The 110,329-nt window shown below is 63.0% G+C and carries 111 protein-coding genes and 2 pseudogenes (2 of these 113 only partly in view); 43 read left to right on the top strand and 70 right to left on the bottom strand.

What is annotated here, in order from left to right; translation table 11 throughout:
- From ACZ0AV_RS05685 to ACZ0AV_RS05610, 16 genes are all read right to left on the bottom strand, one after another.
- On the bottom strand, positions 1-826 hold the 5' portion of the coding sequence (locus ACZ0AV_RS05685; RefSeq protein ID WP_499150140.1) for a mannose-1-phosphate guanylyltransferase/mannose-6-phosphate isomerase. It extends 605 nt beyond the left edge of the window; only the first 826 of its 1,431 coding nucleotides appear in the window; it begins with the start codon at positions 824-826; the stop codon falls past the left edge of the window.
- Entirely contained in the window at positions 823-1,575 is a 753-nt protein-coding gene (locus ACZ0AV_RS05680; RefSeq protein ID WP_499150139.1) for a WecB/TagA/CpsF family glycosyltransferase, read from the bottom strand. Before ACZ0AV_RS05680 ends, ACZ0AV_RS05685 begins: the two co-directional genes overlap by 4 nt.
- A 62-nt stretch (positions 1,576-1,637) precedes the next feature.
- Positions 1,638-2,402, bottom strand: coding sequence for a glycosyltransferase (locus ACZ0AV_RS05675; RefSeq protein WP_499150138.1), 765 nt, complete (start codon positions 2,400-2,402; stop codon positions 1,638-1,640).
- Positions 2,365-3,648, bottom strand: coding sequence for a hypothetical protein (locus ACZ0AV_RS05670; RefSeq protein ID WP_499150137.1), 1,284 nt, complete (start codon positions 3,646-3,648; stop codon positions 2,365-2,367). Before ACZ0AV_RS05670 ends, ACZ0AV_RS05675 begins: the two co-directional genes overlap by 38 nt.
- 71 nt (positions 3,649-3,719) lie before the next feature.
- Positions 3,720-4,181, bottom strand: a complete 462-nt coding sequence (locus tag ACZ0AV_RS05665) for a GDP-mannose mannosyl hydrolase (RefSeq protein ID WP_499150136.1) — start codon at positions 4,179-4,181, stop codon at positions 3,720-3,722.
- Positions 4,181-5,155: a GDP-L-fucose synthase gene (fcl, locus tag ACZ0AV_RS05660; protein ID WP_499150135.1), complete on the bottom strand. Its 975-nt coding sequence runs from the start codon at positions 5,153-5,155 to the stop codon at positions 4,181-4,183. The genes ACZ0AV_RS05665 and fcl overlap by 1 nt, the downstream gene beginning before the upstream one ends.
- Before the next feature lie 2 nt (positions 5,156-5,157).
- Positions 5,158-6,282 (bottom strand): GDP-mannose 4,6-dehydratase, encoded by a 1,125-nt coding sequence (gmd, locus tag ACZ0AV_RS05655; protein ID WP_499150134.1) that lies wholly within the window; start codon positions 6,280-6,282, stop codon positions 5,158-5,160.
- A 60-nt stretch (positions 6,283-6,342) separates the two neighbouring features.
- Positions 6,343-7,497 carry a glycosyltransferase family protein gene (locus ACZ0AV_RS05650; RefSeq protein ID WP_499150133.1) on the bottom strand — a complete coding sequence of 385 codons (1,155 nt, stop codon included), beginning with the start codon at positions 7,495-7,497 and terminating at the stop codon, positions 6,343-6,345.
- 30 nt (positions 7,498-7,527) lie between these two features.
- Positions 7,528-8,892, bottom strand: coding sequence for a lipopolysaccharide biosynthesis protein (locus tag ACZ0AV_RS05645; RefSeq protein WP_499150132.1), 1,365 nt, complete (start codon positions 8,890-8,892; stop codon positions 7,528-7,530).
- 22 nt (positions 8,893-8,914) lie between these two features.
- Positions 8,915-10,261, bottom strand: a complete 1,347-nt coding sequence (locus ACZ0AV_RS05640) for a UDP-glucose dehydrogenase family protein (protein WP_499150131.1) — start codon at positions 10,259-10,261, stop codon at positions 8,915-8,917.
- A gap of 56 nt (positions 10,262-10,317) precedes the next feature.
- A complete protein-coding gene (locus ACZ0AV_RS05635; RefSeq protein WP_499150130.1) occupies positions 10,318-11,709 on the bottom strand; it encodes an undecaprenyl-phosphate glucose phosphotransferase in 1,392 nt (463 codons plus the stop codon).
- 242 nt (positions 11,710-11,951) lie between these two features.
- Positions 11,952-12,680, bottom strand: a complete 729-nt coding sequence (locus ACZ0AV_RS05630; RefSeq protein ID WP_499150129.1) for a tyrosine-protein phosphatase — start codon at positions 12,678-12,680, stop codon at positions 11,952-11,954.
- 50 nt (positions 12,681-12,730) lie between these two features.
- On the bottom strand, positions 12,731-14,962 hold the full coding sequence (locus ACZ0AV_RS05625) for a GumC family protein (protein WP_499150128.1): 2,232 nt from the start codon (positions 14,960-14,962) through the stop codon (positions 12,731-12,733).
- A gap of 2 nt (positions 14,963-14,964) precedes the next feature.
- Positions 14,965-15,504, bottom strand: coding sequence for a polysaccharide biosynthesis/export family protein (locus tag ACZ0AV_RS05620; RefSeq protein WP_499150127.1), 540 nt, complete (start codon positions 15,502-15,504; stop codon positions 14,965-14,967).
- A 131-nt stretch (positions 15,505-15,635) separates the two neighbouring features.
- Positions 15,636-16,796: an outer membrane beta-barrel protein gene (locus ACZ0AV_RS05615; protein ID WP_499150126.1), complete on the bottom strand. Its 1,161-nt coding sequence runs from the start codon at positions 16,794-16,796 to the stop codon at positions 15,636-15,638.
- Positions 16,797-17,206: 410 nt separating this feature from the next.
- Positions 17,207-17,719, bottom strand: coding sequence for a transcription termination/antitermination NusG family protein (locus tag ACZ0AV_RS05610; RefSeq protein WP_499150125.1), 513 nt, complete (start codon positions 17,717-17,719; stop codon positions 17,207-17,209).
- 406 nt (positions 17,720-18,125) lie between these two features.
- Here ACZ0AV_RS05610 and ACZ0AV_RS05605 point away from each other — a divergent pair, with 406 nt between their 5' ends.
- On the top strand, positions 18,126-19,166 hold the full coding sequence (locus tag ACZ0AV_RS05605; RefSeq protein WP_499150124.1) for a glycosyltransferase family 2 protein: 1,041 nt from the start codon (positions 18,126-18,128) through the stop codon (positions 19,164-19,166).
- Here the strand turns inward: ACZ0AV_RS05605 and rfbC are convergent.
- From rfbC to ACZ0AV_RS05580, 5 genes are all read right to left on the bottom strand, one after another.
- A complete protein-coding gene (rfbC, locus tag ACZ0AV_RS05600) occupies positions 19,160-19,708 on the bottom strand; it encodes a dTDP-4-dehydrorhamnose 3,5-epimerase (protein ID WP_499150123.1) in 549 nt (182 codons plus the stop codon). The two genes, ACZ0AV_RS05605 and rfbC, sit on opposite strands and share 7 nt — an antisense overlap.
- The gene (locus tag ACZ0AV_RS05595; RefSeq protein ID WP_499150122.1) at positions 19,705-21,066 is read right to left on the bottom strand and encodes an NAD(P)H-dependent oxidoreductase; all 1,362 of its coding nucleotides are present in this window, start codon (positions 21,064-21,066) and stop codon (positions 19,705-19,707) included. Before ACZ0AV_RS05595 ends, rfbC begins: the two co-directional genes overlap by 4 nt.
- Before the next feature lie 13 nt (positions 21,067-21,079).
- Positions 21,080-21,856, bottom strand: coding sequence for a glucose-1-phosphate cytidylyltransferase (rfbF, locus tag ACZ0AV_RS05590; protein ID WP_499150121.1), 777 nt, complete (start codon positions 21,854-21,856; stop codon positions 21,080-21,082).
- Positions 21,857-21,930: 74 nt separating this feature from the next.
- Complete coding sequence (locus ACZ0AV_RS05585; RefSeq protein ID WP_499150120.1) at positions 21,931-22,977, bottom strand: NAD-dependent epimerase/dehydratase family protein; 1,047 nt, start codon at positions 22,975-22,977, stop codon at positions 21,931-21,933.
- A gap of 303 nt (positions 22,978-23,280) precedes the next feature.
- Positions 23,281-24,255, bottom strand: coding sequence for a D-2-hydroxyacid dehydrogenase family protein (locus ACZ0AV_RS05580; protein ID WP_499150119.1), 975 nt, complete (start codon positions 24,253-24,255; stop codon positions 23,281-23,283).
- Between the two features lie 321 nt (positions 24,256-24,576).
- Here ACZ0AV_RS05580 and ACZ0AV_RS05575 point away from each other — a divergent pair, with 321 nt between their 5' ends.
- The 12 genes from ACZ0AV_RS05575 to ACZ0AV_RS05520 all read left to right on the top strand — a co-directional run bounded on the left by ACZ0AV_RS05575 (position 24,577) and on the right by ACZ0AV_RS05520 (position 35,870).
- Positions 24,577-25,740 (top strand): acetyltransferase domain-containing protein, encoded by a 1,164-nt coding sequence (locus ACZ0AV_RS05575; protein ID WP_499150118.1) that lies wholly within the window; start codon positions 24,577-24,579, stop codon positions 25,738-25,740.
- Positions 25,741-25,835: 95 nt separating this feature from the next.
- On the top strand, positions 25,836-26,147 hold the full coding sequence (locus tag ACZ0AV_RS05570) for a YgaP-like transmembrane domain (protein ID WP_499150117.1): 312 nt from the start codon (positions 25,836-25,838) through the stop codon (positions 26,145-26,147).
- A 68-nt stretch (positions 26,148-26,215) separates the two neighbouring features.
- Positions 26,216-26,542, top strand: a complete 327-nt coding sequence (locus tag ACZ0AV_RS05565; protein ID WP_499150116.1) for a thioredoxin family protein — start codon at positions 26,216-26,218, stop codon at positions 26,540-26,542.
- 93 nt (positions 26,543-26,635) lie between these two features.
- Positions 26,636-27,073, top strand: a complete 438-nt coding sequence (locus ACZ0AV_RS05560; protein ID WP_499150115.1) for a phosphotransferase system, HPr-related protein — start codon at positions 26,636-26,638, stop codon at positions 27,071-27,073.
- Between the two features lie 144 nt (positions 27,074-27,217).
- Positions 27,218-27,601: a MerR family transcriptional regulator gene (locus tag ACZ0AV_RS05555; RefSeq protein WP_499150114.1), complete on the top strand. Its 384-nt coding sequence runs from the start codon at positions 27,218-27,220 to the stop codon at positions 27,599-27,601.
- Positions 27,602-27,647: 46 nt separating this feature from the next.
- Positions 27,648-28,832 (top strand): isovaleryl-CoA dehydrogenase, encoded by a 1,185-nt coding sequence (locus tag ACZ0AV_RS05550; RefSeq protein WP_499150113.1) that lies wholly within the window; start codon positions 27,648-27,650, stop codon positions 28,830-28,832.
- A 41-nt stretch (positions 28,833-28,873) separates the two neighbouring features.
- Positions 28,874-30,481, top strand: a complete 1,608-nt coding sequence (locus ACZ0AV_RS05545) for a carboxyl transferase domain-containing protein (RefSeq protein WP_499150112.1) — start codon at positions 28,874-28,876, stop codon at positions 30,479-30,481.
- Between the two features lie 19 nt (positions 30,482-30,500).
- Positions 30,501-31,298 (top strand): gamma-carboxygeranoyl-CoA hydratase, encoded by a 798-nt coding sequence (locus ACZ0AV_RS05540; protein ID WP_499150111.1) that lies wholly within the window; start codon positions 30,501-30,503, stop codon positions 31,296-31,298.
- Positions 31,295-33,196 (top strand): acetyl/propionyl/methylcrotonyl-CoA carboxylase subunit alpha, encoded by a 1,902-nt coding sequence (locus ACZ0AV_RS05535; RefSeq protein WP_499150110.1) that lies wholly within the window; start codon positions 31,295-31,297, stop codon positions 33,194-33,196. Before ACZ0AV_RS05540 ends, ACZ0AV_RS05535 begins: the two co-directional genes overlap by 4 nt.
- Positions 33,193-34,095 carry a hydroxymethylglutaryl-CoA lyase gene (locus ACZ0AV_RS05530; protein WP_499150109.1) on the top strand — a complete coding sequence of 301 codons (903 nt, stop codon included), beginning with the start codon at positions 33,193-33,195 and terminating at the stop codon, positions 34,093-34,095. The genes ACZ0AV_RS05535 and ACZ0AV_RS05530 overlap by 4 nt, the downstream gene beginning before the upstream one ends.
- A 261-nt stretch (positions 34,096-34,356) precedes the next feature.
- Positions 34,357-35,094, top strand: a complete 738-nt coding sequence (bamJ, locus tag ACZ0AV_RS05525; RefSeq protein WP_499150108.1) for a BamJ family beta-barrel-assembly machinery protein — start codon at positions 34,357-34,359, stop codon at positions 35,092-35,094.
- A 344-nt stretch (positions 35,095-35,438) separates the two neighbouring features.
- The gene (locus tag ACZ0AV_RS05520; protein WP_499150107.1) at positions 35,439-35,870 is read left to right on the top strand and encodes a YkvA family protein; all 432 of its coding nucleotides are present in this window, start codon (positions 35,439-35,441) and stop codon (positions 35,868-35,870) included.
- 43 nt (positions 35,871-35,913) lie between these two features.
- Here ACZ0AV_RS05520 and bdcA read toward each other — a convergent pair whose 3' ends face one another.
- On the bottom strand, positions 35,914-36,627 hold the full coding sequence (bdcA, locus tag ACZ0AV_RS05515) for an SDR family oxidoreductase (protein ID WP_499150106.1): 714 nt from the start codon (positions 36,625-36,627) through the stop codon (positions 35,914-35,916).
- Positions 36,628-36,659: 32 nt separating this feature from the next.
- Positions 36,660-37,862 carry an MFS transporter gene (locus ACZ0AV_RS05510; protein ID WP_499150105.1) on the bottom strand — a complete coding sequence of 401 codons (1,203 nt, stop codon included), beginning with the start codon at positions 37,860-37,862 and terminating at the stop codon, positions 36,660-36,662.
- Positions 37,863-37,972: 110 nt separating this feature from the next.
- On the opposite strand from ACZ0AV_RS05510, the gene ACZ0AV_RS05505 reads away from it, so the two are divergent.
- Complete coding sequence (locus tag ACZ0AV_RS05505; protein ID WP_499150104.1) at positions 37,973-38,578, top strand: TetR/AcrR family transcriptional regulator; 606 nt, start codon at positions 37,973-37,975, stop codon at positions 38,576-38,578.
- Between the two features lie 51 nt (positions 38,579-38,629).
- Here the strand turns inward: ACZ0AV_RS05505 and ACZ0AV_RS05500 are convergent, their stop codons facing one another.
- Both ACZ0AV_RS05500 and ACZ0AV_RS05495 read right to left on the bottom strand, forming a co-directional pair.
- Positions 38,630-38,923: a hypothetical protein gene (locus ACZ0AV_RS05500; protein WP_499150103.1), complete on the bottom strand. Its 294-nt coding sequence runs from the start codon at positions 38,921-38,923 to the stop codon at positions 38,630-38,632.
- A 92-nt stretch (positions 38,924-39,015) separates the two neighbouring features.
- Complete coding sequence (locus ACZ0AV_RS05495) at positions 39,016-40,197, bottom strand: acetyl-CoA C-acetyltransferase (RefSeq protein WP_499150102.1); 1,182 nt, start codon at positions 40,195-40,197, stop codon at positions 39,016-39,018.
- A 177-nt stretch (positions 40,198-40,374) separates the two neighbouring features.
- Here ACZ0AV_RS05495 and ACZ0AV_RS05490 point away from each other — a divergent pair, with 177 nt between their 5' ends.
- From ACZ0AV_RS05490 to ACZ0AV_RS05480, 3 genes are all read left to right on the top strand, one after another.
- Positions 40,375-40,656: a DUF2218 domain-containing protein gene (locus ACZ0AV_RS05490; RefSeq protein ID WP_499150101.1), complete on the top strand. Its 282-nt coding sequence runs from the start codon at positions 40,375-40,377 to the stop codon at positions 40,654-40,656.
- A 78-nt stretch (positions 40,657-40,734) separates the two neighbouring features.
- Entirely contained in the window at positions 40,735-41,655 is a 921-nt protein-coding gene (locus tag ACZ0AV_RS05485) for a lipid A biosynthesis lauroyl acyltransferase (protein ID WP_499150100.1), read from the top strand.
- Positions 41,656-41,678: 23 nt separating this feature from the next.
- A complete protein-coding gene (locus ACZ0AV_RS05480) occupies positions 41,679-42,851 on the top strand; it encodes a patatin-like phospholipase family protein (protein ID WP_499150099.1) in 1,173 nt (390 codons plus the stop codon).
- A 270-nt stretch (positions 42,852-43,121) separates the two neighbouring features.
- On the opposite strand, the gene zapE is transcribed toward ACZ0AV_RS05480, so the two are convergent.
- Genes zapE through ACZ0AV_RS05465 form a run of 3 tightly spaced genes read right to left on the bottom strand, consistent with a single transcriptional unit; the run spans position 43,122 to position 44,814 of the window.
- Positions 43,122-44,249, bottom strand: a complete 1,128-nt coding sequence (zapE, locus tag ACZ0AV_RS05475; RefSeq protein WP_499150098.1) for a cell division protein ZapE — start codon at positions 44,247-44,249, stop codon at positions 43,122-43,124.
- Positions 44,246-44,443, bottom strand: coding sequence for a helix-turn-helix transcriptional regulator (locus tag ACZ0AV_RS05470; RefSeq protein WP_092364702.1), 198 nt, complete (start codon positions 44,441-44,443; stop codon positions 44,246-44,248). The genes zapE and ACZ0AV_RS05470 overlap by 4 nt, the downstream gene beginning before the upstream one ends.
- On the bottom strand, positions 44,440-44,814 hold the full coding sequence (locus ACZ0AV_RS05465) for a hypothetical protein (protein ID WP_499150097.1): 375 nt from the start codon (positions 44,812-44,814) through the stop codon (positions 44,440-44,442). The genes ACZ0AV_RS05470 and ACZ0AV_RS05465 overlap by 4 nt, the downstream gene beginning before the upstream one ends.
- A 50-nt stretch (positions 44,815-44,864) precedes the next feature.
- On the opposite strand from ACZ0AV_RS05465, the gene ACZ0AV_RS05460 reads away from it, so the two are divergent.
- Positions 44,865-45,461, top strand: coding sequence for a GNAT family N-acetyltransferase (locus ACZ0AV_RS05460; RefSeq protein ID WP_499150096.1), 597 nt, complete (start codon positions 44,865-44,867; stop codon positions 45,459-45,461).
- A gap of 30 nt (positions 45,462-45,491) precedes the next feature.
- Here the strand turns inward: ACZ0AV_RS05460 and ACZ0AV_RS05455 are convergent, their stop codons facing one another.
- Positions 45,492-46,043 (bottom strand): flavin reductase family protein, encoded by a 552-nt coding sequence (locus ACZ0AV_RS05455; RefSeq protein ID WP_499150095.1) that lies wholly within the window; start codon positions 46,041-46,043, stop codon positions 45,492-45,494.
- A gap of 151 nt (positions 46,044-46,194) precedes the next feature.
- Between ACZ0AV_RS05455 and ACZ0AV_RS05450 the strand changes: the two genes are divergently transcribed.
- Complete coding sequence (locus ACZ0AV_RS05450) at positions 46,195-46,626, top strand: acetyltransferase (RefSeq protein ID WP_499150094.1); 432 nt, start codon at positions 46,195-46,197, stop codon at positions 46,624-46,626.
- Here the strand turns inward: ACZ0AV_RS05450 and ACZ0AV_RS05445 are convergent.
- Positions 46,623-47,513 (bottom strand): LysR family transcriptional regulator, encoded by an 891-nt coding sequence (locus ACZ0AV_RS05445; protein WP_499150093.1) that lies wholly within the window; start codon positions 47,511-47,513, stop codon positions 46,623-46,625. The two genes, ACZ0AV_RS05450 and ACZ0AV_RS05445, sit on opposite strands and share 4 nt — an antisense overlap.
- A 166-nt stretch (positions 47,514-47,679) precedes the next feature.
- Here ACZ0AV_RS05445 and ACZ0AV_RS05440 point away from each other — a divergent pair, with 166 nt between their 5' ends.
- Together ACZ0AV_RS05440 and ACZ0AV_RS05435 are read left to right on the top strand one after the other, a co-directional pair.
- The gene (locus tag ACZ0AV_RS05440) at positions 47,680-48,888 is read left to right on the top strand and encodes an MFS transporter (protein ID WP_499150092.1); all 1,209 of its coding nucleotides are present in this window, start codon (positions 47,680-47,682) and stop codon (positions 48,886-48,888) included.
- Positions 48,889-48,963: 75 nt separating this feature from the next.
- Positions 48,964-49,935, top strand: coding sequence for an aldo/keto reductase (locus ACZ0AV_RS05435; protein ID WP_499150091.1), 972 nt, complete (start codon positions 48,964-48,966; stop codon positions 49,933-49,935).
- 1 nt (position 49,936) lies between these two features.
- Here the strand turns inward: ACZ0AV_RS05435 and ACZ0AV_RS05430 are convergent, their stop codons facing one another.
- A complete protein-coding gene (locus ACZ0AV_RS05430) occupies positions 49,937-50,455 on the bottom strand; it encodes an O-acetyl-ADP-ribose deacetylase (protein ID WP_499150090.1) in 519 nt (172 codons plus the stop codon).
- A 315-nt stretch (positions 50,456-50,770) separates the two neighbouring features.
- Between ACZ0AV_RS05430 and ACZ0AV_RS05425 the strand changes: the two genes are divergently transcribed.
- On the top strand, positions 50,771-51,466 hold the full coding sequence (locus ACZ0AV_RS05425) for a GntR family transcriptional regulator (protein ID WP_499150089.1): 696 nt from the start codon (positions 50,771-50,773) through the stop codon (positions 51,464-51,466).
- Between the two features lie 70 nt (positions 51,467-51,536).
- Here ACZ0AV_RS05425 and ACZ0AV_RS05420 read toward each other — a convergent pair whose 3' ends face one another.
- The 7 genes from ACZ0AV_RS05420 to ACZ0AV_RS05390 all read right to left on the bottom strand — a co-directional run bounded on the left by ACZ0AV_RS05420 (position 51,537) and on the right by ACZ0AV_RS05390 (position 60,069).
- Positions 51,537-52,358 carry an ABC transporter ATP-binding protein gene (locus ACZ0AV_RS05420; protein ID WP_499150088.1) on the bottom strand — a complete coding sequence of 274 codons (822 nt, stop codon included), beginning with the start codon at positions 52,356-52,358 and terminating at the stop codon, positions 51,537-51,539.
- Positions 52,355-53,047, bottom strand: a complete 693-nt coding sequence (locus tag ACZ0AV_RS05415; RefSeq protein WP_499150087.1) for an ABC transporter permease — start codon at positions 53,045-53,047, stop codon at positions 52,355-52,357. The genes ACZ0AV_RS05420 and ACZ0AV_RS05415 overlap by 4 nt, the downstream gene beginning before the upstream one ends.
- Positions 53,048-53,058: 11 nt before the next feature.
- Positions 53,059-54,081: an ABC transporter substrate-binding protein gene (locus ACZ0AV_RS05410; RefSeq protein ID WP_499150086.1), complete on the bottom strand. Its 1,023-nt coding sequence runs from the start codon at positions 54,079-54,081 to the stop codon at positions 53,059-53,061.
- Positions 54,082-54,262: 181 nt separating this feature from the next.
- Positions 54,263-55,480: an amidohydrolase family protein gene (locus ACZ0AV_RS05405; protein WP_499150085.1), complete on the bottom strand. Its 1,218-nt coding sequence runs from the start codon at positions 55,478-55,480 to the stop codon at positions 54,263-54,265.
- Positions 55,477-57,972, bottom strand: a complete 2,496-nt coding sequence (locus tag ACZ0AV_RS05400; RefSeq protein WP_499150084.1) for a branched-chain amino acid ABC transporter ATP-binding protein/permease — start codon at positions 57,970-57,972, stop codon at positions 55,477-55,479. Before ACZ0AV_RS05400 ends, ACZ0AV_RS05405 begins: the two co-directional genes overlap by 4 nt.
- Entirely contained in the window at positions 57,969-58,838 is an 870-nt protein-coding gene (locus tag ACZ0AV_RS05395; RefSeq protein WP_499150083.1) for a branched-chain amino acid ABC transporter permease, read from the bottom strand. The genes ACZ0AV_RS05400 and ACZ0AV_RS05395 overlap by 4 nt, the downstream gene beginning before the upstream one ends.
- 46 nt (positions 58,839-58,884) lie before the next feature.
- Positions 58,885-60,069, bottom strand: a complete 1,185-nt coding sequence (locus ACZ0AV_RS05390) for an ABC transporter substrate-binding protein (protein WP_499150082.1) — start codon at positions 60,067-60,069, stop codon at positions 58,885-58,887.
- 187 nt (positions 60,070-60,256) lie between these two features.
- Between ACZ0AV_RS05390 and ACZ0AV_RS05385 the strand changes: the two genes are divergently transcribed.
- Positions 60,257-60,655 (top strand): nuclear transport factor 2 family protein, encoded by a 399-nt coding sequence (locus ACZ0AV_RS05385; protein WP_499150081.1) that lies wholly within the window; start codon positions 60,257-60,259, stop codon positions 60,653-60,655.
- A 250-nt stretch (positions 60,656-60,905) separates the two neighbouring features.
- On the top strand, positions 60,906-61,784 hold the full coding sequence (gene pdxY / locus ACZ0AV_RS05380; protein ID WP_499153300.1) for a pyridoxal kinase PdxY: 879 nt from the start codon (positions 60,906-60,908) through the stop codon (positions 61,782-61,784).
- A gap of 295 nt (positions 61,785-62,079) precedes the next feature.
- On the opposite strand, the gene ACZ0AV_RS05375 is transcribed toward pdxY, so the two are convergent.
- Positions 62,080-62,334, bottom strand: coding sequence for a hypothetical protein (locus tag ACZ0AV_RS05375; protein WP_499150080.1), 255 nt, complete (start codon positions 62,332-62,334; stop codon positions 62,080-62,082).
- Positions 62,335-62,652: 318 nt separating this feature from the next.
- On the opposite strand from ACZ0AV_RS05375, the gene ACZ0AV_RS05370 reads away from it, so the two are divergent.
- From ACZ0AV_RS05370 to rbsD, 6 genes are read left to right on the top strand one after another with little or no spacing between them, the layout of a single operon-like run.
- Positions 62,653-63,609: a sugar ABC transporter substrate-binding protein gene (locus ACZ0AV_RS05370; RefSeq protein WP_499150079.1), complete on the top strand. Its 957-nt coding sequence runs from the start codon at positions 62,653-62,655 to the stop codon at positions 63,607-63,609.
- 11 nt (positions 63,610-63,620) lie between these two features.
- Positions 63,621-65,174, top strand: coding sequence for a sugar ABC transporter ATP-binding protein (locus ACZ0AV_RS05365; RefSeq protein WP_499153299.1), 1,554 nt, complete (start codon positions 63,621-63,623; stop codon positions 65,172-65,174).
- Positions 65,171-66,151 (top strand): ABC transporter permease, encoded by a 981-nt coding sequence (locus ACZ0AV_RS05360; RefSeq protein WP_070881505.1) that lies wholly within the window; start codon positions 65,171-65,173, stop codon positions 66,149-66,151. Before ACZ0AV_RS05365 ends, ACZ0AV_RS05360 begins: the two co-directional genes overlap by 4 nt.
- Positions 66,152-66,157: 6 nt before the next feature.
- Positions 66,158-67,156 carry a LacI family DNA-binding transcriptional regulator gene (locus tag ACZ0AV_RS05355; protein WP_499150078.1) on the top strand — a complete coding sequence of 333 codons (999 nt, stop codon included), beginning with the start codon at positions 66,158-66,160 and terminating at the stop codon, positions 67,154-67,156.
- Between the two features lie 49 nt (positions 67,157-67,205).
- Positions 67,206-68,114 (top strand): ribokinase, encoded by a 909-nt coding sequence (rbsK, locus tag ACZ0AV_RS05350; RefSeq protein WP_499150077.1) that lies wholly within the window; start codon positions 67,206-67,208, stop codon positions 68,112-68,114.
- Positions 68,111-68,515: a D-ribose pyranase gene (gene rbsD, locus ACZ0AV_RS05345; protein ID WP_499150076.1), complete on the top strand. Its 405-nt coding sequence runs from the start codon at positions 68,111-68,113 to the stop codon at positions 68,513-68,515. Before rbsK ends, rbsD begins: the two co-directional genes overlap by 4 nt.
- A gap of 256 nt (positions 68,516-68,771) precedes the next feature.
- On the opposite strand, the gene ACZ0AV_RS05340 is transcribed toward rbsD, so the two are convergent.
- The 8 genes from ACZ0AV_RS05340 to ACZ0AV_RS05305 form a co-directional block, all read right to left on the bottom strand.
- The gene (locus tag ACZ0AV_RS05340) at positions 68,772-69,494 is read right to left on the bottom strand and encodes a leucine-rich repeat domain-containing protein (RefSeq protein WP_499150075.1); all 723 of its coding nucleotides are present in this window, start codon (positions 69,492-69,494) and stop codon (positions 68,772-68,774) included.
- 295 nt (positions 69,495-69,789) lie between these two features.
- Positions 69,790-70,374 (bottom strand): DUF805 domain-containing protein, encoded by a 585-nt coding sequence (locus ACZ0AV_RS05335; protein WP_499150074.1) that lies wholly within the window; start codon positions 70,372-70,374, stop codon positions 69,790-69,792.
- Positions 70,375-70,762: 388 nt separating this feature from the next.
- Positions 70,763-71,416: an HAD family hydrolase gene (locus ACZ0AV_RS05330; RefSeq protein WP_499150073.1), complete on the bottom strand. Its 654-nt coding sequence runs from the start codon at positions 71,414-71,416 to the stop codon at positions 70,763-70,765.
- Between the two features lie 265 nt (positions 71,417-71,681).
- Entirely contained in the window at positions 71,682-72,668 is a 987-nt protein-coding gene (locus ACZ0AV_RS05325) for an ABC transporter ATP-binding protein (RefSeq protein ID WP_499150072.1), read from the bottom strand.
- Entirely contained in the window at positions 72,665-73,462 is a 798-nt protein-coding gene (locus ACZ0AV_RS05320) for an ABC transporter permease (protein ID WP_499150071.1), read from the bottom strand. The genes ACZ0AV_RS05325 and ACZ0AV_RS05320 overlap by 4 nt, the downstream gene beginning before the upstream one ends.
- Positions 73,449-74,297 (bottom strand): ABC transporter permease, encoded by an 849-nt coding sequence (locus ACZ0AV_RS05315; RefSeq protein ID WP_499150070.1) that lies wholly within the window; start codon positions 74,295-74,297, stop codon positions 73,449-73,451. Before ACZ0AV_RS05315 ends, ACZ0AV_RS05320 begins: the two co-directional genes overlap by 14 nt.
- Positions 74,294-75,100, bottom strand: a complete 807-nt coding sequence (locus tag ACZ0AV_RS05310; protein WP_499150069.1) for an alkaline phosphatase family protein — start codon at positions 75,098-75,100, stop codon at positions 74,294-74,296. The genes ACZ0AV_RS05315 and ACZ0AV_RS05310 overlap by 4 nt, the downstream gene beginning before the upstream one ends.
- A gap of 124 nt (positions 75,101-75,224) precedes the next feature.
- Positions 75,225-76,283 (bottom strand): ABC transporter substrate-binding protein, encoded by a 1,059-nt coding sequence (locus ACZ0AV_RS05305; protein ID WP_499150068.1) that lies wholly within the window; start codon positions 76,281-76,283, stop codon positions 75,225-75,227.
- Positions 76,284-76,586: 303 nt separating this feature from the next.
- On the opposite strand from ACZ0AV_RS05305, the gene ACZ0AV_RS05300 reads away from it, so the two are divergent.
- Positions 76,587-77,303, top strand: a complete 717-nt coding sequence (locus ACZ0AV_RS05300) for a UTRA domain-containing protein (protein WP_499150067.1) — start codon at positions 76,587-76,589, stop codon at positions 77,301-77,303.
- A 619-nt stretch (positions 77,304-77,922) separates the two neighbouring features.
- Positions 77,923-79,113, top strand: a complete 1,191-nt coding sequence (locus tag ACZ0AV_RS05295; protein WP_499150066.1) for a sugar transporter — start codon at positions 77,923-77,925, stop codon at positions 79,111-79,113.
- Between the two features lie 106 nt (positions 79,114-79,219).
- Here the strand turns inward: ACZ0AV_RS05295 and mdaB are convergent, their stop codons facing one another.
- On the bottom strand, positions 79,220-79,810 hold the full coding sequence (gene mdaB, locus ACZ0AV_RS05290) for an NADPH:quinone oxidoreductase MdaB (RefSeq protein ID WP_499150065.1): 591 nt from the start codon (positions 79,808-79,810) through the stop codon (positions 79,220-79,222).
- A gap of 156 nt (positions 79,811-79,966) precedes the next feature.
- Between mdaB and ACZ0AV_RS05285 the strand changes: the two are divergent.
- A pseudogene (locus ACZ0AV_RS05285) lies at positions 79,967-80,283 on the top strand (putative quinol monooxygenase).
- A gap of 123 nt (positions 80,284-80,406) precedes the next feature.
- Positions 80,407-80,991, top strand: a complete 585-nt coding sequence (locus ACZ0AV_RS05280; protein ID WP_499150064.1) for an eCIS core domain-containing protein — start codon at positions 80,407-80,409, stop codon at positions 80,989-80,991.
- 7 nt (positions 80,992-80,998) lie between these two features.
- Here the strand turns inward: ACZ0AV_RS05280 and ACZ0AV_RS05275 are convergent, their stop codons facing one another.
- From ACZ0AV_RS05275 to ACZ0AV_RS05260, 4 genes are all read right to left on the bottom strand, one after another.
- Positions 80,999-81,355 (bottom strand): DoxX-like family protein, encoded by a 357-nt coding sequence (locus tag ACZ0AV_RS05275; protein WP_499150063.1) that lies wholly within the window; start codon positions 81,353-81,355, stop codon positions 80,999-81,001.
- A complete protein-coding gene (locus ACZ0AV_RS05270; RefSeq protein WP_499150062.1) occupies positions 81,348-81,773 on the bottom strand; it encodes a thiol-disulfide oxidoreductase DCC family protein in 426 nt (141 codons plus the stop codon). Before ACZ0AV_RS05270 ends, ACZ0AV_RS05275 begins: the two co-directional genes overlap by 8 nt.
- 48 nt (positions 81,774-81,821) lie before the next feature.
- Positions 81,822-82,307: a hypothetical protein gene (locus ACZ0AV_RS05265; protein ID WP_499150061.1), complete on the bottom strand. Its 486-nt coding sequence runs from the start codon at positions 82,305-82,307 to the stop codon at positions 81,822-81,824.
- A 65-nt stretch (positions 82,308-82,372) separates the two neighbouring features.
- Positions 82,373-82,813 carry a hypothetical protein gene (locus ACZ0AV_RS05260; RefSeq protein ID WP_499150060.1) on the bottom strand — a complete coding sequence of 147 codons (441 nt, stop codon included), beginning with the start codon at positions 82,811-82,813 and terminating at the stop codon, positions 82,373-82,375.
- A gap of 423 nt (positions 82,814-83,236) precedes the next feature.
- Here ACZ0AV_RS05260 and ACZ0AV_RS05255 point away from each other — a divergent pair.
- A pseudogene (locus tag ACZ0AV_RS05255) lies at positions 83,237-84,013 on the top strand (PAS domain-containing protein); the annotation flags it as partial.
- A gap of 60 nt (positions 84,014-84,073) precedes the next feature.
- Entirely contained in the window at positions 84,074-84,550 is a 477-nt protein-coding gene (locus ACZ0AV_RS05250) for a methyl-accepting chemotaxis protein (protein WP_499153298.1), read from the top strand.
- Between the two features lie 45 nt (positions 84,551-84,595).
- On the opposite strand, the gene ACZ0AV_RS05245 is transcribed toward ACZ0AV_RS05250, so the two are convergent.
- Entirely contained in the window at positions 84,596-85,654 is a 1,059-nt protein-coding gene (locus tag ACZ0AV_RS05245) for a hypothetical protein (protein WP_499150059.1), read from the bottom strand.
- 158 nt (positions 85,655-85,812) lie between these two features.
- The gene (locus ACZ0AV_RS05240; RefSeq protein ID WP_499150058.1) at positions 85,813-87,816 is read right to left on the bottom strand and encodes a peptidase U32 family protein; all 2,004 of its coding nucleotides are present in this window, start codon (positions 87,814-87,816) and stop codon (positions 85,813-85,815) included.
- 186 nt (positions 87,817-88,002) lie between these two features.
- Here ACZ0AV_RS05240 and ACZ0AV_RS05235 point away from each other — a divergent pair, with 186 nt between their 5' ends.
- Positions 88,003-88,647 (top strand): YecA/YgfB family protein, encoded by a 645-nt coding sequence (locus ACZ0AV_RS05235; protein WP_499150057.1) that lies wholly within the window; start codon positions 88,003-88,005, stop codon positions 88,645-88,647.
- Positions 88,648-88,691: 44 nt separating this feature from the next.
- Here the strand turns inward: ACZ0AV_RS05235 and ACZ0AV_RS05230 are convergent, their stop codons facing one another.
- Positions 88,692-88,976, bottom strand: a complete 285-nt coding sequence (locus ACZ0AV_RS05230) for a hypothetical protein (RefSeq protein ID WP_499150056.1) — start codon at positions 88,974-88,976, stop codon at positions 88,692-88,694.
- A 119-nt stretch (positions 88,977-89,095) separates the two neighbouring features.
- On the opposite strand from ACZ0AV_RS05230, the gene ACZ0AV_RS05225 reads away from it, so the two are divergent.
- Positions 89,096-89,512: a transcriptional regulator gene (locus ACZ0AV_RS05225; protein ID WP_499150055.1), complete on the top strand. Its 417-nt coding sequence runs from the start codon at positions 89,096-89,098 to the stop codon at positions 89,510-89,512.
- 103 nt (positions 89,513-89,615) lie between these two features.
- Here ACZ0AV_RS05225 and ACZ0AV_RS05220 read toward each other — a convergent pair whose 3' ends face one another.
- From ACZ0AV_RS05220 to ACZ0AV_RS05200, 5 genes are all read right to left on the bottom strand, one after another.
- Positions 89,616-91,262 carry a methyl-accepting chemotaxis protein gene (locus tag ACZ0AV_RS05220; RefSeq protein ID WP_499150054.1) on the bottom strand — a complete coding sequence of 549 codons (1,647 nt, stop codon included), beginning with the start codon at positions 91,260-91,262 and terminating at the stop codon, positions 89,616-89,618.
- 351 nt (positions 91,263-91,613) lie between these two features.
- Positions 91,614-92,435: an HDOD domain-containing protein gene (locus tag ACZ0AV_RS05215; protein ID WP_499150053.1), complete on the bottom strand. Its 822-nt coding sequence runs from the start codon at positions 92,433-92,435 to the stop codon at positions 91,614-91,616.
- A 146-nt stretch (positions 92,436-92,581) separates the two neighbouring features.
- Positions 92,582-93,616, bottom strand: coding sequence for a GGDEF domain-containing protein (locus ACZ0AV_RS05210; protein ID WP_499150052.1), 1,035 nt, complete (start codon positions 93,614-93,616; stop codon positions 92,582-92,584).
- Positions 93,617-93,739: 123 nt separating this feature from the next.
- Positions 93,740-93,931, bottom strand: a complete 192-nt coding sequence (locus ACZ0AV_RS05205; protein WP_499150051.1) for a hypothetical protein — start codon at positions 93,929-93,931, stop codon at positions 93,740-93,742.
- Positions 93,924-94,271, bottom strand: coding sequence for a cupin domain-containing protein (locus ACZ0AV_RS05200; protein WP_499150050.1), 348 nt, complete (start codon positions 94,269-94,271; stop codon positions 93,924-93,926). Before ACZ0AV_RS05200 ends, ACZ0AV_RS05205 begins: the two co-directional genes overlap by 8 nt.
- A gap of 235 nt (positions 94,272-94,506) precedes the next feature.
- On the opposite strand from ACZ0AV_RS05200, the gene ACZ0AV_RS05195 reads away from it, so the two are divergent.
- The gene (locus ACZ0AV_RS05195; RefSeq protein WP_499150049.1) at positions 94,507-95,163 is read left to right on the top strand and encodes a DUF2076 domain-containing protein; all 657 of its coding nucleotides are present in this window, start codon (positions 94,507-94,509) and stop codon (positions 95,161-95,163) included.
- 11 nt (positions 95,164-95,174) lie between these two features.
- Here ACZ0AV_RS05195 and ACZ0AV_RS05190 read toward each other — a convergent pair whose 3' ends face one another.
- Positions 95,175-96,353, bottom strand: coding sequence for a GGDEF domain-containing protein (locus tag ACZ0AV_RS05190; protein WP_499150048.1), 1,179 nt, complete (start codon positions 96,351-96,353; stop codon positions 95,175-95,177).
- Positions 96,354-96,544: 191 nt separating this feature from the next.
- On the bottom strand, positions 96,545-97,207 hold the full coding sequence (locus ACZ0AV_RS05185) for an ion channel (RefSeq protein ID WP_499150047.1): 663 nt from the start codon (positions 97,205-97,207) through the stop codon (positions 96,545-96,547).
- Positions 97,208-97,518: 311 nt separating this feature from the next.
- Between ACZ0AV_RS05185 and ACZ0AV_RS05180 the strand changes: the two genes are divergently transcribed.
- Positions 97,519-98,262, top strand: a complete 744-nt coding sequence (locus tag ACZ0AV_RS05180) for a class I SAM-dependent DNA methyltransferase (protein ID WP_499150046.1) — start codon at positions 97,519-97,521, stop codon at positions 98,260-98,262.
- Positions 98,263-98,383: 121 nt separating this feature from the next.
- Here ACZ0AV_RS05180 and ACZ0AV_RS05175 read toward each other — a convergent pair whose 3' ends face one another.
- A complete protein-coding gene (locus ACZ0AV_RS05175; protein ID WP_499150045.1) occupies positions 98,384-99,409 on the bottom strand; it encodes a hypothetical protein in 1,026 nt (341 codons plus the stop codon).
- Between the two features lie 301 nt (positions 99,410-99,710).
- On the opposite strand from ACZ0AV_RS05175, the gene ACZ0AV_RS05170 reads away from it, so the two are divergent.
- Positions 99,711-101,807 (top strand): TonB-dependent receptor, encoded by a 2,097-nt coding sequence (locus ACZ0AV_RS05170; protein WP_499150044.1) that lies wholly within the window; start codon positions 99,711-99,713, stop codon positions 101,805-101,807.
- A 60-nt stretch (positions 101,808-101,867) separates the two neighbouring features.
- Here ACZ0AV_RS05170 and ACZ0AV_RS05165 read toward each other — a convergent pair whose 3' ends face one another.
- From ACZ0AV_RS05165 to ACZ0AV_RS05155, 3 genes are all read right to left on the bottom strand, one after another.
- Positions 101,868-102,386 carry a hypothetical protein gene (locus tag ACZ0AV_RS05165; protein ID WP_499150043.1) on the bottom strand — a complete coding sequence of 173 codons (519 nt, stop codon included), beginning with the start codon at positions 102,384-102,386 and terminating at the stop codon, positions 101,868-101,870.
- Positions 102,387-102,479: 93 nt separating this feature from the next.
- Positions 102,480-102,788, bottom strand: a complete 309-nt coding sequence (locus tag ACZ0AV_RS05160) for a hypothetical protein (RefSeq protein ID WP_499150042.1) — start codon at positions 102,786-102,788, stop codon at positions 102,480-102,482.
- A gap of 180 nt (positions 102,789-102,968) precedes the next feature.
- Positions 102,969-103,661 carry a GNAT family N-acetyltransferase gene (locus ACZ0AV_RS05155; protein WP_092364829.1) on the bottom strand — a complete coding sequence of 231 codons (693 nt, stop codon included), beginning with the start codon at positions 103,659-103,661 and terminating at the stop codon, positions 102,969-102,971.
- A gap of 207 nt (positions 103,662-103,868) precedes the next feature.
- On the opposite strand from ACZ0AV_RS05155, the gene ACZ0AV_RS05150 reads away from it, so the two are divergent.
- Together ACZ0AV_RS05150 and ACZ0AV_RS05145 are read left to right on the top strand one after the other, a co-directional pair.
- Positions 103,869-104,255: a hypothetical protein gene (locus tag ACZ0AV_RS05150; RefSeq protein WP_499150041.1), complete on the top strand. Its 387-nt coding sequence runs from the start codon at positions 103,869-103,871 to the stop codon at positions 104,253-104,255.
- Positions 104,239-104,427, top strand: a complete 189-nt coding sequence (locus ACZ0AV_RS05145; RefSeq protein ID WP_069517055.1) for a DUF1289 domain-containing protein — start codon at positions 104,239-104,241, stop codon at positions 104,425-104,427. The genes ACZ0AV_RS05150 and ACZ0AV_RS05145 overlap by 17 nt, the downstream gene beginning before the upstream one ends.
- 162 nt (positions 104,428-104,589) lie before the next feature.
- On the opposite strand, the gene ACZ0AV_RS05140 is transcribed toward ACZ0AV_RS05145, so the two are convergent.
- The 4 genes from ACZ0AV_RS05140 to ACZ0AV_RS05125 all read right to left on the bottom strand — a co-directional run.
- A complete protein-coding gene (locus tag ACZ0AV_RS05140) occupies positions 104,590-105,114 on the bottom strand; it encodes an REP-associated tyrosine transposase (protein WP_499150040.1) in 525 nt (174 codons plus the stop codon).
- 1,023 nt (positions 105,115-106,137) lie between these two features.
- Positions 106,138-107,595 (bottom strand): P-loop ATPase, Sll1717 family, encoded by a 1,458-nt coding sequence (locus ACZ0AV_RS05135; protein ID WP_312971619.1) that lies wholly within the window; start codon positions 107,593-107,595, stop codon positions 106,138-106,140.
- A gap of 119 nt (positions 107,596-107,714) precedes the next feature.
- Positions 107,715-108,968, bottom strand: coding sequence for a ribonucleotide-diphosphate reductase subunit beta (locus tag ACZ0AV_RS05130; RefSeq protein WP_499150039.1), 1,254 nt, complete (start codon positions 108,966-108,968; stop codon positions 107,715-107,717).
- A gap of 171 nt (positions 108,969-109,139) precedes the next feature.
- On the bottom strand, positions 109,140-110,329 hold the final stretch of the coding sequence (locus ACZ0AV_RS05125; protein WP_499150038.1) for a ribonucleoside-diphosphate reductase subunit alpha. 1,723 nt of this gene lie beyond the right edge of the window; the window shows 1,190 of its 2,913 coding nt (coding positions 1,724-2,913); its start codon lies off the right edge, out of view — the gene reads right to left on this strand; its stop codon occupies positions 109,140-109,142.

Raw genomic sequence — 110,329 nt, 5'->3', positions numbered from 1 at the left:
GCGCGGACCAGGAGCCGATATCGCTCCAGCCGGCGTCCAGGGGCACCATTACCGCGTGTTCGGTGCGTTCCATCACGGCGTAGTCGATGGAGTCTTCCGGGCAGGCGGCAAAGGCCTCCTTGCCGATGCGCACGAAATGCATGTCCTTCTCGCTCTGCGCCGCAGCGCGGCGGCAAGCGTCGAGAATTTCCGGTTGCCAGCGTTGCAGTTCTTCCAGGTAGCGGCTGGCGCGGAACATGAACATACCGCTGTTCCAGAAGTGCTCACCGGAGGCCAGGTAGCGCTCGGCGGTCTCGGCATCGGGTTTTTCCACGAAGCTTTGCACGGCATAACCGCCATCGCCAGCGGACGCACCCTTCTGCAGGTAGCCGTAACCGGTTTCGGCATGGGTAGGCACGATGCCGAAGGTCACCAGCTTGCCGGCCTGGGCGAAGGGCAGGGCGGTCTCGATGGCGCGGTGAAAGGCCTCGACGTCCTTGATCAGGTGGTCGGCGGCGAGCACCAGCAGCACCGGGTCATGTTCTTTTTCCAGCGCCTGCAGGGCAGCCAGGGCAACTGCTGGCGCCGTGTTGCGGCCCACCGGCTCGAGCAGGATGCTGGCGTTGTCGATGCCCAGGGTGCGCAGCTGTTCGGCGGCGAGGAAGCGATGCTCCTCGTTGCAGATCAGGCACGGCGGGCTGACCTTGAGGCCGTCGAGGCGGCGAATGGTCGCCTGCAGCATGGACAGCGAATCGTCGGCGATGGGCAGGAACTGCTTGGGGTTCAGTTGGCGCGAAAGCGGCCAGAGACGCGAACCGTTACCGCCGGAAAGAATGACAGGAATCATCGTGGAGCTCCTCCCATGAAGAGTGATTGCCGAAGTTTGAATTCCCTGAGCAGGATCGGCAGGATCAGTAACGCATCGCGTGCATAACGGCCCACTAGGCGGCGCGGCTCGGTGAACGCACGGTGCAGCCATTCCAGCGAATAGCGCTGCATCCACAGCGGGGCGCGCTGGATCTTCCCGGACAGGAAATTGATCGAGGCACCCACGCACAGGCCGATGCCGACCGCCTGATCGGTCTCGAAGATCTTGTGCGCCAGGATTTCCTGACGCGGGCAGCCGACCGACAGCACCACCAGGTTGGACGGGTGGTCGATGACGAACGACAGGCAGGCAGCGATGGCCTCCTCGCTGTCGATGAAACCCATCGGCGGATTGTGGTGGTGGAAGGTGATGTGCGGGTAGCGCACGCGCAGATTCTGGATGTCCTGGTCTTCACAGCCGATCACGGTGACGCTCCAGGCGCGCTCCTCGGCAATGCCGATCAGCTCCTCGGTGAGGCTGCTGCCTGGAATGGCGTCTTCGACCGGCACCTTGAGCATGCGCAGCAGCGGCAACAGCACGCGGCTGTCGCAGATGCGGTGACGCGCTACGGCGTAGGCGCGCTTGAGGTCGCGATCGGTTTCCAGCTGCACCACATGGTTGACGTTGGGCGTCACGATATAGCTGTATTTGTGGGTGCTATGCTCGACCAGGTCGTCGACCAGGCGCTCCTTGGAGCCAGCGTAGAACTCGATGTCAAAGGCCTTCATCAACATTTCCTTGCGCCACTGGCGCGTGTTACGGATGGGGAGCGGTTGTCTTTGCTCGCCATTCATTTGCCCAAGGCCGCTTTCAACAGTTTGCTATGGGTATGCACGTAGTGCAGGACATACAAAGAGATACTGTGCAGCGGTGATAGTTTCATTACCTCCCGACGGATGCGCATATCTTCTTTGAGCGCATCGAAGCGGCGGCTGGTGGAAACCCCCGTGGTGTCGAAGATGCACAGGGGCGAGGCGACCTTGAGCACGTCACGCTTGTGATCCTGGCCCTGGAGGAATTCGACGATCATGCAGTAGTCCGCCGACAGCTTGTAATCCTCGCGAAAGCGCACGCTGCGCAGCCGTTCGTTCTCGAAGTACATCGCCTGGTGGCTCGATGGCATGCCCAGTACCAGGTGCTCGATCTTCTTGGCGCTCTGCGGGGTGAGTCGGCCCTCGGCGTTCTGCAGGTAGTAGTCGCCGTAGACGTAACGCGGCTTGCTCGACGCCTGCTCGATGGCATCGGCGACCGTCTGCAATACGTTCTCGTCGTAGAACGAGTCGCCGCTGTTGAGAAACAGCGTATAGCCTTCGGTCGCGGAGCCCTTGATCAGGCCCTTGTTCATGGCGTCATACAGGCCCTTGTCGCGCTCCGAGGTGATCTCGGCGTAGGGCTCGTCGATGGTCGCCAGCCACTCGGCGCCGCCGTCGGTGGAAGCGCCATCGACAACGATCCAGCGGAAGTTGCGGTAAGTCTGGGCTGCCACACTCTGGTAGGTCTGCTTGAGACCTTCCAGGTTATTCCAGTTGATGGTTACGATACTGAAGTTGGTCATGGCGTGTGCCTCTGATCTCTCGAGTCGGGGATTCTGCCGCGGCATAAACGCGGGAGTAGTACAGGAAACAGGCGGCGCCGATGCCCAGGACATCACCGCCGTACATCAGCGAGTTGGACAGGAACATGTTGAGCATCTGGAACCAGAACACCAGCTGGAAGGCGCTGAGCAGCGGGCCCTTCTGCGGGCAGCGCTTCATGATGCGCAGGTAGCCGAAATAGAAGATGAGTGCGATCACCGGGGTGAGGAAACCGTAGCGGTAGTACACCCCGAAGATGCCGACATCCGACAGGTAGAAATGCGGGTTGTAGAGCGCCCCGAAGCCGCCTTTCCATTGCAGCGACAGCGAGCCCATGCCGATGTACCAGTTGTCCGCCACGGCACCGATGATGATCGCCGTGGTGGTGTCACGGACGCCTGGCCCGGTAGTGGCTTCTTCGAGCAGCGCCTCGAACTTTGCGAACTGCTCGTAGTAGAACTCCGGGAAGATGAAGTACGAGGCCACCAGGATGGTCGCTGCCAGCAAGCCGAGCTTGATCAGCGAGTCGATACGGTCACGGAAGATCCACAGGCCGGCCAGGCACCAGATGATCATGGTCTGGCGGGTTTGCAGCACCAGCCACAGGTACGAGGCGAAGAACAGCAGGGTAACGACCTTGGGCAGTGAGATGCGGTCTTTCATGCTGTACATGAGCATGAAGGCGCAGAGGGTCACGTAGCTCGAGCCGATGCGGAAGCGATTGGGGCGCAGCAGCACGTCGCCGGCGTCCTTGGCATCCACGGTAAACGATACGCCGGTGTTTTCCGGAATGATCCCGAAGTAGTAGCAGTAACCCACGAAGGCGCAGGCCAGGCCCGAATAGAGAAAGAAGCGCTCCAGGTGCTTTTGCGTGGGCGCCGTCTTGATCAGCAAAAACAGCGCCGGGAAGAACACCAGGTAGGCGAAGCTGCGACGTTCCTCGAGCAGGCCGTAGATGAACGGCTGGTCGAAATTGAGTTGCGCCAGGATCGCCGAGACCACCGGCAACACCAGGCCCATGAAGATGATCCACAGGCTGGTCTTGGACTGGTACACGCGCTTCCAGACCAGGAACAGAGCCGCAGCACTACCCAGCAGGCCGAGCAGCCAGAGCTCGCGCAGGTAAGGGATGCCGGCCTTCTTGTCGTCGGTCAGGAAGAAACAGGCCGAGTTCAGGACGAACAAGATCAGCAGCAGGTTGCGGTATGCCAGGAATTGCTTGAACAAGCTCGCGTTCCCATATCGAAATTGTCGTGGCTCGCAAGCCGGCGCCGCGTTGCAGTGGCTTGCGAGAGGTTCTAGTACAGCGCTTGCAGGTAATCGCGGGTGTTGCGGTGGATGCGCGCTTCGTCACGCATCTGCTCGATCGGCCACCAGCGGTAGCGACCGTGCTGCACACTCGGCGGTTGCAAGCGTTGTGCCACGCCCAGGTCCAGGGCGTAGGCGATTACCACGTAGTGGGTATCCGGCGTCTCGCCAAACACGCTGTCGTCGTAAAAGTGTTCGTACACGCCGAGGAGCCGGCCCTGTTCACGCCGAAATGCCTGGCCCAGCTCTTCCTGGGTCAGGCGTTCGAAGGCGGCATCCAGGCGTTCATTCTTGAGAATGCGCCCACCTGGTGCGAACCAGCTGCCCTGGGCGGGGCGATTGAGGCGCTCGCCCAGGAGCAGCTCGCCCGCTGCGTTGCGAACCAGCAGATCAATGGACACCAGCGGCGTGCTGGCGACCACGGTCTCGAAGGTTTCGGCCGGCAGGAACATCAGCTGCGCACATCGTCGATGTGCTCGACGAACCAGCGATACGCATCACGCAGACCGGTTTCCAGGTCGATGCTGGCCGTCCAGCCGAGCTTGGCCAGGCGCGAGACGTCCATCAGCTTGCGCGGCGTGCCGTCTGGCTTGCTGCTGTCGAAGCTCAGGCGACCCTGGAACTCGGTGACCCGCGCGATGGTTTCCGCCAGCTCGCGAATGGTGCAGTCCTGGCCGGTGCCGACGTTGATGTGCGAGAGCATTGGCTGGGTGTGCGCCCCGTAGGTCGCTTCATCCAGGTTCATCACATGCACGCTGGCCGCCGCCATGTCGTCGACGTGCAGGAACTCGCGCATCGGCGTGCCGCTGCCCCAGATCACCACCTCATCGTCGCCGCGCAGGGTCGCTTCGTGGAAGCGGCGCAGCAGGGCGGGGATGACGTGGCTGTTTTCCGGGTGGTAGTTGTCGTGCGGGCCGTACAGGTTGGTCGGCATCACGCTGCGGTAGTCGCGACCATGCTGGCGATTGTAGCTCTCGCACAGCTTGATACCGGCGATCTTGGCGACCGCGTAGGGCTCGTTGGTCGGTTCCAGCACACCGGTCAGCAGCGCCTCTTCACGCATCGGCTGCTCGGCATGTTTCGGATAGATGCACGAACTGCCCAGCGACAGCAGCTTCTGCACGCCAGCCTCGTGGGCCGCGTTGATGACGTTGGCCTCGATCATCAGGTTCTGATAGATGAAGTCGGCCGGGTACTGGTTGTTGGCGTGGATACCGCCGACCTTCGCAGCGGCCAGGTAAACCTGGTCGATGCGTTGCTCGGCGAAGAAGCGCTGCACGCTGGCGGCGTCGACCAGGTCGACGCTTTCACGCGGGGCCGTGATGATGTTCTGGTAACCCAGGTTCTGCAGGCGGCGCACGATCGCCGAACCGACCATACCGCGATGGCCGGCGACGAAGATGCGCTGGAGAGAAGTCGCGCTCATCCTCAGTTCTCCACGGACACCGGCATGTCGTGGCCATGTTCCTTGAGCAGGGCATGGCGCTGGGCGACCTTGAGGTCTTCGCGAACCATCTCGGCGCACATTTCCTGCACGGTGATTTCCGGCGTCCAGCCCAGCTTGGTCTTGGCCTTGGTGGGATCGCCCAGCAGGGTTTCCACTTCGGCAGGACGGAAGTAACGCGGGTCGATACGCACGATCACATCACCGACCTTGAGGGCCGGGGCCTTGTCGCCGTCGATACGCTCGACGATGCCTTGCTCGTCGATGCCAGTGCCTTCGAAGCGCAGGTGCACGCCCAGCTCGGCTGCCGACCAGGTGATGAATTCACGCACCGAGTACTGCACGCCGGTGGCGATCACGAAGTCGTCCGGCTGCTCCTGCTGCAGCATCATCCACTGCATGCGCACGTAGTCCTTGGCATGACCCCAGTCACGCAGCGAGTCGATGTTGCCCATGTACAGGCACGGCTCGAGACCCTGGGCGATGTTGGCCATGCCGCGGGTGATCTTGCGGGTCACGAAGGTTTCGCCACGGCGCGGCGACTCGTGGTTGAAGAGGATGCCGTTGCACGCGTACATGCCATAGGCTTCGCGGTAGTTGACGGTGATCCAGTAGGCGTACAGCTTGGCGACCGCGTACGGCGAGCGCGGGTAGAAGGGGGTGGTTTCCTTCTGCGGGGTTTCCTGCACCAGGCCGTACAGCTCGGAGGTCGAGGCCTGGTAGAAGCGAGTCTTCTTTTCCAGGCCCAGCAGGCGGATGGCTTCGAGGATGCGCAGAGTGCCCATGGCATCGACGTCAGCGGTGTATTCCGGTGCTTCGAAGCTGACCGCTACGTGGGACTGCGCGCCGAGGTTGTAGACCTCGTCAGGCTGCACTTCCTGGATGATGCGGGTCAGGTTCGACGAGTCGTTGAGGTCGCCGTAGTGGAGGATGAAGTTCTGGTTGTCGACGTGCGGATCCTGGTAGATGTGATCCACACGCTGGGTATTGAAGGACGACGCGCGACGTTTGATGCCATGCACCTGGTAACCCTTTTCGAGCAGAAACTCGGCCAGGTAGGAGCCGTCCTGACCCGTGATACCAGTGATGAGCGCTTTTTTCTGTTCCATTGCAATACCTGCGATGTTCAATTGATAGAAAGTCTGTGTTCAGTTGCGTGGCGCGGTCCGTCAGGACGTGCGCTTGAGCAGCAACTGGAGGCGTTCCATAACGCCGAAAAGAATGATCCGTACCGACGGAAACTTGTAAAAGAAACGGTAGATGTCGTACTCGGTCTTCGGCCGCGAAAGGCTGGCGCCATCGATGTCGGCCGAGTCGATCAGGGCCAGACCCTCACCTTCGATGTTGTGCAAGATGCTCAGTTCCATGGGCTTCATGGAAAGGCTGAAATTGTGCAGGCCACGGGCCTCGGTACGGGTCAGTTGCAGGCCCTTGCGGCAGGTTTTGCAGCCGTACAGGTTGACCGTGAAGTCATAGTCGGCGAGCACCGGGTTCAGGCGTTTCACGCAGGCGGGCAGCAGCTCGCAGAAGGCGTCATAGACCGACACGCTGTGTTCGCGCCTGGCGAACTGGTAATCGATCGGCTGTTGCTGAATCGGCACCTGGAAGCGCGAGGAGGCGATGTTGAAGTGCTGACCCGGGTCGCCGAAATTGGTGCTCAGCGAGCGGAACGGGTACACGAAGTACAGGTCGTGCAGGATGATGTATGCGTTGTACAGCTTGAGCCATGACGACTCCGGCCAGGCGCGGATATCCGGCGGAATGCCGTCCACCTGGCTCAGGTCGGTGCCGTGGCGCTCCAGCCACTGGCGGAAACCCTGCCAGTGGCTTCGCGACCAGGCCTGGCCCCAGGAGGCGGCCATCTGCATGAAATGCACGTCCGAATCGCCGTCGTCGATGGGTGTGAAGGGCAGGTTGGCGGTCTGGTTGAACTGCACGCTGTACAGGCTGATGCCGGCCACACCGGGATCGTCGGCATAGGCCTGCAGTGCCCGCGAGGTGTATTCGTAGAAGAACGGCGAGACGAACAGGTCGTCTTCCAGGATGATCACATCGCCGTACTGCTCGGTCAGGTCGCCGCAGCTCAGCACGTGCTGGCGCAGCCCCAGGCGCTCGGGGTGGGCGATGATGCGCTTCTCGCCATGCGGCCAGTCGAATGCTTCAGCGACCTTGCGCGGCTCGGGGTTGCCGGAGTTGTCGAGGCTGATCACCAGGCGAATATCGCCTTCGGGATAACGCGCCTTGATCAGCGAACCGAGCAGGCGGCTGAGGCTTTTCGGCCGGTTGTAGCCGATGACGACGATAGTGGGCAATGGTGCGGTCATAGGATCGAAGCCAGTCTCTGATGAAAAGGGTTAGGAACGGTCACGGTGCGTCTGCCGATCCGCCGTCGCGTGCCAGCGCCGTGCGGCGAACAGCACGCTGGCGATCAGGCTCAGGTAGATCAGGATGCTCGCTGCGGCGAACGCCATGACGGTCTGCCCGGCCTGTTGCAGGAACAGCGCGCCAGCCATCAGGGCAGCGATGCGCAGCACGGTGCTGAGCACTTCAAATGCGAGAAATTGGCCTTGCAGGGCAAGGGCGGGCACGGCCACCGCACAGGGGCGGCTGACGAAAATCATGTATTCGGCGAGGGCCAGCCAGCGCGCGTACTCACCGGCCACTGCCCACTGCTCGCCGAACACCAGCGCGAACAGCTGCGGACCGAAGCAGAACACCAGGGCAAAGGGCAGCAGGCCTGCCAGAGCCAGCGCCGCCGTTGCCTTTGCCAGCATGGCGGCAACCGGCTGACGCTCGTGCACCGCGGCGCTGATACGCGGGTAATAGACATCCGCCACGGACTTGCCGAGCAATTGGGTCGGCACGTTCAACGCCTGCTTGCACAGCGCGAAGAAGCCGGCGGCCACCGGCCCGAAGAATACCGCGAGCACCAGCGTCGGCAGGTTCTGCGACACGGCGTTGATGAGCATCTGCGGTGCGCGGTACAGCGGAAAGTCGTGATAGCGCACGGCGAGTTCGCGGGTACCGAGCGGCGCCGGCTCGGCGGCCGCTCGGGTGGCCTGCGCGAGGGGGCTGCGGCGCAGCGACCAGTTGAGCATCAGGGTATGCAGCAACGGCCCGAAAGCGGTGCTCAGCAGCAGCGCCGCCGGGCTGGCGTGCAACAGGCCGACGCCGATGCGCAGGCCGTTGTGGGCAAGGGCCTGTTGCACCGCCACACCGGCAGTGAGGCGGTAGCATTGTTTGCGAATCAGCCACTGCTGAGTCACTTCGAGCGCTGCACTGGCCAGCAGCACCAGCGGCAGCAGCATCAGAAAAGGGGTGATCTGAGTCACGCCTGCCGCAACGGCCAGCGTTTCGCCAAACAGGGCAATCAAGCCTGCGGCGAATACCGCCACACCACTGGCAATCAACAGGGAAAGGCGAATCAGACCACGGGCATCGGCATCGCGCTTGGGCAGCACGATGGCAATGGGATAGGTGAGGGCAGCGATGGGAATGAGCATGAACGCCAGGCTCATGAACACCCCGAGTACCCCATACGCTTGCGGCCCGTAGAGGCGGGTGATCACCGGCATCAGCGCCAGGGTAATCACTTGCGCCCCGGCGGTGCCGGACGCGACGGTCGCGATATTGCGCAGCACGGGGCTGCGCAACGCTGCCCTGCCGGCCGCGTGGCAACGCGTCCAGAGGGCGGCAGGGGCGGTGACTTTAGGTTCCATGACGTCCACTGTCGGAAAAGTCTCAGCCGTTCACTTGCTTGCGGCCGATGCCGTAGTAGTCGAAGCCTTCGCGGTTGACCTGGGTCAGGTCGTACTGGTTACGGCCATCGATGATCAGCGGCTGCTTCAGCAGCTTTTTCAGGGCCTTGAAGTCCGGGCGGCGGAACGGCTTCCACTCGGTGACCAGCACCAGCGCGTCGGCATCGATGGCCGCTTCGTACTGGCCATCGACGATCTGCAGACGACCTTCGCTGAACCAGTGCTCGGGGAACTCGCGCACGGCGGTTTCGCGGGCGATCGGGTCGAAGGCTTTGACCTTGGCGCCGGCGTTGATCAGGCTGTTGATCAGCACCACGCTTGGCGCTTCGCGCATGTCGTCGGTACCCGGCTTGAAGGCCAGGCCCCAGACGGCGAAGGTACGGCCCTTGAGGTCGCCTTCGAAGTGCGCGGCGAGCTTGTTGAACAGCGACTGCTTCTGCTGCTCGTTACGCGCTTCGACGGCCTGCAACACCTTGGGCTCGAAGTCGTTCTGGTGGGCGATGCTGATCAGTGCCTTGACGTCTTTGGGGAAGCACGAGCCGCCGTAGCCGCAGCCGGCGTAGATGAAGTGGTAGCCGATACGCTGGTCGGAGCCGATGCCCAGGCGCACGTTCTCGATGTCCACGTCCAGGCGGTCGCACAGGCCCGCGATCTCGTTCATGAAGGAGATCTTGGTGGCCAGCATGGCGTTGGCGGCGTACTTGGTCATTTCCGCGTCACGCACGCCCATGAACTTGATGCGCGGGTTGTTGCGGATGAAGGGTGCGTACAGCTCGCTCATCACCTGACGAGCGCGCTCGCTGTCGGTGCCGATGATGATCCGGTCCGGGTGCATGAAGTCGTCGACTGCGGCGCCTTCCTTGAGGAATTCCGGGTTGGAGACCACATCGAAGCTGATGGTCTTGCCGCGCAGTTCGAGCTGCTCGAGGATCTCCGCGCGCACCAGGTCGGCGGTACCCACCGGCACGGTGGACTTGTTGATCACCGTGGTATGGCGGGTCATCAGGCTGCCGATCTGGCGAGCCACCTCCAGCACGTAGCGCAGGTCGGCCGAGCCGTCTTCACCGGGCGGCGTGCCGACGGCGATGAAGATGATGTCCGACTGTTCCATGGCTTCGGGCAGCGCGGTGGTGAACAGCAGGCGACCGGCCTCGAAGTTCTCTTCCACCACGGTATCCAGGCCCGGTTCGTAGATCGGCAGAACGCCGCGTTTGAGGTTTTCGATCTTCTTCGGATCGACATCCACGCAGACAACCGTGTTGCCCATCTCGGCGATGCAGGCGCCGGTGACGAGGCCGACGTAGCCGGTTCCAACGACAGTGATGTTCATGGATACAAATTCCTTGAGTGAGCGTTAATCGTTTCGTGGCGCCAATGGGGCGTCGTTCAATAAATGTCGCGAGAGAACAGGGTGAAGGGGGTCTTCACCAGAATCTTGATGTCCAGCCACAACGACCAGTTGTTGATGTAGGCCAGATCCTGTTCCACGCGTTGTTGCATCTTTTCCAGGGTTTCGGTTTCGCCGCGATGGCCGGTCACCTGAGCCAGGCCGGTGATCCCCGGCTTGAGGCGATGGCGGGCCATGTAGGCGAGAATCTTGTCGCTGTAGTAGTTGTTGTGGGCCACGGCATGAGGGCGTGGACCGACCAGCGACATCTCGCCGCGCAGCACGTTGAGCAGCTGCGGCAATTCGTCGATCGAGGTGCGGCGCAGGAAGCGGCCTACCGGGGTGATGCGCGGATCTTCACGGGTCGCCTGCTTGACCTTCTTGTCGTCGTGCATGCGCATGGAGCGGAATTTCCACACCAGGATCACGCCGCCGTTCCAGCCATGGCGCGGCTGCAGGAAGAACACCGGGCCGGGCGAGGAGAGCTTCACCGCGATGGCCGCAGCGATGAACACCGGGCTCAGGGCGACCAGGGCCAGGAAAGCCAGGGTGCGATCCATCAGCTCCTTGCTGAACACCGCGGCGGGGTGCGAACTGACCGGGCTTTCGTTGAGGTAGATGGCCGGCAACTGCTCGATCTGCGAGATCGACTGGTTGAGCAGCGGCATGCTGCCGAAGTCCGGTACCCAGACCACGTCGACGCTCATGTCGAGCAGGTCGATGTACAGCTTCTCGATGTGCGAGATCTCGTCCAGGGTCAGTGCGATGTAGACGCGGCGCACGCCATGTTGCTCGGTGACTTCACGCAGCTGGTGCAATTGGCCAAGAATCGGGAAGCGGCCATCCTGAGTGTGCGCGTCGTCGCTGGAGGCCAGCAGGCCGATCAGCGGCACGCGATTGGAGGCTGTCAGGCGCTCAGCCAGCTCATGCGCCTTCTGGCCCGAGCCGATGATCAGTGACGCACGCTCGTTGCGCAGTTTTTCCGAATGCAGGCGGGCGAAATAGCGCAGCGGAATGAACGCCATGGCCTGGGCCAGGAAGCCCAGCAGGGCCCATTCACGCATGATCTCGAACGAGAAACGCTCCAGGCTCTGACTGAAGTAGGCGATGAACAGCAGCCCGGCGAGGAGGGTAAGCCAGCCGGCCAGCAAGTGGGCCAGACCGGTCAGGTAGCCAAAGCGCTTGTGATAGACGCGCAGCAGGCCATAGGCCGGTACCGAGCCGAGGACCGTCAGCACGATCAGCAGGCGATACTCGCTGGGCACGTCACCGTAGCGCTGGATGACCAGGTAGCAAAGCAGCATGCTGACCAGAGTAATGGCACAGGTCCATTGACCCCAGAACGTCAGCCCCCTGCGGTTCTCGGCAGGATTGATCCGTTTGGAAATCATGTGCGGCGATCCTCGTGCAAATCTTCGATGAAGTGATGAGCCCCCGGGAAACACACGAGAGGCGAGCTGTCCGTGTTCGATACGTATGGCGACACGCTGAGCGAACCCGTCGTTACACCGCGCTTACGCGCCAGTCGGTAGCTGTAGTGCGCCTTGCTGCTGAACTCTCGACGCATGGTTTGGCAACCTCCAACAAATACGAATCCTGCGACCTGAACCTACAGGTACGCGTTATCAGGCAGTCAACTAAGCGAAATGCTGGTGTGCGATGCGCCAGGGCGTGTCGATGACCAGACGTTCGGCCTCTCTCTCGCCCAGGATCCGGGCGGCTTGCAGGAGACCTTCTTGTAATAGGGGGGACGGTGATCCAGGTTGTGGGCATCAGTCGCCATAATGCTGACCACGCGATGGCGCAGCAGTTCGTGAGCCAGGTGCATTGCGCGTTCACCGAAGCGACCAGCGGCAGAGGCCGCGGTCACCTGCAGCAGGCAACCCTGCTCGATAAATGGCTTGAGCTTGCCTGGCGACTGCATCAGCACCTTGTTGCGCTCCGGGTGGGCGATGATCGGCACCACGCCATGTTCCAGCAGCCATTGGGTCAGCCGTTCGGCGCCAAAAGGCATCTCGCCGTGGGGGAATTCCAGCAGCAGGGCCTTCTTGCCTTCCCACTGGCCCAGGAACGGAATGCTGCCGTCCAGCACGCGGGTCATCAGCTCGCCGGAAAAGCGCACCTCGGCAGCGGCGCCAACCTGCAGGTCGATGCCGGCTTCGCGCAGCGCCTGGTTGAAGTCCTCGCAGGCCTGGCGAATGCTGTCGGCGTCATTGTCGTAGCGGCCGACATGGATATGCGGCGTGCAGACGATATGGCTGATACCGTTGGCGACGGCCATGCGCGCCATCTCCAGCGCCGTGGCCAGGTCAGCCGGGCCATCGTCGATGCCCGGCAGCAGGTGGTTATGCAGATCAATCATCAGATACCTCCTCCTGTCCATTGCGCTGGTTGATGGCCCATTACCGTCGATCAGGCCTTGCGTTCGCTGTAGCCGTAGTGGTCGTAGTAGCCGCTGTAGTCGCCGGAGCGAGCAGCTTTTTCGACGTCCACCTGGTTGAGTACCACGCCCATGACCGAGGCGCCGCTCTGCAGCAGATGGCCTACGCCACGCTGCGCCAGGGGAATCGAGGTGGATTCGGACTTGATCACGTAAATCACCGAGTCGGCGAAGGTCGACAGCAGCGAGGCATCGCTGACCGCCTGGCTGGGCGGCGAGTCGATGATCACGTGGTCGTAGCGCTCCTTGATCATCTCCAGGAACTTGGCAAAACGCGGCGAAGCCAGCAGTTCCAGCGGGTTGGGCGGTACTGCGCCAGCCGGCAACATGTCCAGGTTATTGCCCATGTTGTGGATGCAGTCCTCGACCTTGGCGCTGCCGGTGATCAGGTTGGCCAGGCCAGGCGTGCCGACCGGGAAATCGAAGCTCTTGGCCAGGGTTGGGCGGCGCAGATCGGCATCGATCAGCAGTACGCGCTGCAGCTGGCTGAGGGCGAAGGCCATGTTGGCCACCAGGGTGCTCTTGCCTTCGCCAGGCGAGGAAGAGGTCACGACCAGCACCTTCTGCGAGCGCGTGGTGTCGGCCAGCATCAGGCTGGTTCGAATGGTGCGGATCGACTCGCAGAAGCGGGCGTCCTCGCCGTGTTCGAACAGGTGCGCGGCGGTGTACTTGTTGTTGTTCGAGATCAGCGGCACGATGCCGAGAACCGGCAGGTTCAGCTTGTTCTCGACATCGTCGGCACTCTTGAAGGTGTTGTTGAGGATGTCGCGAATCACTGCCAGGGCGAGACCGAAGATCAGCGCCAGGCCGGCAGCCAGGACGATCAGCAGCTTCTTGTTCGGCGCGGCAGCCTGCACCGGCGCGATGGCCTGGTCGATGATCCGCGCGTTACTGGAGTTGACGTCCTGGGTCGCGGCGGTTTCACGCAGGCGGGTCATGAAGGTTTCGTACAGCGAGCGGTTGCTCTCGACGTCACGGGTCAGTTCACGAACCTTGAATTCCTTGCGCGAGATATCCTGGATCTGTTCCTTGTTCTTGTTGAACGAGGCGTTCAGGGAGTTCTCATTGGCAACGGCCAGCTGGTAGTTGCGCTCGATGCTCGCCACCACTTGCTCGACCTGGGCGCGCAGGCTCGCCGAGGCGGCGCTGAGGTCGGATTTGGCAGCGGCCATCGCCGGGTGACGGTCGCCGTAACGACGCGACAGCTCTTCGACCTTGGCGCGGGTGCGGGCTTCTTCTGCCTTGAACTGCTGGATCAGCGGGTTGCCGAGCACGGCAGGCACGCTGGACAGGCGACGCCAGTCACCGGAGCCCATGGATTGCACCTGACGGTACTGGCTCTCGGCTTCGGCGCGCTGGCGGCGGGCGTCGATCATGCGGTCGCCGGTCAGCGACAGTTCGTTGTTGCTGATGGTGGCCACGCCGTTGACGTCGACCAGGCCTTCGGCTTCGCGGTACGCCTGCAGGCGATTTTCCGCTTCCTGCAGGGAGCTGCGCAGCTCGGTCAGGCGCGTGTTCATCCAGGTGGTTGCCGACAACGACATTTCCATCTGTGCTTCAAGCTGGCTGTCGATGTAATTGCTGGCCAGGGAGTTGGCGATCTGCGCCGCGGTCAGGCGGTCCGGCAGCTCGACGGAAATGCTCACCAGCTGGCTCTTGCCCTCGACCCAGATGCTGGTGCGGTCCATCAGCATCTTGGTGACGATGTCCAGCAACTCGGCCTCGGTCATGGGGGTCGCAGGCTCCGGTGCATCGACCAGGCCGGTGACCGAGAGCATGCCCTGCAGGCTGCGCACGAAACCGCCAATGTTGATCAGCGGCTGTGGCTGCTGGCGCGGATCGAAGTCAGGGTGCTCGGTCAGGTTGAGCTCACGCACCACCTTCTCGGCAACGCCACGGCTCTTGATCAGGCCCAGCTGAGTCTGCATGTATTCGTTCACGGCACCCGTGGTGTCGTAGACCTGTTGGAATGACACCAACTGGGTGCCCTTGGTCTCGATCATCACCGTCGACACGGCGCGGTAGACCGGGGTCATGCGTGACACGGCGAGCGCGGTGAGCAGGGTGATCACTACGACGAACAGGGCGATGGCCCATTTGCGCATCCAGATGGCGTTCCAGATACGCCGCAGGTCGATGTAGTCGCTATCTGCTTCCGACTGCGCTGGCTGCCACTGTCGGATCGTTCGTGCAGGACTGTTCATATTCAGAAGAACCCTTGATCGATGGTGATGGTGTCACCCGGCTTGACCAGGGTGTCGAGCGTGGCTTTTTCCGAGGCGCGGCCTTCACCCGTACCGCGCGCAATGGTGATGCGCTTGGTCGAGGCACGTTCGGTCAGGCCGCCGGCCAGGGCGATGGCGCGGTCCAGGGTCAGGCCGGGCTGATAGGGATAGCCGCCGGGTGCTTTCACTTCACCGCTGATATAGAACTCGCGGTAAGTGGTGACTGCGACGGAGACGCGAGGGTCGACCAGGTAACCATCGGCCTTGAGCTTGTCGGTGAGGATGCGTTCGATGTCACCGGCGGTCTTGTCACTGGCCTCGATCGAGCCCAGGAACGGGTAGGAAAAGGTACCGGCGTCGTTGAGGCGAATTTCCTCGAATGACAGGTCGGGCTCGCCAAAGACGCTGATCTTGATCACGTCGCCAGAGCTCAGCCGATACTGTGGATTGGCCTGGGCGCCGGCCGCAAACGCGAGCAACAGCAGCAGCGAAAAGGCTTTGAACAGACGGTGGACTGACATCCGCTTACTCCTTGTGGTTGATTCGTCTCAGGCGCAGGAAAAAGGGCGCCACCGCTCGACTGCAAAGACGAACGGGAGAAGGTTGATAGGGGTGGTGACGGTGATCGTCACCCTGCTGAGGAGCCCCGGTGCTAGAGGCTCAAGCTCAACGACAGCTGATAGATGTTCCGGTCATAGGATTTCTCCCGCACGCTCGAATCGTTTTCGGTGTGGCGGTAACCCAGCGATACATCGACCCAGCGATCCGGAGAGTAGGTCACCCCCATGCCGTAGCTGGTGCGGTCGTCCTGGCGCTCGATCGCCTTGTAGTCACGCTCGGAGTAGCGGTAGTCGAGATCCGTGCGGATAAAGGCCGACCATTCGTGTTCCCAGCTCAGGCGGGTGGTGGTGTCCTGAACCGTGCTCGCACCGTCGTCGCCTTCGTCGAAGGCGCGGCGGGTGTTGAGTTTGACGACAGAGTAGGTGCGCGGTTCCCAGGCCACGCCGACTTCCCACATGGGGCTGGTGTAGTCATCGCGGGTATTGCTGTCGAAATTCTTGCGCTCGGCACCAAGGCGCAGGGTGCCGGAGGTCTTGGCGGTGGCGTCCCAGGTGGCGCCGAACAGGGCTGCATCGTTGGTGCTGTCGCGGTTGCTGCCGCTGCGTACATAGTCGTGGTCGGTATGGCGCAGCTCGACCAGCGAGCGCGTGCTGCCACCGAGGCGGTGATACCACACGGTATTGAACATCGTGCTGTCGCGTTCTTCGTCGGCGTTGAGCTCGCCGCTGTTGCGGTAGCGGATGCCCTCGCGATTGACGCCGAAGTCCAGCTGGTTCAAGCCGCTTAGCGTGCCGTAGCTGTAGGTGGCGCCCGCTACGGTGCGGTCGTACTTGTCGTTTTCATTGTCGTCGGGGTCCGCCAGGTCGATGGTTTCCTCGATGCGGTGATAGCCGAGGTTCCAGCGCAGGCGATTGCGCGAGTTGAATTCGAGAACGCTGCGAAAGCGCAGGTGATGGTCGGTATGGCTGGCGCGGTCGTCGGAGTGGTAGGTCTGGTCGTCGAATTCGTATTCGAGCTGGTAGCCACTGTTACGCGTCTCGGCGCTGAGCAGAAACTTGGGGTTGATGCTGGTGATCCAGGAGGAGCCTGCACCATCACGCAAGCCACGGTAGTTGTCGTCGTAGCTCTCGGTGAGGTCGAGGGTCGGCGTGAACTCGAAACCTGCCAGGTCAATGCTTGCCGGGTCTGTTGCCCAGCTGGCCGTAGACAGCGTACCTGCGAGCGAAGCCGTCAGTATCTTGGAGAGTTTCATGGTGCCAGATCCCTTCCCGGGGTTGATCGCTGTTGGAGAGGCCGCGATGACAGGCTGCAGCAAGGCTCTGCAGCCGCAGTTCAGTCATCTATCACGTTGACTTACGGCCATTTTTCATGAGTCATTGGTTGTCGCCTCTCGGTAGAAGTTCCCTGAGGGCAGCGAAACTCGTCACACTCAGCCGATAAAAAAATACGGAACTTAAATGGATCCTTCTGGAGCGCGATGTGCGGCCCGTATCGGTATCCTGCTCTTGCCCATAATTGTGAGCGCACGCTACCGCCCCAAGGCCATCGTTCTTGAGGGCGCCGACGTCATGCGGCGAGTGATCCAGTTGATGGCGTTTACTTGTGCAGCTGTGGATAGTGCAGGTGCAGCGTTACAGGATTGTTAATGGAGATGAGCAATATTCATGCCTGTAAGCGAGCAACTTGTGAAAGCGGAATTGTTATTTGCCGTTCCTGATTGAGTAGGCGCAGCAACAGTGTCACTCGCTGTTGGCTGTCGATCGCCATGCATATCGCGTCCAGCTCCGCCAGTGGCCCGCTGTTTATATAAATAGTGTCGCCAGGCCTCACTGTCTGCGCGGGAGCGAGTTCACTGGCTCGGCACTTCAGTTGCGAAATAATGGCGTCATTAATACGGCAGGGAGTTGCTCCAAAGCTTACAACTCGGCTGACGCCGCGCGTTGAGCGCAGTGCCGACCAATTACCCTGGATTGGCATATATAAGAAGAGATAACCCGGAAACAGCGGTACCGGGCCGTGATCGCCAGCGCGCGGCCTGCCCGCAGGTGCCTTTGCTTGTGGGCAAAAACACTCGAATCCCTGCCTGTCCAGGTGTTCCAGGGCTCTTCCATCCTGCCGTGGTTTGCACTGAATCAGGTACCAGGCGCCTGTGTCGCGCTGCATATCGGTGCGCATCAATCACTCCGCTTGCATACTTGCAAAGTGCCACTGCACAGCATCTCTGCGCTAATGGGATAGGGCGTTCTTTCCGTATAAACGACGATGCGCCCGTGGCAGCGAAGTAGTGAAGAGGATGTAATTTAAATCCGACCAGTGGTTATCTGAAATGAGCGGCAGGCAGGGTTTTTATTAGCGCGAAAGATGCATAGTAGAGGCGTATGGTAAGAGTTTTAAAAAGTTCCATTTTCAATTGTAAGCGTTTTTATGGCGCCTGTTTTTTGTTGGTCCGCTCGTGTTTGAGGCGCGTTGTCGGATCACCTGAACCGATCATGCAGTTACGTATCTGCATTAGCGATCAGTAGAGAAAAGGCTGGCGTCATAGTGGCCAAGAGATATCAACTCTGATTAAGGATGATGAGTCATGTCGCATATATACGCAGTGGTTCTGACCTATAACCGCAAGGACCTGCTCAAGCGCTGTCTGGAAGCCGTGTGCGCGCAAACGAGACCCTGTGACGGGATCATCGTGATCGACAATGCCAGCTCCGATGGTACCGAGCAGATGGTCCTGGACCTGGCCCTGCCGGACCTCGAACTCTATGTGCTGTCGGCGAACGTTGGCGCCTCGGGCGGCTTCAACGCCGGTTTTCGCATGGCCTATCAGCGCGGCGCCGATTTCATCTGGATGATGGACGACGACGTGATCCCCAGCCCCGACGCCCTGCAGCGTTTGGTCGAGGCCGATGAGTTGCTCGCCGCCCGTGATATCAAGCGCAGCTTCCTGCTGTCCGGTGCCTATACGCAGGAGGGGCTGGTCAACAATTCCCCGGCGCTGGACCAGCGCCGCAACCGTATCGACTACGAGTGCTGGCCGGCCACGGTGGAACTTGGCGTGATGCCGGTGGCGCGCGCCACCTTCGTCTCCATCCTGGTGCCGCGGGCGACACTGACCGAACATGGCGTGCCGATCTCGTCGATGTTCATCTGGGGCGAGGACACCGAGTTCACCCTGCGCATCACGCGTGATGCGCCCGGCTACCTGGTTGGTGCCAGCAAGGTGTTGCACCTGCGCCAGGAGGGCGGCGGGGCTATCAATATCCGCACCGAAAAGAGCCCGGCCCGGATTCGCTATCACCGTCACTTCGTGCGCAACGAACTGTTCATCACGCGTAAATACGCCAGCCGTCGCCGGGTGATGAAAACCCTGGCCTATCGCCTGTGGGGGACATTCAAGTTGCTGCTTGCCGGCGAGTTTCTGAAAGCCCGCGTGGTGTTGGTCGGGCTGCTGGAGGCGCTGGCATTTTCGCCACGGGTCGAACCAGCCGACGCGCCGCTGGAAACGCTTCGCGTACAGGTGCGGCGTGCGGTGCGACCGGCTTTCGAACTGGCCGCACCCGCGCCAACGATGGAAATGGAGCCGATCTCCAGCTTCCTGCAGCCAGAGATGATGCCTGCTCAGTAAAGCTTGTGGGTGCGGTCGGCGATCAGGGGCCAGGCCGCATCCTTTTCCGACAGCGTGGTCACGGCGAGCGGCCAGTCGATGCCCAGGCGCTCGTCGTTGTAGCGCAGGCCGCGCTCCGCGCTCGGCGTATAGGGCGCGGATACCAGATAGCTGACCTCCACATCGTCGCTCAAGGTCTGGAAAGAGTGTGCAAAACCCGGCGGCACATAAAGCTGGCGATGGTTGTCGGCGGTCAGCTCGAACGCCTCGTGCTGCAGGTAGGTGGACGAGTCTTCCCGTATATCGACGATGACGTCGACGATGGCGCCGCGGGTGCAGCGCACCAGCTTGGCCTCGCCGTAGGGCTGCATCTGATAGTGCAGGCCGCGCAGGGTGCCGCGGCGCGCGGAGCGCGAGGTGTTCTGCTGCACGAACTGGCTGATCAGGCCGTGGCGCTGGAACTCCTCGGCACAGAAGGTGCGTGCGAAGTACCCGCGCTCGTCACCGCGCAGTTCGAGCTCGATCAGCCAGGCATCATTGAGCGTGGTGCTGTGAAAAATCATGGGTGCTCCTGGCCGATGGCCGTGCGAAAGCGTGAGGTACTGGGGACATCGGGAGCGAACAGGCTTTCCTGTTCCGCATAGAGGCGATCGACGAGGCGCCCGGCCGGGAACTGCACGTCATCGAAGGTCAGCGGCGTATCTTTGGCGACCGCGCGCTTGAGTGTGCAGCCAAGCGCCAGGCCGATGGGCAGCAGGTTCTCGGTGCGGATGGCCGCCATGTTCTCGGCTACGCCGTAGGCTTCGTAACCGCCAAAATCGTCGATGCTGTCGCCTGGGGCCAGGTCTTTCTTGGCCACGGCGATCACGCCCACGCTCGGCCCGCCGCTGGGTGTCAGCACCGGGTCGCCGAACAGCACCGCACGGGCCACCGAGTTGGGCACTTCGAAGTGGCACAGGTGGTAGGGCGTATAGAAGCTGTAATAGGGGCCCTTGCCGAGTTTGTAGAGCTCCAGGTAGTGGCGCTGCCGGGGGTTCTCCAGGGTGCCGATGACGAAAACTCCGGGACCGGGGCGGGCGCCTACCACGTAGTCGACCAGACCGGGCTGATGGGGATCGAGGTGGGGTTCGAATGCTGCCAGGGTGTCCTCGATGGGCACCAGCGGCGCACCCGGGTTGCCGCCGGAAAAGTCCGGGCCGAGCATGCCGCGGCGTGCGACACGCATGCCGGTGGCGTTGGCGACGATGGCCTGCTCGAAGGAAATCTTGGTGCCGTCTGCGAACGAGGCGACCATCGCCGGCTTCTGGCCCCAGCGGCGGGCGAACTCCTGCTGGGTGGTGGGGTTGCGGTAGGGATCATGCAGGCCCTTGATATTGCCGCACAGCACCGGCTTGACGCCCAGCCCCGCGACGAAGCGGTAGAGGTTCATCTGCACGCCCGGCTGGTCGCCATCCGAAAAGGTGTAGATGACCCCGGCCTGGTCGGCCTTGTGCTTGAGGATCGGGCCGATGGTGCCATCGAGCTCGGCGTTCATCTGCACCACGTGCTTGCCGGCCTGCAGGGCTGCCAGTACGGCGTGGGCGGCGTACTCGATGGAGCCGGTCACTTCGATGATCGCGTCCAGGCCCTCGGCGCGTGCCAGTGCCTGGGCGTCCTCGGTGACCGCCGGCGTGCCGCTGGCGATGGCGTTTTCCAGTTCGGCCTGGGTATCGCAGCACAGCGGCTCGATGCCGGCCTGGTCGTACACACCCACGGCGCTGCCGATGTTGCGGTTGGCCACGGCGCACAGGCGCATGCCGGTGGTTGCGGTAAGTATCTGCAGGGCGATGCCGCTGCCCTGGAAGCCTGCGCCAATCATGCCCACGCGGATGGGGCGGCCCTCGGCTTCGCGTTTGGCCAGGGCGGTGTCAACGATGATCATCGGTGCTGCTCCTTCAGTCTTTCCACTGCTTCCAGGGGGCACCACTGGCCCAGGCGGTTTCCAGGGTGATCTTGTCGCGCAGCGAGTCCATGCTCTGCCAGTAGCCCTTGTGGTGGTAGCTGCCGAGCATGTCGCGCTCGACCAGGCGGTCCATGGGTTCGTTTTCCCAGGTGGTCTGGTCGTCGTCGATCAGCTCGAACACCTCGGGCTGGCAGACGAAGAAACCGCCGTTGATCAGGCCGCCGTCGGCGGCGCCTTTCTCACGGAAGGCCTCGACGCGGTTGAGGTCTTCGTTGAGCCGCAGCGCGCCATAACGGCCCGGCTGGGTGACCGCGGTAAGGGTGCACCAGCGTTTGGAAGCCTTGTGCACCTCGACCAGTTCGCGAATGTTCACGTCGCTGACGCCGTCGCCATAGGTCAGGCAGAAAGGGCCGTCACTGAGCAGGCGCATGGCACGCTTCAGGCGCCCGCCGGTCATCGAGTCAGCACCCGTGTCGAGCACGGTGACGCGCCAGTCCTCGCTGACGCTTTCCAGCCAGTCGATGCTGCCGGTCTTCAGGTCGATGGTGTAGTCGGTTCGCTGGGCGCGGTAGTTGAGGAAGTAGTCGCGGATATAGTCGACCTTGTAGCCGCCCAGGACCACGAAGTCGTTGAAGCCGTGGTGCGCGTACATTTTCATGATGTGCCAGATGATCGGCCTGCCGCCGATCTCGACCATCGGCTTTGGACGGATCGCCGTCTCCTCGCTCAGTCGTGTACCGAAGCCACCTGCAAAGATCGCTACTTTCATGATGGTATTCCTCCCTGGGTAGATGGGCGCTGAATCGGGATCGGGCCCGGCGGGCCCGCAATGCGACGTGCGCCCTAGCGGGAATGCCAGCGCAGGTCTTCGGACAGGCGGCCACTGTCGATGTGGCCTTGCAACACGCGCAGGCGCACCAGGGGCGAGGTGCGAAACTGGGCGTCGGCGAAGTTCATGCCCTTGAGCCCGGCGACCAGTTGCTCGATCGATTTTGTCAGGCTCATTTGCGGCTGGTGTTCGGGGGCGAGGCGGGCAAACAGGCTGAAATCGACCTGGTAGGAACGGCTGTCGACCGGCGCGGCGGTGTTGATGCTCACCTCGGTACCGGGCAGGGCGGCGGCCACGGCAGCGGCAAGGTCGCGTACCTGGTGATTGCGTTCGTTGCTGCCGGTGTTCACGCGCAGAATGCGGCCACCATTGTCGGCGTTGCGCTGGATGGCCCAGTCGATGGCGCGGGCCATGTCCGCGACGTCGATCAGCGGCCGCCAGGGCGATCCGTCGCTGAGCACCGTGATGCGGCCGTCACTGAGCGCGCCAGCGACGAAGTCATTGAGCACCAGGTCCAGGCGCAGGCGGTCGGACATCCCGCAGGCCGTGGCGAACCGCAGGCTGGTAATCACCATGTCGCCGTCGATATCCGCGAGGGCGTCCTCACTGCCGATCTTCGAGCGCGCGTAGGCGGTCATCGGCGCGACCGGATCGTCTTCCGTACGTGGGCCACCTTCGGCCACACCATAAACACTGCAACTGGACGCGAAGACGAAATTGCGCACGCCAGCTCGCGCGGCGGCCCGGGCAATACGGATGGTGGCGTCCTGGTTGATCGCCTCGGTCACCCCGGCAAAGCGGTCGCCCATTGGGTCGTTGGATACCGCTGCCAGTTGCACCACGGCGTCGTAGCCGGCCAGTGCCTGCTCGGAAAGGTCGCGTACGTCGCCAAAAAACTGCAGCGCCAACCGCTGTTCGGGCAGGGTGCGCGCGTTGGTGAGGCAGTGTGCGAAATAGGCGTTGTCATAGCCGTGCACGATTGCCGAAGGGTGGCGAGCGGTGAGCTCGCGAATCACTGCGGGGCCGACATAGCCCATGTTGCCCAGAACAAGAATCTTCATATGCCATCCTTGCGCCGCCCAGGGGTGGGCCGGCATCCAATAGATGAGCAGATCATATTATTGCGACAGAAAAATGCTTATTTTTTCTGATGAATGGTTTAGTGCTTTTAAGCTATTGTTTTTTATAAGATTTTTGTATTTTGTTGATTTTATTGATTTTATTGGGTTTTCGCCTGTGCCCGGCAGTCGCATAACGCGCCTGTAGAAAATCCCCGAAGCCCCCGAAAAGCCTGCTGTTGCAGGGCTTGCAGGGGGCTCTGGAGCGGGCTTTGTGTGGGCTTTCACAAAATTGACATTTGCCTGCTAGGGGGCCTTCTGACGAACCTCCGGATTGGCCAGCACGCAGGGTTCGCCGCTGAAAAATGCCTGCACGTTGGCGAAGGCATCGCCGAAATACAGTTCGTAACCCTCGCGCTCCACATACCCGAGATGGGGTGTGCAGAGCACGGCCGGGTGTTGCAGAAGAGGGTGATGAGGGTCGACGAGCGGTTCCTGTTCGAATACATCAAGCGCTGCAAAGCCCGGCCTGCCGTGATCGAGGGCGTCGAGCAGGGCGCCCGGGGCAATCAATTCGGCACGGCTGGTATTGACCAGCAGGGCAGATGGTTTCATGTTCGCCAAATCTTTGGCGGTCACCAGGTGGCGCGTGCTTTCGGCGAGACGCAGATGCAGGCTGATCACATCGGCGTGGGCGAAGAATGCCTCGCGTGACTCTGCAGCCCGGTGGCCGTCGGCCAGGGCGGCCTGGCGCGACGCGTCGCTGCCCCACACCATCACCGGCATCTCGAAGGCCTGGGCATAGCGCGCGAGGCGTTGGCCGATCTTGCCGTAGCCCCAGATGCCCAGCGTCTGCCCGGCCAGGCGCTGGCCGAGGTTGACCTGCCATTGGCCCGCATACATCGCCTGCAGGGCCGGGAACAACTGGCGCCGGGCGTTGAGGATCAATGCCCAGGTCAGTTCGGCTGGCGCAATGGGCGAACCCCGGCCTTCCATCACGGCGACGCCATGGCGGGTGCAGGCGGTGACATCGAGATGGCTGGAGACCTTGCCGGTCTGGCTGATCAATTTCAGGTTCGGCAGGCGTGCCAGCAGCGCCTCGTCGATGCGCGTGCGTTCGCGGGTCAGCACCAGGGCGTCGGCGTCGGCGAAACGCGCGGCGAGCAGGTCGATGTCGTCCACCGCATCGTGATGCAGGCTGACCTGATGATCGGCCAGGGTGGCAAAGCAGTCGAGGCTGCGGATGACGTTCTGATAGTCATCGGGAATGACGATATGCATGTCGGCTCCAGGGCGGTCGGGCTCCACGCGGAGCCGGCTTCGGTGGCGGATCAGCCGGCGCTCTGTGCGGCTGCCTTGGGGCGAGCCCGCCAGAAACGCCAGAGGGGCAAGGCTACCACCAATGTCTGTTGGGCTTACACGCCTCGAGGGCGCGCGGCCTTCGGGCCCCTCGCTTGTCCGGGCCAGGCGGGGCAGAGAGCGGGCGCGACCTCGAGAGTGGCGAAGACAGGGCTGGGATATGGCGTTTGGTTTGTTATATCATAACTATTCGTCATGCCCGGTTGGCCTCATGCCTGCCCGGCTTTCTGCTTTGGATATGCCATGAATTCTGCCGCTACCCTTACCCCTGCTACCTCCCGTCTTACCTCCATCGATGCCCTGCGTGGCCTCGTCATCCTGTTCATGCTCCTCGACCATGTGCGCGAAACGTTCTTCCTGCACCGCCAGGTGCTCGACCCCATGGACGTGAGCAGCACGGAACCGTCGCTGTTCTTCAGCCGCACCCTGGCGCACCTCTGCGCGCCGGTGTTCATCTTCCTGACCGGTTTGTCGGCCTTCCTGTACGGCGAGAAAGCCAACGGCAAGGCCGCCGTCAGCGCCTTCCTGTTCAAGCGCGGGCTGTTTCTGGTGGTTCTTGAATTTACCCTGGTGAACTTCGCCTGGACCTTCCAGCTGCCGCCGACGGTGATCTACCTGCAGGTGATCTGGGCCATCGGCCTGAGCATGCTGGCGCTGTCGCTGCTGGTCTGGCTGCCGCGCGGTCTGCTGATCGCGCTCGGTCTGGTGCTGGTGTGCGGGCACAACCTGCTGGACAACCTGCACTTCGCTGCCGACTCGGCGATGCACGTGCCATGGGCCATCCTGCATGATCGCGGCTGGCTGCAGGTCACCGACGACCTGCGCCTGCGCACCTCCTATCCGCTGTTGCCGTGGATCGGCGTGATCGCCCTTGGCTACGCCGCCGGCTCATGGTTCGCGCGCAGCGCCGACCCCGCTGCGCGTCAGCGCCTGCTGCTTGGCTGGGGGCTTGGTTCGCTGCTGGTGTTCATCGTGGTGCGTGCCGGCAATGGTTATGGCGAAAAGAGCTGGGTGATGGGCAGTAGCGCCCTGGAGACCCTGATGAGCATCCTCAACATCACCAAGTACCCGCCATCCCTGGCCTTCCTGGCGCTGACCCTGGGCCTGGGGCTGCTTCTGCTGCTCGCTTTCGAGCGGGCTCAGGGTAACCGCTGGCTCAAGGTGCTGACCGTGTATGGCGGCGCGCCGATGTTCTTCTACCTGCTGCATCTTTATGTGCTCAAGCTGCTGTACCTGGTGGCCGTGGCCATCTGGGGCACCAACCAGGGGGACTACTTCGGTTTCGATTCGATGGGCGCGGTATGGCTCTGCTCGGTTCTGCTCGCCGCAGTGCTGTTCCCCCCGGTGCGCTGGTTCGCGGCACTCAAGGCCCGTCGTCGTGACCTGACCTGGCTGCGTTATCTCTGACGGGCTCGTCACGCTCACCCGCCTGTCGGAGCGCTCGAACATCGACGGGGCCGGGTCGGTCCGTTGAGGATCACAGACAGACTGGAGCGTGCGATATGTCCACATTCGATAAGCAAGGCGGCAGTAACGTTCAGGGTTGGGAGCGCGCGCTTTCCATCGGCAGCGGCATTGCCATGGCGCGCGGCGGGCTTAAGCGCGGCGGTGTGATCGGGCTGTTTCGCGCCGCCTTCGGTGGCATGCTGGTGGTCCGTGGCCTGAGTGGCCATTGCAAGCTCAAGAGCATCATGGACGACGCCCGCTCCATGCGCCCCGATGTGGACAGCGTCGCCGAGAAGGTCACGCGCCTCGAAGGCGAAATCGCCGACCGGGTGAAGCCGGCCGTCAAGCAGGTTCGCGACAGCGTCTGATACGCTGAGTAACCAAGCCGGCCCGCTTCTGCGGGCCGCTTGCGTTTCGACCATCCTCAGGAGGCAGCATGAGTAACCCCTACAGCAGCACGGCTCCGAGTCCCGCCGACGTGCAGGCGATGCCGGGCCTGACCCTGATCGAATTTGGCACCGACTGGTGTGGCCACTGCCAGGCCGTGCAACCTTTGCTGGCCAAGGTGCTGCCCGATTACCCGGAAGTCACCCACCTGAAAATCGAGGATGGCAGCGGTCGACCGTTAGGCCGTTCGTTCAAGGTCAAGTTGTGGCCCACCCTGGTGTTTCTGCGCGATGGCGTGGAGGTCACCCGGCTGGTTCGTCCGACCACCGCCAGCCTCGTCGAGGAAGCCTGCGAGCAGTTGGCAGGAGAGGGCTGAGCCTCCGCTGTTGGCACGTGACAACCGTCAGTTTTGCTGAATTTTCCCGGCATGGGTCGAGTCCACCACACAGACCCATACCGGAGAATGTCCATGAGCATACCCAAGCAACCCGCCACGCCTCAGGAAATCGACGACATCGAGGACCGCATGGGGTCGATCGAACAGTTGGATTTCAGCGACCGCAAGGATGATCGCGAAGGACGCATCGGTGACACCCGTCCGCTGGATGAGGTAGAGCACGAATACCCCGATGAGCGCGTCCGCGAAGCGGGGCAGAGCGGTGGCGAAACCCTTACTGAAGGCCGCCACGAAGACGGCGTCAGTCTCGACGACCTCAGCCCGGAAACCCTGATCGACGACACCGGTGCGCGTTCGCCCTCCGAGCGTGGCGATGACGAGCCGCTCGACCGCGAGCTGACCATCGTAGGTGAAGAAGACATCGGCGGCGGCGCGGGGCTGGATGAAGCCGAACTGGCACGAAAGCGCCCCCTCGACGGCGAGCCCTGGGATGGCGAACCGCAGCCCTGACCTGCGCTGATGCTTGCGAGGCATGGCCGCAAGGGCCATGCCGCTTGAGCTGAAATCATCTCCCGCCATGACCCGTGACGATTTGACAGCTTCCGATTGCAGGTTTACGTTTACGTAAACGTAATCGCCCGAGTCGCTCGCATCATGAGCCATTGCTACAGCATTTCCGACCTGGCCCAGGAGCTGGGCGTGACCACCCGCACCATCCGTTTTTACGAGGAGCAGGGCATGCTCGCGCCCGAACGCAAAGGGCAGGAGCGCATCTACAGCGCCCGTGATCGGGTGACGCTGATGCTGATTCTGCGCGGCAAGCGCATCGGTTTCTCACTGGCTGAATGCAAGGAACTGATCGACCTTTATGACCCGACTGGTAACCGCAGGCAGCTCGATTACTTTCTGGAAAAGATCACCCAGCGCCGTGAGCAGCTCGCCCGGCAGATGCTCGATATCCGGCAGATGCAAGAGGAGCTGGACACCGCCGAGCAGCGTTGCCTGAGTGCCATGGCGGAGCTGCCCACCGCCTCTTGATTTACCTTCACTGCATCCAACAATTACAAGAATGGAGAGCCGTTACATGAGCGTTAACTTGCCAGGCCTGAATTTCTTCCTCGGCGAGGAAATCGACATGCTGCGCGACGCCGTCGCCGGTTTCGCCGCGAGAGAGATCGCCCCGCGCGCCGCGGAAGCTGATCGCAGCGACCAGTTCCCCATGGACCTGTGGCGCAAGTTCGGCGACATGGGCCTGCTCGGCCTGACCGTCAGCGAGGAATACGGCGGCGCGGGCATGGGGTATCTGGCGCACATGGTCGCCATGGAGGAAATCTCCCGAGCGGCCGGCGGCATCGGCCTGTCCTACGGCGCCCATTCCAACCTCTGTGTGAACCAGATCAACCGCAATGGCAGCGAGGCGCAAAAGCGCCGCTTCCTGCCGAAGCTGATCAGCGGCGAGCATATCGGCGCGCTGGCCATGAGCGAGCCCAACGCCGGTTCCGACGTGGTGTCGATGAAGCTGCGCGCGGACAGGAAGGGCGACCGCTACGTGCTCAATGGCAGCAAGATGTGGATCACCAATGGTCCGGACTGCGACGTGCTGGTGGTGTACGCCAAGACCGATCCGGCAGCTGGCGCCAAAGGCATGACCGCGTTCATCGTCGAGAAGGGCGCCCAGGGTTTCAGCGTCGCGCAGAAACTCGACAAGCTCGGCATGCGCGGCTCGCACACCGGTGAGCTGGTGTTCCAGGATGTCGAAGTGCCGGCGGAAAACGTGCTGGGTGGCGTCGGCGAGGGCGCCCGGGTGCTGATGAGCGGGCTGGACTACGAGCGTGCCGTGCTCTCCGGCGGCCCTTTGGGGCTGATGCAGGCCGCCATGGATGTGGTGGTGCCGTACATCCACGACCGCAAGCAGTTCGGCCAGAGCATCGGCGAATTCCAGCTGATCCAGGGCAAGCTCGCTGACATGTACACCACCCAGCAGGCGTGCCGCGCGTACCTGTATGCCGTCGGCAAGCAACTCGATGCGCTGGGCAGTGGCCATGTTCGCCAGGTGCGCAAGGACTGCGCCGGGGTGATCCTGTACACCGCGGAAAAGGCCACCTGGCTGGCGGGCGAGGCGATTCAGATTCTCGGCGGCAACGGCTACATCAACGAGTATCCGGTCGGGCGGCTGTGGCGCGACGCCAAGCTCTACGAGATCGGCGCCGGCACCAGCGAGATCCGCCGCATGCTCATCGGTCGCGAGCTGTTCAACGAAACGGCGTGATCGAGCCTCCCCGCTCAGGGCCCTTCATTCGGAGCCGTGCCATGGCAATACTGCACACCCAGGTCAATACCCGCAGCGCCGAATACGCTGCCAATCGTGATGCCATGCTCATGCAGGTCGAGGCATTGCGCGCCTTGCTGGCGCAAACCCGCGAAGGCGGCGGTGCCACGGCCCAGGCGCGGCATACAGCACGTGGCAAGCTGCTGCCCCGCGAACGCATCGACCGTCTGCTCGACCCCGGTTCGCCCTTTCTCGAAATTGGCCAGTTGGCCGCCTATCAGGTGTATGACGAGGAGGTTGCCGCAGCCGGCGTGATCGCCGGCATTGGCCGGGTCGAGGGTGTCGAATGCATGGTGATCGCCAACGACGCCACGGTCAAAGGCGGCAGCTATTATCCGCTGACGGTGAAGAAGCACCTGCGCGCCCAGGCCATCGCCAGCCAGAACCGCCTGCCGTGCATCTACCTGGTGGACTCGGGTGGCGCCAACCTGCCGCGCCAGGACGAGGTGTTCCCGGACCGCGAGCATTTCGGGCGGATCTTTTTCAACCAGGCCAACATGAGTGCCCAGGGCATTGCGCAGATCGCCGTGGTGATGGGTTCGTGTACCGCTGGCGGCGCCTACGTGCCGGCGATGAGCGACGAGACCATCATGGTGCGCGAGCAGGCGACCATCTTTCTGGCCGGCCCGCCACTGGTCAAGGCCGCGACGGGCGAAGTTGTCAGCGCGGAGGAGCTGGGCGGTGCCGATGTGCATTGCAAGACCAGCGGCGTGGCCGATCATTACGCCGAAAACGATGAGCATGCCCTGGCCCTGGCGCGCCGCTGTGTCGCCAACCTCAACTGGCGCAAGCTCGGCCAGTTGCAGGTGCACACGCCGATCAGCCCACGTTATGCCGCTGACGAACTGTACGGGGTTATACCTGCCGACCCCAAGCAACCCTTCGATGTGCGCGAGGTGATCGCACGCCTCGTCGACGATTCGCAGTTCGATGAATTCAAGGCGCTGTTCGGCACCACGTTGGTGTGCGGCTTCGCACGCATCAACGGTTACCCGATCGCCATCCTGGCCAACAACGGCATTCTCTTCGCCGAGGCGGCGCAAAAGGGCGCGCACTTCATCGAGCTGGCCTGCCAGCGCGGTATTGCGCTGCTGTTCCTGCAGAACATAACCGGCTTCATGGTCGGCAAGAAATACGAGGAAGGCGGCATCGCCAAGCACGGCGCCAAGCTGGTCACTGCGGTGGCCTGTGCCCGGGTGCCGAAGTTCACGGTGATCATCGGCGGCAGCTTCGGCGCGGGCAACTACGGCATGTGCGGCCGTGCCTTCGATCCTCGTTTCGTGTGGATGTGGCCCAACGCCAAGATCGGCGTGATGGGCGCCCAGCAGGCCGCCGGGGTACTGGTGCAGGTCAAGCACGAGCAGGCGCAGCGTGCCGGTCAGGTGTTCTCTGCCGAGGACGAGCAGCGCCTCAAGCAGCCGATGATCGAGCAGTACGAGCGCCAGGCCCATGCCTTCTATTCCAGTGCCCGGCTGTGGGACGACGGCGTGATCGACCCGGCGCAAACCCGTGAGGTGTTGGCGCTGGCCCTGTCCGCCAGCCTCAATGCGCCCATCGAGCCGACGCAGTTCGGCGTGTTCCGCATGTGACCCAATCGAGGCCATACCGATGAGTGATTTCAACACCCTTGAACTGCATACCGACCCGCGCGGCGTCGCCACCTTGTGGCTCAACCGCCCAGACAAGCACAACGCCTTCAATGCCGAGATGATCGCCGAGCTGATCCAGGCGCTGCGTCAGGTCGGCGAGGACGACAGCGTGCGCTTTCTCCTGCTGCGCGGTCATGGCAAGCACTTCTGCGCAGGCGCCGATCTGGTCTGGATGCAGGCATCGGCGCAGCTCGACTACGCCGCCAACCTGCGTGACGCCCACGAACTGGGCGAGTTGATGAGCCTGCTCTACCACCTGCCATGCCCGACCCTGGCCGTGGTGCAAGGCGCCGCCTTTGGCGGTGCGCTGGGGCTCACGGCCTGCTGCGACATTGCCATCGGCGCCGGCGACGCGCTGTTCAGCCTGTCCGAAGTGCGCATCGGTTTGGTGCCCGCAGTGATAAGCCCTTACGTGGTGCAAGCCATGGGCGAGCGCGCAGCCCGCCGTTACGCGCTCAGCGCCGAGCGCTTCAATGGCGAGCGTGCCCGCGAGCTGGGATTGTTGGCGGAGTGTTATCCCGCTGCCGAACTCGACGCCGAGGTCGAGCAGTGGGTGGCCACGCTGCTGCTCAACAGCCCACAGGCCATGCGCGAGAGCAAGGCGCTGCTGCACAGCGTTGGCAGTGGCGTGCTGACCGACGCACTGCGCCAGCGGACCGAGAGTGTGATCGCCGGCATTCGCGTCAGTGAAGAAGGGCAGGAGGGCCTCGATGCCTTTCTGCAAAAACGCACACCCGCCTGGCAGGCTCGGTCATGAAAACCATTACCACGCTTCTGATCGCCAACCGTGGCGAGATTGCCTGCCGGGTAATGCGCACCGCCAAGGCCCTGGGGCTCACTACCGTCGCCGTGCACAGTGCCATCGATCGTACCGCCCGGCATGTGCGTGAGGCGGACAGGGCCATCGACCTCGGCGGCGCCAAGCCGAGCGACAGCTACCTGCTGATGGACCGGATCATCGAGGCGGCCCGGGTCAGCGGCGCCGAAGCCATCCACCCCGGTTACGGCTTTCTTTCCGAAAACGCCACGTTCGTCCGCAAGCTCGAAGCGGCCGGGCTGATCTTCCTCGGCCCGCCGGCCAGCGCGATCGATGCGATGGGTAGCAAGTCCGCCGCCAAGGCGCTGATGGAGGAAGCCGGCGTGCCGCTGGTGCCCGGTTACCACGGTGCCGCTCAGGATGTAGAAACCTTTCGAAAGGCAGCCGAGCAAATTGGCTATCCGGTCCTGCTCAAGGCCACCGCGGGCGGCGGCGGCAAGGGCATGAAGGTGGTCGAGCGTGAAAGCGATCTGGCCGAGGCGCTGGCGTCGGCGCAACGCGAAGCGCAGTCGGCGTTCGGCGATGGGCGCATGCTGGTGGAGAAATATGTGCTGCAGCCGCGTCACGTGGAGATCCAGGTATTCGCCGATCAGCATGGCAATTGCCTGTACCTCAACGAGCGCGATTGCTCGATCCAGCGGCGCCACCAGAAAGTGGTCGAGGAAGCACCTGCACCGGGCCTGTCGCCCGAGCGGCGCCGGGCCATGGGCGAGGCTGCGGTGCGTGCCGCCCAGGCCATCGGTTATGTCGGTGCCGGCACCGTGGAGTTCTTGCTCGATGCCCGTGGCGAGTTCTTCTTCATGGAGATGAACACCCGCCTGCAGGTCGAGCACCCGGTTACCGAGGCGATTACCGGCCTGGATCTGGTCGCCTGGCAGATCCGCGTGGCACGCGGCGAGCTGCTGCCGATCCGCCAGGATCAGGTACCGCTCACTGGCCACGCCATTGAAGTGCGCCTGTATGCCGAGGATCCGGACGGTGGTTTCCTGCCCGCCAGTGGTCATCTGGACCTGTACCGAGAGCCGGCCGCCGGGCCGGGGCGGCGGGTCGACAGCGGGGTGGAGCAGGGCGATGACGTGTCGCCGTTCTACGACCCGATGCTGGCCAAGCTGGTCGCCTGGGGCGAGAACCGTGAGGAAGCCCGCCAGCGTTTGCTGGCCATGCTGGGCGAAACGGCGGTGGCCGGCTTCAAGACCAACCTGGCGTTCCTGCAGCGCGTCCTCGCCCATCCGGCGTTCGCGGCGGCGCAGCTCGATACCGGCTTTATCGAGCGCCATCAGGCGCATCTGCTGCCACCGGCTCAAGCACTGCCGGACGCCTTCTGGCAACAAGCCGCGGCTGCCCTGCTGATCACCGATTCGGCGCGCCAACGCGATGATGACCCGCATTCGCCGTGGGCGACTCGCGATGCCTGGCGCAACGGCGCGGTGGCGCAGGTGCACATGACCCTGATGTGTGGCGACGTGCGCCGAAGCCTGGTGCTCGAGCCTGGCACTACCCTGTGCCAGGCCGATGTGCTGCGCCAGGGCGATACCCTTTATATGCGCTGGGGCATCGAGTGGTTGGCGGTGCGTCGCTTCGATCCCATCGCTGCCGTCGAGGCGGGCGCTGCACAGCCGGGCGGCCTTGCCGCACCCATGAATGGCAGCGTCGTGCGGGTGCTGGTCGAGCCTGGTCAGCAGGTCGAGGCCGGTGTCGCCCTGGTGGTGCTGGAGGCCATGAAGATGGAGCACAGCATCCGCGCGCCGCACGCCGGTACCGTCCAGGCGATCCACTGCGCCGAGGGTGAGCTGGTCAGCGAAGGTGCGGTGCTGGTCGAGCTCGAGGTTCAGCCATGAGCCTGCCCAGCCAGGTGCGCCTGGTAGAGGTGGGCCCGCGCGACGGCCTGCAGAACGAGCGGCAGCCGGTCAGCATCGCCGACAAGGTGCGCCTGGTCGATGACCTGAGCGCGGCGGGGCTTGGCCATATAGAAGTCGGCAGCTTCGTCTCGCCCAAGTGGGTGCCGCAGATGGCAGGCAGCGCCCAGGTGTTCGCCAGCATCGAACAGCGGCCGGGCGTCACCTATGCGGCGCTGACGCCCAATCTGAAAGGACTCGAGGCCGCGCTCGAGGCGGGCGTGAGGGAAGTCGCGGTGTTTGCGGCAGCCTCCGAATCCTTCTCGCAACGCAACATCAACTGCTCGATCGCCGAGAGCCTGGTGCGTTTCCAGCCGGTGATGGAGACCGCGCAGCGCCACGGTGTGCGGGTGCGCGGTTATGTGTCGTGCGTGCTGGGCTGCCCGTACGAGGGTGCCGTCTCGCCGCACCAGGTCGCCGCCGTCGCACTGGCCCTGCAGGCCATGGGCTGCTACGAAATTTCCCTGGGCGACACCATCGGTGTCGGCACGGCCGGCAACGTGCGACAACTGTTCGACGTGGTCGGCCGCGATGTGCCGCGCGCGCACCTGGCCGGTCACTTTCACGACACCTACGGGCAGGCGCTGGCGAACATCTATGCCAGTCTGCTGGAAGGCATCGCCGTGTTCGACTGCTCGGTCGCCGGGCTTGGCGGCTGCCCTTACGCAAAGGGCGCTACCGGCAATGTGGCGAGCGAGGACCTGGTCTACCTGCTGGACGGCCTGGGCATCGAGACCGGCGTCGACCTGTCGCGGCTGATCATCGCCGGGCAGCGCATCAGCCAGACCCTGGGGCGAGACACCGCCGCGCGGGTGGCGCGGGCGCGATCAGTTGGCCAGTGATGCCCGATTGCCGCGCCCCGCAGTGAACTTCCTTCGGCAGAAAAACTCATACCGGCTAGTCAGTTACATCGTCGCCTGGGCAAATCGGCACGGTGCAATTGACGATCCGGTGGGCGTTCTGCTTCATCTCGCCACTTCCCGCAGCGCATGCGTGATCTGCCTGGACAATTCACAGCAACGCGGCTTGCGTTGATATACCCACACCCCCTAAGCTCGCGCCTTCACTCGATTGCCCTAGGGCGCAGCGGACAAGGAATCAGCATGAAACAGCATCGTTTGGCAGCAGCGATCGCCCTGGTGGGCCTGGTGCTCGCCGGTTGTGATTCGCAAACCAGCGAAGTGAAACTGGACACTCCGGCGCAGAAAGCGTCCTACGGTATCGGTCTGAACATGGGCAAGAGCCTGGCTCAGGAAGGTATGGACGACCTGGATCCGAACGCCGTTGCCCAGGGCATCGAGGACGCCATCGGCAAGAAAGAGCAGCGCCTGAAGGACGAAGAGCTGGTCGAGGCCTTTGCCTCTCTGCAAAAGCGTGCCGAAGAGCGCATGACCAAGATGAACGAAGAAGCCGCTGCGGCCGGCAAGAAGTTCCTGGAAGAGAACGGCAAGCGTGATGGCGTCACCACCACCGCCTCCGGTCTGCAGTACGAAGTGGTCAAGCAGGCCGACGGCCCTCAGCCCAAGGCTGACGACGTGGTCACCGTTCACTACGAAGGCAAGCTCACCGACGGCACCGTGTTCGACAGCTCCGTCGAGCGTGGCACCCCGATCGACCTGCCGGTTGGTGGCGTGATTCCGGGCTGGGTCGAAGGCCTGCAACTGATGCACGTTGGCGAGAAGTACAAACTGTATATCCCGGCCGAACTGGCCTATGGCGCCCAGAGCCCGAGCCCGGCCATTCCGGCCAATTCGGTACTGGTGTTCGACCTGGAGCTGTTGGCCATCAAGGACCCGGCTGCTCAGGAACAGGCTGAACCTGAAGCCGCTCCAGCCCAGTAAGCGTCACCTGTCGCGCCCAACGCCCCGTTTACGGGGCGTTGTCGTTTCTGAGGGCTTTTGCCTAGCCGCAACGCGCCGCGATTGCAACCCCTGCGTGACGGTTATGCACACTGTGACAAAGCTTCTTATTTACTTGGTCAGGTTTTTAACGAAATGTTTTGATTTTTTTAACTGATTGATTTATCAGGGTTTTATCTGCTGGATAAAAAATGTCCGATCTGTGGCGAGGCCGCATGGCAAGGGCGTTTGGTAAGCTAATCCCACAACTGTTCACAAGGTTATCCACAGCTATGGTGGATAACCACAGACAGCCCAGCGAACACGCGGGCTGACGAGGAGTGGTCATGAAAGCACCGTGGAATTTCGTTCGTTATCTGCCGCTGGCACAACGGTTCCTGAAACGCGGTCGACTGCCGGCGTTGTTGCTGGCGGTGACGCGTAAAAGCAGCGGCGGTGGACGCACCCTGTCGTCACTGCGCGGCGACCTGAGCTTGCTGCAAGAGCTGTGCGTGGCCTGGTGGCGAGGCAGTTACCGGGCTATCAACCCCCAGGCCTTGCTCGCCGTGGTGGCCGGGTTGCTGTATTTCGTATCGCCACTGGACGCCATTCCGGATCTGATCCCCGGCCTGGGCCTGGTCGACGACCTGGCCGTGCTCGCCTGGGTGATGAAAACCTGGGGCAGCGAGCTGGACGCGTTCCGGGCCTGGCGCGACGCCCAGGATCGTGAAACCCGCGAAGCCATCGCCAAGCTACCGGTAGCCGAACGGGTAAGCTGAGCCGCCGCCAGGCTTGCGCATCACATCGCGCAAGCCTGGCCGATCACGCCGCGAAACCGCCATCGATGGTCAATGATGCACCTGTCACCAGCCCGGCTTCGGCGCCGGCCAGCCAGGCCACCAAACCGGCGACCTCCTCGCTGCGGGCGTGCCGCTTGATTGCCATGAAGCTGTGCATCAATTCGTTGAGCGGTCCGTCGGCAGGGTTCATGTCTGTATCGGTCGGGCCTGGCTGCACCGCGTTGACGGTGATGTCACGGGGGCCGAAGTCCCTTGCCAGTCCCTTGACCATGCCACTCAGTGCGGCCTTGCTGGCGCCATAGGCGGCCATGCCCGGCATCGCTGCGCGGTCGGCGATGTTGGAGCCGATCAAGATGATACGGCCGCCCGCCGGCATCTGCCGCGCCGCACTGACCGCGGCGTGGTAGGGCGCATGGATGTTGATGGTGAAGAGCCGGTCGATGGTATCGGCATCCAGCGCCAGCGGGTCGCCGGCGACGAACACGCCGGCGTTGACCACCAGCACGTCAATAGGCCCGAGGCTTTCGATCCGGGCGGTCAGGGCTCCACGGTCGGCGCTGTCCAACTGGATGGCGCGGCTGCCCGTTTCCTCTGCCAGCCGCGTTGCCGGTGCTGCCGAGCTGGCGTAGGTGAAGGTGACCTGCGCGCCATCGCTGGCCAGGCGGCGCACGATGGCGGCACCGATACCGCGGCTGCCACCGAGCACCAGGGCGGACTTGCGATCTGAATGGGACATGATGGTTATCTCCTGTTTGGTAGAGGTGGGGATCAGTGTCTGGCGACGACCACGTCGCTGCGCCGTTGCCCCGACGGGAAACCGTGGCGGCTGGCCGCCGAGGCGATCCATAGCGCGCTCAGTAGCAGGGCCAGCATCACCCAGGGAAAGGCGCCCATGTCGAACTGCCCGAGCAACACGCCGCCGAGCAGCCCCGCGCCGGCTATGGCGCTGTTCCAGATCACCACGTTCATCGACATCGCCACGTCTGCCCCCGGGCCTGCAGCATCTGCCAGGGCGGTTTGCAGCAGGGTGGCAGCGCCGCCGAAAGTCAGCCCCCAAACGAATACGCCGATGTACAGCACCGCCACCGACTCGGCATGCAGGCCGAACAGCAGGGCTACCAGTGCAAACAGGGCGAGGCTGGCGAGTACCGCCTGACGCAGATAGCGGTCGACGAGGCGGCCGGTGATCCAGATCCCTGCCAGTGCCGCGACGCCGAACGCCAGCAGCACGCGATCGACCTGGCTGGCCAGGCCGGCGGGAGCGATGAACGGAGCGATGTAGGTGTAGAGCATGTTGTGAGCGAGCATCCAGGTCAGCACTACCGCCAGCACGGGGCGGACACCCGGCGTTTGCAGCACCGACCGCAGGGCGATGCGCTGCGTGGCGGACTGCCCCGGATAATCCGGCACCTTGGCCAGCACCCAGACGATCAGAACGATACTGAAGAGCGACATCAGCGCAAACGCAGTGCGCCAGCCCACCACACCGCCGAGCCAGGTGCCCATCGGCACGCCCAGGGACAGCGCAATCGGCGTGCCGACCATGGCCAGCGCCAGGGCTCGGCCCTGCTGGTGCGGAGCGACCATGCGCCGTGCATAGCCGGCGATCAGGCTCCAGGCCAGGCCTGCCGCCATACCAGCGAAGAAGCGCGCCACCAGGGTCAGCACATAGTTCGACGACCACGCCGTGATCGAGTTGAACAGCAGAAAGCCGACAATCGCCAGCAACAGCACATTACGCCGCCGCCAACCCTGGGTCGCGATGGTCAGCGGGATGGCGGCCAGCAGCGAGCCGAGCGCGTAAAGTGTTACCAACTGGCCGGCCAGCGCGGGCGATACACCCAGCCCCGCGCTGATTTCCGGCAGCAAACCCGCGGGCAGGGTTTCGGTGAGGATGCAGATGAACCCGGTCATCGCCAAGGCGAGCAGCGCGGAAACGGGGAGTGAATCGGTTTTAGCTGTGTGGGTCATGTGTGCGTCTCATATTTGTATCGATTGATACAAATGTAGGCCGCATTATTGAATATGGTCAATGACTTTTGTATCGACTAGTATTTAAGTCGTCAGCGAGGAGGATCGACATGGCACAGATGGGGCGCCCGCGCACGTTCGACCGTGATGCAGCAATTGTCCAGGCGATGCACCTGTTCTGGGAGCATGGCTACGAATCCACATCCCTGAGCCAGCTCAAGGCCGGTATTGCCGGGGGCATTTCCGCGCCCAGTTTCTACGCCGCCTTCGGCTCCAAGGAGGCGTTGTTTCAGGAAGCGTTGGCGCTGTACCAGAGCACCCACGGGCAGGTGATGGAAAGCCTGTTCGACGCCACCTTGCCCGCCCGTGAGGCCGTCGAGCAGGCGCTGCGCCGCTCCGCCAGGATGCAATGCGAGGCCGGGCATCCGCGTGGCTGCATGGTGGCGCTGGGCGTCATCGGCGTATGCGCGCCGGAGCAGGGGGCGACGGCGTTGAGTGCGGCGCGTGAACGCACGCGACGTGGCATCCGGGCGTGCATCGAGCGGGCGATCGCCGACGGCGAGCTGGCCGGCGACACGGATGCAGGCGCCCTGACATCCACGTTCGACAGCTTTCTGCTGGGGCTTTCGACCCTGGCCCGAGACGGCATCGAACACCCGGTACTGGACGCGGCGGTCAGCCAGGTGATGAGCGTGTGGGACGCCTGTCGGCGATAGACCGGCGGGCACTGGCGCTCGTGCGTAGCCTGCTGAACACGCAGTCGACGATTACTCGATGGTGCGGTCGATGCGGGCGATTTCCCGGGCCGACAGGGGGCGCCAGTCTTCTTCGGCGATTCCGTGATCCTCAAGCGCGGCCTGCTTGGCCTCTTCGAGCGTCAGCCACAGGTGGTCACCCTCGGCCTGGCCGTTGGCGTAGTCGATGTAGCGGATTTCCAGATAGACCACATCGTCGTCTTCGCACAGCAGTGCGAACAGCACGAGGGAGGTGACCTGCGGGCGCAGCGGGCAGGTCGTGCGGCATTCGGCGAAGAGATAGGTAAGGGTGGGGAAATCGTTCATTGCTGCGCTCGATAAGGTGGAGCCTGATCTTAGCGCGAAAGGGCGATCCCGTTGCGAGAACACGAGGCCCACCGGCGTGGGCCTCGTGGTGTTCAGTCGCGTTCGAGCAGCAGCGCCACACCCTGTCCGCCACCGATGCACAGGGTGGCCAGGCCTTTCTTGGCGTCACGTTTGAGCATCTCGTGCAGCAGGGTGACCAGCACGCGGCAGCCGGATGCGCCAATCGGATGGCCAAGGGCGATGGCACCGCCATTGACGTTGACCTTGGCTGTGTCCCAGCCCAGCTCCTGGCCGACCGACAAAGCCTGTGCGGCAAAGGCCTCGTTGGCTTCGATCAGGTCGAGCTGGTCGAAGGACCAGCCGGCCTTGTCCAGACTGCGGCGGGTCGCCGATACCGGGCCGATGCCCATCAGCGCCGGGTCGACGCCGGCATTGGCGTACGCCTTGATGCGTGCCAGCACGGGCTGGCCGAGCGCCTCGGCTTTGCTGGCGCTCATCAGCACGACCGCCGCCGCGCCGTCGTTCAGGCTCGAGGCATTGCCCGCGGTGACACTGCCATCTTTCTTGAACGCCGGCTTGAGCTTGGCCAGTGTCTCGGCAGTGGTGCCGGCACGCGGCTGCTCGTCGGTGGCGAAGGCGATGGGCTCGCCCTTGCGCTGGGGGATCAGGATCGGGGTGATCTCGTCGGCGAAGCGCCCCGATTCGATGGCCGCCAGGGCCTTCTGTTGCGAGGCGGCGGCGAAGGCATCCTGGGCTTCACGGCTAATGGCGTATCTGGCCACCAGGTTCTCGGCGGTGATGCCCATGTGGTAATCATTGAAGGCATCCCACAGGCCGTCACTGATCATGCTGTCGACCAGTTGCCCATGGCCCATGCGCAGGCCGGTGCGTGCCTTGGGCAGCACGTAGGGCGCCAGGCTCATGTTTTCCATGCCGCCGGCGATGATCACCTCGGCGTCGCCGCAGCGAATCGCCTGGGCACCGAGGTGCAGCGCCTTGAGGCCGGAGCCGCAGACCTTGTTGAGCGTCAGGGCCGGTACTGCATGTGGGAGACCGGCAGCGATGGCCGCCTGGCGAGCGGTGTTCTGCCCGGCACCGGCGGTGAGCACGTGGCCGAGAATCACTTCATCCACGTCGCTGCCTTGCAGGCCGGTCTGTTCGAGCAGCCGGCGGATCACTGCCGCGCCCAGTTCGGTGGCCGGGATATCCGCCAGCGCCCCCTGGAAACTGCCGATGGCGGTGCGGGTGGCGGCGACGATGACGACATCTTGCATGGGGTTCTCCTGGCCGCGGCGGGGCGGATATCGTGAGTGGCTGGTCTGCGATCCTGACGCTCGGTTGACCGGCATGCAAGTCCGGACTTTTCGATGGGAACGATCAGCAATGGCGCATGCCAGGCTGCGGAACCGCGTGATAGATTTCGCCCTCAATCACTTCAGTCCGGAGTCCCCATGCCCGAATCCCGTGCAACCGTCAGCACCGAACACGCCGTGCGCTGCGTGACCCGTCTATGCCGGCACTGGAGCCACACGTTTCAAGTGAGCGTCGACGAGACCCGTGGCGAGATCTTCTTCGATCCGGCGCGTTGCATCCTGACGGTGATCGAAGGCGGCCTGCAAGTGCTTATCGAGGCACCCGATGAGGCGTCGCTGGATCAGTTGGAGCCGGTCGTGGCCGACCACATGCAGCGCATGGTCGCTGACCAGACCCTGCAGATCAGCTGGCAGCGTTGAGCCCGAGCGCATGGCATTCCCGAGCGAATGGCCGGTGCTGTTAGACTAAGCGGCTTTGAACGCCATCCAGGATCGTCAATGGATCGTCCCGTATTTCGTCGCGCCTTTCTTCACCCGCGCTTCTGGCCATTGTGGCTCGGCCTCGGCTTGCTGTGGCTGGTCGTGCAGTTGCCGTACCGCGTGCTGCTGCGCCTGGGCCGTGGTCTGGGTTGGCTGATGTATCACGTTGCCGGCTCGCGTCGGCGCATTGCCACGCGCAACCTGGAACTTTGTTTTCCGCACATGCCGGCCGCCAAGCGCGAGCAACTGCTGAAGGAAAATTTCGCCTCCACCGGCATCGCCTTCTTCGAGATGGCCATGAGTTGGTGGTGGCCGCGCGATAAGCTCGCACGGTTGGCGCACATCGAAGGGATCGAGCATCTTCAGCACGCTCAGGCCCAAGGGCAGGGCGTGATCCTCATGGCGATCCATTTCACCACCCTGGAAATCGGCGCCGCCTTGCTCGGCCAGGTGCACACCATCGACGGCATGTACCGCGAGCACCGTAACCCGGTGTTCGACTTCGTGCAGCGCCGTGGCCGTGAGCGCCACAACCTGGATGCCACCGCCATCGAGCGCGAGGACGTGCGCGCGATGATCAAGGTGCTGCGCAAAGGCCGGGCGATCTGGTACGCGCCCGACCAGGATTACGGCCCCAAGCAGAGCCTGTTCGCACCGCTGTTCGGCATTCAGGCGGCGACGGTTACCGCGACCACCAAGTTTGCCCGCCTGGGCCGCGCCATCGTGCTGCCGTTCACCCAGCAGCGCCTGGCTGACGGGCAGGGCTATCGGCTGACCATTCACCCGCCGCTCGACGGCTTCCCTGGCGAGACCGAGGAAGCCGATTGCCTGCGCGTCAACGGCTGGGTCGAACAGGCGATTGTCACCTGCCCGGCCCAGTATCTGTGGGCGCACCGCCGCTTCAAGACCCGCCCGCCTGGCGAGCCCAAGCTCTACTGACCCTTCGAACTGGAATCGACCTGATGACGCAGGATGCCGCTAGCCCCCCGGCCACCACTGGCCTCATCCTCTCTGGCGGTGGCGCCCGGGCGGCCTATCAGGTTGGCGTGCTGTCGGCGATTGCCGACCTGTTGCCCGAGTCGTCAGGCAATCCGTTTCCGGTGATCGTCGGCACCTCCGCCGGCGCCATCAACGCGGTCAGCCTGGCCTGTGGGGCGCTGCATTTTCGTGAGGCGGTGCACCGCCTCAGTGCCGTATGGCGCAGTTTCCATACCCATCAGGTGTACCGCAGCGACTGGCCGGGTGTGCTGCGTCAGGCCAGTCGTTTCATCGGCCACAGCATGCTTGGCCTTGGCAAACAGGTGCCGGTGGCGCTGCTCGACAGTTCGCCGCTGGCGCGCATGCTCGAACGCGAGCTGGATTTTTCCGGCATCGCCGCCGCCATCCGTCATCGCCAGTTGCGTGCGGTGGCGGTCACCGCCTTCGGGTATGAATCGGCCCAGGCAGTGACCTTCTATCAGGGCCGCGCGGCCATCGATCCCTGGTTCCGTCACCGCCGTGTCGGCGTGCCGACCCGGCTGGCGTTGCCGCATCTGCTGGCCAGTACCGCCATTCCGCTGATCTTCGAGCCGGTGAAGATCAACCGCGAGTATTTCGGTGACGGCGCGGTGCGGCAGATGGCGCCGATCAGCCCGGCGCTGCACCTGGGTGCCACGCGGGTGCTGGTGGTGGGCGTGAGCGGGAATCCGGTGGACGACAAGGCCGCCTCCGACGCGCCGGCACCACGGCCCGCCGGGCGCATGCCGAGCCTGGCGCAGATTGCCGGGCACATGCTCAACAGCACCTTCATCGATAACGTGGAGAGCGACATCGAACTGCTGGCGCGCCTCAACCAGCTGGGTCGGCTGGTTCCGGCCGAACAGCGCAGCCGCACCTACGGCCTGACGCCGGTGGAGGTGCTGGTGATTTCCCCCAGCCAGCCACTCGACGTGATCGCCGCCCGCCACCGTCGGGAAATGCCCGCCGCGTTGCGCCTGTTCCTGCGCGGCCCCGGCGCGACTCGTGACGGCGGTGGCGGGGTGCTGAGCTACCTGCTGTTCGAGCCGGGTTACTGCAGCGAGTTGATCGAACTGGGTTACCAGGACGCCATGGCCAAGAAGGCCGAGCTGGTGGCCTTTCTCGGGCTGGCGCCGTAGTTCGAGAAGTACCCGCACCGCAGCCACGCAGCCTGGGTTGAGCCTGCGCGGGTTGAGCCTGCGCTACCCAGGCGCGGATTCCCCGGGTGTCGCTTCGCTCGACCCAGGCTAGGTGTGCTTCCATTCCCCGTACGATCAGCCGAACTGCTGCAGTTGCATCTCCTGCAGCCACGTAGCCTGGGTTGAGCCTGCGATACCCGGGAGCGGATTTCCCGAGTGTCGCTTCGCTCGACCCAGGCTACGGTGTGTTTTTCGAGCTCGCGCTGGTCGTCAGCCGAAGCGCTGTAGCTGCATCTCCTGCAGGCGGCTCAAGGTACGGCGGAAGGCGAAGGACAGGTAGCCTTCGGTGTACAGCGCCTCCAGCGGTACGTCCGCTTCCAGATACAGCGGCACGCGGCGGTCGTAGCATTCGTCCACCAGGGCGATGAAGCGGCGCACCGCGTTGTCGTGGATCGACAGGGCGGGCAGCTGCCGGTCACCGGCGACTACGCGTTCGGCGGCGTCTTCGGTGCCGCGGGCGATCCTGGCGGGTCGCTGCTGGGCACTCAGTGCCGGCACGTCATCGAGCAGAATGGCCTTGAAGCGGTCGCACAGCGCAATGAAATCCTCGGCCGACAACGGCTGCACGCACAGCTGGGCGAAGCTGCAATGCAGCACGCTGCCGCTGTGGCGCCGCACGCCGATCAGCCGGTGATTGATGGCCAGCGCGTCGTTGCAGGCGCGTTCGCCAGTGCTCAGCGACTCAAATAGTGCGGGCAGGGCGCTGGGCTGGCCAGGCTCGCGTACCCAGTAGCGCTGGCACGCCTGGCCGGGATGCTGGCGGTGATCCTGGCTGCCGTCCACGACAACCACCTGCATGTGCTGCTGCAGCGCGGCGATAGCGGGCAGGAAGCGCTCGCGATTGTGGCCGCCAGCGTACAGCTGGTCCGGTGGCTGGTTGGAGGTGGCGACCAGCACCACGCCTTCGTCGAACAGCGAACGAAAGAGCCGGCCGAGCAGCACCGCATCGCCAATGTCGCTGACGAACAGTTCGTCGAAGCACAACACGCGGATCTCGCTGGCCAGCTCGCGTGCCAGCACGGTAAGCGGCTCGGCGGTGCCGCTCAACGCGAACAGGCGGCGGTGCACCCATTGCATGAAATGATGAAAGTGCTGCCGCCGCGCCGGTACCTGCAGCGACTCGTGGAAACTGTCCATCAGCCAGGTCTTGCCACGGCCGACCGGCCCCCACAGGTAGACGCCCAGGGCTGGCTGCCCGGGTGTTGCATGCAGCGCGTCGTGGCAAACCTGCAGCACCTGTGCGGCGCGTAGCTGCGCCTCATCGGCAACGAAGCCCTGATGCTCGACGGCATACTGATAACGCTGTAGGGGCGAACGTGGTAGTTCAGGCGCGCTCATTCTTCTGGCGCCTGGAACAGCGCTTCGATGCTCGATTCGAACAAGCGGGCAATCTTGAAGGCCAGCGGCAGGCTGGGATCGTAGCGCCCGGTCTCGATGGCGTTGATGGTCTGCCGCGAAACGCCCAGCTTCGCGCCGAGCTCGGCCTGTGACCAGCCGCGTTCAGTGCGCTGTTCGCGTACCTGGTTGATCACCGGTAACGCCTCCAGCTCACCCAGGAGCCCAACGCCCATAGCGAACCAAGTAGCGGCCAGACGAGAAACATCGACAGCCGCGGGAAACCGGCGGTTTCCAGAAAGCCATAGCTGAAGGTGATCAAGGCCGTGCCGACGAAGGCGACCGCCAAGCCTTCCAGATGAATCATTCTGGCCAGTTCATCGAGTTGCCGAACCTGGCGGATGACCACAGTGGCCACGGCGATCATGGGCAATACCGGCAGCAACGCCGAAACGGTGCGCACGATACCCTCCGGGACGTTGATGAGCAGCAGGGTGCTGATGATCACTGCGCTGACGTAGGCAACCATCGCCAGGGCAAAGTGGGCGAGAAAACGGTTATGGTGCATGGCGCACCCCCTTTATGGAAAGTATGCTTTACATTAAGAGAGCCTCTTTCATGAGTCAAGCTAGCTTTACATCGCATGGCGACACTGGCCTGCTTTCAGGCGGCATGGACAACGATGCCAGCAATGAACAGAGCATGCAGCTACGCAGGATTCGTATGGGCGACCTCGACGCCTTCCATGACCTGTTCGGTCAGGTGGCGGCCGAGGGGCTCTATTCGTCCCGTCCCTTCGCGCCGCCCAAGGCCGTGATCGCCCGTGCTCTGCAACGCGCGGACGAAGCCGGCTGGGCAGTGTTCGTGATCGAACAGGCCGGGCGCATCATCGCCACCGCCGAAGCTTACCCGGACAGCCACTGCCGACCGGAGGGCGATGCGCGTGTCGGCGTGCTCGGCATGCAGGTGCACGCCGACTGGCGGCGCCAGGGGTTGGGGCGGCGTCTGCTGGAAGCGGTGATCGGGTATTGCCGCGAGCAGGGCATGCACAGCATCGAGCTGAACGTGTTCAAGTCCAACCACGCCGCGCTGGCCCTGTATCAGCGACACGGTTTCGTCTGGGTCGAAGACCTGCCAGCCCGTCAGCTGCCGGCTGGGCACCGCGACCAACCGCAGCGCATGCGGCTGGTTCTGGGGGCGAGCCACGGCGTTTAGTGCGCGCCACATCTGCCAGCCATGCTGCGGCTACAGCTTCTCCGGCTTGAAGCGGCCGCGCCGGCTGATCGAGTCGCCGGCCACCATGAACTCGCCATCACCCTGGTAATGCACGGTCTTCGGCTGCCTGGGCGAAAGCGCCACGTGGGCCTTGACGATGTCCCAGATGAACAGCCCGTGGCGGTCGATCTGGCTGGCATCGGCCAGGCGGCATTCGAAGTTGGCGTAGCACTCGTCGATCAGGGGCGCGTCGACCTGTTCGGCCGGCTTTGCGGTCAGGCCGAAGCGCGTGAACTTGTCGACCTCGGCGCCACTGCAGTTGCCGATGTCGACCACCGTATCGATGATGTCCACGGTCGGCAGGTTGATCACGCAGGCTTCGCTGTTCCTGAGCATGTCGAAGCTGTGGTTGGCGTCCCAGATGTAGCAGGCCAGCGACTGATACCGAATCATCATGTGCCAGCCCATGGTCATGATGTTGTGCCGGCCTTGCCAACTGGTGCTCACCAGCACGATGGGGCCGGGTTCGAGGTAGCGGCGAACCGCATCCACGGGGTAATCCTGCTTCTGGTAGCGTTTCATCGACGCGGCTCCTGTGCTGACAGTGGTCTGTGAGCGGTGGACAGAAGCTCGCTGGCCGGCGTTCGAATGAATCGCCCAGTGGCCGGCTTGCGCAGGGGCTCGGTCACTCATTACGCTGCGCGGCGCACATTGCCTGCCAACGGAGCGCCTCATGCCCATTCGCCCACGCCACCCCGACGATAATCCGCGGCTGCTCGAAATCTGGCACCGCGCCGTGCTGGCGACGCACCATTTTCTGTCCGAGGCGGATGTCGATGCGCTGTACGGGCAGATGCGCGATCTGTATCTGGATGCCGTGGCCATCTCCGTCTACGTGGGTGAAAACGGACAGCTGGCAGGCTTTATCGGCCTCAACGAGCGGCACGTGGAGATGCTCTTCGTGGACCCCACGCAACATGGCCAGGGCATCGGCTCACGGTTGCTCGACGACGCCCGCGCGCGCCTTGGCGAGCTGACGGTGGACGTCAATGAGCAGAACCCGGCCGCCCATGGTTTTTACCGCCGCTATGGCTTTCACGATACCGGCCGCAGCGAAACGGACGGCCAGGGCCGGCCGTTTCCGTTGATTCACATGGCGCTCTAGGGCCTGGCGCCGAACAGCGAGGTGGTCATGTGATCGATGAACACGCGCAGCTTGGGCAGCGCGTATTTGCTGTTTGGCCAGAGCATCCAGAACGCGCCGCCGTGCTCCATGTGCTCGGTCAGCACGGGGCGTAAACGGCCGGCGGCGACATCCTCGGCAATCATGAAGTCTGGCAGGCAGGCGATGCCCAGCCCGGCGCGGGTGACCCGCAACAGGCTGTCGAGGGTGTTGCAGATCGCCCGCTGCCTGAGCGTACCTTGCAACTCCTGAGCGCCCAGCAGCGGCCAGAGGTCGAGCTTGCCGCTGGCGTGGAAGCGGTACATCAGGCAGGCGTGTTCGAGCAGGTCCGCCGGTTGCTGCGGCGTGCCGTGGCCGTGCAGGTACTCCGGGCTGGCCACCAGCCGCTGGGTGAAGGTGCCGAGTTGCCGTGCGGTGAGCCGCGAATCCTGCATGGGCCCGGTACGGATCACTGCATCGAAGCCTTCTTCGAAGACATCCACCATGCGGTTGGAGAGGTCGATATCCAGCTCGATCTGCGGATAGCGCTGCATGAAGTCGATCAGCACCGGCATCACCAGTTCACCGACCCGCGGCATGCTGATGCGCAGGCGCCCGCTGGGGCCGAGTGCGGCGCTGGTGAGTTCCAACTGCGCGGCTTCCAGCTCGCAGAGCACGCGCCGGCAGCGCTCGAGAAAGCGCTGGCCTTCGGCGGTGAGCGTCATGCTGCGGGTGCTGCGGTGCAGCAGCCGCACGCCGAGGCGCTGTTCCAGGCGGGCGATGCTTTTGCCCACCGCCGACGAGGAAATGCCCAGCAGGCGGCCGCTTTCCGTGAAGCTGAGGGTGTTGGCGACCTGCACGAACACGCCGATACCGCTGAGGTTGTCCATCCTGGATTCCATCGAGGCCCGGGGGCCGAGCGTGCCGATTGCGGACAGGAGCGTCCGGTAAGTTGCGAACCTTAGCCTGTTTTTCCCAAGCGCGCCGCTGCCTACGCTGCTCGCCTGGTCGATCGGCCGCATCGTGCGGCGTCGAGACCCACACAGGCGCTTACCAATGCACGCTGATGATCTTTCTCCCTGCGTCACGCAGGTGGTTCCCGACCGCGAACGGCTGCCCTTGAATGGGCTGCTGGTGCTGGCGGGTGCCGGTTTTGTCACCATCCTCACCGAGGCGCTGCCGGCCGGCTTGCTGCCGCAATTGAGCGCGGACCTGCGCGTCAGCCAGGCGATGGTCGGCCAGATGGTCACGCTCTACGCGCTGGGGTCACTCCTGGCGGCGATCCCACTGGTGATGTTGACCCGCAGCTGGCGGCGCCGACCGTTATTGCTGATCGCGATTGGCGGATTCGCCGTGGTGAATCTGGTCACCGCGCTGTCCAGCCACTACCCGCTGACACTGGCCGCCCGGTTTTTCGCCGGGGTGTTCGCCGGCCTGCTCTGGGCTCTGGTGGCGGGCTACGCGGCGCGCATGGTGGCGCCGCACCTGCAGGGCCGAGCGATTGCCGTGGCCATGGTCGGCACGCCACTGGCGCTGTCGCTCGGCATACCGGCGGGCACCTTCCTTGGCGGCGTGCTCGGCTGGCGCTACACCTTCGTGTTGATGAGCCTGCTGACCGTGATCCTGCTGGTGTGGGGCAGGTTGGCGTTGCCGGATTTCACCGGGCAGCGCAGCGGCGCTCCGCTGTCGATGGGCCGGGTGCTGCGCCTGCCTGGCGTACGCCCGGTGCTGTTGACCATCCTCACCTATGTGCTCGCCCATAACCTGTTCTACACCTACATCGCCGCGTTCCTGACGCCGCTTGGCATGGTTGCCGAGGTGGACCGCGTGCTGCTGGCGTTCGGGCTGGCGGCGTTGCTCGGTATCTGGCTGACCGGCCTGCTGATCGACCGCTGGCTGCGGCTGCTCAGCCTGCTGAGCGCCGGCGTTCTGGGGCTGGCTTGCACCGTGCTGGCCTTGTGCGGCGCTTCAGCCGTGTTGGTGTACGCCGGGGTGGCCGCCTGGGGGCTGGCTTTCGGGGGCGTGCCGGCGCTGCTGCAAACGGCCTTGATCCGTGCGGCCGGCGACGATGCGGATGTCGCCCAATCGATGTGCGTAACCGCCTGGAACATCGGCATCGCCGGCGGCGGCCTGTGCGGTGGGCTGTTGCTGGCACACGCCGGTGCCGGAGTGCTGCCCTGGGCCGCCGCGGTGCTGGGTGCGGTCGCCTTGCTGATCATTCTCAGCGCCCGCGAGCATGGCTTTGCGGGCACACCGGACCGCTGAGGGAATGGGCCGAACGAATCGCCGCCGTGGCCGGTCCCCATGCAGTGAGCCCATCATTTTTCATCAGGAGGCAGCATGCGCATCACTCTTCCGGCGCTTGGTTTCGGCGGCGCACCGCTCGGCAACATGTTCCACGCGGTCGATGAAGACCAGGCCCAGGCCACCCTGGCGGCGGCCTGGCAGGCCGGTATCCGCTATTACGACACCTCGCCGCACTACGGCGCCGGGCTGTCCGAGGCGCGCTTCGGGCAATTGCTGCGCGGCAAGCCACGCGACGAATTCCTGCTCAGCACCAAGGTCGGTCGCCTGCTGCAGCGAACCGACGCGCCGGAGAACGCCAAGCCGTTCGTCAATGAGCTCGCCAACCAGCGCATCATCGATTATTCGGCAGACGGCGCGCGGCGTTCCATCGAGGACAGTCTGGAACGCCTTGGTGTGGACCGCATCGACGTGGTGTTCATCCACGACGTATCCGAAGACCAGCACGGACCGAAATGGCGTGAGTATTTCGCCGAGGCCATGCAGGGCGCGGCGCCTGCGTTGACTCGCATGCGCGAGGAAGGGCTGATCGGCGGCTGGGGACTGGGCGTGAACCTGGTCGAGCCCTGTCGCCTGGCGCTCGAACAGGCTGACCCCGACGTGTTTCTGCTGGCCGGGCGCTACACCCTGCTCGATCATCGAGAGGCGCTGGATACCTTGTTTCCGCGTTGCGCCGAGCGGCAGGTCGGTATCGTCGTGGGCGGGCCGTTCAACTCCGGTGTGCTGGCCGGTGGCGAGCATTACGAGTACGACCGCGTACCCGATGCGGTTCGCCGGCAGACCGCGCGTCTACAGGCCGTGAGCGAGCGTTTCGGTGTCGACATTCGTGCTGCCGCCCTGCAGTTCTGCCTGGCCAATCCGGTGGTGCAGTCGGTGATACCCGGTAGCGCTTCGCCGCAACGGCCTGCCCAGTACCGTCAGCAGCTCGGTGAGGCGATTCCGGCTGCGTTCTGGGAAGCGCTGCGCGAGGAGGGCATCGTCCCAGGGGATGCTCCGTTGCCCGCTTGAGTCAGGTGTTCAACTCGGCCAGCGTGCGCTGGTACGCCGCCAGGTCGTTGGCCGAAAAGCAGCAGAACAGCACCTCGGTAATGCCCGGCAGGCTGGCTATTTCGGCCTGGACGGTGGCGACTGCGATCTGCGCCGCCAGAGCCAGCGGGTAGCCATAAATGCCGGTGCTGATACTGGGAAAGGCAAGGCTGCTCAGCCCGTTGTCCGCCGCCAGGCGCAGCGCGTTGCGGTAACAGGAAGCCAACAGCTGCGGTTCGCCCTGGCCACCCGAGCGCCACACCGGGCCCACCGTGTGAATGATGAAACGGGCCGGCAATCGGTAGCCGTGGGTCAGCTTCGCCTCACCGGTATCGCAGCCGCCGAGCCGCCGGCATTCCTCCAACAGCTCACGGCCAGCGGCGCGATGAATGGCACCGTCGACACCGCCGCCGCCAAGCAGCGAGGAATTGGCGGCGTTAACGATGGCATCAACGTCGAGCGTGGTGATATCGCCCTGCAGGGCAGAAAGGCGTGCTGGCATGTGCGGCTCCTTTTGGTGTGACGACATGGGGTCCGACAGGCTGTGCCGGACGAGGTTGCTGCAGGCTGATCGCCGGTGAAGGGTGCGTTAGCAGGCGCGCGCTGTATCGCTAGCAACCTGAGCGCTGAATGGGCTGAAGAATGCGCCAGTCGAGCTGCTGCTCGCCGAATGCTCAGGCCAAACCAGATGAGAGCTATCGCTAGCGCTTTCTGCTCTGTCCACGTATTTACCCGCCCCCTGTGCTGGCGGATAATGCACCGGTCAGCGTGAGCGGGGCGGGCCATCAGGGTTCGCCGGTATTGATCAGAGGGACAGATGGCCGCCAAGACCGTCACCAGCAAGCAAGCCGAAGTTCAGCGCATCGTCGATGTGCTGTTCAAGGCGATCGCCCAGCATCGCTTGCCGCCCGGAACGCGCCTGGTCGAAGCGCAGATCGTCGAGACCCTGCAGGCCAACCGCAACCACGTGCAGTCGGCGCTGCAGCGCCTGGCGTTGCAGCGCGTCGTCACCATCGAGCCGAACCGCGGCGCGATGGTCGCTCAGCCGAGCGCCAAGGAGGCGCGGGAAGTCTTCGCGGCACGGCGCGCCATCGAGCGGGCCATCGTCGAAAACATCACGCCGGCGATCATGCACAAGCAGCGTCAGCGAGTGGCCACGCACATGAGCAACGAGCGCAAGGCCACCAGCGCTACCGACCGCCGCGCCATCGTTCGTGAGCTGAGCGAGTTTCACCTGATGCTCGGCGAGATCAGCGGCAACTCGGTACTCAGTGAAATTCTTGCCAACCTGATGGTGCGCAGCTCGCTGATCGTCGCCCTCTACCAGCGCAACGATGTACCGTCCTGCGCCTCGGACGAGCATCAGCAAATCATCACTGCCCTGGAGAACGGCGACCATCAGCGGGCGGCTGCGGTGATGCTCGAGCACCTGGGCGAACTCGAAGACCAGCTGGACCTGGACGATCAGGCCGAGCCCGAGGTCAATCTGCGTCAGGCCCTGGCAGGGCTGTAACGCGGCACCTAGTGGATCTGCCATGAATGCGGCAGATCAGCTTCCTTGCCGTTGCGCGATGGGTTGCGACTCAAAGCGCCATCTCCCGCCTGAACACCTCAAGCGTATGGGCCTTGACCCGCACGAACACCGGGTGGCTCATGATCTCCGCGCTCCGTGGCCGGGGTAGATCGAACGCGACGATCTCGGCAATCTGGGTGGGGCGCCGGGTCAGCAGCAGGATCTCGTCGGCCAGAAATACCGCGTCTTCCAGGTCGTGAGACACGATCAGCATGGTGACGCCGGTGGCCAACTGCACTTCCTGCAGTTTGTCGCGGATGAACAAGGTCATCTCGAAATCCAGCGCGGAGAACGGTTCGTCGAGGAACATCACTTCCGGGCGCGGCGCCAGTGCCCGCATGATGCACACCGTCTGTTTCTGGCCGCCTGAAAGCTCGTACGGATAACGATTCAGATCGAAGCGGATGTCGAACATCTGCGTCAGCTCATCGACGCGTGCGTTCACATCGGCCTTGCTCATGCCCTGACGAACCAAGGGGTAGGCGATGTTGGCGCGGGCGCTCATCCACGGAAACAGCGCATCGCGGTAGTTCTGGAACACGTAGCCGATCTTGGTCTGGGCGAGCGTCTTGCCATCGAACAGAATCTCGCCCTTATCCATCGGCATCAGCCCGGCGATCATGTTCATCAGCGTCGACTTGCCGCAGCCGTTGGGCCCGAAGGTCGAGACGATCTTGCCGCGCGGCAGGTCGAGATCCAGGTCGGTGTACAGTGGCTGGCCGGCAAAGGCCTTGCTCAAGCCGCGAATGGTCACGTGGGTGTCGGTACGCGGTGCAGCACCGGGTAACTGTGGCTTGTCGAGGGCTGGGGCGACGGAAAGAGTTTGCGTCATGCCTGGCTACTCCAGTGAACGGTTTTTTTCTCGATCAGCAGGAACGCCAGGTTCAGCAGATAGCCCAGGGCGCCGGTGATCAGGATCGAGGCGTACATGTCTTTGATGTTGAATACCTGCTGGGCGATCGATACCCCGGTACGCAAGCCGACGAAGGTCTGTGCGAGGCTTTCCATCAGCAGGATGTCCTTGAAAATGTGCCAGCGGGAAATGCCCATGACCTTGGCGGCCATCAGCCGGGTTTTCTTGGCGTTCATCACGCCGTAGGCGCTGTTGAACAGAATCACCAGCACGGCGGCGAACGCGGCGATGGCGATCTTGTTCGCATCGCTGATGCCGAATATCAGCATGAACAGCGGGATCAACGCCGAGGAGGGTGTCGAGCGGAAGAAATCGATGAGGAACTCCAGGCTGCGATAGACCTTTTCGCTGCTACCCAGGATGACGCCCAAGGGCACGCCTACCGCGGCCGCGAAGGCGAACGCGGCCAGCGTTCGGTACAGCGTCGAGGCGATGTCGGTGCGCATGGACGGCTCGGCGAACGACTGGAACATGAAGCCCAGCGTTTCGAGCGGCGAGGGCAGCAGAACCGGATTCAGCCACTGCGCACTGACTGCCAGTTGCCACAACAGAAACAGCAACAGCGGGCCGATCAGCGGCAGCAGGCGCGAAGACCAGTGTGACGTCATGACGATTCTCCTCAGCCCTGATAGATCAGCGCAGCCACGTCGATCGGTTTGCTGAAGACTTTCCGCTCGGTGAACACGTCATAGAACTTCTGGAACCACTGCAGGTTGTCGCCTTGCAGGTCGGAATACATGACGAAGCCCGGCAACGGCACCTCGTTCACCAGATCGGATTCGATGCTGGTGTAGCCGACGATGTTCTTGCGGGCCTGCTCCGGGTGCGAGGCGATGAACGCCACCGCCTTCTGGTAGGCAGCGATATAGGCTTTGGTCTGTTGCGGCTTGCTCTCGATGAAGCTGCCGTTCAGTGCGGCTGCACCCCCGAACCAGGGCGCGTCGGCATTGCCGAGCACGTATTTGGAGATGACGCCGGTTTCCAGCGTGCGCGACAGGTTCTTCATGCGCCCCACGGTGCCGGTCGGCTCCAGGGTATAGACCCCGTCGATCTGGCCGGCCGCCAGCGCTGGCGCGTGCTGGCCGACTGGCAGTTCGATGACCGACGTATCGGTGAAGCCATTTTTTTCCAGGATGATCTTCGCCATCGTGACGTTCTGGATGCCCGGGCCACAGGCGATTTTCTTGCCGTGCAGATCGCTGATGCTCTGCGCAGTGCTGTTGAGCGGAACCAGAAACTCGTCCAGAACCAGTCGATGGTTCGACGGGTTGGAGCAGATGATCTTGAACAGCCCCGGCATGGTGATCGCCCCCAGACCGAGGGCGCCGGTCGCGGTACCGTTCGCACAGCCGTGGATTCGACCTGTGATCATGCCCTCGACGATTTGCTGGGGACTGGAGAACTTGACGCCTTTGACGTTCAGCCCCGCTTCCTTGAAAAAACCTTGTTCCAGGGCGACGTAGAGTGGCAAGCCGCCCACGATGGGCCAATAGCCGATACGGATTTCCTCGTCATCGGCGGCAAACGCGCCAGCGGGAAGCAGGCCGCCAAGGGTCATGGCGCTCCCCGTCACGGCCAGCCACTTCATCAACTGGCGACGATCCAGATTGAGCGGAAGGTTTTCAGGTTTGACGTCTTTCATCGGTTTTCCCTGTGTTCAGATTGGCAACGTGGCTTTTACATAGCTGCAAGCACGTGCCGTTCCAGATTTATAAATGTATGAAATTCAAGTGGTTACATGGTTATTTGACGAGTTCCTGGGGCGATATCTGCGCAGCATCGATCAACAGGCTCCAGGTTGGCGCGTGCGGTGATGTGGGCTGTCACGGCCTCAGCAGGCGTGCCTGCGCGCGTTCGAAGGTCTTGCGGCCGGCCTTGTAGCCCATCAGCGGCCGGCTGATCTCGGCTACCACGGCGGCCGGTGAGGGCGCATCGAAGACGATGAAGTCGGCGCGGCAGCCGGGCGTCAGGCCGTAGTCGGGCAGGCGCAACAGGCGTGCCGACTCACTCGACACCCAGCTCAGGCAACGCAGCAATTCGGCCTCGGTAGCCAGTTGGCTGACGTTGGCGAACAGGTTGGCCTGGCGCACCAGCGAGGCGTCGCCGTAGGGGGTGAAGGGGTTGCCGATGTTGTTGGTGGACAGCGAACAGGTCACGCCACAGGCGTGCAGGTGCTGCAACGGCGCCAGGCCCCGAGGCCGGTTGTGGAAATGCTCGCGGCCGGTGAGAAACAGGTCGGTACTCGGCAGGCAGGTGACCTGCACGCCGGCCTCGGCCAGCGATTCGGCAACCGCCAGCAGGGTGTCCCTGGGCAGTGCCGACAGCTTGGTCACGTGGCCGATGGTCACCCGGCCAGCCCAGCCGTGCTGATGGGTGCAGCGGATCACCTCGCCGATGGTCATGCCCTCGGGGTTCAGGTCGAAATCCAGGTGGAAGTCCAGATCACGGTCGAACTCCACCGCCAGCTCGAACAACCGGCGAATCTGCGCGCCGGGGTCGGCATCGGTATAGGGGCAGCCGCCAAGCACCTCGGCGCCCATGGCCAATGCCTCGCATAGCAGGCTTTCGGTGCCGGGGTTGTTGAGCAGGCCCTCCTGGGGAAACACGCAGATTTCCAGGCTGATGGCCCAGGCGTAATCCGCCTGCAGGCGACGCACCGCGTTGAAGCCGATCAGGCCGATCTGCGGGTCGATCTCGACGTGGGTGCGCATGTGCGTGGTGCCCTGGGCGATGGCCTTGTCCAGCACCTGGGCGCCGCGCTGGTAGACGTCCGCTTCGGTGAAGTCGGCTTTGGCCGAGCGGGTCTGGGCGATGGCCTCGGCCAGGGTGCCTTCGCTGAGCTGGCAGCGCTGCATGATGCAGGCCTTGTCCAGATGGATATGGGTCTCCACCAGGCCGGGCAGCAGCAGCTTGCCATTCAGGTCGAGGGTCTTGGCGGCGGCACTTGGCGCGCTGACGAAGTGGCCGTCCTCCACGTACAGGGTCTGCAGCGCCTGGGTGTCAGCGCCGAGACGGGCGTTGATGATGGTCAGCGCACTCATGCTGCCGCTCCTTCGCCGAGGTAAGCCGCTTCCAGTTCCGGGTCGCCACGCAACGCTTCGGCACTGCCGGATTTGACGATGCGCCCGGTCTCCAGCACATAGGCACGGTCGGCCACCTGCAGGGCGAGGTTGGCCATCTGGTCGACCAGCAACAAGGTCACGCCTTCGTCGCGCAGGGCCGCCAGGGCGTCATACAGCTCGCCGATCATGGCTGGCGACAGGCCCAGGGAAGGCTCGTCGAGCAGCAGGATCTTCGGCTTGGCCATCAGCCCGCGGCCCACCGCCACCATCTGCTGTTCGCCGCCCGAGAGCAGGCCTGCAGGGCTGTCGATACGGTCGCGCAGGCGTGGGAAGCGGCGCAGGATGGCTTCTATTTCCGCGTCGGCATCGAAGGCCTCCTTGCGTGAGTAACCGCCGAGCAGCAGGTTGTCACGCACGCTGAGCTGGCCGAACATCTGACGGCCCTCCGGTACCAGGGCAAGGCCCCGGGCGGCGATGGTGCTGGCATCGGCGTGTTCGATGCTTTCGTTGTCGAGCAGGATGCTGCCGCCACTGGCTTTGTGCAGCCCGGCCAGGCACTGCAGGATGCTCGACTTGCCGGCGCCGTTGGCGCCCAGAATGGCGATCAGCTCGCCAGGGTTGACCACGATGTTGACCTTGTCGACCACCGGCGCAGCGCCGTAGTCGATGACCAGATCCTTGATGAACAGACGCGCATCACGCGAACCATCCCAGGCTTCGGCCCGCGGTGTGGCCTGGTAGCTGGTGCCGCCCAGATAGGCGGCGATGACGCGCTCGTCCTTGCGCACTTCATCCGGTAGGCCCCAGGCGATGGGCTTGCCGGCGTCGAGTACCAACAGGCGCTCGGACACGGCCATCACCAGCCCCATGTCGTGCTCGACCAGGATCACCGCGATGCCGAACCCGGCCAGGGTCCTGAACAGGCCCGCCAGGCGGTCGGTGTCGCTGCGGCTGAGGCCGGCCGCCGGCTCGTCGAGCAGCAGCACGCGCGGGCAGGTGGCCAGGGCGCGGGCGATTTCCACCAGGCGCCGATCCACGTGGGCCAGACCCTCGGCCGGGGTGTGCACCGAGCCCTGGTAACCGACCAGCGTCAGCAATTGCAGGGCGAGCTGGCGCCGGGTATCGCTGGCGCAACTGAAGGGCAGGCCGAGGCGCCCCTGCTGCATGGCCACCAGCAGGTTTTCCAGCACCGACAGCTCACCGAACAGTTGGGTGGTCTGGTAGGTCCGGGCAATGCCGGCGCGGGCGATCTTCCAGGCAGGTAGCCCCGCCAGTGGGCGGCCCAGGTCGATGCTGCCGCTGTCCGGTGCGTAGAAGCCGCTGATCATGTTCAGCACCGTGGTCTTGCCCGCGCCATTGGGGCCGATGATGCTGGTGATGCTGCCCGGTGGTGCCTGCAGGCTGACGTTCTGCGCCGCCTGGACGCCGCCGAAGCGAATGCCGATGTCCTTGACCTGCAAACCCTCGTGGGCGGTGCCGTTCTGTTGGAAGAACGCGCTCAGCTGCGCCTGATCGAAGGCCGCCGGGGCGCTCTGGTGAGCTGGCCGCAGCCACAGGCTGGCCAGAGTGCCGAGCAGCCCCCGTGGTGCAGCCCAGAGCACGCTGAGCAGCAGCACCGAGAAAATCAGCAGACGGTATTCAGCGAAATCCGAGAGCATTTCCGGCAGCAGCACGATCAACAAAGCGCCGAGCAGCGGGCCGAACAGCGTGCCGCTGCCACCGACGATCACCGCCAGCACGAACAGGATCGATTGCGAGAAGGGGAAAGAGGCCGGGTTGATGAACATCATCAGCGGCGCCACCAGCGAACCGGCCAGGCCGGTGAGCAGCGCGGACAGAGCGAAGGCCAGGGTCTTGGTCTGCACCGGGTTGAAACCGAGCGAGCGGGCGGCGATCTCGGTGGATTTCACCGCGCGCATGGCCATGCCCCAGCCGCTGTGGCGCAGGCGCTGGAACAGGGCCAGGGCGGCGACCATCAGGCCGGTGGCGATCAGCGCCATGCTCACGCTCGGATCGAGGTCGCCGATCTCCGGCATGGGAATGCCCATCAGGCCGTTGGCCCCACCGGTCAGCGAGCGCCACTCGATCAGGCCGTGGTGCACCACCAGGGCGAAGGCGATGGTGATCATCGCCAGATAAGGGCCGCTGACGCGCAATGCGGGAATGGCCAGCAGTGCACCGATGACGCCGCAAACCAGGCCGGCGGCGATCATCGCCAGGCCGAGGGGCAGGCCGGCCATGGTCAGCAGCGCCGACACATAGGCGCCGATGGCGTAGAAGGCGATGTGGCCGAAGGAAATCTGCCCGCTCAGGCCGATGAGGATATTCAGGCCCACGCCAACCACCACGGCCAGCGCGCAGAAGGTGAAGACCAGCAGCGAGTAGCTGTCGAGCAGCAGCGTGGCCGCGATGCAGCCCAGCGTCAGCAGGGCGAGGGAAACGGGGGCGAACAGCGAATTCTTCAGGGTCATACTTTCACCAGGGTCTTGCTGCCGAACAGGCCATTGGGGCGCAGCGCCAGGGCCAGAATGACCAGGGCGAAGGTGAACAACTGGGTGAAGGCCGAACCGAAATAGATGGTCACCAGCGCCTCGACCAGACCGAACAGCAGGCCGGCGGCGAATACCCCGCCAGCGCTGGCGATACCGCCGAGAATCGCGACGGCGAAGGCCTTGAGGCCGAACAACATGCCCATCTCGGCATTCACGCTGAACAGTGGGGCGATCAACAGACCGGCAATCGCGGCGAACACCGTCGACACGGCAAAGGCCACGGCCACCACGCGATTGACGCGGATGCCCATGAGCATCGCCGCCTTGGGGTTCTGCACGCAGGCCTCCAGCACCTTGCCCAGGCGGGTGTAGCGACGCACCACGAACAGCGCCAGGGCGATGCCGCCACCTACCAGCGGAATCAGCAACTGCAGCACGCCGACGTTGTTGCCGAACAGCTCCAGGTGCTGGTTGGCCAGGGCCGACGTGAACTGCCGAGGCTCCTTGCCGAAGGTGAACAGCGCCAGGTTGTCGACCAGGATGCCGGCTGCCACCGTCGCCATCAGCCAGGCTTCCGAGCCGCGTGAATGGAAGGGGCGCACCAGAAAGCGCTCGATGATCAGCCCGTACAGGGCACACAGCGTCAGGGTCGCCGGAACCGCCAGCCACAACGGCCAGCCCCAGGTGATGTACAAGCTGTAGCCGAGTACGGCGCCAACCATCATGGCGCTGCCCTGGGCGAAATTGACCGTACGCGAAACCACGTAGGTGATATGGAAACCCAGAGCGAGCAGGGCATACATGCTGCCCAGCCCAAGCCCGGTGATGATGGCGGCGGTGATCATGGCAAGAGTCCTCAGGGCAGACCGTCTGGGCTGCCGTGTACGGGCTTCAGGGGGCGAGCGGGACGATGCGGCCGTCGACGAAGTGGGTGAAGACGTAATCGTCCGGGCCCAGTGCGTCGTGCTTGGTGGGGGTGAAGGGCTGGGTGTAGTCCTTGATCAGACCCTGGTAGCTGTCGATCGCATAGAAGCCATCGCGCACCTTGGTGCCCTGGGTGTCGCCGGCCTTCTCGATGGCGGCGGCGGCCAGGTGCATGGCGTCGTAGGCGTTGGCGATTCCCACTGCGGGAGTCACGTCGGCCAGGCTCTTGATCTCCGGGAAGCGCTGCTTGAGGGCAGCCAGCACGCTGTCGCCCTTGGTGCTGTTGTTCTCGGTGAACACATAGGTCTGGATGAAGTGCACGCGGCTGGCGTTAGGGCCGGCCAGCTCGCTGAAGCGGCCGCCTGCCGGGCCCCAGTGGGAAACCACCGGCACATCCCAGCCCATGCGATCGAGGGACTTGACCACCTGGGCCGACGGGCCGACGTTGCCGACCATCAGCAGGGTGTCGGTGCCGGCATTCTTCAGGCGGGTGAGCTGCGGCACCACGTCGAGGTCGCTGTCTTCGATGCGCTCGATGCCGGCGTAGTCCATGCCACGTTTGGCCAGGGCAGCCTTGAAGCCGATTTCATTGGATTCGCCCCAGGGATTGTTGATCAGGATCATCCCCGGCTTCTTCATGCCCTTCTTGATGCCGTACTCGACCAGCGCTTCGTCGACCAGCTCATCCACGGCCGATACGCGGAACACGTAATTGTCCTTGGCGCCGTTCTCGGTGATCTTGGTACCGGCGGCCCAGATGCCCATGAACGGCACCTTCAGCTGGTTGGCCAGCGGCACGATGGCCAGCGACACCGGGGTGTCGAGGCCCCCGAACAACACGGTGACTTTCTCGCGCTGCGCCAGCTCACGAGCGGCGAGCATGCCTTTGGCCGGATTGCTTTCATCGTCGCGGCGAATCAGTTGCACCGGGCGGCCGAGAATGCCGCCGTTGGCATTGATCTCGTCGATGGCCACCGTGAGCCCGCGGGTAAGTGCCTCGCCGGACTTGGCTGACTGCCCGGACAGAGCCGCAACCAGGCCGACCTTGATCGGCTCTGCAGCCTGGGCCGGGGTGCCGAGCACCAGGCCGACTGTGGCAACGGCCGCTGCGCAAGGTAGCAGGCGGCGTAGAGGGGATAGCAGTTTGCGCATGACTATTCTCCTGATTGCTAGCATTTGCATATAATTTGCTAGCAAGCCTGGTGCCACAATGCGCAGCCCGGTCAATCCGCGGATTGCAAGGAGTACCCGTGCGACGCATGCACGAATAGCGTGCATGTCGCACCAGATGCAGGCACGGCTCGAACCGTACCTCGATCAATGACAGTTGGAGACACCCATGAGTGAAATGAATCAGGCTGTACGGATTGTTAGCGATTTTCTGGCAGCTTCCATGGCACCGGACCCGGTCAAGGCAGCTACCTACATGAGTGATGATGTGCGCATCACCTTCACCGGCGGACGCCACATGCCCACGCCACAGGACATCACTGCCTTCAATGGCGCGCGCTACGCCTGGGTGAAGAAAGCTCTCGGCCAGTTCGACTGGACCGAGCGTGATGACCACACGGTGGTGTATTCCAATGGCACGCTGTACGGCGAGTGGCCAGACGGCCGCAGCTTTTCCGGTAACCGCTACCTGGACCGTTTCGAAGTCCGCAACGGCAAGATCACCCGCATGGATGTCTGGAACGACAGCGCCGAGTGGCTGCTGAGCCCGGAAATCGCCAAAGCCTGAGCGCCTGTTCGAGATCTTTCAGCATTCCGCCCGTGGGAACGGGCCATGCCCGTGATTTCGCGCGCATGGCGCGCTCCCGCAAACCTGGGCAAGTGCAGGCCATCGTGCGAGCCCGCTGCGGCCGGCAGCGGTCTGCCGGGTGCAGCGCCGGCGCGTGGCCGAGGACGCCATCGCGCTTCGACCATGGTATCCGGCATGGGAAATGGCGAATAATGTCCTGACCGCCCACGACAAGAATCCATCGCCCCCCATGAGCGCTACCACACCACCCCTGGTTCTCTCCATCCAGTCCCACGTGGCCCTTGGTCACGTCGGCAACGACGCCGCCGTGTTCCCGTTGCAGCGGCTGGGCTTCGAAGTGTTGCCGGTACACACGGTGCAGTTCTCCAACCACACCGGCTACGGCCAGTTTCGCGGCCAGGTGTTCGATGCCGAGCACATCCGCGAGGTACTCGCCGGCCTGCGCGACCGCGGCGTGCTGTCACGGGTTTCGGCGGTGCTCTCCGGCTACCTGGGTGACGCGGCGATTGGTGCGGTGATCCTCGAAGCGGTGGACGAGATTCGCCGCGACAACCCGGGCGTGCGCTACCTCTGCGATCCGGTTATGGGCGATGTCGGGCGCGGGGTATTCGTCAACGCGGCGATCCCGGATTTTCTGCGCAACCTGGCGATTCCCTGTGCCAACATCATCACCCCCAACCAGTTCGAGTTCGAGCTGCTGACCGGCAGCAAGCTCGACAGCGTCGACGAAGCCGTGCGCACCGCGCGGCACTTGCGTGGCCGCGGGCCGGACGTGGTGGTCATCACCAGCCTGGCCACACCAGACATTTGCGCCGATCAACTGTGCACCCTGGCCGTCAACGGCGAGGGCGCCTGGCTGGTCAGCACGCCGCGCCTGGCATTGCACCCGCTGCCCAACGGCATGGGTGACGTGTTCTCGGCGACGCTGCTGGCCCGCCTGCTGTCTGGCCATGCCTTGCCACAGGCGCTGGAGCTGGCCACCGCGACGCTGTATGCCCTGGTGCAGAAGACCGCCGAAGGCTCTCGCGATCTGCCGCTGGTGGTTGCCCAGGAGCAGATCGTCGAGCCGCAGCAGCGTTATGCCGCAACAGAAGTGATAGTCAAATGAAACGCCACCTGGCGAGCATGGCCGGCTTGCTGCTGGCCGTGGAGCGGCCACTGCCTGTGAGCTCGACACCGCGGCGCGGTGCGCGATGCCACCCACGGTAACCGTTTGATCCCCGGCGCAGGTCAGGTCAGATGAGCGCTGCGTGAACCTCGCCCACCTGAGCGAGGCGGACCGCAAGGTCCGCGACGACCGATTCGTCTAGCTGGCGGGTGAGCACATCGGCGAAAACCCCGTGATGTTCGCCGCCCCTGCGAGGGCGGCGCATCCGCATCGACTGACCGGGTAGCCTGGCCCTTCAGCAGGGGTAGGGGCTTTCGCTTGTCAGTTCTTCGCCGCTCTCGGCATCCCTGATGATCACGGTTGCGCCGGGGTGGGCGGTGCACAGCGCATTGCGCACGTTGTAGATACCGGTGCCCTTGGCGACCAGGCTCATGCCTGGGTCCAGTGGCGCGCCGTTCGCGTCGTACAGGGATAGTTCATAGACGCCGAACAGCGTCACGCAGCCCGTGAGAAGGGCAACGGCAGGCAGCCAATAGAGAGGGTGCTTCACGGTTTCTTCCTTGAGTGAGCCTTGTGGTGGACTGGCGAGAGCGCTGGCGCGACGCCGCGGCGAACCTTGCGCTTGGTCGATCACGCGTTGGATGGCGCCGGTCAGTCTGAACAGCGGATCGTGCTGGCGCAACGGTGGCTATTCATCTGAATGTGACGACAGTGGGTCTAGCGCCGAGCAGCGGTATAGGTCACCCGCGATCAGTAACGCGACATACGGGTGGGCGTGGAGTTGACAAAATTTGGGCAGTTTCATAGTTTTATTGAAGCGCAAACGTTTGCGCATCAATAAAAATGACAATATTCACGGAGTTCGCCCATGTCCGGTTTCCGTCCTGCCCGTCTCTGCGCCGCCATTGCCCTCGGCGCCGCCGCCCTTGTCGGTTTCTCCAACGTGCATGCCGCCGAAGGTGAAACACCTCGCGTCGCGCTGGTCATGAAATCCCTCGCCAACGAGTTCTTCCGCACCATGGAAGACGGCGCCAAGGCCTACCAGAAAGAAAACCCCACCCAGTTCGAACTGATCGCCAACGGCATCAAGGACGAAACCGACACGTCCGCGCAGATTCGTATCGTCGAGCAGATGATCGTTGCCAAGGTCGATGCGCTGGTCATCGCGCCGGCCGATTCCAAGGCGCTGGTGCCGGTGATCAAGAAGGCCAGCGATGCCGGCATCAAGATCGTCAACATCGACAACCGTCTCGACCCTGAAGTGGTGAAAAGCAAAGGGCTGGACGTGCCGTTCGTGGGCCCGGACAACCGCAAAGGCGCACGCCTGGTCGGTGAGTACCTGGCGCAGAACAAGCTCAAGGCGGGCGACGAAATCGGCATCATCGAAGGCGTTTCCACCACCACCAACGCCCAGCAGCGCACCGCGGGCTTCAAGGACGCCATGGAAGCGGCCGGCATGAAGATCGTCGGCGTGCAGTCCGGTAACTGGGAAATCGACCGTGGCAACGCGGTGGCCTCGGCCATGCTCAACGAGTACCCGGATCTGAAAGCGCTGCTGGCCGGCAACGACAGCATGGCACTCGGCGCGGTATCTGCCGTGCGTGCCGCTGGCAAGAAGGACCAGGTGCAGGTGGTCGGTTACGACAACATCAACGCCATCAAGCCGATGCTCAAGGACGGTCGCGTGCTCGCCACCGCCGACCAGTTCGCCGCGCGTCAGGCGGTATTCGGCATCGAGGCGGCGCTCAAGCTGGTCAAGGGTGAGCCCACCGGCGCGAAAGACGGCGTGATCGAAACCCCGGTCGAACTCGTGACCAAGCCGTGACCCATGCGGTAGTGGCCGGCGAGACCGTTCTCGCCGCCCGCAATATCGGCAAGACCTACGTCCAGCCCGTGCTGGGCGGGGTCGAGCTGGAGCTGCGCGCCGGTGAAGTGCTGGCGCTGACCGGCGAGAACGGCGCCGGCAAAAGTACCCTTTCGAAGATTTTCTGTGGGCTGGAGCAACCGACTACCGGCTCCCTGAGCTTTCTCGGCCAGCCCTATGCGCCGGCCAGTCGCCGCGAGGCCGAGCGCCTTGGCGTGCGCATGGTGTTGCAGGAACTCAACCTGCTGCCGACTCTGACCGTGGCCGAGAACCTGTTTCTCGATAACCTGCCCAGCCGTGGCGGCTGGATTTCCCGTGGCCGCTTGCGGGAGATGGCGCGTCAAGCGATGGCTCAGGTCGGCCTCGAGGCGGTGGACCCGGATACCCCGGTCGCTGCCCTTGGTGTCGGCCATCAGCAGATGGTCGAGATCGCCCGCAACCTGATCGGCGACTGCCGGGTGCTGATCCTCGACGAGCCGACAGCGATGCTCACCGCCCGCGAAGTCGACCTGCTGTTCGAGCAGATCCAGCGCCTGCGCGACGCCGGCGTGGCCATCGTGTACATCTCCCACCGTCTCGAAGAACTGGCGAAAGTCGCCCAGCGCGTGGCCGTGCTGCGTGACGGCCAACTGGTCGCCGTGGAGCCCATGGACCGTTACAGCAGCGATGAGTTGGTCACCCTGATGGTCGGCCGCGAGGTCGGTGATGCCATCGACCTGGGTGAGCGACATATCGGCGCGCCGCTGTTGCAGGTGACCAATCTCAGCCGGCGCGGCAAGGTCGACGAGGTGTCCTTCAGCGTGCGGGCAGGGGAGATCTACGGCATTTCCGGTTTGATCGGTGCCGGTCGCACCGAGTTGCTGCGGCTGATCTATGGCGCCGACCATGCCGATGGCGGCCAGGTGGCCATCGGCAATCCGCCGGTTCCGGTGCAGGTGCGCTCGCCCGCCGAAGCGGTGGGCCATGGCATCGCGCTGATCACCGAAGATCGCAAGGGCGAAGGCCTGCTGCTCGGCCAGCCAATCGCCGCCAACCTGGCGCTGGGCAACATGCCGGCGGTTTCCAGACACGGCGTGATGCGTCCGGCGGCCGAACAGGCGCTGGCGCAGCGGCAGATCGATGCCATGCGCATTCGCTGCAACGGGCCCCATCAGGCGGTGGCCGAACTCTCCGGTGGCAATCAACAGAAAGTGGTCATTGGCCGCTGGCTGGAGCGCGACTGTCGCGTGTTGCTGTTCGACGAGCCGACCCGCGGTATCGATGTTGGCGCCAAATTCGAAATATACGGCCTGCTCGGCGAGTTGGCGCGCCAGGGCAAGGCGCTGGTGGTGGTGTCCAGCGACCTGCGCGAGCTGATGCTGATCTGTGATCGTATCGGCGTGCTGTCGGCCGGCCGCCTGATTGAAACATTCGACCGCGATGACTGGAGTCAGGATCGTCTGCTGGCCGCTGCCTTCGCCGGCTACCGCAGCCGTGAAGCCATGCTTGGCGAGGTCGCCCCCCCGTTACAGGAGCTTTCCCAATGACCACTCCATCCGCCACGCCGACCAAGCGCAGTGGCACCCATCAGGGCCTGGGTACCTACCTCGGCCTGGCTGGTGCGCTGCTGGCGATGATCGTGCTGTTTTCCTCGCTGAGCAGTCATTTTCTGTCCTACGCGACCTTCACCACCCTGGCCAACCAGATCCCCGACCTGATGGTGTTGGCGGTGGGCATGACGCTGATCCTGATCATCGGCGGCATCGACCTATCGGTGGGCTCGGTGCTGGCCCTGGCGGCTGCGGTGGTCAGTGTGGCCACCCTAGGCTTTGGCTGGGGCATCGTGCCCGCGGCGCTGCTGGGCATGGCCTGTGCGGCCCTGGCTGGCAGCGTGACCGGGATCATCACCGTGGCCTGGGGCATTCCCTCGTTCATCGTCTCCCTGGGCGTTTTGGAGATGGCCCGCGGCCTGGCCTACCAGCTCACCGACTCGCGCACCGCTTATATCGGCGACGCCTACGCCTGGCTGTCGACGCCATTCGCCGCCGGTATCTCGCCATCCTTCGTGATCGCCTTGCTGGTGATCGCCGCCGCACACCTGCTGCTGACCCGCAGCGTGTTCGGCCGCTACCTGGTGGCCATCGGCACCAACGAAGAGGCGGTGCGCCTGGCCGGCATCAACCCCAAGCCTTACAAGGTCTCGGTGTTCGCACTGATGGGCCTGCTTGCCGGTCTGGCTGCGTTGTTTCAGATATCGCGCCTGGAAGCCGCCGACCCGAATGCCGGTTCCGGCCTGGAGCTGCAGGTGATCGCCGCAGTGGTCATTGGCGGCACCAGCCTGATGGGCGGCCGTGGCTCGGTGATCAGCACCTTCTTTGGCGTGCTGATCATTTCCGTGTTGGCCGCGGGGCTGGCGCAGATCGGCGCCTCGGAACCGACCAAGCGGATCATCACCGGCGCGGTGATCGTGGTCGCGGTGATCCTCGACACCTATCGCAGCTACCGCGCCAAGCGCAGGGGCTGATCATCCATGGCCACCATCAAGGATGTCGCCGCACGGGCCGGTATTTCCTACACCACGGTGTCCCATGTGGTGAACGGCACCCGGCCGGTGAGCGACCCGGTGCGTAGCAAAGTCGAGGCGGCCATCGCCGAACTGGGCTACGTGCCCAGCGGCGTGGCGCGGTCGCTGAGAGCTCGCTCCACCGGCACCATCGGCCTGCTGGTGCCGAACGCCAGCAACCCGTATTTCGCCGAGTTGGCGCGCGGCATCGAGGACCACGCCGAGCGCAACGGCTACAGCGTGATCCTCTGCAACTCTGATGACGACATCGACAAGCAGCTGCGCTACCTGCGCGTGCTGCTGGAGCGGCGTATCGACGGCCTGATCGTCGCCACGGTGGCCAGCGACGCGGCCTTTGCCCAGGCCTTGGCCGCGCTGAAAGTGCCACTGATGCTGGTCGACCGCTCCCTCGATGGGGTGACGGCCGATCGCGTGCAGGTGGATCATGAGCGCGGCGCCTACCTGGCGACGCGTCACCTGCTCGAACTGGGTCACCGCCGTATTGCCTGCATCGGCGGGCCGGCCAGCACCCAGGTGGTGCAGTTGCGAGCAGCCGGCTATCGGCGCGCGCTGGGTGAAGCGAATGTCGAAGCGCAGCCGGTGGTGGACTGCGCTTTCACCAGCCCGGCAGGGCACGCCGCTGCCCAGGTGCTGCTGGCCGGCTGCGAGGTGCCCACGGCGATTTTTGCCGGCAACGACATGATCGCCCTGGGCGTGCTGCGCGCCGCTGCCGAACTCAAGGTAAAGGTGCCGCAGCAGCTTTCGGTGGTGGGTTTCGACGACATCGAAGTCAGCCGCTACCTGCACCCGGCACTGACCACGGTCGGCCAGTCCATCGGCCAGCTCGGGGAGACCGCCGCTGCCCGGTTGCTGGCGCGTATCCGCACGCCCGGCCTGGAGGCTGAGCAACGACTGATCGAACCCACCCTGGTACTGCGCGAGTCCAGCGCAGCGCCACTGACTTGATTATTTCGAAGCGCCCACGCGTTTCGGCTGACGTAGAGGAACATCTGCAATGCACGCGAAGGTAGTGGTGGTGGGCAGCCTGAACATGGACCTGATCGTGCGCATGCCGCGATTCCCGGTTGCCGGCGAAACGCTGGCCGGGCACGGCTTTGCCACTGCCGCCGGCGGCAAGGGCGCCAACCAGGCGGTGGCCGCAGCGCGCCTCGGCGCCAAGGTAGCGATGGTCGGCTGCTTGGGAGATGACGCCAATGGCGCAGAGCTGCGCGCCGGCCTGCTTGCCGAAGGCATCGACTGCAGCGGCGTGGCGACGGTGCCCGGTGTGGCCACCGGCATCGCGACGATTCTGGTCGACGACGCTGGCCAGAATGCCATCGTCATCGCGGCGGGCAGCAACGCTGAAATGACCGCCGAGCGCCTGGCCGACCATGATGGTCTGCTGGCGGCGGCCGATATCGTCATCGCCCAGCTGGAAGTGCCCACGGCCACCGTCGAGGCCACCTTGCTACGTGCCCATGAGCTGGGCCGCACGGTGATCCTCAACCCGGCGCCCGCCGTTGGGCCGCTGCCGGAAAGCTGGTACAGCCTGATCGACTACCTGATTCCCAACGAGAGCGAAGCTGCGCTGCTGACCGGCATCGCTGTCGACTCGCCGCGCAGCGCGCTGCAGGCTGCGCAAAAGCTGCTGGCCAATGGCGCCCGCCGCGTACTGATCACCGTCGGCAGCCAGGGCGTTTTCTACGCCGATTGCGAGCGCCACCTGCACCTGCCGGTCGAGCCTGTGGTGGCGGTCGATACCACCGCTGCCGGTGACACCTTTGTCGGTGGCTTCGCTGCTGGTCTGGCCGAAGGCATGCCGCTGGAAAGCGCCATCCGCCTCGGCCAGCAAGCTGCCGCCCTGGCCGTCACCCGGCCGGGCGCACAACCCTCCATCCCTCATCGCCACGAGTTGCCCGCATGAAGAAGACGCCCCTGCTCAACGCCGAATTGTCAGCCGCCATCGCTCGCCTGGGCCATGGCGACATCATCGTCATTGGCGACGCCGGCATGCCGGTACCCGCAGGTACGCCATGCATCGACCTGGCGCTGACCGCCGGCGTACCGGACTTCGTTACCACCTTGCAGGTGGTGCTCAGTGAGATGCAGGTGCAAGGCCATCTGCTGGCCCGGGAAACCCTGGAGGTAGCGCCACTGGCGCTCGAAGCCATCGAGAAACTGAGCGCAGAAGGCGAGCTGGGCGAGCGCCAACTGGTCAGCCACGACGAGCTCAAGGCCGCCTGTGCCAAGGCTCGCGTGCAGATCCGCACCGGGGAATGCCGGCCTTACAGCAATATTGCGCTGATCGCTGGCGTGACGTTCTAAGAAGCTGTTCAGGATCTTCTTGAACGTGTCACTTGGCAGCTTCAAGGCAATTGCAGCCGCTGACACGGGCAGCTACCGGCCAGAAGCGGTCATTGAGTGTCTGCGAAAGCCGAGGCGATTCACAGTGACGGTAAGCGTCGTTTAGCAATTACCTTTCACCCATCAATGAGAGGCTGCAATCGGCCAAAACGGACAGCGTTGAACCATTTAATAATCGTTCGAGACGAGTACTGGAAGCGTCTAGAAAATTAAGTTGTCATGCATCGTTTACCTTTTTTTCGAACTGTCTGGTGAGTTTTTCAAATCGAGATGCATCACATACCGGACACAGGAAAGGCATTCTTCGCCCCGTAAACATCGACGTGAGACTGTTGCATTTCGTGCAATGGAGGTGTGTTTGTACGTACGCGGTCAGAGGTTCCACAAGCTGCTCGTTCAAGCGGCTTGCGAGAAAAGCGACCTGAGATCGATCAAACTGGTTAGTCAGGCTCAAATGCCGTAGATGTGTACAGCGAACGAGGCTGGTGATGTCGTCGTCCTTGAGCTTCACATTAGACAGCGAAAGTCTGGTGAGCCCGGATATACGGGTGACGGGTTCAATTGATTCAAGGCGTAGCGGCGAGCCTCCACCCAAGCTGCCGGATAGACGCAGCTCTTTCAGCTCGCTTAGTTTCTCCAGCCCGTCGAGTTGTTGCAGCCTTGGAAAGTCTCCAATTGCCAGATGCGTCAGGCCACTCAGCCTGGAAACAGGTTCCAGCGATTCGATCTTTGCTCCCCATTCCAGCGTCAATCGTCGTGTATGAGTTAACCTGTCGATTCCCTCAAGTGAAGCAAGCTTAAGATGGTAAAGGCGTAGTTCCTTTGCTGTGCATTTAGAGAGCAACGTCGGCCATATTTTTGCTGAAATGTTCCGCAGATCAAGTTCGTCCCTTTCCGCCAGTTCTTGTTCAGAGAACTCGCGATCCAAACACAGAATCATGGCTTACATCCTTCGAAATTGTCCCGTGAGGGGAAACGGGAAGCCTCGACAGGGTTCAGGGACGCCGAGGCTATCGACTGAGCGGCTGCTTCTGGCCGGTAACTGTCCGTCGTCACTGGCTGCAACTGGCCAGGAGCGGAGTTTTAGAGCAAAGAAATAAATCTGTTCTCTTTTCCAAATGACATCAATGGGGTACGCAGGGCTATCGCGTGGTGCACGCTGCGCTCTCTACAATGGCCCCTGAGCACGTGGCGCCGCGCAATGAGGCGAAGCATGGACTTCGCGCACGCCAACGTTATGCCTGAGCCAATGCATTAGCGAACCACTCGTAGAGTGCCTGTGGGTGGTATTGGGGGAAATACGCAACTAGCACGGTTGAGGTTACAAACGTCAGCACCACCAACAGCGCAGTAAGTAGCTTTACGAACGTTGAGAGAGGAGGGTTGGGCGGGCCGTATTTATTAATCGCTTTACGCCCCGGAAGCATCATGAGCGGAAGCGTTATTACAAAGCCGATAACAGGGAACGCGGAGAGAATTCCCCATATCGGGCTCCAGCCTAGATCACGTGCCCTGCGTACCAGTAGAGACACGCTGAGCAGGATGGCAGGAACGACAACGGTGGCACCGACTATCAGCAAAACCACCAGTTGATGGCGCAACCCAACCATAAAGAACGCCAGCAAAATGCACGGAAGAACCAGCACCAAGGGCACATGAATCAGCCAGAAGCGCGCCAGAGAAATACGCCCGGAAAAATCAAAAATCTTGGGTTTTGAAAACGTGACAACCTCGTCGTCAACCAGTTGAGCATCGCTAGGTTGGTATGGGTTTTCGATTTCGCTGCTGATACTGCCGAAAACGGGTTCTATCCTTGTCATTTAGCGCTATTCCCTTGTGTTTGATGGTGCTATTTACGTCACAACCTTTACGCCTCATATCTAATCGAAGGCCGGCATCAAACTCAAGAGAAGACGCTATCGTGTAAGGGGCTGTGTGCAGCACAGCATGCGTGGGTCTATCGCATGGTTCGCGCGGTCCACCTTACGAAGTGTTGTGCCGCTAGTAAGAGGGCGGGTCATGTCCCTACTCTGAACGGCGGCTTCTGGCCGAACGCGAACGGTGAACGGAGCATTTGTGAGAGAGGCCGAGCGGCGATCCGCTTTAGCCTCGATCTTTTACCAGGCTAAGCGTAAGAGCTCAGGGCTAAAGCCTCTCCCACGATAGTGAACGGCCGTTACCGCCACATTGCTGCCATCGACCTCTGTCTCAACTCCAGCTCAGGATCGGCCAGCCCTCGCGCTCGGCATGTTCGCGCAGGACCGGGTCGGGATTGACCGCGTGGGGTTTGTCGACCCGTTGCAGCAGCGGCAGGTCGTTGCGTGAGTCGGAGTAGAAGTAGGCGCCGTCCAGGCTTTCGCCTTGTTCTTCCAGCCAGGCATGCAGGCGGGTGACCTTGCCTTCGCGGTAGGTCAGCACGCCCTCGGTCTTGCCGCTATAGTGGCCATATTCCTGGTGCAGGTCGATGGCCAGCACCTCGCCGACCTTGAGACGTTCGGCAATCGCGCTGACCAGAAAATGCGCCGAAGCGGAGATGATCAGGATGCGGTCGCCGGCCTGGCGATGGGTCGCCAGGCAACGAGTCGCGTCGCTGAAGAAGATCGGCTCGATCACGTCTTCCACGAAGGGCTCGACGACGAAGGCGACTTCCTCCGGCGTGCGCCCCACCAGTGGCGACAGGCTGAAGGTCATGTAGTCCTCCATGGCCAGTTTGCCTTCGGCATACAGCGCCATCAGTTGGTGATCCTTGGCGATGAAACTCTCGCCGTCGACCCAGCCCAGCGTGGCCATGTGCTCGCTCCACAGGCTGGCGCAGTCGCCGTTGATCAGGGTTTCGTCGAGATCGAAAATTGCCAGGGCCATGAGGGTCTGTTTTCCTTTCAGTACGACCGCGCCGGTGCCTATTTTTTGCGAGGCAAGGCGCGAGCTACGAAGTTTGGTGGGCCAAATGAGTCAGCGAGAAACGCAGTATCGCGAAAAAATAGGCCCGTCCCAAGGGCTTGCGCGGGAAGTTTCACCCGCTGCCGTGACACGATGAGGGAGCTGGTTCAGCTATTGCCTGCGTCTTGCGCCTAACCGGGTGAAAGTTCTCGCTGCAACGCGGCTTGTGCTGAAAGGTGAATAGACCCTATCCCACCTCTTTTACGGCGCTCGCCGCGATATCCAGTGAGATTGGGTGGCCGTTGGCGTGCAGGTCGTCGGCGCTGCGGTTGAGCACGTCGACCAGCAGTTCCACACCGCCGGCATCCACCCGGTAGCGGATGATATTACCGAGCAGGCTATGGCTGCGAATGATTGCGCTGATCGGGCCCTGGCCGAGCACGATGGCTTCCGGGCGGATGGCCACCTGGCTGCTCAGCGGGCGGCCGAGCAGGCGGCTGGCGGTGGTGGCGTCGAGCAGGTTGTAGTTGCCGATGAAGCCGGCCGCGAAGGCGTCGGCCGGCGCGGTATAGAGGGTTTCCGCGTCGCCGCTCTGGACGATGCGCCCGGCGTTCATCAGGAAGATGCGATCGCTCATCACCAGGGCTTCTTCCTGATCGTGGGTGACGAAAATCGTCGTCAGGCCGAGTTCCTGCTGGATGCTGCGGATCTGTTCGCGCAGGTGTTTGCGGATGCGCGCATCGAGGGCCGACAGCGGCTCGTCGAGCAGCAGCAGGCGCGGGCGGGTGACCAGCGAGCGGGCCAGGGCGACGCGCTGGCACTGGCCGCCGGAGAGCTGATGCGGGTAACGGCTGGCGAAGTCGCCAAGCTCGACCATCGCCAGGGCTTCCTGCACGCGCCCGGCGGATTCGTCCTTGCCGGTCTTCTGCATGCGCAGGCCGAAGGCGACGTTCTGCGCGGCGGTCATGTTGGGAAACAGCGCATAGCTCTGGAACACCATGCCGATGCCGCGCTTCTGCGGCGCCAGGGGCACCAGGTCTTCGCCGCCAAGCAGGATCCTGCCGCCGTTGACCTCGGTAAGGCCGGCGATGCAGCGCAGCAGGGTGGATTTGCCGCAGCCCGACGGGCCGAGCAAGGTGACGAATTCGCCCTGCTGGATCTCGGCGTTGATGTCGCTGAAGATCGAGGTGCTGCCGTAGTTCTTGTGCAGGTTCTGGATGCTCAGGAAGCTCATGCCTTGTCCCTGTTCAGTCGATTGGCCGCCCAGGTGAACACCAGGACGAAAAAGAAGTAGGAGATCACCAGGGCGCTGTTGAAGTGGCCGCTGCTGTTCTTCATGTTGTTCAGATACACCTGCAGGGTTTCGTAGCGCGTGCCGACCAGCAGGTTGGCGAACACGAACTCGCCGAACAGAAAGCTGAAGGACAGGAACAGCGACACCATCAGGCCCTTGCGCAGGTTGGGCAGCACCACCAGGAAGGCAGCTTTCCAGGTGCTGGCGCCGAGCAGGTGGGCGGCGTCCATCAGGTCACGCAGGTTGATGGCCTGCAGGTTGTTGGTGATCGCGCGGTACATGAAGGGCAGGGCGATGGTGAAGTAGCAGCCGATCAGGATCCACGGCGTGCCGACCATGGCCAGCGGGCCGGAGCCATACAGTTGCAGCAGGCCCACGGCGGAGACCACCGGCGGCACGGCGAACGGCAGCAGGATCAGCACGTTCATCACCGCGTCGAGTTTGGGAAAGTGGTAGTGCACGACGAACAGCAGCGGCAGGATCAGCACCACCGACAACGTCAGGGCGCCGAAGCAGACCAGCAGCGACTGGCCGAACGCCTTGAGAAAGCGCGGCTCGCCCCACAGCTCCAGGTACCACTTGAACGTCAGACCGTCCGGCAGGATGGTCGCCGACCAACTGGTGGACAGCGAATAGAGCAGGGTACCGGCCAGCGGCAGCAGCAGGATCAGGAACAGCAGCCAGACCACCGTGCGGTGATAGAGGCTGGCTCCCGGGGCATCAGCGCGGGACATGGTAGCTCCTCCTCAGCAGCAACTGATGGACCAGGGTGATCGCCGCCATCAGGCCGACCAGGACCATCGCCAGGGCGCTGGCCATGTTCGGGTCGAGGGAAATGTCCCCGGAAATCATCGCCGCGATACGGATCGGCAGCACGTTGAAGTTGCCGGTGGTCAGGTAGTACACCGTGGCGTAGGCGCCCAGGGCGTTGGCCAGCAGGATCACGAAGGTGCCGAGCAGCGCCGGGGTCAGCACCGGCAGGCCGATGTGCCGCCAGAACGCCCAGGTACCGGCGCCGAGCAAGGCAGCCGACTCGCGCCAGTCCTGGCGCAGGGCGTCGAAGGCGGGGTAGAGCAGCAGCACGCCGAGGGGAATCTGGAAGTAGGTGTAGAGCACGATCAGGCCGTTCTTGGAATACAGATTGAAGCTGTCGATCAGCCCGGCCTGGATCAGCAGCAGGGTCAGCGCACCGTTGAAACCGAGCAGGATGATGAACGCGAAGGCCAGAGGCACGCCGGCGAAGTTGCTGGTCATGTTGGAAAAGGCGATCACGAAGTCGCGCAGTTTCGAGTCCACCTGGCGCAGCGAGTAGCTGCCGATAATGGCGATCAGGATGCCGAACACGCTCGACCAGAAGGCGATCTGCAGGCTGTGCTTGACCGCCTGCATGTAGAACTTGGAGGCGAAGGCCTTCTCGAAATTGCCCAGCCCCCAGCCATCCGGTGTATTCAGGCTGTTGAGCGCGACCCACACCAGCGGCGCTATCTGAAAGGCGATAAAGAACACCGCGAAGGGCAGCAGGCACAGCAGTGCCAGCCATTTGCCGCGCGGTTCGTGGGTGGCGCTCATCGCAGCAGCTCCCGGCACAGAGGTTTGTCATGGGCCACGCCGAGCAGCTCGCAGATGGTGCCGCACAGCTGCAGTTGCGTCGGGGTGGCCGATTCACTGAGGCTGAAGGCATTCCCGAGCACGAACAGCGGCACTTCGCGCTCTTCGGCCAGCAGGCCGTTGTGCGAGCGGTCGTCGTTCATGCCGTGGTCGGCGGTCACCAGTACCTGGTAACCGGCGTCCAGCCAGCCTGGCAGGTAATTGGCCAGCAGGATGTCGGCAGCGCGCGCGGCATTGCGGTACTGGCTGCTGTTCAGGCCGTGCTTGTGGCCGGCGTCGTCGATGTTCATCGGGTGCACCAGCAGAAAGTCCGGCGTATGGGCGAGGCGCAGGTTCTCGGCATCGTCGAACAGGTGCGAGTCGGGGTAGTGGTCGACGTAGTAGAAATGACCGTGCTGGATCGGCAATTCGGCATCGCTGGTATGCCGGTCGCGGGCCGCCACGAAGGGCGCACGGTTATACAGCTCGCTCATCCAGTGGTAGGCAGCCGCTGCTGTGCTCAGGCCCGCGGCGCGGGCGTAGTGGAACACGCTGCGCTCCTTGCTGAGGCGCACCACGTTGTTGTGCACCACGCCGCTGTCGATGGGCGTCACGCCGGTGAGAATGCATTCGTAGAGCGGGCGCGACAGTGACGGCAGCTCGCACTCGAGTTTGTAAAGGGCAGCACGGCCAGCGGCGCGATAGGCCTGCAGGTGGCCGAGTGCATGCCGAGCGACCTCGTAATTGAGGCCGTCGAGAATGACGAGGATGACCTTGGACGGCATGGGCAATCCTGGGTTCGGTGGGTTGCGTAGGGTGGACGTCGCTTCATCCGTCCACCATTTCGAGATCGCAATGGTGGATGAAAAGAGCGTCATCCACCCTACTGCTACGAGGCTGAGGCCTGGATCACTCCATATTGATGATCACGTTTTCCTGCCACTGCTGCGGCAGCGCCTTGGAGGTCGCTTCCCAGGCGGCGGCGTCCTTGATCGGCTTGACCTTGGCGTACTGCTCGTTAGGCAGCAACTTGGCTTGCACTTCGGCCGGCAGGGTCAGGTGTTCGGCGCGGATCGGCCGGGCGTTGCCCTTGGCCAGGTTGATCTGCCCGGCGTCGCTGAAGATGTACTCGCGGGCCAGCTTGGCGGCGTTGGGGTTCTTGGCATACTTGTTGATGATGGTGGTGTAGCCGGAGATCACCGAACCATCGGACGGGATCAGCACCTCGAAGCGGTTCGGGTCGATCTGGTCGCGGTAGGAAAGGCCGTTGAAGTCCCAGACGATACCCACTTCCACTTCGCCTTTTTCCAGGGTCTGGATGGTCGGGTTGGCCAGCGACAGGCGGCCCTGCTCGGCGATCTCGGCGAAGAAGTCCAGGCCCGGCTGGATGTTCTTCTCGTCGCCGCCATTGGCGATGGCAGCCGCCAGTACACCGTTGACGGCCTGGGCTGCAGCGCTGACATCGCCGATGGCCACGCGGTACTTGCCGGTTTTCAGGTCGGCCCAGCTCTTTGGCACATCCTTGACCAGTTGCTTGTTGACGATGAAGGCGATCGAGCCGGTGTAGGCGAGCGCCCAGTGGCCGTCTTTGTCCTTGGCCCACTCCGGGATCTGCTCCCAGGTGCTCGGCTTGTATGGCTGCGTCACGCCCTGCTGCACGGCGATGGGGCCGAAGGCGGCGCCGACGTCACCGATGTCGGCGCTGGCATTGTCTTTTTCAGCAGCGAACTTGGCGATTTCCTGGGCCGAGCTCATGTCGGTGTCCATGTGCTTTAGGCCGTACTTGTCGCTCAGGTCCTGCCAGGTGTCCTTCCAGTTGGCCCAACTGTCCGGCATGCCGACGCTGTTCACGGCGCCTTCCTTGCGTGCCGCCTGTTCCAGTGCCGATAGGTCCGTCTCGGCAGCCATGGCGTGGGAAGCCAGAGCGATGGCGCTGCCCATCAGCGATGCCAGTAGCAGTTGTTTCATTGGAAACTCCTTTGCGTTGAGGATTGGTCTAGATCAGCAAGACCCACGCCAATGTAGGCGGCGGGCATGACAATTTTGTGTCGGTCTGGCCGCTGCGGGCACACGCACCGTGAGCAGGCGTTCCGCTCAGCAAGCGTAGACCAGGTTAAGCCACTGAATTGCCTGGCATGACGCGTGCTTGAAACAGGCCTGTCATGTGCCGGTCATCGCGCTTGCCTAAGCTTGCCGGCAACACGTGCGGTCAGCCCCTGAACGCAATATGCCCCTGAATGGGGCTGGTCTAGTCCAAAAGGAGCCAGCGTGATGCGCGATGACACGCCGCGAGCCGTCACCACCATCTGCAGAGCGCTGCAGGAGCAGATCGACCATGGGCTGCTGCCTGCAGGCGGCAAGTTACCGGCCGAGCGCAGGCTGAGCGAGCTGTTCGACACCACGCGCATCACCTTGCGTGAAGCGCTTGGGCAGTTGGAGGCGCAGGGCCTGGTATACCGCGAGGAGCGCCGCGGCTGGTTCGTGTCACCGGCACGGGTCGCCTACAACCCGCTGGTACGCACCCACTTTCACGCCATGGTCGCCGAGCAGGGCCGGGTGCCGGCCACCGAGGTGCTGAGTGCCAGGTTGATGCCGGCCCACGCTCAGGTCTGCCAACTGCTGGGTTTGTCGGGACTGTCGAGCGTGTACCAGATCCGCCGGGCGCGGCGCATCGACGGGCGCCTGGTGCTGTATGTCGAGCATTACCTGAACCCGGATTATTTTCCCGGCATCCTCGATCACGACCTGACCCGTTCGCTGACCGAGCTGTACGCCAGCGAGTACGACGTGCATTACGGCCGGGTGCGTTTCGACATGGTGCCGACCGCCCTGCACGCCGAGGCTGCCGCCGCACTCAGAGTGGCCACTGGCAGCCCGGCGCTGCGCATCATCCGCGTCAACTGCGACCAGCGCGGCCGCCTTATCGATTGTGATCTCGAGTACTGGCGCCATGACGCGATCCACATCAGCGTGGAGGTGCCGGATTAGGGTTGGTAAAAGTGGCGTAAGCGGAGGTGAGGCCCCTACCTGTGGGAGCGGGCCATGCCCGCGAAAAATCACGGGCATGGCCTAGGCGTCCCCGCCCGTTCCCGCAATGAGTCCGCCAGAGCATTACCGTGTCGTTTTACGATGGCTCCCACGCTCCAGCGTGCTAGCTCAGGCCAAGGCGCTCTGCGCCTGCTCCCTGCGCACGGCATGCAACAGCGGACGCAGAGCGTCCTCGCAGGTATTCCCACGCGTAGCGTGAGGAACGATCAGTTGAGTGCCTGCTTCTGCCTTGAAACTGCCTCTTCCGCGTTGATGAACGGCGATCGGTGATCGTTCTGAAGACCGACCGTCGCCCGGTGATTCAACGCCTTGCCGAGCATATTGTCGACCTGCCAGGCAGGTGCGTAGAATCGCCGCCGCAGGCCATCCCATACCTATAATTTCCGCTTACCGCATAGCCACTCCCCGCTTTATATAGCGTTGGAGCGCGAGCTGCCGTGTGCGTGTTCGTCGTGTATGGGCTCTATTTTTCGTTCGCTCCCTACCGCCGCTCGCTGCCATTGAGGCCGCGGGCAAATGGCCGTTGTAGCGCAGCGTTCCCATGCGTGGATTTACCCGAATGAACACACCCGAGCAGGCGCACAGTGGCAGTTGGCTGAGCGTGATCGCACTGGCGCTGGGCGCCTTCATCTTCAATACCACCGAATTCGTGCCGGTGGGCCTGTTGAGCCAGATCGGCCACAGCTTCGAGATGACCACCGCCAGTGTCGGCCTGATGCTGACCATCTACGCATGGGTGGTGGCACTGGCGTCGCTGCCGCTGATGCTGCTGACCCGTAATGTCGAGCGGCGCAAGCTGCTGGCGTTCGTGTTCATGCTGTTCATTGCCAGCCACGTGCTGTCAGGGATCGCGTGGAGCTTCAGCGTGCTGATGATCAGCCGAATCGGCATCGCCCTGGCCCATGCGCTGTTCTGGGCGATCACCGCATCGCTGGCGATCCGCGTGGCGCCCGAAGGCAAGCAGGCCCAGGCCCTTGGCCTGCTGGCGACCGGCAGCGCGCTGGCCATGGTGCTGGGGATCCCCCTGGGGCGGGTGATCGGCGAGGTGCTCGGCTGGCGCACCACCTTCACGGTGATCGCCGTGGTGGCGGGCGTGGTGGTGCTGTGCCTGATGAAGAACCTGCCGCTGTTGCCGAGTCAGAATTCCGGCTCTCTGCGCAGCCTGCCGGTGCTGTTCAAGCGCCCGGCGCTGGTCACCGTGTATGTGCTCACCGCACTGGTGATCACTGCGCATTTCACCGCGTACACCTACATCGAGCCGTTCGCGCTGGAAGTGGCGGGCATCGCCGCCGACATGGTCACGGTATTGCTGCTGCTGTTCGGCTGCGCGGGGATCATCGGCTCCATCCTGTTCAGCCGCTACAGCGGCCGCTACCCGCGCGGTTTCGTGATTGCGGCAATCAGCGTGCTGAGCCTGTGCATGCTTGTGCTGCTGCCGGTGGCCCGCGAGCACGCCTACCTGGCGACCCTGAGCGTGATCTGGGGCGTCGCCATGATGTGCTTCGGGCTGGCGCTGCAGGCCAAGGTGCTGAACCTCGCCTCGGACGCCACCGACGTGGCCATGGCGCTGTTCTCGGGCATCTTCAATATCGGTATCGGCGGCGGTGCCCTGCTCGGCAGCCTGGTCAGCAGCCAGCTGGGTGTGGCCAATGTCGGCGTCGTCGGTGGCCTGCTCGGCATCGGCGGCCTGCTGCTGTGCTGTGTGACCACCTACCGCTTCTCGCGCCCCCTCAAACCGCAGCCACTATGAGCCTGGCAGCAGCAGAGCCCATTCCTGCTGCTGGGGTCGCTATCCGGCGCCGTCGCTGAGCCGCTCAGGTGCTGAGCATCGCTGTACCCGTCAGCTGGCTGGAGCCTCAGGCGCCCGCCTGAAGTACCCGTGCCAGGTGCGCCTGATAGCGCAGTACGTCACGCTCGGCATCAGGGCGCTTCATCACGTCCACGCACAGGAAGGTCGGCAAGGCGCTCATGCCCAGAAATTCCTGGGATTTATGGAACGGGAAATACACCGCGTCCACGCCCTTGCCCGCGAAGAAGTCGTCGGGGTCGTCGAAGGCCTGTTGGGGGGCGTTCCAGGTCAGCGAGAGCAGGTACTGCTTGCCGTGGATCAGGCCGCCACTGCCGTACTTCTGCGACGCGTCGGAGCGGGTACGGCCATCATTGGCGTACAGGCTGCCATGACCTTCGGTGAACACCTCGTCGATGTACTTCTTGACGATCCACGGCGCGCCCATCCACCAGCCCGGCATCTGATAGATCACCACATCGGCCCAGAGGAATTTCTGCACCTCTTCGGCGACGTCGTATCCAGCGTCGATTTCGGTGGTCTTGAAGGTGATACCTGCCCGGTCGAGAAAGGCCGCGGCTGTCTCGTGCAGGGTGCGGTTGAGGCGGCCATCGGAGTGGGCGAATTGCTTGCCGCCGTTGAGAAGCAGGATCTTGTTCATGGTGGGTTTCCCCTCGCTGATTGATTGGCGCCAGGTTACGGGCCTGCTCAGCGGCGAAAAATACCGATGCGGGCAAATCATTAATGACTCAAGCGCATGAATTCGCGGCTATTGTCTGCTTTAGGGTGTGCCATATTCATCACCAAGCACCCTTTAATGTACAGATTCATTCTTCGCGTCCACACGCGCCCCGAACGGGCCGAGGCCTTCGAACAGTTGTTTCGCGTCTATGTCGAACCGAGCCGCGGCGAACCTGGTTGTATCGAGTAACACATACTGCGCGACGCCGCAGCCCCGCGTTGTTCATCTTCTTCGAGGTCTGGCAGAGCCGCGAGCACCTGGCGGCGCACACGACACTGCCGCACATGCGCGACTTCCACGAGCGGCGCATGGCCTACCTGCGTCGGGAGTTGGAGGTCCGCGAGATCGACATGCTCAGCCCGCCATCGGCCGGCTTGCCGCGCGCAGAATGAGTGAACGTCTGGCGCGTGAGCGCAGGGGCTCGTCGTGTATTGGCGCCGACAGGGCCGCGGTAGGGCTGGACAACGGGCGCGCCCGGCGCCATGGTCGCCTCTTTGCCTTATCGAGAGCGATACATGTTCAATCGCGTTTTGTTGTGTGCTCTGGTGACGGTATTCCAGGTGCCTTCCGCGTTGGCCTGCGCACCTGGCGAAACCCAGGTGTGCCTGGGTGGATGCATCTGCGTGCCCGACCCCAATGGCGTGCTTGGGCCGATGCAGGAACGTGCCGGGACGATTTCGGCCAACGCCCTGGAGGGCTGGATCCTGCGCTCGCGCGAGTCGGCCGCGCGCCAGGGTACCTCGCCGATTCCCGCTGACATCCGCCGCCAGCTGCTGCCGTTCTATGCTGCTGAGCTGCTCGATTCCGTGCGCTACAAGGTCGGCGATCTCGACGAGCTGAGCGCGGCCCGCAACGTCATGCAGAACCCCGACATCAAGGCGGTCACCCTCGTCGACATCATCGTCTTTCGCAACGCCGACATGGCCGAGCACGACGCGGCCCTGTGGGCCCATGAGCTGCTTCACGTGCAGCAGTATCGGGAGTGGGGGACCGCAGGTTTCGCCGCACGCTACAGCCGCGATTTCAATGCCGTTGAGGCGCCGGCCTATCGGCGCCAGGCGGAGGTTTCGCGCATCCTGCGCGAGCAGGCGCGCAACTGAGGCGAAATCAGCGGGCGGCTCTGTCGCGTAGCGCGATGATGCACAGGGCGATGGCCGCCAGGTTCAGGCTCAGCGGATTGAATGCCTGGGTCAGCAGCCCGGGGGCGAAGATCGCCACGTCCACCAGCAAAAGGATCAGCGCCGCCATTGCCGCCCAGAGCGGCCAGCGCTGGCGGCGCAGCAGCAGGATGAGCAGCCCCATCAGCACCTCGCCGACACCGGCGACTGTCAGCAGGTGGTGGGGCAGGCCATGGGCATCGAGCAGGCGCAGTTCGGTCGCGTCCTTGTAGAGCAGCTTGGGCACCAGGCCGTGGTAGATGAAGATCGCGCCCAGGGTCACGCGGGCCAGCCAGGCGTCAGTCATGCAGAAAGCGCTCCCGGTCTTCCGGGCGAGGCACCTGGCAGTGGGCGTGGCGGCCAAACAGGCGATAGCGATTGCGGGCGATGGGGTCGTATGCCCAGTCGCGCAGGCGGCGGGGAATGACGCGCAGCACCGTCGCCCAGCGCCATGGCGCCGGCAACTGACCGAGGATCGCCAGAATTGCATCGCTGCGCTGCAACGCGTGATCACCCTCGGCATACACAAGCGTGTCGAAATGATCCAGCGGCATGCCGAACCACGCGAGGATCGCCTGGCCCTGAGGCGATTGCACGCTGCACAGCTTGAGCGTGGCGGCGCGGTCATGACGAATCAGAAAGCGGCTCCAGCCATTGCACAGCTTGCACACGCCGTCGAACAGCACGACCCGATCACCGGCCTGCATGTAGGGTGGGTAAGCCATGGAAAATCTCCACGCTGAAGATGGGCTCGGATTATCGCAGGTGCGGGCTCAGTAATGCAGATCTTCACGGGCGTGGGTGCATTGTCGAACCAGCGCGTAGGTGGACACGGCGAGCAGCAGTAAAATCGTCAGGAAGCAAAACGAGAACACCAGGAAGTTCATACGGCTACTGTCGTAGATTTCACGGGGCACGTGAAAGCCGGACAGAACAGGAGAGTGCATGACCTCGATACGCTGGCCAATGGAGTGGGCTGACTTGGACGGCAGGCGATACTGCTGGGCCGATCCGGTGTGATGATTGCCGTCGGGTGTGCTGAAACTGTCGTCGTAAAGCTCGACGCTGCTATTGCCCTTGATGGCCGTTACGGCAGTGACGGTACCTTCGGCGCTTGCCGGCCATACCTTGATGATCGCAATACTGGCCCCGCTCTGCGCCAGGAAGGCGATGAAGGCAAACACTGGAATCATCCAGATCGAAAGCGAGGAAAGCGTAAACAGAAAATCGCGCTGCTCTTCCCTGGGGTAGTACGCCATCCTCATTCCCTCGATAGCGTGGTTCGGTAACGGATGGGGCGAGCGGGTGCTCGCCCCACGGGGTGTCAGATAAGTTTCTGACGAGCAGCTTCTTCCAGGGTGCTGCGGGTCAGTTGAACCAGTACGTTGTCCGCCGACTCATTGAACGGCAGGGCGAAGACCAGCAGCAGCTGCATCCAGGTCGTGACTGTTTCACTCTTCGCCACGGTGCCGAGCACTTTGCCGTCGGCGTCCTTGAATTGGGCTTCCATGGTGAACTCGTTCTTGAAGCGCCCCGGGATGATGAAGAAAGTGATTCCGGTGACGACTGCGCTGGCGATGCTGCCGCGTTCGTGATTGGTTACCTGCAGGCTGACATACACATCCGAACGCTCTTTGGCCGTGGTCACGGCACTGAAGCGGCCGCTGTCCTTGAATTGCTGCACCAGCAGTTTTTCCAGGTTCTCCTGATTGAAGCCACCGGCACGGTTCTGTTCATTGAACAGGTAGCGGCTTTCGACCTTCAACTGAGCGCTCGGCTTTGCCTCGGCAGGTGTTGCAAGCGGCCAGGGGCAGCGTTCGCGCAGGCTCCGTGAGGGCTTACTCAGTAAAAGTGCCGGGTATCTTAAGGGGCTGGCAGCCATGAGGCCAGCGCCCGAGTTCAGGTTTGTGACGCCTGCCTGTTCGCGCACCGCCTTGTGGATTTTTAAACACGTGAAAGATTGCCTGCTGCCAGGCCGCTTGGCTCGGTTGGTTGAACCTTGCTGCGCCTGCTCGCTGTGCCGGTTTGGGTAGCGAGTAAAAAAGTCGTGAAATAATCGCCAATACGCCCGCGCCTTCTACGCTTCAGGCAGGTCTGCAAGCAGTTGCGATATTTGTCGAGGCGCTCTCAATAAATTGCCTGGGCAGCCGATGACTCTATTAACAAGAATGGCACGGAGTGACAAAGCATGTTCGGTAGTCGTTTGAAAATGGAATTGCAGGAGAAGGAAGCCGAACTGTCGTACCTGCGCCAGCTCTACCAGGGGATTCAGGCTGAGATGATCGTGCTCACGATCGACCCTGAGTATCGCGTCATCGATTGCAACGAGAACTTCAGCCGTTTCGTCGGCCACAGCCTGGAGCACCTGCGTAACCGTCCGATGAGCGATATCGTGCCGGCTTACGTGAAGACGCTGCCGTGTTTCAAGAACCTGCGCGAGGCGGTGAGCGCGGGTCGCTCGGTGCGTGATATCTATCGCTTCCTGCGTTCCGACGGTGCGTTGGTATGGATTCAAGCCTGCTGGCAACCGGTGCTGGACGAGCGCGGCGTGGTAAAGCGGATTCAGTGCCTGGGCTCGGAAATCACCGCGGCCATGAACAAGGCGCGCGAGAACGAGGATTTCATCAATGCCTTGCTGCGCTCCACCGCCGTAATCGAGTTCGACCTCAGTGGCACCGTGCTGACCGCGAACGACCAGTTCCTGCATGGCATGGGGTACAGCCTTGATCGCATCAAGGGCAAGCACCACAGCATGTTCTGCGATGCCCAGGAAACCCACTCGCCCCAGTACAAGCAATTCTGGGAGCGGCTCAACCGTGGCGAGTTCGTCGCCGGGCGATTCAAACGGATCGACAGCCATGGCCGGGAAGTGTGGCTGGAGGCGACCTACAACCCGGTCCACGACACCCATGAAAAGCTATACAAGGTGGTCAAGTTCGCCACGGTGGTCACCGACCAGGTCAGTCGCGAGGAAGAGGTCAACGACGCTGCGGGTATTGCCTACGGTATCTCCCAGCAAACCGACATGACCGCCCAGCGCGGCGCGCAGGTAGTGACCGATACGGTTGAGACCATGCAACGCATTTCCGAGCAAATGACGTCGGCCTCGCAGGGCATCGAGGCCCTGGGCAAACAGTCGGTGCTGATCAGCACCATGGTGCAGACCATCGGCAGCATTGCCCAGCAGACCAACCTGCTGGCGCTCAACGCCGCTATCGAAGCTGCTCGTGCGGGCGAGCAGGGCCGCGGCTTCGCGGTGGTGGCCGATGAAGTCCGGCAACTCGCCAGCCGCACCAGCAACGCCACCGAGGAGATCGTCGGCGTGGTGCAGGAAAACCAGAAGCTGGTGGACGCCGCCGTGCGCGACATGGCCAGCAGCCGCACCCAGGCCGAAGCAGGCCTGGAACTGGCCAACCAGGCCGGCGACGTGATCGTCGAAATCCGCCAGGGCGCCAAGCAGGTGTTGGCCGCCGTGGAGCGTTTTGCCAGTCAGTTGAAGTGAGTGTAAGGCGTGTAAGGCAGGGGATACCTAAGGTTCTTCTGCCTTTCACCTCGGCGCCTGGATCACCGTCTTGATGTAGCGTGCTGGCACTTGGATCAGTTGATGGCTGTCTGACTTAGCCGTGAACGACAAGGTGTCACCCATCAGCCAGACCACGTTCACATCTCTTAGGGAGCACTGCTCGTCGAGGTCCATGGCTTGTCTGGTCGCGGCGTCGCAGTAGTCGTTTTCGAAAATGATCTGTTCTGCCCGGTAGTTGCCCAGGCCGATGCTGCGAACGGTTTCTTCGGGTAGTGTCGTCAAAAGGCCGCTGTAGAAGGCTATCAGGAGCGCGAAGAACGTCGCGAAGTGCAGGGTGAAGCTCCAGCCGGCAACGAACCCAATTGCACAAAATCCGGTAATCAGGCTGATCAACAGTGGGGTCGCGTAGATAACGCACGCTCGCAGCCAATCATTTTCGATGCGGTCGATGCCGGTTGCTGCGTCGCGAATGATTACAAAGCTGAAGAGCGCGACGATGACGGTCGGAATGTAAGCCGACCACATGTAGCGCAAAAAACTGTAGCGGCGTAGCTCCAGCAGCTTTTGCACCACCAGCCCCGCGACCAGCGTCACCAATGCCGGAATCATGAACAGGGCCGGCTGGAATAACGGTGTGTGGTTTACCGTCACGTACATAACGCTGAGCGCAGCAGTAGCGAATGGCGCGATATAGACCAGTCCGATCAGGATCGCCACGAATCGGTAGGTCTGGCGGTCACTGGCTGGTCGGATGTAGCGCAGGTCCTCTTTGATGGCCGGGGAATTGATAAATCCGTAATGCAGCCAGGCGCCGGGCACCATCAGCAATAGCACGTAAGTGCCGATGAGTACGAAGCCAAGGATGGCGGCTGCCAGTAGCAGCGATGAAAACTGGAACAGGTCGAACGATGGGTAGAACCCGTGTCGATTGAAGTAGAACAGGAAGATGGCGAAGCCAAACAAGGGTGGGCAGATCTTAGCTATCAGCGAGAAATGCTTGCCGAAGAAGCGTTGTGAATATTCGATGACATGGTCGATGAGCTCGTCGCTGTCCATCGACGGTTTATCCAGCCAGCGTGTCATGCGCCAATATCCTTATTGATGGCCGACGCGGGCTCATCGTTGTGCCCGTTCATAGGCGGTAGTCGCAGGCCCGATTGCAATACAAGGCATCCGTCTAGTGGTGCTGCGCGTCACCAGGATAGAGCGGTGACGCGTTGAGTCTACGCATGCAGCGCTACTCAGTGCGGCGCTTGCCGCCGTGCCGTCTTCATCAGGTCTTCAGGGGTGATATGCCCGACCACCTGGGCCGCCGCGCTGCCGGGCAGGGGCAGGTCGAGGATATGGCCCTTCATCTTGCCGATCACGTGCATTTCGCAGGGTTTGCAATCGAACTTGAGGGTCAGCACCTCATCACCGTGCACCAGTTGCATCGGCGCGACCTTGGTCTTCACGCCGGTCACGCCCTTGGCCTGTTTCGGGCACAGGTTGAAGGAGAAGCGCAGGCAGTGCTTGGTGATCATCACCGGCACCTCACCAAGCTCTTCGTGAGCCTCGTACGCCGCATCGATCAACTGCACGCCGTGGCGATGGTAGAACTCGCGCGCCTTGTGGTTGTAAACGTTGGCCAGGAACGACAGGTGCGACTCGGGGTACACCGGCGGCGGGGTGCTTTCGGCCTTGCGGCCGCCGCGTGGGTGGGCGGCGATGCGTGCTTCGGTGAGCGAGTCGATGGCTTCACGGCGCAGGCTCTTGAGCTGCGAATTGGGCACGAAGAACGCCTGCGGTGCATCCAGCTCGACGCCTTGCGCGTGGTAGATGGTGGTGCCCAGTTGGGTGAGCAGGTCACGCAGGCCGTCCAGTGCCTGTTCCGGCTTGTTGGCGGCGCCGAACGGGCCATCCAGGCTGGCAGTGGCGCTCAGGCCTTCCTCGCTGGTCGCGGTCAGTGTCAGGCGTTGTTCGCGCAGCTCGGCTTTCCACTGAATGCCGATGCGGCGCTCGGCGCTGGTCTTGAGCAGTGCCTGCTGCCAGTTGTGATCGAGGTTGCGGCTCAAGGGATGGTTGGGGCGCAGGCGGAACATGCCAGCCGGCATTTCGTTGGGCTCGACGCGGTAGCGCCAGCGCTTCTCGCCGTCTTCCTCGAATTCTTCCTTCAACTCGGCGATGTTGGTGCGAAAGCCGACGACTTCGCGTTTGACCAGCACATTGAGACCGTCGCCATTGGACAGCGGCTCGTGGGTGACGGCAATCAGGTCACGTTTGTTGACCTTCTCGACGTGGCCAACGGGCAGCCCGGTGAAGGTTGGTGAGTCGAAGGCGCCGATATCGACCTTGCGGTCGGTGACGAAGTAGTCGGTGCTGCCGCGGTGGAAGGTCTTGTCCGGATCGGGCAGGAAGAAATGCGCGGTACGGCCGCTGGAGGCGCGCGCCAGGTCCGGGCGGTCTTCGAGAATGTCGTCGAGCCGCTGGCGGTAGTAGGCGGTGATGTTCTTCACGTAGCCCATGTCCTTGTAGCGGCCCTCGATCTTGAACGAGCGCACGCCGGCCTCGACCAGGGCACGCAGGTTGGCGCTCTGGTTGTTGTCCTTCATCGACAGCAGGTGTTTTTCGAACGCGACCACGCGGCCCTGATCGTCTTTGAGGGTGTAGGGCAAACGGCAGGCCTGGGAGCAGTCGCCGCGGTTGGCGCTGCGGCCGTTCTGGGCGTGGGAAATATTGCACTGGCCGGAGAAGGCCACGCACAAGGCGCCATGGATGAAGAACTCGATGGCCGCATCGGTTTCATCGGCAATGGCGCGGATCTCCTGCAGGTTCAGCTCGCGGGCCAGCACCAGTTGCGAGAAACCGGCCTGGTCGAGGAACTTGGCCCGGCCCAGGGTGCGGATGTCTGTCTGCGTGCTGGCATGCAGCTCGATGGGCGGGATATCCAGGTCCAGCACGCCCAGGTCCTGCACGATCAAGGCGTCCACCCCTGCGTCGTAGAGCTGGTGGATCAGCGTGCGTGCCGGCTCCAGCTCATCGTCATGCAGGATGGTGTTGATGGTGGTGAACACCCGGGCGTGGTAGCGATGGGCGAACTCGACGAGCCCGGCGATATCACTGACTTCGTTGCACGCGTTGTGCCGCGCGCCGAAGCTCGGGCCGCCAATGTAGATGGCATCGGCGCCATGCAGGATGGCCTCGCGGGCGATGCTCACATCGCGGGCAGGGCTGAGCAGTTCCAGGTGATTCTTGGGCAGGGACATGGTTTTTCTTTATAGGCAGCGAGGGGCTTGCAGGCGTTGCAGCTACCCTCTGGGCACGGTTTAGCCACGTATTGTACCGGGCCGCTGCGGCATCGGCACCCGCCACGTGCCGGACGGCTGACAAGGCTGTTGGCAGGCCGCCATCTGTGGGACATTAGCGGCCTTTTTTGCGGGGGAGCGTTCTCGATGGATAACAAGGGGCTCGAAAAGCTCGACCAGTTGCTGCTCAAGTACGGTAACGATGACTCGATTCTGTCCGCCAGCGAGCTGGATGGCTACTTTGCCGGGATCGTTTCCGGGCCACGGCAGATCGATCCGGGCACCTGGTACCCGGCCATCTGGGCCGAGCAGTTGCCGCGCTGGCCGAACGACAAGGAAGCGGAAACCTTCAGGAAGCTGGCCATCGAGCTGATGAGCGAAGCCGCTTACATGCTCGGTGAAGAGCCGGACGACTACGAAGCGATCTTCCTGGCCGACGACAATGGCAAGGGCGAGAAGCTCATCGTGTCCGAGTGGTGCGCCGGTTATCTGCGCGGCGCACAGACTGCCGGCTGGATCGATGAAGGGTTGCCCGAGTCGCTGCAACCTTCACTGGCGTTGATCATCCTGCACGGTGCCGAGAGCGGCGCGCAGGCGCTCAATGCCATGTCTGACGCCGAGTACGATGCTTCGGTGGCCATGCTCGAGCCCGCTGCCGTGGCGATCTACCAATACTGGCAGGAGCACCTGCAACCCCTGCTTCCGGTGCGCCGTGACGATGCCAAGGTGGGTCGCAACGACCCGTGCAGCTGCGGCAGCGGCAAGAAATACAAGCAGTGCTGCATGCGCTGATGAACGCTCCGCGCGCGCCTGGGCTGTGAACTGGCGCGCTGCGCTCATGGCCCCGACAGCGCCCTCGACCACTGGTGCAAACGCGCTGCACGCGGGCCAGGCGCGCGAGCGCTGAGGCGCTGCAGGCTGGCCAGGCTGATGAATGCCTGGGGTATTTCGCCATCGCCAAACAGGATGTCTGCGGGATAACAGTGCTCCAGCAAGGTAAGTTGCCAGTCTCCGTAGCCGAGCAGGGTGCACAGCGTCGGGGCTTCCAGCCAGGGGCTGTCGTCGGTTGTGTAGCGGGCGGCAATTTCCGTGCCTTCGAACAGCAGATGGTCTGGGCGCATCCCTCGCTTCCTTGGCGAACCGTTTCCTGTGAACCTGGATCGGATGAAATCACAAATTTCATTTACCATGAAACTGAAGGTTCAACCAAGCATGGATGCGGAACTTAACGTCCGCTTCCATGACTGACAAAACCGAATTTGCCCAGCGGCTGCGCGCTGCAATGCTCGCAGCCGGGTATCCCGACCGACCGGCCGTACTGGAGCGAGAGTTCAATTCTCGCTATTGGGGCCGCTCGGTAACGTTTCAGGCGGTGTCGCGCTGGCTGAGAGGCGAAGCCATGCCGTCTCAGGACAAGCTGCTGGTGCTGTCCGAGTGGCTGAGGGTGGAGCCCCAGGCGCTGCGCTACGGTGAGCGCGCCGCGCTTGCCGCACGGGAGCAGCGTGGGCGCTGGGAAGACCCGCAGTTCTATCCGGAGCGCCAGGCCATCGAGGCGTTTCTGGCGCTGCCCGCGCAGCAGCGCAAGGTGGTACGCGACGTGATCATGGCCCTCTCCGGCGCAGGCGAGGCGGGCACCAATAGCCGCGATGGCGGCTAGGTCGCCTGAGCGCCAGCGCGCTGCAAGCCCGGTGAGCCCGGCGCTCGCTCCAGGCCCGCGCCGATCGAACCGCACGCGCGCACGGCATTCGCAGCAGCGGTGCTCAGAGCTGGAAGCGGCTGATGTTCTCGCGTAGCGCCTCACTGGTCCGGGCCAGGCCCTCGCTCTCGCGCTGGGTGGCTGCGAAGGCCTGGGCCGACTGCGCACTGCTGTCACGTACTGCGACGATGCCCTGATTGATTTCTTCGGCAACCTTGCTCTGCTCTTCGGCCGCTGCGGCGATTTGCTGGTTCATGCCATTGATTCGCTCGATCATGCCGACGATCCGCATCACCACTTCGCCAGCCTCCGATACACCGCTCACCGACTGGCGGCTGGAAGTCTGGCAGCGCTGCATGTGGTTGGCAGTTTCGTCAGCTATGCGCTGCAGGCTGCCAATCAGTGTTTCGATTTCTGCCGTAGCGCCCTGCGTGCGTTGTGCCAGGCTACGAACTTCGTCGGCGACCACTGCGAAGCCACGGCCGGCCTCGCCAGCGCGTGCCGCCTCGATGGCCGCGTTGAGCGCCAGCAGGTTGGTCTGGGCTGCAACCGCCTTGATCACATCGAGCACGCTGCCGATATTGCCGCTTTCCTGCTTCAGCCGTGCCATCGCTTCGGCGGAGCGGTCGATGACCCCCGCCAGTTCGCCGATCAGGTCGACGGCGTGGCGCGTCTTGTCCTGACCGACCAGGGCCGCGGCGTCCGCTTCGCTGGCTGCCTGGGCCGCCGTCTCGGCGTTGAAGGCGACTTCCTGGACGGTTGCCGACATCTCGTGGATTGCCGTGACGATCTGCTCGATCTGAATTTGCGCCTGGGCTACTCCATTGGCGTTGTGCTGGCTCGAGTGAGCCATTTCCTGGCTGGCGGCGGCCACCGACTGTGACGATGCGTCGATGCGTTGGGCCATGTCGCGCAGGTTGCGTTGCATCTTGCGCAGGGAACCGAGCACGCCAAGGCTGCTTTGCGACCCGCCTTGCTGGCGCAGGTCACCCTCGGCGACTTGTTGCGCAAGCCGGTCGAGGTCGCTTGGCTCCGAGCCCAGGCTGTTGAGCAGGCTGCGGGTAATCAGCTGGCCAAGCACCACGGCGAGCAGGGTGGAAAACAAGGCGATGGCCAACAGCAGGATGCGTTGCTGCCGGTAACTGGCCTCGTTCTGCGCCACTTGCTCAGCGGCAACGTTCTCGGTGTAGCTCAGGTACGCACCGATCGCGTCGATCAGTTCACCCAGCAGGGGGGTGCACTGTTGGCTGATCATTTCGATGGCGACGCTGTCCTGCCCGGCGAATACCAGGTCGGCGATGCGCATGGCCACTGGCTCGTACCGCTGTTCGACGGCCTTGATGGCCGCGAACAGCTCACGGGCCTTCTGTGACACATCCGGATCACGGTCGATCAGGCGACCCAGCTCGTTCAACTCCTTGGTCACCAGGTCATTCGCTGCCTTGATGGCGGCAGTGCGCGCACTGCGCTCGCCGCGATCGCTGATCAGTGCCAGGTTGCGCAGATCGATGGCACGCTCCTGCGCGGCATTGGCCAGTTGGCTGGCGAGTTTGGCGCGGTAAGCCGAGCCGTTGATATAGCGCGAGAAGCTGTCGTTGGCAGCTGCCAGCTGGTAAAGAGATGCACCGGCCACCACCAGCAGCAGCGCAATCAGAACGGCATAGCTCAGGGAGAGTTTGAGCCGCGTGGACATCGGGCTGCGTGTGGGCATGTCGTGCTCTCGTCAGTGACTTCATTGTTGGTAGTTGGATGAACACCTGCTGATCCGCCGTCTCGGTCACGAGTCTGGCGGGTGAGTCACCCTGAGATAGTTGTCGTCAGCTGGCGGAATTTTTTCATGCTGGCAATTCGATATTATCAGTCTGATATCTGCGTGGAAACGGCACGCCTGAGGATTCACCGCACGGATTTCAGAGTCTGTGCGGACATTGCTGGCAGGCTCAGGGCTCGCAGTGCCAGCAACCGGCACTGCGGTGCCCGGACCTGGTCGGCCCTGGCCCCTCTCGCTCAGCCAGCGTTGTGTCGCAGCGTTGCTGTAGCCGGCGCCCCGGGTGGCAGCTTCTCAGCCAAGCAGTTCGGCGAACGCCTTGTCGGCTTCGAGCACCGCTGGCAGGGCCTCGAACAGCTTGGCCAGGTCGACCTCCTCGAACAGCGGGCCGTCCAGATCCTGACGGGCCTGGTCGCTCAGGCCCTGGGCCTGGAGGCTTTCCTCGACGTGGATGGCCTGCGCGACCAGGCGCGCGTACTGGCCGCCATCGGGCGCCTGAGCCGGTTTGGCCTGGTAGGCGATGGCGTTCTGGATCAAGGCCGGCAACTGCCAGCGGCGTGCCAGTTCGGCGCCCACTTCGGGGTAGCCGAAACCCAGTTGCAGGGTTTCCTCGGCAGCCTGGGCGGCCGCGTCACGGTGCGGTTGACGGTTCAGGCGTCGGGCAAAATCCGGGGCGCCGCTCTGGATCAGCAACTCGCCGATGTTGTGCATCATCGCGCAGGTAAATGCGGCGTCGGTATCGAGCTTGAGCTGGCGCGCCAGGGCACGGGCGATGCTGGCGACGCGAAAGCTGCGAATCCAGAAGCTCTTCAGGTCGAAGCCGGTGTCAACCTTGAAGGCGCCGGTCATCGCCGAAGCCAGCACCAGCGTACGCAGGGTGTTGAAGCCCAGACGCATGGCGGCATCTTCCACGCTGTTGGCTTCCCGCGAGCCGCGAAAGCGTGCCGAGTTAGCCAGGCGCAGCACCTTGGCGGCAATCACCGGGTCACGTTCGATGTTGCGCGCGACGCTTTCCAGGTTGGTGGAGGGGTTGTCGAACTGCTGGATCAGGTCCTGGGCGACCTTGGGAACGCTGGGCAGGGTGTGCAGCTCGGCAAACAGGCTGGCGATATCCATATGATGCTCCTGGGGGAATCCGCGGCGACTATATATGGAGTTTGAGCATAGCCGCGCCGTTGAGGGCTGCCAGCCTGGCCACGGCTTTTTCGCTGGTGCAGAGCATCAGGCACAGCGCAGAGCGCGCTGCTGCTACGCACTCGGTTTTATTGGGCTGCTGGCGGATCGTCGCTGAACACCCGGTCACGCCCCGCGCGCTTGGCCATGTAGGTGCGTCGATCTGCAGCGCTCATCAGTTCGTCCAGGCGGTCACCGTCCTGACCGAGGGCGGCCACCCCGGCACTCAGCGTCATGCGCAGCGAGGTTCCATTGAGCACCATGGGAGTATTGGCCAGGCGCATGCGCAGGTCTTCGGCAATCGCCGTGGCCTGCTCGACAGTGGCGGCGGGCAAGAGTGCGGCGAACTCCTCGCCGCCCAGCCGGCACAGCAGGTCGGTGCCGCGCAGGCGCTGCGACAGCACCGCAGCGAAATGGCGCAGCGCCTGGTCGCCGGCCTCATGGCCGAACTGGTCGTTGATCTGCTTGAAGTGGTCGATGTCCAGGTACACCAGCGCCAGCGGCGTGCCCTTGCGGCGGGCCTGATGATGCTCACGATGGAACACCTCGGCCAGCTTCGAACGGTTCGCCAGGCCCGTGAGGTAGTCGGTACTGATCAGCTCGATCAGGCGCTTTTCGGTGAGCGCCCGAGCGTGTTCATAGGTATGGGAAAAAATCGTGATGGCCAGGGTCGCCATGCCGATGTCGAGCAAGAAGCCGAAGTTGTCCTCGGTGTTCTTGTCGGCGTGATAGTGGATGTACAGGTACAGGCCCAGGCTGACGAACAGCAGCGAGCCGATCAGCCCCAGGCGCAGGCCCAGCAGCAGGTAGAGAATGATGGGAACGGTCTGGATCCAGGCGAAAATGCCCACCGAGGTGTCGGGAATGGTCAGGGTGAACATCATCACCGTCAGGAAGGGAACCAGGTAGGCGATGGTCATGGCCCGCAACCGCCGTGTATGGTCAACGATCATCAGCATGTACAGCGAGATCAGCGTGTAGGCCAGCTCCACTCCGGCCAGCAACCAGTGCCCGCGGTTGGCATTGAACATCGAGAACAGCAGGCCGAAGCATACCGTCACCCAGAGCAGAGTCTTGAGCATCATGCGTCGGGTTTGATCGCCGTGATCGACCGGGATGGGCATTGAAACAACCTGCTGTCGTGCAATGGAGAGGGGGCTGGCAGTTACCGAACGGTACATGCACGGGCCTCCAGCACGATACTGCACTGGCGTAGCACTCTGCTACTAGTGCTGTTGCGTCAGTCATTAGCGCAGGCTAAGCGGCATATCCAGCGACCCTGCACGGGCCTGCGCGACCGGCGTCTCCGGCCATTGCCGGTTGCGCTGGATCAACTGGCCCATGACGGGCGTTGCGGTTGTGCCGCGTAGATGGGGCGGTACCGGCGCGGCGCTGAACAGCTGCCGCCCCGGGCCACGCAGCGGCGTGCTCTCAGGCAAACACGAAATACTTGCGCACCGTTTCGACCACTTCCCAGGTGCCCTTCATGCCTGGCTCGACCACGAAGATGTCGCCGGCCTTGAGGTGGATCGGCGCCATGCCGTCCGGGGTGATGATGCAATAGCCTTCCTGGAAGTGGCAGTACTCCCACTTCACGTAGTCCACCCGCCATTTACCCGGTGTGCAGATCCAGGTGCCCATGATCTTGCTGCCGTCATCGGAGGTATAGGCGTTGAGGTTGACGGTATGCGGCTCACCCTCGAGACGCTCCCATTTACAGGCGTCGAGGATCGGCAGCGGCTGGGTGTCGCGCAGTACGGTGAGCGGTTTGTTGGCCATTGGGCTGGCTCCTGTGAAGGGCTGAAGGTCGCCCACCATAGTGGCCCCCGGAGCAGGCCAGTTGTCTGGGCTCGACCTGTCTATGCCCATCCGCGCTATGGGCGTGAATCTTTGCCGTGCGCCGCCTGGAACTTGTAATTTTGCCTGTCAGTCCTATGTCCCATTCGGTGGCGCAACGCGCCGCACAGCAAGCTGCAAGGGATGGCTTACCTTCTATGGCTCAACCGAGGCGCCCATGAATTCCGAAGAGCAAACCCTGATCGACGGTCTGTTTTCCCGCTTGCAGGAGGCCGAGCACGAGGGCGGCTTACGCGATACCGATGCCGAAGCGCGGATCAAGACTCACCTGGCTCGCCAGCCCGCGGCGCCGTACTACATGGCCCAGGCAATGCTGATTCAGGAAGCGGCGATCAAGCGCCTGGACCAGCGCGTGCGCGAGCTGGAGGCTCAGGCCGCCGAGCAGCACCGCCAGCGTTCGAACAACGGCGGCTTTCTCGCCGGCCTGTTCGGTGGCGGGCAGCCCAACGCCCCTGTGCAACGCCCGGCCGGCTGGGGTGAAACGCGCTTCTCGCCAGGCGCGGTGGCGGGTGCTGCCCCGCTGGCGAACACCTCTGGCGTAGCGCCCGCCGCACAGGGCGGCGGCTTTATGCGTGGCGCCTTGCAGACGGCCGCCGGGGTCGCTGGCGGAGTGATGGTGGCGGATCTGCTGACCAGCATGTTTCACCACGACCAGCCCCAGGAAATCGTCGAAGTGATCCGCGAAGACCTGCCAGCGGATACCGACAGCTTTGCCGGTGGCCTGGACGACGCGCCTTACGCCGGTGTCGAGGATATCGACACCGATGCCTTCGACAGCTCGGACTTCTTCGAAGACGACAACCTGCTCGGCTAGCGCAGCGAGCGTTACGCGTCGGCCGCGAGCCTGCCAGCGGTCGTGGTGCGCTCCACCAGGCGGATGCTGTCGCGTCCGCCGCGCTTGGATTCGTAGAGCGCCACGTCGCCTTGCTCGATCAGGGCCGCCAGGCTTGCCGGCGGCTGGTCGAAGAGACTGGCGCCGATGCTCAGGGTTACCGCCTGGGGCGTAGCGAAGGTTTCGACGGCCCTGCTACGGAACTGCTGGCGTAGTTGCTCGCCCAGGGCAAGGATGCGCGCGGGGGAGGCGTTTCTGAGCAGGATCACGAATTCGTCGCCGCCAAGCCGCGCCGCCAGCGCGCCCTCCGGCAGCGCCACGCGGATCATCTCGCCGAGCGCCACCAGCAGGCGGTCGCCCGCGTTGTGCCCGTGCAGGTCGTTGACCAGCTTGAAATTGTCGATGTCGATCAGCAGCAGGGCGCCCGGGTGCGCGGGCGATACCCCGCCTAGCAGGCGCGGCGCCCGGGCTTCCAGCGCCCGGCGGTTGTACATGGCGGTCAGTGGGTCACGCGCAGCGAGCCGCTCGATACGTTTTTCACGTCGGTAGCGCACCGTGCCGGTCATCGACAGGGCAATCAGCATGATCGCCATCGCACCTTCCACCAGGGAAATCTGGATGATCTCGCCGCGAAACGCCGCCAGGTCGATCAGCGTGCCCGGCACCAGCACCGGGATGGTTTTGGCCAGGTAGAACAGGCCGTGGCCGAGCAGCACGTAACGCAGTTGCACCACACCCGCGCCCATGGAGTTGCCCAGCGGGCGCAGCAACAGGCTGGCCCGCAGCGTGGCCAGCGCCACCAGCAGGGAATTGGCCAGCAGCATCACCTTCGACCACGCGGGACCTTCCGGCAGGAGCAGGGTTGCGCTCCAGGCGACGAAGATCAGGTACCAGGCCGCTGACAGACGCGTTTCGGTGAATCGCGCCACGCCGAGCAAGAACAGCCAGTGCGCGGTAATCAGCAGGCCGTTGGCGAACCAGATGCCGACCAGCAGCAAACCGCTGCCACGCAGCAGGGCAAGGGTGGAGCCGATGCTGATCAAGGCGAACCCGGCGCTCCACAGCAGCAGCGAGGGTTCACGCACGGTGTGCCATTCGATCGCCAGGTACAGCGCAGCGGCCAGCGCCAGGGCGATGGTGATCGTCAACATGGTTAAGGGGTCGAGCGCCATGTGTTGTCAGGCCTGCTGTGAAGTGTCGTAACCGATGATGCGCGGCGGCGTGACCGCAATTGTAGGCGTTGGCGCAGGCGTTTCGGAGCGGAAAATCGCTGCAAAAAACGGCGGGGCGGTTTTACCGCGCTGCCGACCCGCTCCCTGCGGGCTGGAGGCGTGAGCCGGGCCTCGAACGTTGCGCCAGCCCGTCAGTTCGGCCGCGGGCGAACCGTCAGGCTGACCAGGCGGGTGACCACCAGGCCTATGTACATGACCCCGGCGAACTGCTCGAGCATCACCAGCGCGCGGGCGAAGGGGCGCAGCGGCAGGATGTCGCCGAGGCCGACGCCCGAAAGTGTGGTGAAGCTCAGAAACAGCAGTTCCACCCACGTGCGCTCCGCTTGCGGGTTGATCGCCGCCGTGAAGCTGCCCGGGCTGAGCAACTGGCACACCGAGAAGGCATGGGCAAAGGCCCACGCCAGCAGCGTGAAGGTGGCACCCACGGCGAACAGTTCGTCGGTGCTGGCTCGTTGGTCTTCCATCATGTAGGCGATCAGGCCGCCTGCCGCGTAGAAGTAAAAGCTGGATTCGAGCGCCGCGAGCAGGATCGCCAGGGCAGTGTTGTATTCGAATTCCACGGCGACGGTCAGCGCCAGGATGCAGGCTGCCTGGGTGAAGGCAATCCACTGGATGGTCGGGCTGCTGCGCACCATGCGCAGCGACATCGCCAGCACGATGATGCCGAATGCACCAACGATGGCACGCCCCTCGGACAGCCGTTCCATGAACGGGTACAGCACGATGCCCAGCAGTTGCACGAACAGCAGGCTGGCTGACGGATAGCGGATCAGGTAGAGGTGAGCCTTGGGCATCGAAGCGAACCGGAGCGAGGAGGGGCGGGGCTGATTTGCCGCGCAGTCTAATGCATCGTGGGCTGGCGCGTATGCTGCCGTGAGGGAGCCGTTGATCGGTATATGCCTGGAGCCGCGCAGCGGTCGTTCCGGGCCGGCTGGCTGCTCGAGGGGGCATCGCGCGCCGAGGGGCCGGCGAGAGCATGGCTTCCACCCTGGGGCTCGGGCCGGCAACGCTTCACCACTACCTGCCGTAAATATCGGCAAGTCGGCGGCGGGTTCTTCGGCTATGATCCGCCACCCTCGCCATCGTCCCTCATCGCCAGGTCGCCATGCCCGTCAACGCCCTCTATACCGACCTGTCCGATCATTACGATCTGATGTGTGCCGACATCGACTACCTGGCCCAGAGCCATTGCGTGCATCGGCTGCAGCAGATCTTTGGCAACGGCGGGTTCAGGCACCTGGATCTAGCCTGTGGCACCGGGCCGCACGTGCGGCATTTCCTCGATGCCGGCTACCGCAGCGGTGGGCTGGATATCAACCAGCCGATGCTCGACAAGGCCGCGCTACGGTGCCCGAATGCACCGTTTTCCCGGCAGGACATGTGCAGTTTCACGGTCGCCGAGCCGGTCGACCTGATCACTTGCTTTCTGTATTCCATCCACTACAGCGGTGGCGTCGAACGGCTCAAGGCGTGTATCGCCAGCGTGCACGCAGCGCTCGCGGTCGGCGGCCTGTTCTGCTTCAACGTGGTCGACAAGAGCAGGATCGACAACCGCCTGTTCACCCGCCACAGCGTTACCTTCGAGGGCAGCCAGTTCAGGTTCCAGTCCGGTTGGTACTACAGCGGGGAGGGCGAGGCGCAGTCGCTCAAGCTCAGCATCGAGCGCACCCGTGGAGAAGAGACCCAGGTGTGGCACGACGAGCACCCGATGGTCGCGGTGACCTTCGCCGAGCTGCAGGCGCTGCTGCAACCCCATTTCGACGTGCAGGTGCTGGAGCACGATTACGACAGGCTGCTGCCCTGGGATCAGTCTTCCGGCAATGCTTTGTTCGCCTGCGTGAAAATCTAGCGGTGCAGCGCCGCCTGGCGCCTGCCGAGTGAAAAGCACCACCCTGAAATGAACGAGCCCGCAACGACGGTGGGTCGTTGCGGGCTCGTCACTGGCTGGTTTCAGCCGTTGCAGCGGTGCATCAGACGGCAGCGACCGCCTTGGCCGGCGGCTGCGTGCGGCGACCCAGTACCCCGGCACCTGCGGCCACCAGGCCGGAGATGATCAGCGAGATCAGCAGAATCCAGGCGGCCTGGGACACGCGTTTGGCGGCCACTTCGGCTGCTTCGCGGGCTTTCTGCTCGGCCTGGGCCTTGAGCTCCTGATACTTGGCATAGGCCTCACGGTAGCTGGCCTGCGCCTGGTCGACGATCTGGTTGGCCTCGGCGTCGGTCTTGTCACCGCGCGCCTTGATCAGGTTGACCAGCGCCTCGCGGTCGGCAGCGTCCCATGCCTGGTCGCCCTTGGCCTGGATGCGATCGAGCAGACCGCTGAGTTGCTCGGTAGCCTGCTCAGGATTGTCGACGCTGCGCTGCGCGGTGTTCTGTGCATCCTGCTGCGCAGCCTCTGCCTGTTCACCCAGGTTGTCCGGGTCCAGCTCCGGCTTGCCGGTCTGGCGCATGGCCTGCTCGAGCTCGCCCTGGATATCGTCCAGGTTGAATTCGATGCCTTGCTCACGCAGCTCATCCTGAATCCTGCTGCCCAGCGCTGGCGCGACCTGGGCGATACCGCTGCCAAGGGCCGATACGCCGCTGCCGGCGAGGTCCAGGCCGCCGCGCACGATACCGGTTACGGTGCTGGAAACCAGGTACACGGTGACCAGCGACACGCTGGCCCACACCAGCAACCCGTGGAACGCACCCTCACGCTGCGCCAGGCGGCCCGCTGCCCAGCCGCCGACGAACAGCGAGATGACCGAGCTGACCACTACCCAGATGGCTGCGCCAGTGCCAATGCCCGAAACCGGATCGTTTTCCTGCAGCGGGTCGATACTGGCGCTGCCGATTGCCGTTCCCAGCAGGCTGAGCAGCAGGGACACCATCATGGCAAGCACCACACCGGCGAGTACCGCACTCCAGGATATGCGTTTGAGCAGCGGCGCTACCGCTGCATTGTCGTGGTAGACGGGATTGGAACCGGTTGGAGTACTACGATCATCGCGAGTCATGCATGCAGCCCCTTTTTGAATGGCAGTACGAGCAGATCGCTCGCTTTAAAGTGACCGTGGCGCTCGCCGGGAAGTTAGATGTTTCTGATAGTGGCCATATGTTTCCGGATGCGAGCATTCCCCATGCCTGGTTGGGCGGCGTGCTCGTGGGAAGCTTTTGTAGCGGTGCATGTGCTTGTGCAGGCCAAGGTGGCTGTGCACATGAATGTAAATAAGAATGGGGAGTACTGTTTTAAGTAAATATTAAGCATTATCATTCGCATCGAAAAATAACTCCCCTCTGTCTGGATGCGCCTCTTTCATGCCCGCCTATTTGCGTTCCAACTCCGTTGCGCTTGGCTTTTCCCTTGTTTTCACGGTCGCCTTCACCCAAGCGGCTCCAACCGTGCTCCCTGAAACATCGATCAACGCCGATCGCGACGCCGAGGCCGATACCCCCCGGGTGAAGGAGGTCAGCACGGCGACGCGCACCGCAACGCCGGTTCGCTACGTGCCTCAGGCAATCGATTCGGTCAAAACCGCCACTGTGCTGGATTACGGCACTCAGGATCTGGCTACCGCGCTCAGCGGCATTCCCAACGTCAGCAGCGGGGCGGATACCCGCTTCGACGGCCTGCGTATCCGCGGCTTCGAGGCCAGCAACGACTTCTACCTCGACGGCGTGCGCGACGACAGCCAGTACGTGCGCGACCTGCACAACATCGAGCGTATCGACGTGCTCAAGGGGCCGGCCGCCGTGCTCTATGGGCGTGGCAGCCAGGGCGGCATCGTCAACCGTGTCAGCAAAGTGCCGGAAGCGGGACGCCGCTCCAGCATCGAGGCACAGGGCGGCAGCGAGGACATGCGCAGCCTGTACGCTGACCTGAGTGCCGATACGACCGAGAACGTCAGCCTGCGCCTGAACATGGGCAACCACGACGCCAACAGCTTCCGCGACGACGTATCCAGCCACCGCCAGCTGTTCGCACCAGCCATCAGTTGGCAACTGACGCCCCGGCTCAATTGGGTTGGGCAGTACGAGTACAGCCGCTTCGACCGCACCCCGGATCGCGGCATCCCCGGCGTCAACGGGCGCCCGGCCGACGTGAAACGCGGCACCACCTATGGCGATGACCGCGACTACATCGACGACAAGGCGCAAACACTGCGCTCCCGGCTGACCTACGAGCTGAACGACGACTGGCAGCTGCGCCAGACGCTGAGCGTGTTCAAGCTCGACAGCGACTTCGACAACACCTATCTCACCAGCGCCAACCCGGCGACCAACCGGGTGAGCCGTGCGCGCTTCCAGCAGGACCTGCAGACCCGCAACCTTTACAACAACCTGGAAGCTGAAGGCACTGTCGACACGTACGGATTCGAGCATCGGCTGCTCACCGGGGTGGAGATCGGCAGCCAGCGTCGTGATCCGAAGCTCTATACCTCACTCGCTGCCAACCGTGGCGGCCAGGCAGTGCCGACGCTCGATATCTATAACCCTGATCGCAATCAGAGCCACACCGGCACCATGGTGCCTTCCAGCAACAACCGAAGCGAAGTCGAAAGCCGGGCGATCTACGTACAGGACCAACTGCGCCTGAACGACCAATGGCAACTGCTGGCCGGCCTGCGCTACGACCGTTTCGACGTGGAAACCACCAACATGGTAGGCATCAAGGATGGCCGCGACGACAACAGCGTCAGCCCGCGCGTCGGCCTGGTCTGGACGCCGCTGCAGGATCACTCCATCTACGCCTCGTGGAGCAAGAGCTATTCCCCGGTCGGTGGCGGGCAGATCGGCATCACTCCCGGCGCATCCGGCAATGCCAATGACCTGGACCCGGAGCAGACCCGCCAGAAGGAAGTCGGTGTGAAGAGCGACTGGCTCGATGATCGCCTCAGCACGACCTTCGCCATCTACGAGCTGGAGCTCTACAACCGCCGCACCAGTGACCCGAACGACCCGGCACTGTTCATCCTCAGCGGCCTGCAGCGCTCGCGCGGCATCGAACTCACCGCCACCGGGCAACTGGCGGGCAACTGGTACCTGCGTGGCGGCATCGGCCTGCAGGACGCCACCATCGTCAAGGACAACAATGGCCTGCAAGGCAACCGCGTCAGCAACGTCGCCAAGCGCAACGGCAGCCTGTTCCTGACCTGGAAGCCGGAGCAGGGCTGGTACGCCGAAACCGGCCTGACCCTGGTCGGCAGTCGCTTTGCCGACAACCAGAACACCACCGTGCTGCCGGGTTACGGGCGCTGGGATGCCCTGACCGGTTTCCGGCAAAAGGATTGGGACCTGCGCGCCGCGCTGAACAACCTCACCGACCGCACCTACTACAGCTCAGCGACCAGCGCCGGGCAAATCCGCCTCGGCGAGCCGCGCAACCTGGTGGTAACCGGTACCTATAGCTTCTGATGCCTGGGCCGGCGCAGCGGGGCGCGTTGTTGCCCGCTCCGTTGCGTGCCGTGGCGCGCGTCAGCTTGCCGGCGCGGCGGGATGCTCAGTGGCTGCGCTACTTACCTTTGCGGCCAGCACGGCGGCCTGGATGGCTTTCAGGCTTTGTTTGGCCGCTGGCGATTCGAACACCGCACTTTCTACCAGCGTGTAAATGTGCTCGCCGTTGTGCAGGGTGAATTGCAAGAACGCCAGGTGGTCGGACCACGAACGGTAGCGCCGCACCATGAACAGGCTGTGCATCGAGGTGACCGCCCGAACGCTGCTCAGCGCTATGCGCCGATCACCGCGTGGGCTGGCAACGATCAACTGGTTGTCATGCACCGAAGCGGGCCCGGCCTTGCTCAAACGCCGCCATTCCAGGGCAAACCGCCACGCCATGATCAGCAGGCAACCGCCGACCACCGTCAGCTCGGGTAGGCGCGTGTCCGGTGCCCTGACGATCACCAGCACGCCGACAACCGCCAGAATAGCCAGGGTGATGGAGCGGTAGAAATACACGCTCTGAAACTCGGGGTAGGTCAGAAAACGGATGTCCATAAACATAACTCCTTGTCCAGGCGCCGGTCGTGCCCGAACAACCGGGGCGATCCTGCTTTATCTGCCGAGTGCGATTGCAACGATGCAGCGCGACTAGCGCTCTGGCTTCCCTTCGAAATGCCGCGCAACCCAACCCATCACCAACCCCGCGACGATACCGATGGCGCCGCAGGTCAAACCCATGGGGCGGTTGGTCATGAAGCCGACGTTTTTCACATGGGTGGGCAGGTTAAGCAGGCCGGTGAACAGCAGCATTGCTGCGGACAACGCCACCAGAAAGATGGCGCCCGCTCGCCAGGATTGGTTGGGAATACCCTTGCGACGGCAATAGGCATAGGCGAGCCCCAACGGCAGCACGAGTTGTGTCACGAAGAAGAGGATCAGGTTGCTGCCGTCGTTCATCGCGGTCCGCTCAAGGTGGCTTGCTCAGCGTAGTGCATCAGCCGGCAACGCTGCGTGATGCGTCACGCAAATCCATCGCGCGTTACGCTTCGGCAGAGCGACAGGGGCGCACGGCTGACAGGTGTATAGCCGCCGTTTCGAGAGCGGACCGCCTTTGCTTCGCCCAGCGCGCGGGCGTCGTCAGTGAATCGTCGGCGTGAGGCGCTCGCTGACCAGTTGTTGCGCCTGATAGGTCATCTGGTCGAGCAGGCGGTCGCGCTTTTTCTCGGCTTCGGTCATGGCCTTCTTGCCGTGCTGCTTCAACAGGTACGCATGAATCTGCCGCACTTCGGTGGACTGGTAGATGGGTTCCAGGTCCTGCACCGCCACCATGCCGTCCGAGCGATAGTCGCGGGTGTTCATCGACACCTGCGGGCCCTGCGCCGCCAGCACCTGAAAGCCCAGTGCCTCGAAGGTCGGCACCTGGCCGGTCGAGCAGGCCAGCTCGACATGCGGGTGGCGCTCGATGATCTGCTGCAGCATGGCCCGCGCAACACCCTTGCGGCGATGGCTGGCCTGCACGGCCAGGTAAGCCAGGGTGCAGGCCTCGGCATCGTCGGCGCTCGGCAGGTACAGGGCAAAGCCCAGCACCACGGCGGGGTCTTCGTCGTCCAGCGCCAAAATCAGCTGCGTCGGGCTCGCCGGCTCGCCGTTCATGGCCTGCAGATACAGGTGCACCTCGAAGCCGATCACGTACTGGTACAGCTGATACAGCGGGTTACTGGGCGTGAGCGACACCGGGCTGATATCGCTGAAGTAATCCACCACCATCTGCAGCACCTGGCTTTTCAGGGACTCGGGCGGCGTTGTATCCAGGTGAACGAGAGTGAACATCGACAAGGCGGGCTCTTGATAAAACGGCGGGTGCCATTGTAACGCTTGCAGCCGGGTGGTGGGCTGGGGGCGCTTGGCGGACGCGCTCGCTGCGAATTGGCAACTGTGGTTGTCGGCGCTTTGCAGCCACCGGAAACACTGCGCCGGTGCTTCAGGTAAAGTTACCCACTCCGTTGCACAGCCCTGACAGATCCATAGAAGGCAATGATGTCCTCGAAACGCACGCACACGGCCATGGAGCGAGAGCTGGCCCGTACGCTCACCACCGCCTGCGAAACCGCCAAGAGCGAGATCGTCGGGTTCCAGTGGCTCACCCATGACGTGGACTACGACGCCTTTCCGCGCAGCCTGCGGGTGACCTGGGTGTTCGATACCGAGGCCCGCATGAACAGCGCCCTCGGCAGCCCGAACAAGGCGCGCATGCTCGAACTGACGCAGGCCGCCTTCGACGAGATCGGCATCACCGTCTCGAACATCGCCGCTCACGTGGCCTTTCGCGCCGAACAACGCTTGGCTGCCAGGCCGCACGATAGCGGGCCGGTAACATTGGATTCATCGCGGCAGGCAAGGGGCAAACGTGGCCAAGGACATTGAGAACCCCTGCGTCTCGCTGTGCCAGCTCAACAGCGAACTGTGCGTCAGCTGCGGCCGCACCCGCGAAGAAATCCGCAAATGGCGCGGCATGAAGCGGCCGGAGAAGATGGCCACGGTGCAGAAGGCGGCGGCGCGCATGAAGGCGATTGCCAAGAAGAAGGGCAAGGGCTAGTAAGTAGTCACGTAGGGTGGATGACGCTTTTTTCATCCACCATTGCGATGGTAGTCGGGGCTACTTGCTACGTCAGTGCGTAGGGTGGATGACGCTCTTTTCATCCACCAAACAAATCTGAGCCCAACAGCTGTCGTCCGTATGCCACAGAGATTCGGCCTCTTACTCGCCGTAATCGCCATCATCCACTTCGGCACACAAGTCTTTCGGATAAACGCCCATTGCCACTGCTCGATGGAAGCTTGAATAGGGCCAATCCACCAAGTATTCAACATGCCCATGTTTTATCGGGTTGACGTGGATGTAATCGAAGTGCCGCTGGTAATCCAGCTCATCACGAATCAAGTGCTCCCAGTAACGCCGCTGCCAGATACCGCGCTCGCCCCGACGCTGCTGATTGGCTGTGCGTGTTTCGGTGATGGGCAAGCGTTTGGCGAAGGCGAATTTGATTACCTTCCAACGCAAGGCAAAGTTGGCGTCCCCTGGCGGCAACGTCCATAGGCAGTGCATATGCTCGGGCAGCACCACCCAGGCATCGATATGGAAAGGGTGTCGCGAGCGTGTGGCCCTTACCGTCTCGCGCAGCAGATCGATCTCGCGGATCAGCAGATCGCTGGTGCGGTCACGCAGATTGACGGTAAAGAAGTAAGTAGCGCCGGGAGCACGGGCGCGACGGTAATCGGGCATGGCGGCTCATCCTTGAACGTGCGGGTGTTTTCACCATGGTGGACAAGCTTCGCGTTGTCCACCCTACATCCGACATCACCACCACAGTTGCCCTACGTAGGGTGGATGACGCCTTTTTCATCCACCATTGCAATGGTAGTCCGGGTTACTTGCTTTATAACGGCGCAGCGGATTGGAGCGGCAGACCTTGTAGGGTGGATGACGCTCTTTTCATCCACCATTGCGGTGGCGGCCCGCCCAAGTTCTGTGGGTTTTAACTCGCCGCTTCGATGTTGCTGTCGATACCGGTTCCGCTCTTACAGCGGCTCACTTTTGGCAAACGCCCGGATGGCCGGCCCCGCCAAAAGTAAGCAAAAGGTCTTGCCCCTGGCATCCGGCCCGACTTCGTCGGGTTGATTCGCTTCGCTCACCCTTCGGGCCAGCCTGCGGCTGTTACTGCGCTTCGCTACGTTTCCTCGCTCCATCATTGTTCCAGGGGCACGATCTAGGCGGCCCCCCACGAAGGGCCATCCCTGGCCCATCGCGGCTCTCGCGGCATCCATGCCGCTCACCCCCCTTACAACGATTCCACTCGGCGTCCTGACGGGGCGTTTGGTGTTGCCTGCGAGATCGGTGACCCAGTACTAAACAGAGCGGAACATCGCGGCGCTAGCCGCGATGTTCCGCTCTGTAAGCTCTGTTCTTGCTTCCACAAAACGTTCAAACACCGCGATCCCCGAATCCCGTCAGGAGGCCGAGTGGAGGTGCTGTGGAGAGGGGCGTTTGGCATGGATGCCAAACGAGGAACGATGGGCCAGGGATGGCCCACCGTGACGACCCTCGGAACAGCGCCGGAGCGAGGGGAGTTTCGCGTAGCGAAACCCGGATGCCGGGCGCGCTTTCTCTTTGGTCACTTTCTCTTTCGCGCGAGCAAAGAGAAAGTGACTCGCCGTAAGGGCGAAACCAGTAGTAGAGGGTGACAGAGAAAATAAATCTGTCCCTTTTACCTCTACAATGGTGGTTGTCCGGGCTACTCGCTCCACTTTAAGGTCTGCCTTTAGTCGTAATTCCTAGGCCAGATATATATAGACGTGGTACGTTGTAGTTTAATGCTGTTGCTGCGTGCTGTTTGTTTGCTGGCTTTAGTATTCCAATATTTGCCGATAGTTCAGGTATTGCTTCTTCAGCTGAAGGAGTTAGTCCTTCGAACATCTCTAAAAGATCGGTGCGGCTGAACTCTCCGCTTGTTTTTCCAGCAAATTTCTCGAAGTGTTTGGAGAAGTTCGGGAATTCGCTCAAATATCCATCGCAGCGGGCCTTGGATACGATGTAGTAGCTGTCTCTTATAGATGTCCCGCTGATAAGCGGTGTTCCGGTAGTGCCGGATTTCATTTGTATGGTTTTTGCGGTGTTTCCATACATTATCATTTCTCTGGGGTACACGCCGTCTAGGCTGTCTGTGGCGCGTTCAATCATCCAATTTAATGAGCTTGTTTCTCTAGGGCCGCTGTATACCTGTGTGTCAAAAATCAGGTAGAAGATTTTATCTTTGGCTTCTTCTGATAGTTTTTCGATATTTATTTTTTCTTGTAGTTCTTTCTCTATGTATAGCTTTACTGGTCCGTTGGTTAGTGCTCGTTTCACGAGGAGGTCGCGCAGTTTGGCTCTTTCCCATTTTAGTTCTATGGTTTTATCTATTAGATGGGTCTTATTCGTGAATTTGAGGTGGGACCAAATGTCTGTTCTTAAGAATATTTTGAATTTTATGTTCGGGTATTTCTTTCGGCATTCCATGCTTGTTTGCATTAGGTGTGATAATGCCTCGGCTCGATTGTTTGGAGACATAGGGAAGATTTCATCGATTTTATCGAAGATCAGCCAGGCCTCTTTGTTTTGCTTTGTGAGTGTACTGCTGATGTCTTGTAGGACTTCGTTTGTGCTGACTGATGCTATTGTGCTGCCGATATTTATTTCGCCAATGAAAGGGATATTTACTTTTTTGGGAACTTTTCCGAAGATTTTCCCCCATAGCGTTTTAGCTAAGGGTAGTAGCCTATAATCGGGTGATTTTCCAAGTTGCTTAAGTAGGAGGGATGATGCCCCTTTTGTTTTTATCCCGGCTTGTGAGAGTTTTGTTGCGAGCTTTATGGAGAAATATATCTCCCAGAGCTTTGGATATCCGAAGTCAGGGTTTTTTTGGAGTTCTTCTATTGTGCTTGTGTCTATTTCGCTGAGGTCCCGAAAGCCTGTTGCTTCTGCGAGTAGCACATTGTCTAACGCGGCGCCGGCCCAAGATCGAGCGGTGAATTCATACTTTGTTATTAATTCGAAGATTGCGCTTTTGCCCGAGCCTTTAGGGCCCAGTATTAAGGATGTATTAGGGTCTATGAATAGCTTGAAGTCATTTGTTTTTAGGAATTTTTCACTTAAATCTTTTTCGCTCTCAGCGTCTACTGATCCGAAATTAAGTGCCTCTAATGCTTCTTGTGCAGTAATTGTCATAATTGCTCTCAATAAAAAAACCCCGCACTAGGCGGGGCTTTTAGTTTCTCTCGCTACCCCGAACATCCATTCTCAGGCAAAGCGCTTTCTAATCTGTCCTAATGGTCGAGACTCAGGAATCAATCCCAGCTCAACGCCCCGCCAGTCTGATACTCGATCACACGGGTCTCGAAGAAGTTTTTCTCTTTCTTCAGGTCCATGATTTCGCTCATCCAGGGGAACGGGTTGGTGGCGCCTGGGTATTCTTCTTTCAGGCCGATCTGGGTCAGGCGGCGGTTGGCGATGAATTTGAGGTAGTCCTCCATCATCGCCGCGTTCATGCCGAGTACGCCGCGGGGCATGGTGTCGCGGGCGTATTCGATTTCCAGCTGGGCGCCCTGCAGAATCATCTGGGTCGCTTCGTCTTTCATCTGCGCGTCCCACAGGCTCGGGTTTTCGATCTTGATCTGGTTGATCACGTCGATACCGAAGTTCAGGTGCATGGACTCGTCACGCAGGATGTACTGGAACTGCTCGGCGGTGCCGGTCATCTTGTTGCGGCGGCCCATGGAGAGGATCTGGGTGAAGCCGCAGTAGAAGAAGATGCCTTCGAGTACGCAGTAGTAGGCGATCAGGTTCTTGAGGAACTGGCGATCGGTTTCCGGGGTGCCGGTTTCGAACTTGGGATCGGAGATCGAGCGGGTGTACTTGAGGCCCCAGGAGGCTTTCTTCGCGACGCTCGGGATCTCGTGGTACATGTTGAAGATCTCGCCTTCATCCATGCCCAGCGATTCGATGCAGTACTGGTAGGCGTGGGTGTGGATCGCTTCCTCGAAGGCCTGGCGCAGGATGTACTGGCGGCACTCGGGGTTGGTGATCAGGCGGTACACGGCCAGTACCAGGTTGTTGGCAACCAGGCTGTCGGCGGTGGAGAAGAAACCGAGGTTGCGCATGACGATGCGGCGCTCGTCTTCGCTGAGACCGTCTGTGGATTTCCACAGCGCGATGTCGGCGTTCATGTTCACTTCCTGCGGCATCCAGTGGTTGGCGCAACCATCCAGATACTTCTGCCAGGCCCAGTCGTACTTGAAGGGTACGAGTTGGTTGAGGTCGGCGCGGGCGTTGATCATCTGCTTGTCGCCGACTTCCACGCGACCGGAGGCGCCTTCCAGATCGTCCAGACCTTCCTGGATGTCGAGGTCGTTCAGGGCTTTCTTGGCGCGGGCGACTGCGTCGGAGTCGTTGGCGTCGATGGCGCGTGCTTCGAGGGCGGCGTTGCCTCCGACCTGATTGAGTTTGTCCAGGCTCATGTCGGCACTGGCTTGTGCTGCGGTCTGTTTTGGAGCGGCGGCTTCTGCGCCGTCTTCCTTGTCGAATTCATCCCAGCTCAGCATGGGTTGGCTCCTGCTAGAGGGCCGGCGTGAGAGCCGGCCTGTATGGATAGTGGCTAATCGTCGGTGGCTCGCGGTGCACGCAGAGCGCTACGGCTGATTATCAGAGGCCCGGCTATAGCCCGGCTCTTGGGTTATGTGGGCCGGCTGCAGCTGCTGCAGCCGGCTGGGCCATTACTGGCAGGCTTCGCAATCCGGCTCGTCGATGGCGCAGGCCTTCGGAACCGGAGCCGGGCCTGGCGAGGCCTCTTGGGCCGGCGCGGCAGCGGGGGCTGCGCTGAGGCCTTGGTCACCACCGCTGGACACGGCATTGAGCTTGCCGGTGTTGACGGTCGACTTCTCGGTGCTGGTCGCAGCCAGGGCACGGAGGTAGTAAGTGGTTTTCAGGCCACGGTACCAGGCCATGCGGTAGGTCACGTCGAGCTTCTTGCCCGATGCGCCGGCGATGTACAGGTTCAGGGACTGAGCCTGGTCGATCCACTTCTGGCGACGGCTGGCCGCATCGACGATCCACTTGGTGTCCACTTCGAAGGCGGTCGCGTACAGCTCTTTGAGCTCCTGCGGGATGCGCTCGATCTGCTGCACGGAGCCGTCGTAGTACTTCAGGTCGTTGATCATGACCGAGTCCCACAGGCCGCGCGCCTTGAGGTCGCGAACCAGGTAGGGGTTGATCACGGTGAACTCGCCCGACAGGTTCGATTTCACGTACAGGTTCTGGTAGGTCGGCTCGATGGACTGCGACACGCCGGTGATGTTGGCGATGGTGGCGGTCGGCGCGATGGCCATGATGTTCGAGTTACGAATACCTTTCTGTACGCGAGCCCTTACCGGTGCCCAGTCGAGAGTTTCGTTCAGGTCGACGTCGATGTACTTCTGGCCACGCTGCTCGATGAGGATCTGCTGCGAATCCAGCGGCAGCACGCCCTTGCTCCACAGCGAACCCTGGAAGGTTTCGTAGGCGCCACGCTCGTCGGCCAGGTCACAGGAAGCCTGGATGGCGTAGTAGCTGACCGCTTCCATGGATTTGTCGGCGAAGTCGACGGCGGCATCGGAGCCGTACGGGATGTGCTGCAGGTACAGCGCGTCCTGGAAGCCCATGATGCCCAGGCCGACCGGGCGGTGCTTGAAGTTGGAGTTACGCGCCTGCGGTACCGAGTAGTAGTTGATGTCGATGACGTTATCGAGCATGCGTACTGCGGTTTTCACGGTGCGGGCCAGCTTGGCGGTGTCCAGCTTGCCGTCAACGATGTGGTTCGGCAGGTTGACCGAGCCCAGGTTGCAGACGGCGATCTCGTCCTTGTTGGTGTTCAGGGTGATCTCGGTGCACAGGTTGGAGCTGTGAACCACGCCCACGTGCTGCTGCG

It is taken from the genome of Pseudomonas sp. AC532, assembly GCF_979258965.1.
Note: the sequence above shows the minus strand (reverse complement) of the source record. Positions and strands in the feature narration are given on the sequence as shown.

Coding starts and splice junctions, on each gene's coding strand:
- ACZ0AV_RS05360 (WP_070881505.1), top strand. CDS start 65,171: ATGACCACTCCATCCGCCACGCCGACCAAGCGCAGTGGCACCCATCAG.
- ACZ0AV_RS05335 (WP_499150074.1), bottom strand. CDS start 70,374: ATGACAAGGATAGAACCCGTTTTCGGCAGTATCAGCAGCGAAATCGAA.
- mdaB (WP_499150065.1), bottom strand. CDS start 79,810: ATGAACAAGATCCTGCTTCTCAACGGCGGCAAGCAATTCGCCCACTCC.
- ACZ0AV_RS05305 (WP_499150068.1), bottom strand. CDS start 76,283: ATGAAACAACTGCTACTGGCATCGCTGATGGGCAGCGCCATCGCTCTG.
- ACZ0AV_RS05170 (WP_499150044.1), top strand. CDS start 99,711: ATGCCCGCCTATTTGCGTTCCAACTCCGTTGCGCTTGGCTTTTCCCTT.
- ACZ0AV_RS05400 (WP_499150084.1), bottom strand. CDS start 57,972: ATGACCCTGAAGAATTCGCTGTTCGCCCCCGTTTCCCTCGCCCTGCTG.
- ACZ0AV_RS05610 (WP_499150125.1), bottom strand. CDS start 17,719: ATGCGCACCGATATGCAGCGCGACACAGGCGCCTGGTACCTGATTCAG.
- ACZ0AV_RS05330 (WP_499150073.1), bottom strand. CDS start 71,416: ATGGCCCTGGCAATTTTCGATCTCGACGAAACCCTGATCAACGGCGAC.
- ACZ0AV_RS05565 (WP_499150116.1), top strand. CDS start 26,216: ATGAGTAACCCCTACAGCAGCACGGCTCCGAGTCCCGCCGACGTGCAG.
- ACZ0AV_RS05315 (WP_499150070.1), bottom strand. CDS start 74,297: ATGAGCGCCACCCACGAACCGCGCGGCAAATGGCTGGCACTGCTGTGC.
- ACZ0AV_RS05265 (WP_499150061.1), bottom strand. CDS start 82,307: ATGGCGTACTACCCCAGGGAAGAGCAGCGCGATTTTCTGTTTACGCTT.
- ACZ0AV_RS05190 (WP_499150048.1), bottom strand. CDS start 96,353: ATGGCGCTCGACCCCTTAACCATGTTGACGATCACCATCGCCCTGGCG.
- ACZ0AV_RS05300 (WP_499150067.1), top strand. CDS start 76,587: ATGCGCGATGACACGCCGCGAGCCGTCACCACCATCTGCAGAGCGCTG.
- ACZ0AV_RS05605 (WP_499150124.1), top strand. CDS start 18,126: ATGTCGCATATATACGCAGTGGTTCTGACCTATAACCGCAAGGACCTG.
- ACZ0AV_RS05485 (WP_499150100.1), top strand. CDS start 40,735: ATGGATCGTCCCGTATTTCGTCGCGCCTTTCTTCACCCGCGCTTCTGG.
- ACZ0AV_RS05580 (WP_499150119.1), bottom strand. CDS start 24,255: ATGCATATCGTCATTCCCGATGACTATCAGAACGTCATCCGCAGCCTC.
- ACZ0AV_RS05295 (WP_499150066.1), top strand. CDS start 77,923: ATGAACACACCCGAGCAGGCGCACAGTGGCAGTTGGCTGAGCGTGATC.
- ACZ0AV_RS05220 (WP_499150054.1), bottom strand. CDS start 91,262: ATGCCCACACGCAGCCCGATGTCCACGCGGCTCAAACTCTCCCTGAGC.
- ACZ0AV_RS05250 (WP_499153298.1), top strand. CDS start 84,074: ATGACCGCCCAGCGCGGCGCGCAGGTAGTGACCGATACGGTTGAGACC.
- ACZ0AV_RS05175 (WP_499150045.1), bottom strand. CDS start 99,409: ATGACTCGCGATGATCGTAGTACTCCAACCGGTTCCAATCCCGTCTAC.
- ACZ0AV_RS05215 (WP_499150053.1), bottom strand. CDS start 92,435: ATGGATATCGCCAGCCTGTTTGCCGAGCTGCACACCCTGCCCAGCGTT.
- rbsD (WP_499150076.1), top strand. CDS start 68,111: ATGAAGAAGACGCCCCTGCTCAACGCCGAATTGTCAGCCGCCATCGCT.
- zapE (WP_499150098.1), bottom strand. CDS start 44,249: ATGAGCGCGCCTGAACTACCACGTTCGCCCCTACAGCGTTATCAGTAT.
- ACZ0AV_RS05430 (WP_499150090.1), bottom strand. CDS start 50,455: ATGCCAGCACGCCTTTCTGCCCTGCAGGGCGATATCACCACGCTCGAC.
- ACZ0AV_RS05675 (WP_499150138.1), bottom strand. CDS start 2,402: ATGACCAACTTCAGTATCGTAACCATCAACTGGAATAACCTGGAAGGT.
- ACZ0AV_RS05530 (WP_499150109.1), top strand. CDS start 33,193: ATGAGCCTGCCCAGCCAGGTGCGCCTGGTAGAGGTGGGCCCGCGCGAC.
- ACZ0AV_RS05245 (WP_499150059.1), bottom strand. CDS start 85,654: ATGACACGCTGGCTGGATAAACCGTCGATGGACAGCGACGAGCTCATC.
- ACZ0AV_RS05615 (WP_499150126.1), bottom strand. CDS start 16,796: ATGAAACTCTCCAAGATACTGACGGCTTCGCTCGCAGGTACGCTGTCT.
- rfbF (WP_499150121.1), bottom strand. CDS start 21,856: ATGAAAGTAGCGATCTTTGCAGGTGGCTTCGGTACACGACTGAGCGAG.
- ACZ0AV_RS05545 (WP_499150112.1), top strand. CDS start 28,874: ATGGCAATACTGCACACCCAGGTCAATACCCGCAGCGCCGAATACGCT.
- pdxY (WP_499153300.1), top strand. CDS start 60,906: ATGAGCGCTACCACACCACCCCTGGTTCTCTCCATCCAGTCCCACGTG.
- bdcA (WP_499150106.1), bottom strand. CDS start 36,627: ATGTCCCATTCAGATCGCAAGTCCGCCCTGGTGCTCGGTGGCAGCCGC.
- ACZ0AV_RS05165 (WP_499150043.1), bottom strand. CDS start 102,386: ATGGACATCCGTTTTCTGACCTACCCCGAGTTTCAGAGCGTGTATTTC.
- gmd (WP_499150134.1), bottom strand. CDS start 6,282: ATGGAACAGAAAAAAGCGCTCATCACTGGTATCACGGGTCAGGACGGC.
- ACZ0AV_RS05435 (WP_499150091.1), top strand. CDS start 48,964: ATGCGCATCACTCTTCCGGCGCTTGGTTTCGGCGGCGCACCGCTCGGC.
- ACZ0AV_RS05510 (WP_499150105.1), bottom strand. CDS start 37,862: ATGACCCACACAGCTAAAACCGATTCACTCCCCGTTTCCGCGCTGCTC.
- ACZ0AV_RS05595 (WP_499150122.1), bottom strand. CDS start 21,066: ATGATCATCGTTGACACCGCCCTGGCCAAACGCGAAGCCGAGGGCCGC.
- ACZ0AV_RS05520 (WP_499150107.1), top strand. CDS start 35,439: ATGAAAGCACCGTGGAATTTCGTTCGTTATCTGCCGCTGGCACAACGG.
- ACZ0AV_RS05280 (WP_499150064.1), top strand. CDS start 80,407: ATGTTCAATCGCGTTTTGTTGTGTGCTCTGGTGACGGTATTCCAGGTG.
- ACZ0AV_RS05445 (WP_499150093.1), bottom strand. CDS start 47,513: ATGGACAACCTCAGCGGTATCGGCGTGTTCGTGCAGGTCGCCAACACC.
- ACZ0AV_RS05560 (WP_499150115.1), top strand. CDS start 26,636: ATGAGCATACCCAAGCAACCCGCCACGCCTCAGGAAATCGACGACATC.
- ACZ0AV_RS05625 (WP_499150128.1), bottom strand. CDS start 14,962: ATGAACAGTCCTGCACGAACGATCCGACAGTGGCAGCCAGCGCAGTCG.
- rfbC (WP_499150123.1), bottom strand. CDS start 19,708: ATGATTTTTCACAGCACCACGCTCAATGATGCCTGGCTGATCGAGCTC.
- ACZ0AV_RS05480 (WP_499150099.1), top strand. CDS start 41,679: ATGACGCAGGATGCCGCTAGCCCCCCGGCCACCACTGGCCTCATCCTC.
- ACZ0AV_RS05210 (WP_499150052.1), bottom strand. CDS start 93,616: ATGCCCATCCCGGTCGATCACGGCGATCAAACCCGACGCATGATGCTC.
- ACZ0AV_RS05340 (WP_499150075.1), bottom strand. CDS start 69,494: ATGATTCTGTGTTTGGATCGCGAGTTCTCTGAACAAGAACTGGCGGAA.
- ACZ0AV_RS05440 (WP_499150092.1), top strand. CDS start 47,680: ATGCACGCTGATGATCTTTCTCCCTGCGTCACGCAGGTGGTTCCCGAC.
- ACZ0AV_RS05195 (WP_499150049.1), top strand. CDS start 94,507: ATGAATTCCGAAGAGCAAACCCTGATCGACGGTCTGTTTTCCCGCTTG.
- ACZ0AV_RS05495 (WP_499150102.1), bottom strand. CDS start 40,197: ATGCAAGATGTCGTCATCGTCGCCGCCACCCGCACCGCCATCGGCAGT.
- ACZ0AV_RS05540 (WP_499150111.1), top strand. CDS start 30,501: ATGAGTGATTTCAACACCCTTGAACTGCATACCGACCCGCGCGGCGTC.
- ACZ0AV_RS05550 (WP_499150113.1), top strand. CDS start 27,648: ATGAGCGTTAACTTGCCAGGCCTGAATTTCTTCCTCGGCGAGGAAATC.
- ACZ0AV_RS05230 (WP_499150056.1), bottom strand. CDS start 88,976: ATGCGCCCAGACCATCTGCTGTTCGAAGGCACGGAAATTGCCGCCCGC.
- ACZ0AV_RS05415 (WP_499150087.1), bottom strand. CDS start 53,047: ATGACGTCACACTGGTCTTCGCGCCTGCTGCCGCTGATCGGCCCGCTG.
- ACZ0AV_RS05680 (WP_499150139.1), bottom strand. CDS start 1,575: ATGAAGGCCTTTGACATCGAGTTCTACGCTGGCTCCAAGGAGCGCCTG.
- ACZ0AV_RS05275 (WP_499150063.1), bottom strand. CDS start 81,355: ATGACTGACGCCTGGCTGGCCCGCGTGACCCTGGGCGCGATCTTCATC.
- ACZ0AV_RS05130 (WP_499150039.1), bottom strand. CDS start 108,968: ATGCTGAGCTGGGATGAATTCGACAAGGAAGACGGCGCAGAAGCCGCC.
- ACZ0AV_RS05310 (WP_499150069.1), bottom strand. CDS start 75,100: ATGCCGTCCAAGGTCATCCTCGTCATTCTCGACGGCCTCAATTACGAG.
- ACZ0AV_RS05630 (WP_499150129.1), bottom strand. CDS start 12,680: ATGATTGATCTGCATAACCACCTGCTGCCGGGCATCGACGATGGCCCG.
- ACZ0AV_RS05160 (WP_499150042.1), bottom strand. CDS start 102,788: ATGAACGACGGCAGCAACCTGATCCTCTTCTTCGTGACACAACTCGTG.
- ACZ0AV_RS05385 (WP_499150081.1), top strand. CDS start 60,257: ATGAGTGAAATGAATCAGGCTGTACGGATTGTTAGCGATTTTCTGGCA.
- ACZ0AV_RS05270 (WP_499150062.1), bottom strand. CDS start 81,773: ATGGCTTACCCACCCTACATGCAGGCCGGTGATCGGGTCGTGCTGTTC.
- ACZ0AV_RS05465 (WP_499150097.1), bottom strand. CDS start 44,814: ATGCACCATAACCGTTTTCTCGCCCACTTTGCCCTGGCGATGGTTGCC.
- ACZ0AV_RS05505 (WP_499150104.1), top strand. CDS start 37,973: ATGGCACAGATGGGGCGCCCGCGCACGTTCGACCGTGATGCAGCAATT.
- ACZ0AV_RS05370 (WP_499150079.1), top strand. CDS start 62,653: ATGTCCGGTTTCCGTCCTGCCCGTCTCTGCGCCGCCATTGCCCTCGGC.
- rbsK (WP_499150077.1), top strand. CDS start 67,206: ATGCACGCGAAGGTAGTGGTGGTGGGCAGCCTGAACATGGACCTGATC.
- ACZ0AV_RS05570 (WP_499150117.1), top strand. CDS start 25,836: ATGTCCACATTCGATAAGCAAGGCGGCAGTAACGTTCAGGGTTGGGAG.
- ACZ0AV_RS05325 (WP_499150072.1), bottom strand. CDS start 72,668: ATGAGCTTCCTGAGCATCCAGAACCTGCACAAGAACTACGGCAGCACC.
- ACZ0AV_RS05320 (WP_499150071.1), bottom strand. CDS start 73,462: ATGTCCCGCGCTGATGCCCCGGGAGCCAGCCTCTATCACCGCACGGTG.
- ACZ0AV_RS05585 (WP_499150120.1), bottom strand. CDS start 22,977: ATGAAGATTCTTGTTCTGGGCAACATGGGCTATGTCGGCCCCGCAGTG.
- ACZ0AV_RS05355 (WP_499150078.1), top strand. CDS start 66,158: ATGGCCACCATCAAGGATGTCGCCGCACGGGCCGGTATTTCCTACACC.
- ACZ0AV_RS05450 (WP_499150094.1), top strand. CDS start 46,195: ATGCCCATTCGCCCACGCCACCCCGACGATAATCCGCGGCTGCTCGAA.
- ACZ0AV_RS05140 (WP_499150040.1), bottom strand. CDS start 105,114: ATGCCCGATTACCGTCGCGCCCGTGCTCCCGGCGCTACTTACTTCTTT.
- ACZ0AV_RS05665 (WP_499150136.1), bottom strand. CDS start 4,181: ATGTTCCTGCCGGCCGAAACCTTCGAGACCGTGGTCGCCAGCACGCCG.
- ACZ0AV_RS05225 (WP_499150055.1), top strand. CDS start 89,096: ATGACTGACAAAACCGAATTTGCCCAGCGGCTGCGCGCTGCAATGCTC.
- ACZ0AV_RS05410 (WP_499150086.1), bottom strand. CDS start 54,081: ATGAAAGACGTCAAACCTGAAAACCTTCCGCTCAATCTGGATCGTCGC.
- ACZ0AV_RS05555 (WP_499150114.1), top strand. CDS start 27,218: ATGAGCCATTGCTACAGCATTTCCGACCTGGCCCAGGAGCTGGGCGTG.
- ACZ0AV_RS05635 (WP_499150130.1), bottom strand. CDS start 11,709: ATGATTTCCAAACGGATCAATCCTGCCGAGAACCGCAGGGGGCTGACG.
- ACZ0AV_RS05500 (WP_499150103.1), bottom strand. CDS start 38,923: ATGAACGATTTCCCCACCCTTACCTATCTCTTCGCCGAATGCCGCACG.
- ACZ0AV_RS05420 (WP_499150088.1), bottom strand. CDS start 52,358: ATGACGCAAACTCTTTCCGTCGCCCCAGCCCTCGACAAGCCACAGTTA.
- ACZ0AV_RS05395 (WP_499150083.1), bottom strand. CDS start 58,838: ATGATCACCGCCGCCATCATCACCGGGCTTGGGCTGGGCAGCATGTAT.
- ACZ0AV_RS05455 (WP_499150095.1), bottom strand. CDS start 46,043: ATGAAACGCTACCAGAAGCAGGATTACCCCGTGGATGCGGTTCGCCGC.
- ACZ0AV_RS05535 (WP_499150110.1), top strand. CDS start 31,295: ATGAAAACCATTACCACGCTTCTGATCGCCAACCGTGGCGAGATTGCC.
- ACZ0AV_RS05135 (WP_312971619.1), bottom strand. CDS start 107,595: ATGACAATTACTGCACAAGAAGCATTAGAGGCACTTAATTTCGGATCA.
- ACZ0AV_RS05185 (WP_499150047.1), bottom strand. CDS start 97,207: ATGCCCAAGGCTCACCTCTACCTGATCCGCTATCCGTCAGCCAGCCTG.
- ACZ0AV_RS05640 (WP_499150131.1), bottom strand. CDS start 10,261: ATGAACATCACTGTCGTTGGAACCGGCTACGTCGGCCTCGTCACCGGC.
- ACZ0AV_RS05200 (WP_499150050.1), bottom strand. CDS start 94,271: ATGGCCAACAAACCGCTCACCGTACTGCGCGACACCCAGCCGCTGCCG.
- ACZ0AV_RS05620 (WP_499150127.1), bottom strand. CDS start 15,504: ATGTCAGTCCACCGTCTGTTCAAAGCCTTTTCGCTGCTGCTGTTGCTC.
- ACZ0AV_RS05180 (WP_499150046.1), top strand. CDS start 97,519: ATGCCCGTCAACGCCCTCTATACCGACCTGTCCGATCATTACGATCTG.
- ACZ0AV_RS05150 (WP_499150041.1), top strand. CDS start 103,869: ATGTCCTCGAAACGCACGCACACGGCCATGGAGCGAGAGCTGGCCCGT.
- ACZ0AV_RS05425 (WP_499150089.1), top strand. CDS start 50,771: ATGGCCGCCAAGACCGTCACCAGCAAGCAAGCCGAAGTTCAGCGCATC.
- fcl (WP_499150135.1), bottom strand. CDS start 5,155: ATGAGCGCGACTTCTCTCCAGCGCATCTTCGTCGCCGGCCATCGCGGT.
- ACZ0AV_RS05155 (WP_092364829.1), bottom strand. CDS start 103,661: ATGTTCACTCTCGTTCACCTGGATACAACGCCGCCCGAGTCCCTGAAA.
- ACZ0AV_RS05490 (WP_499150101.1), top strand. CDS start 40,375: ATGCCCGAATCCCGTGCAACCGTCAGCACCGAACACGCCGTGCGCTGC.
- bamJ (WP_499150108.1), top strand. CDS start 34,357: ATGAAACAGCATCGTTTGGCAGCAGCGATCGCCCTGGTGGGCCTGGTG.
- ACZ0AV_RS05650 (WP_499150133.1), bottom strand. CDS start 7,497: ATGACCGCACCATTGCCCACTATCGTCGTCATCGGCTACAACCGGCCG.
- ACZ0AV_RS05240 (WP_499150058.1), bottom strand. CDS start 87,816: ATGTCCCTGCCCAAGAATCACCTGGAACTGCTCAGCCCTGCCCGCGAT.
- ACZ0AV_RS05460 (WP_499150096.1), top strand. CDS start 44,865: ATGAGTCAAGCTAGCTTTACATCGCATGGCGACACTGGCCTGCTTTCA.
- ACZ0AV_RS05645 (WP_499150132.1), bottom strand. CDS start 8,892: ATGGAACCTAAAGTCACCGCCCCTGCCGCCCTCTGGACGCGTTGCCAC.
- ACZ0AV_RS05390 (WP_499150082.1), bottom strand. CDS start 60,069: ATGCGCAAACTGCTATCCCCTCTACGCCGCCTGCTACCTTGCGCAGCG.
- ACZ0AV_RS05235 (WP_499150057.1), top strand. CDS start 88,003: ATGGATAACAAGGGGCTCGAAAAGCTCGACCAGTTGCTGCTCAAGTAC.
- ACZ0AV_RS05405 (WP_499150085.1), bottom strand. CDS start 55,480: ATGAGTGCGCTGACCATCATCAACGCCCGTCTCGGCGCTGACACCCAG.
- ACZ0AV_RS05575 (WP_499150118.1), top strand. CDS start 24,577: ATGAATTCTGCCGCTACCCTTACCCCTGCTACCTCCCGTCTTACCTCC.